At 35.4% G+C, this 115,343-nt stretch carries 111 protein-coding genes, 1 tRNA gene and 2 pseudogenes (2 of these 114 only partly in view); 85 read left to right on the top strand and 29 right to left on the bottom strand.

Features of this window, described 5'->3' with window-relative positions; all coding sequences use genetic code 11:
• The 8 genes from nusG to AC5SR4_RS12155 form a co-directional block, all read left to right on the top strand.
• Positions 1–30: the 3' portion of a transcription termination/antitermination protein NusG gene (nusG, locus tag AC5SR4_RS12120; protein WP_495356504.1), read on the top strand. The gene continues 525 nt to the left of window position 1, outside the view; only the last 30 of its 555 coding nucleotides appear in the window; its start codon lies off the left edge, out of view; its stop codon occupies positions 28–30.
• A 74-nt stretch (positions 31–104) separates the two neighbouring features.
• Entirely contained in the window at positions 105–542 is a 438-nt protein-coding gene (gene rplK / locus AC5SR4_RS12125; RefSeq protein ID WP_495356505.1) for a 50S ribosomal protein L11, read from the top strand.
• Positions 543–561: 19 nt separating this feature from the next.
• Entirely contained in the window at positions 562–1,251 is a 690-nt protein-coding gene (rplA, locus tag AC5SR4_RS12130; protein ID WP_495356506.1) for a 50S ribosomal protein L1, read from the top strand.
• A 19-nt stretch (positions 1,252–1,270) separates the two neighbouring features.
• Complete coding sequence (rplJ, locus tag AC5SR4_RS12135; RefSeq protein ID WP_495356507.1) at positions 1,271–1,792, top strand: 50S ribosomal protein L10; 522 nt, start codon at positions 1,271–1,273, stop codon at positions 1,790–1,792.
• A 66-nt stretch (positions 1,793–1,858) separates the two neighbouring features.
• Positions 1,859–2,236, top strand: a complete 378-nt coding sequence (gene rplL, locus AC5SR4_RS12140) for a 50S ribosomal protein L7/L12 (protein WP_495356508.1) — start codon at positions 1,859–1,861, stop codon at positions 2,234–2,236.
• Positions 2,237–2,369: 133 nt separating this feature from the next.
• Entirely contained in the window at positions 2,370–6,182 is a 3,813-nt protein-coding gene (rpoB, locus tag AC5SR4_RS12145; protein WP_495356509.1) for a DNA-directed RNA polymerase subunit beta, read from the top strand.
• A 74-nt stretch (positions 6,183–6,256) separates the two neighbouring features.
• The gene (gene rpoC, locus AC5SR4_RS12150) at positions 6,257–10,558 is read left to right on the top strand and encodes a DNA-directed RNA polymerase subunit beta' (RefSeq protein WP_495356510.1); all 4,302 of its coding nucleotides are present in this window, start codon (positions 6,257–6,259) and stop codon (positions 10,556–10,558) included.
• A gap of 157 nt (positions 10,559–10,715) precedes the next feature.
• A complete protein-coding gene (locus AC5SR4_RS12155) occupies positions 10,716–11,033 on the top strand; it encodes a DUF3467 domain-containing protein (RefSeq protein WP_495356511.1) in 318 nt (105 codons plus the stop codon).
• 132 nt (positions 11,034–11,165) lie between these two features.
• Here the strand turns inward: AC5SR4_RS12155 and AC5SR4_RS12160 are convergent, their stop codons facing one another.
• Together AC5SR4_RS12160 and AC5SR4_RS12165 are read right to left on the bottom strand one after the other, a co-directional pair.
• Complete coding sequence (locus tag AC5SR4_RS12160; protein ID WP_495356512.1) at positions 11,166–11,399, bottom strand: (4Fe-4S)-binding protein; 234 nt, start codon at positions 11,397–11,399, stop codon at positions 11,166–11,168.
• 140 nt (positions 11,400–11,539) lie between these two features.
• The gene (locus AC5SR4_RS12165; protein WP_495356513.1) at positions 11,540–13,126 is read right to left on the bottom strand and encodes a peptide chain release factor 3; all 1,587 of its coding nucleotides are present in this window, start codon (positions 13,124–13,126) and stop codon (positions 11,540–11,542) included.
• A 120-nt stretch (positions 13,127–13,246) separates the two neighbouring features.
• Here AC5SR4_RS12165 and idi point away from each other — a divergent pair, with 120 nt between their 5' ends.
• The 5 genes from idi (at position 13,247) to AC5SR4_RS12190 (ending at position 15,620) form a co-directional block, all read left to right on the top strand.
• Positions 13,247–13,774, top strand: coding sequence for an isopentenyl-diphosphate Delta-isomerase (gene idi / locus AC5SR4_RS12170; RefSeq protein ID WP_495356514.1), 528 nt, complete (start codon positions 13,247–13,249; stop codon positions 13,772–13,774).
• Entirely contained in the window at positions 13,771–14,181 is a 411-nt protein-coding gene (locus AC5SR4_RS12175; protein ID WP_495356515.1) for a 6-pyruvoyl trahydropterin synthase family protein, read from the top strand. Before idi ends, AC5SR4_RS12175 begins: the two co-directional genes overlap by 4 nt.
• A 32-nt stretch (positions 14,182–14,213) precedes the next feature.
• Entirely contained in the window at positions 14,214–15,185 is a 972-nt protein-coding gene (locus tag AC5SR4_RS12180) for a type I phosphomannose isomerase catalytic subunit (protein WP_495356516.1), read from the top strand.
• Between the two features lie 29 nt (positions 15,186–15,214).
• The gene (locus tag AC5SR4_RS12185) at positions 15,215–15,484 is read left to right on the top strand and encodes a hypothetical protein (protein WP_495356517.1); all 270 of its coding nucleotides are present in this window, start codon (positions 15,215–15,217) and stop codon (positions 15,482–15,484) included.
• A gap of 62 nt (positions 15,485–15,546) precedes the next feature.
• Positions 15,547–15,620, top strand: a tRNA-Thr gene (locus AC5SR4_RS12190).
• Positions 15,621–15,753: 133 nt separating this feature from the next.
• Here AC5SR4_RS12190 and AC5SR4_RS12195 read toward each other — a convergent pair.
• Together AC5SR4_RS12195 and AC5SR4_RS12200 are read right to left on the bottom strand one after the other, a co-directional pair.
• Complete coding sequence (locus tag AC5SR4_RS12195) at positions 15,754–16,452, bottom strand: DUF4369 domain-containing protein (RefSeq protein WP_495356518.1); 699 nt, start codon at positions 16,450–16,452, stop codon at positions 15,754–15,756.
• Positions 16,453–16,751: 299 nt separating this feature from the next.
• Complete coding sequence (locus tag AC5SR4_RS12200; protein WP_495356519.1) at positions 16,752–17,456, bottom strand: porin family protein; 705 nt, start codon at positions 17,454–17,456, stop codon at positions 16,752–16,754.
• Between the two features lie 556 nt (positions 17,457–18,012).
• Between AC5SR4_RS12200 and AC5SR4_RS12205 the strand changes: the two genes are divergently transcribed.
• The gene (locus tag AC5SR4_RS12205; RefSeq protein WP_495356520.1) at positions 18,013–18,690 is read left to right on the top strand and encodes a M15 family metallopeptidase; all 678 of its coding nucleotides are present in this window, start codon (positions 18,013–18,015) and stop codon (positions 18,688–18,690) included.
• Positions 18,691–18,745: 55 nt separating this feature from the next.
• On the opposite strand, the gene AC5SR4_RS12210 is transcribed toward AC5SR4_RS12205, so the two are convergent.
• On the bottom strand, positions 18,746–19,090 hold the full coding sequence (locus AC5SR4_RS12210) for a DUF6249 domain-containing protein (protein ID WP_495356521.1): 345 nt from the start codon (positions 19,088–19,090) through the stop codon (positions 18,746–18,748).
• A gap of 141 nt (positions 19,091–19,231) precedes the next feature.
• Here AC5SR4_RS12210 and AC5SR4_RS12215 point away from each other — a divergent pair, with 141 nt between their 5' ends.
• Both AC5SR4_RS12215 and AC5SR4_RS12220 read left to right on the top strand, forming a co-directional pair.
• Positions 19,232–19,819 carry an RNA polymerase sigma factor gene (locus AC5SR4_RS12215; protein ID WP_495356522.1) on the top strand — a complete coding sequence of 196 codons (588 nt, stop codon included), beginning with the start codon at positions 19,232–19,234 and terminating at the stop codon, positions 19,817–19,819.
• Positions 19,800–20,216, top strand: a complete 417-nt coding sequence (locus AC5SR4_RS12220) for a hypothetical protein (RefSeq protein ID WP_495356523.1) — start codon at positions 19,800–19,802, stop codon at positions 20,214–20,216. The genes AC5SR4_RS12215 and AC5SR4_RS12220 overlap by 20 nt, the downstream gene beginning before the upstream one ends.
• A 5-nt stretch (positions 20,217–20,221) precedes the next feature.
• On the opposite strand, the gene AC5SR4_RS12225 is transcribed toward AC5SR4_RS12220, so the two are convergent.
• Positions 20,222–21,463, bottom strand: a complete 1,242-nt coding sequence (locus AC5SR4_RS12225; protein ID WP_495356524.1) for a DEAD/DEAH box helicase — start codon at positions 21,461–21,463, stop codon at positions 20,222–20,224.
• A 33-nt stretch (positions 21,464–21,496) separates the two neighbouring features.
• Positions 21,497–21,877 (bottom strand): hypothetical protein, encoded by a 381-nt coding sequence (locus AC5SR4_RS12230; RefSeq protein WP_495356525.1) that lies wholly within the window; start codon positions 21,875–21,877, stop codon positions 21,497–21,499.
• 180 nt (positions 21,878–22,057) lie between these two features.
• Here AC5SR4_RS12230 and AC5SR4_RS12235 point away from each other — a divergent pair, with 180 nt between their 5' ends.
• Positions 22,058–22,846, top strand: coding sequence for a carboxylesterase family protein (locus AC5SR4_RS12235; RefSeq protein WP_495356526.1), 789 nt, complete (start codon positions 22,058–22,060; stop codon positions 22,844–22,846).
• A gap of 14 nt (positions 22,847–22,860) precedes the next feature.
• Here the strand turns inward: AC5SR4_RS12235 and AC5SR4_RS12240 are convergent, their stop codons facing one another.
• The gene (locus tag AC5SR4_RS12240; RefSeq protein WP_495356527.1) at positions 22,861–23,502 is read right to left on the bottom strand and encodes an MOSC domain-containing protein; all 642 of its coding nucleotides are present in this window, start codon (positions 23,500–23,502) and stop codon (positions 22,861–22,863) included.
• A 188-nt stretch (positions 23,503–23,690) separates the two neighbouring features.
• Positions 23,691–25,601 (bottom strand): molecular chaperone HtpG, encoded by a 1,911-nt coding sequence (htpG, locus tag AC5SR4_RS12245; RefSeq protein WP_495356528.1) that lies wholly within the window; start codon positions 25,599–25,601, stop codon positions 23,691–23,693.
• A gap of 174 nt (positions 25,602–25,775) precedes the next feature.
• On the opposite strand from htpG, the gene AC5SR4_RS12250 reads away from it, so the two are divergent.
• A complete protein-coding gene (locus tag AC5SR4_RS12250; protein ID WP_495356530.1) occupies positions 25,776–26,786 on the top strand; it encodes a 3-oxoacyl-ACP synthase III family protein in 1,011 nt (336 codons plus the stop codon).
• 459 nt (positions 26,787–27,245) lie between these two features.
• Here the strand turns inward: AC5SR4_RS12250 and AC5SR4_RS12255 are convergent, their stop codons facing one another.
• The gene (locus AC5SR4_RS12255) at positions 27,246–29,726 is read right to left on the bottom strand and encodes a TonB-dependent receptor (RefSeq protein ID WP_495356531.1); all 2,481 of its coding nucleotides are present in this window, start codon (positions 29,724–29,726) and stop codon (positions 27,246–27,248) included.
• 92 nt (positions 29,727–29,818) lie between these two features.
• Here AC5SR4_RS12255 and AC5SR4_RS12260 point away from each other — a divergent pair, with 92 nt between their 5' ends.
• Entirely contained in the window at positions 29,819–30,181 is a 363-nt protein-coding gene (locus AC5SR4_RS12260; RefSeq protein ID WP_495356532.1) for a CoA-binding protein, read from the top strand.
• On the opposite strand, the gene AC5SR4_RS12265 is transcribed toward AC5SR4_RS12260, so the two are convergent.
• Positions 30,152–31,600, bottom strand: a complete 1,449-nt coding sequence (locus tag AC5SR4_RS12265) for a sodium:solute symporter (protein WP_495356533.1) — start codon at positions 31,598–31,600, stop codon at positions 30,152–30,154. The genes AC5SR4_RS12260 and AC5SR4_RS12265 overlap by 30 nt on opposite strands.
• Positions 31,601–31,708: 108 nt before the next feature.
• Here AC5SR4_RS12265 and recR point away from each other — a divergent pair, with 108 nt between their 5' ends.
• From recR to AC5SR4_RS12340, 15 genes are all read left to right on the top strand, one after another.
• Entirely contained in the window at positions 31,709–32,326 is a 618-nt protein-coding gene (gene recR, locus AC5SR4_RS12270; protein WP_495356534.1) for a recombination mediator RecR, read from the top strand.
• Between the two features lie 26 nt (positions 32,327–32,352).
• Positions 32,353–33,459: a glycosyltransferase family 2 protein gene (locus tag AC5SR4_RS12275; protein ID WP_495356535.1), complete on the top strand. Its 1,107-nt coding sequence runs from the start codon at positions 32,353–32,355 to the stop codon at positions 33,457–33,459.
• 85 nt (positions 33,460–33,544) lie between these two features.
• Positions 33,545–34,897, top strand: a complete 1,353-nt coding sequence (locus tag AC5SR4_RS12280; protein ID WP_495356536.1) for a dihydrolipoamide acetyltransferase family protein — start codon at positions 33,545–33,547, stop codon at positions 34,895–34,897.
• A gap of 100 nt (positions 34,898–34,997) precedes the next feature.
• Positions 34,998–35,774: an exonuclease domain-containing protein gene (locus AC5SR4_RS12285; RefSeq protein ID WP_495356537.1), complete on the top strand. Its 777-nt coding sequence runs from the start codon at positions 34,998–35,000 to the stop codon at positions 35,772–35,774.
• A gap of 53 nt (positions 35,775–35,827) precedes the next feature.
• A complete protein-coding gene (locus tag AC5SR4_RS12290) occupies positions 35,828–36,439 on the top strand; it encodes a fumarylacetoacetate hydrolase family protein (protein WP_495356538.1) in 612 nt (203 codons plus the stop codon).
• Positions 36,440–36,781 (top strand): Hpt domain-containing protein, encoded by a 342-nt coding sequence (locus AC5SR4_RS12295; protein WP_495356539.1) that lies wholly within the window; start codon positions 36,440–36,442, stop codon positions 36,779–36,781.
• Positions 36,781–38,031 (top strand): competence/damage-inducible protein A, encoded by a 1,251-nt coding sequence (locus AC5SR4_RS12300; RefSeq protein WP_495356540.1) that lies wholly within the window; start codon positions 36,781–36,783, stop codon positions 38,029–38,031. Before AC5SR4_RS12295 ends, AC5SR4_RS12300 begins: the two co-directional genes overlap by 1 nt.
• An 82-nt stretch (positions 38,032–38,113) precedes the next feature.
• Complete coding sequence (gene rpmB, locus AC5SR4_RS12305) at positions 38,114–38,350, top strand: 50S ribosomal protein L28 (RefSeq protein ID WP_495356541.1); 237 nt, start codon at positions 38,114–38,116, stop codon at positions 38,348–38,350.
• A gap of 21 nt (positions 38,351–38,371) precedes the next feature.
• A complete protein-coding gene (gene rpmG, locus AC5SR4_RS12310; RefSeq protein ID WP_495356542.1) occupies positions 38,372–38,554 on the top strand; it encodes a 50S ribosomal protein L33 in 183 nt (60 codons plus the stop codon).
• A 42-nt stretch (positions 38,555–38,596) separates the two neighbouring features.
• The gene (locus tag AC5SR4_RS12315) at positions 38,597–38,749 is read left to right on the top strand and encodes a DUF4295 domain-containing protein (protein ID WP_495356543.1); all 153 of its coding nucleotides are present in this window, start codon (positions 38,597–38,599) and stop codon (positions 38,747–38,749) included.
• Positions 38,750–38,860: 111 nt separating this feature from the next.
• Positions 38,861–39,814, top strand: a complete 954-nt coding sequence (ftsY, locus tag AC5SR4_RS12320; RefSeq protein WP_495356544.1) for a signal recognition particle-docking protein FtsY — start codon at positions 38,861–38,863, stop codon at positions 39,812–39,814.
• 325 nt (positions 39,815–40,139) lie between these two features.
• Positions 40,140–42,134: a protein-disulfide reductase DsbD family protein gene (locus tag AC5SR4_RS12325; protein WP_495356545.1), complete on the top strand. Its 1,995-nt coding sequence runs from the start codon at positions 40,140–40,142 to the stop codon at positions 42,132–42,134.
• 28 nt (positions 42,135–42,162) lie between these two features.
• Positions 42,163–43,164 carry a TlpA family protein disulfide reductase gene (locus AC5SR4_RS12330; protein ID WP_495356546.1) on the top strand — a complete coding sequence of 334 codons (1,002 nt, stop codon included), beginning with the start codon at positions 42,163–42,165 and terminating at the stop codon, positions 43,162–43,164.
• Positions 43,165–43,193: 29 nt separating this feature from the next.
• Entirely contained in the window at positions 43,194–44,702 is a 1,509-nt protein-coding gene (locus AC5SR4_RS12335; RefSeq protein WP_495356547.1) for an aminotransferase class V-fold PLP-dependent enzyme, read from the top strand.
• An 82-nt stretch (positions 44,703–44,784) separates the two neighbouring features.
• Positions 44,785–45,213, top strand: coding sequence for an SRPBCC family protein (locus AC5SR4_RS12340; protein WP_495356548.1), 429 nt, complete (start codon positions 44,785–44,787; stop codon positions 45,211–45,213).
• On the opposite strand, the gene AC5SR4_RS12345 is transcribed toward AC5SR4_RS12340, so the two are convergent.
• Complete coding sequence (locus tag AC5SR4_RS12345) at positions 45,210–46,283, bottom strand: serine hydrolase domain-containing protein (RefSeq protein ID WP_495356549.1); 1,074 nt, start codon at positions 46,281–46,283, stop codon at positions 45,210–45,212. The genes AC5SR4_RS12340 and AC5SR4_RS12345 overlap by 4 nt on opposite strands.
• 136 nt (positions 46,284–46,419) lie before the next feature.
• Here AC5SR4_RS12345 and rimO point away from each other — a divergent pair, with 136 nt between their 5' ends.
• Complete coding sequence (gene rimO, locus AC5SR4_RS12350) at positions 46,420–47,724, top strand: 30S ribosomal protein S12 methylthiotransferase RimO (protein ID WP_495356550.1); 1,305 nt, start codon at positions 46,420–46,422, stop codon at positions 47,722–47,724.
• 62 nt (positions 47,725–47,786) lie between these two features.
• On the top strand, positions 47,787–48,482 hold the full coding sequence (locus AC5SR4_RS12355; protein ID WP_495356551.1) for a peptidoglycan DD-metalloendopeptidase family protein: 696 nt from the start codon (positions 47,787–47,789) through the stop codon (positions 48,480–48,482).
• Between the two features lie 192 nt (positions 48,483–48,674).
• Here AC5SR4_RS12355 and ygiD read toward each other — a convergent pair whose 3' ends face one another.
• Positions 48,675–49,502: a 4,5-DOPA-extradiol-dioxygenase gene (gene ygiD / locus AC5SR4_RS12360; RefSeq protein ID WP_495359183.1), complete on the bottom strand. Its 828-nt coding sequence runs from the start codon at positions 49,500–49,502 to the stop codon at positions 48,675–48,677.
• A gap of 89 nt (positions 49,503–49,591) precedes the next feature.
• On the bottom strand, positions 49,592–50,434 hold the full coding sequence (locus AC5SR4_RS12365) for an SDR family oxidoreductase (protein WP_495356552.1): 843 nt from the start codon (positions 50,432–50,434) through the stop codon (positions 49,592–49,594).
• 170 nt (positions 50,435–50,604) lie between these two features.
• Here AC5SR4_RS12365 and AC5SR4_RS12370 point away from each other — a divergent pair, with 170 nt between their 5' ends.
• On the top strand, positions 50,605–50,973 hold the full coding sequence (locus AC5SR4_RS12370; protein WP_495356553.1) for a winged helix-turn-helix transcriptional regulator: 369 nt from the start codon (positions 50,605–50,607) through the stop codon (positions 50,971–50,973).
• Positions 50,974–51,027: 54 nt separating this feature from the next.
• On the opposite strand, the gene secA is transcribed toward AC5SR4_RS12370, so the two are convergent.
• From secA to AC5SR4_RS12395, 5 genes are all read right to left on the bottom strand, one after another.
• Positions 51,028–54,381, bottom strand: coding sequence for a preprotein translocase subunit SecA (gene secA, locus AC5SR4_RS12375; protein ID WP_495356554.1), 3,354 nt, complete (start codon positions 54,379–54,381; stop codon positions 51,028–51,030).
• 164 nt (positions 54,382–54,545) lie between these two features.
• Positions 54,546–54,767 carry a DUF2795 domain-containing protein gene (locus AC5SR4_RS12380; protein ID WP_044638512.1) on the bottom strand — a complete coding sequence of 74 codons (222 nt, stop codon included), beginning with the start codon at positions 54,765–54,767 and terminating at the stop codon, positions 54,546–54,548.
• 194 nt (positions 54,768–54,961) lie between these two features.
• Entirely contained in the window at positions 54,962–55,534 is a 573-nt protein-coding gene (locus AC5SR4_RS12385; RefSeq protein WP_495356555.1) for a cob(I)yrinic acid a,c-diamide adenosyltransferase, read from the bottom strand.
• Positions 55,535–55,839: 305 nt separating this feature from the next.
• Positions 55,840–56,613, bottom strand: a complete 774-nt coding sequence (locus tag AC5SR4_RS12390) for an O-methyltransferase (RefSeq protein WP_495356556.1) — start codon at positions 56,611–56,613, stop codon at positions 55,840–55,842.
• A gap of 12 nt (positions 56,614–56,625) precedes the next feature.
• On the bottom strand, positions 56,626–58,488 hold the full coding sequence (locus AC5SR4_RS12395; RefSeq protein WP_495356557.1) for an ABC-F family ATP-binding cassette domain-containing protein: 1,863 nt from the start codon (positions 58,486–58,488) through the stop codon (positions 56,626–56,628).
• Between the two features lie 583 nt (positions 58,489–59,071).
• Between AC5SR4_RS12395 and AC5SR4_RS12400 the strand changes: the two genes are divergently transcribed.
• The 32 genes and pseudogenes from AC5SR4_RS12400 to AC5SR4_RS12555 all read left to right on the top strand — a co-directional run bounded on the left by AC5SR4_RS12400 (position 59,072) and on the right by AC5SR4_RS12555 (position 92,824).
• Positions 59,072–59,872 (top strand): hypothetical protein, encoded by an 801-nt coding sequence (locus AC5SR4_RS12400; protein ID WP_495356558.1) that lies wholly within the window; start codon positions 59,072–59,074, stop codon positions 59,870–59,872.
• 630 nt (positions 59,873–60,502) lie between these two features.
• Positions 60,503–61,300 (top strand): polysaccharide biosynthesis/export family protein, encoded by a 798-nt coding sequence (locus AC5SR4_RS12405; RefSeq protein WP_495356560.1) that lies wholly within the window; start codon positions 60,503–60,505, stop codon positions 61,298–61,300.
• A gap of 7 nt (positions 61,301–61,307) precedes the next feature.
• A complete protein-coding gene (locus tag AC5SR4_RS12410) occupies positions 61,308–63,767 on the top strand; it encodes an exopolysaccharide transport family protein (protein ID WP_495356561.1) in 2,460 nt (819 codons plus the stop codon).
• A 46-nt stretch (positions 63,768–63,813) separates the two neighbouring features.
• On the top strand, positions 63,814–64,692 hold the full coding sequence (locus AC5SR4_RS12415) for an ABC transporter permease (protein WP_495356562.1): 879 nt from the start codon (positions 63,814–63,816) through the stop codon (positions 64,690–64,692).
• 1 nt (position 64,693) lies between these two features.
• A pseudogene (locus AC5SR4_RS12420) lies at positions 64,694–65,485 on the top strand (ABC transporter ATP-binding protein); the annotation flags it as partial.
• A gap of 64 nt (positions 65,486–65,549) precedes the next feature.
• The gene (locus AC5SR4_RS12425) at positions 65,550–65,981 is read left to right on the top strand and encodes a Wzt carbohydrate-binding domain-containing protein (protein WP_495359184.1); all 432 of its coding nucleotides are present in this window, start codon (positions 65,550–65,552) and stop codon (positions 65,979–65,981) included.
• A complete protein-coding gene (locus tag AC5SR4_RS12430) occupies positions 65,982–66,767 on the top strand; it encodes a sulfotransferase domain-containing protein (protein ID WP_495356563.1) in 786 nt (261 codons plus the stop codon).
• A 3-nt stretch (positions 66,768–66,770) separates the two neighbouring features.
• Positions 66,771–67,592: a class I SAM-dependent methyltransferase gene (locus AC5SR4_RS12435; protein WP_495356564.1), complete on the top strand. Its 822-nt coding sequence runs from the start codon at positions 66,771–66,773 to the stop codon at positions 67,590–67,592.
• 4 nt (positions 67,593–67,596) lie between these two features.
• Positions 67,597–68,697: a glycosyltransferase gene (locus tag AC5SR4_RS12440; protein ID WP_495356565.1), complete on the top strand. Its 1,101-nt coding sequence runs from the start codon at positions 67,597–67,599 to the stop codon at positions 68,695–68,697.
• A complete protein-coding gene (locus tag AC5SR4_RS12445; protein ID WP_495356566.1) occupies positions 68,681–69,613 on the top strand; it encodes a glycosyltransferase family 2 protein in 933 nt (310 codons plus the stop codon). The genes AC5SR4_RS12440 and AC5SR4_RS12445 overlap by 17 nt, the downstream gene beginning before the upstream one ends.
• Before the next feature lie 55 nt (positions 69,614–69,668).
• A complete protein-coding gene (locus AC5SR4_RS12450; protein ID WP_495356567.1) occupies positions 69,669–70,610 on the top strand; it encodes a glycosyltransferase family 2 protein in 942 nt (313 codons plus the stop codon).
• A 9-nt stretch (positions 70,611–70,619) separates the two neighbouring features.
• Positions 70,620–71,378: a class I SAM-dependent methyltransferase gene (locus tag AC5SR4_RS12455; RefSeq protein ID WP_495356569.1), complete on the top strand. Its 759-nt coding sequence runs from the start codon at positions 70,620–70,622 to the stop codon at positions 71,376–71,378.
• Positions 71,375–72,178 carry a glycosyltransferase family 2 protein gene (locus AC5SR4_RS12460; RefSeq protein WP_495356570.1) on the top strand — a complete coding sequence of 268 codons (804 nt, stop codon included), beginning with the start codon at positions 71,375–71,377 and terminating at the stop codon, positions 72,176–72,178. Before AC5SR4_RS12455 ends, AC5SR4_RS12460 begins: the two co-directional genes overlap by 4 nt.
• The gene (locus AC5SR4_RS12465) at positions 72,179–73,327 is read left to right on the top strand and encodes a glycosyltransferase (RefSeq protein ID WP_495356571.1); all 1,149 of its coding nucleotides are present in this window, start codon (positions 72,179–72,181) and stop codon (positions 73,325–73,327) included.
• Positions 73,324–74,229: a beta-1,6-N-acetylglucosaminyltransferase gene (locus AC5SR4_RS12470; protein ID WP_495356573.1), complete on the top strand. Its 906-nt coding sequence runs from the start codon at positions 73,324–73,326 to the stop codon at positions 74,227–74,229. Before AC5SR4_RS12465 ends, AC5SR4_RS12470 begins: the two co-directional genes overlap by 4 nt.
• Positions 74,229–75,242: a glycosyltransferase family 2 protein gene (locus tag AC5SR4_RS12475; RefSeq protein WP_495356574.1), complete on the top strand. Its 1,014-nt coding sequence runs from the start codon at positions 74,229–74,231 to the stop codon at positions 75,240–75,242. The genes AC5SR4_RS12470 and AC5SR4_RS12475 overlap by 1 nt, the downstream gene beginning before the upstream one ends.
• Complete coding sequence (locus AC5SR4_RS12480; RefSeq protein WP_495356576.1) at positions 75,242–76,126, top strand: glycosyltransferase family 2 protein; 885 nt, start codon at positions 75,242–75,244, stop codon at positions 76,124–76,126. The genes AC5SR4_RS12475 and AC5SR4_RS12480 overlap by 1 nt, the downstream gene beginning before the upstream one ends.
• Positions 76,127–76,162: 36 nt before the next feature.
• On the top strand, positions 76,163–76,810 hold the full coding sequence (locus AC5SR4_RS12485; protein ID WP_495359185.1) for an acylneuraminate cytidylyltransferase family protein: 648 nt from the start codon (positions 76,163–76,165) through the stop codon (positions 76,808–76,810).
• Positions 76,803–77,846 (top strand): N-acetylneuraminate synthase, encoded by a 1,044-nt coding sequence (neuB, locus tag AC5SR4_RS12490; RefSeq protein ID WP_495356578.1) that lies wholly within the window; start codon positions 76,803–76,805, stop codon positions 77,844–77,846. The genes AC5SR4_RS12485 and neuB overlap by 8 nt, the downstream gene beginning before the upstream one ends.
• Positions 77,847–78,650: a sulfotransferase family protein gene (locus AC5SR4_RS12495; protein WP_495356580.1), complete on the top strand. Its 804-nt coding sequence runs from the start codon at positions 77,847–77,849 to the stop codon at positions 78,648–78,650.
• An 18-nt stretch (positions 78,651–78,668) separates the two neighbouring features.
• Positions 78,669–79,790, top strand: a complete 1,122-nt coding sequence (gene neuC, locus AC5SR4_RS12500) for a UDP-N-acetylglucosamine 2-epimerase (protein ID WP_495356581.1) — start codon at positions 78,669–78,671, stop codon at positions 79,788–79,790.
• Complete coding sequence (locus AC5SR4_RS12505) at positions 79,790–81,175, top strand: hypothetical protein (protein ID WP_495356583.1); 1,386 nt, start codon at positions 79,790–79,792, stop codon at positions 81,173–81,175. Before neuC ends, AC5SR4_RS12505 begins: the two co-directional genes overlap by 1 nt.
• Positions 81,166–82,251: a glycosyltransferase family 4 protein gene (locus AC5SR4_RS12510; protein ID WP_495356584.1), complete on the top strand. Its 1,086-nt coding sequence runs from the start codon at positions 81,166–81,168 to the stop codon at positions 82,249–82,251. The genes AC5SR4_RS12505 and AC5SR4_RS12510 overlap by 10 nt, the downstream gene beginning before the upstream one ends.
• Positions 82,248–83,393: a glycosyltransferase family 4 protein gene (locus tag AC5SR4_RS12515; RefSeq protein WP_495356586.1), complete on the top strand. Its 1,146-nt coding sequence runs from the start codon at positions 82,248–82,250 to the stop codon at positions 83,391–83,393. The genes AC5SR4_RS12510 and AC5SR4_RS12515 overlap by 4 nt, the downstream gene beginning before the upstream one ends.
• 4 nt (positions 83,394–83,397) lie before the next feature.
• Positions 83,398–84,198: a sulfotransferase gene (locus AC5SR4_RS12520; RefSeq protein ID WP_495356587.1), complete on the top strand. Its 801-nt coding sequence runs from the start codon at positions 83,398–83,400 to the stop codon at positions 84,196–84,198.
• Between the two features lie 7 nt (positions 84,199–84,205).
• The gene (locus tag AC5SR4_RS12525; protein ID WP_495356589.1) at positions 84,206–85,750 is read left to right on the top strand and encodes a glycosyltransferase family 2 protein; all 1,545 of its coding nucleotides are present in this window, start codon (positions 84,206–84,208) and stop codon (positions 85,748–85,750) included.
• Position 85,751: 1 nt separating this feature from the next.
• Complete coding sequence (locus AC5SR4_RS12530; protein WP_495356591.1) at positions 85,752–86,744, top strand: glycosyltransferase family 2 protein; 993 nt, start codon at positions 85,752–85,754, stop codon at positions 86,742–86,744.
• Positions 86,741–87,862 carry a glycosyltransferase gene (locus tag AC5SR4_RS12535; RefSeq protein WP_495356592.1) on the top strand — a complete coding sequence of 374 codons (1,122 nt, stop codon included), beginning with the start codon at positions 86,741–86,743 and terminating at the stop codon, positions 87,860–87,862. Before AC5SR4_RS12530 ends, AC5SR4_RS12535 begins: the two co-directional genes overlap by 4 nt.
• Positions 87,862–88,938, top strand: a complete 1,077-nt coding sequence (locus AC5SR4_RS12540; RefSeq protein WP_495359186.1) for a glycosyltransferase — start codon at positions 87,862–87,864, stop codon at positions 88,936–88,938. The genes AC5SR4_RS12535 and AC5SR4_RS12540 overlap by 1 nt, the downstream gene beginning before the upstream one ends.
• Positions 88,935–90,287 carry an O-antigen ligase family protein gene (locus AC5SR4_RS12545; RefSeq protein ID WP_495356594.1) on the top strand — a complete coding sequence of 451 codons (1,353 nt, stop codon included), beginning with the start codon at positions 88,935–88,937 and terminating at the stop codon, positions 90,285–90,287. The genes AC5SR4_RS12540 and AC5SR4_RS12545 overlap by 4 nt, the downstream gene beginning before the upstream one ends.
• A gap of 74 nt (positions 90,288–90,361) precedes the next feature.
• Positions 90,362–91,372 (top strand): glycosyltransferase family 4 protein, encoded by a 1,011-nt coding sequence (locus AC5SR4_RS12550; RefSeq protein WP_495356596.1) that lies wholly within the window; start codon positions 90,362–90,364, stop codon positions 91,370–91,372.
• Positions 91,373–91,432: 60 nt separating this feature from the next.
• Positions 91,433–92,824 (top strand): sugar transferase, encoded by a 1,392-nt coding sequence (locus AC5SR4_RS12555; RefSeq protein WP_495356597.1) that lies wholly within the window; start codon positions 91,433–91,435, stop codon positions 92,822–92,824.
• Positions 92,825–92,842: 18 nt separating this feature from the next.
• Here AC5SR4_RS12555 and AC5SR4_RS12560 read toward each other — a convergent pair whose 3' ends face one another.
• Both AC5SR4_RS12560 and AC5SR4_RS12565 read right to left on the bottom strand, forming a co-directional pair.
• Positions 92,843–94,015, bottom strand: a complete 1,173-nt coding sequence (locus AC5SR4_RS12560; protein WP_495356598.1) for a lipoprotein N-acyltransferase Lnb domain-containing protein — start codon at positions 94,013–94,015, stop codon at positions 92,843–92,845.
• A complete protein-coding gene (locus AC5SR4_RS12565) occupies positions 94,015–95,085 on the bottom strand; it encodes a putative type IX sorting system protein PorV2 (RefSeq protein ID WP_495356599.1) in 1,071 nt (356 codons plus the stop codon). Before AC5SR4_RS12565 ends, AC5SR4_RS12560 begins: the two co-directional genes overlap by 1 nt.
• A 117-nt stretch (positions 95,086–95,202) precedes the next feature.
• On the opposite strand from AC5SR4_RS12565, the gene AC5SR4_RS12570 reads away from it, so the two are divergent.
• Together AC5SR4_RS12570 and AC5SR4_RS12575 are read left to right on the top strand one after the other, a co-directional pair.
• Positions 95,203–95,937, top strand: coding sequence for a CDP-alcohol phosphatidyltransferase family protein (locus tag AC5SR4_RS12570; protein WP_495356601.1), 735 nt, complete (start codon positions 95,203–95,205; stop codon positions 95,935–95,937).
• Between the two features lie 20 nt (positions 95,938–95,957).
• Positions 95,958–96,839 (top strand): DUF808 domain-containing protein, encoded by an 882-nt coding sequence (locus AC5SR4_RS12575; protein ID WP_495356603.1) that lies wholly within the window; start codon positions 95,958–95,960, stop codon positions 96,837–96,839.
• A 44-nt stretch (positions 96,840–96,883) separates the two neighbouring features.
• On the opposite strand, the gene lptB is transcribed toward AC5SR4_RS12575, so the two are convergent.
• The 4 genes from lptB to AC5SR4_RS12595 all read right to left on the bottom strand — a co-directional run bounded on the left by lptB (position 96,884) and on the right by AC5SR4_RS12595 (position 99,855).
• Positions 96,884–97,624, bottom strand: coding sequence for an LPS export ABC transporter ATP-binding protein (gene lptB / locus AC5SR4_RS12580; RefSeq protein WP_495356605.1), 741 nt, complete (start codon positions 97,622–97,624; stop codon positions 96,884–96,886).
• A 66-nt stretch (positions 97,625–97,690) separates the two neighbouring features.
• Positions 97,691–98,038 carry a carboxymuconolactone decarboxylase family protein gene (locus AC5SR4_RS12585; RefSeq protein WP_495356606.1) on the bottom strand — a complete coding sequence of 116 codons (348 nt, stop codon included), beginning with the start codon at positions 98,036–98,038 and terminating at the stop codon, positions 97,691–97,693.
• Positions 98,039–98,056: 18 nt separating this feature from the next.
• A complete protein-coding gene (tatC, locus tag AC5SR4_RS12590) occupies positions 98,057–98,890 on the bottom strand; it encodes a twin-arginine translocase subunit TatC (RefSeq protein WP_495356608.1) in 834 nt (277 codons plus the stop codon).
• Positions 98,890–99,855 (bottom strand): KpsF/GutQ family sugar-phosphate isomerase, encoded by a 966-nt coding sequence (locus tag AC5SR4_RS12595; protein WP_495356610.1) that lies wholly within the window; start codon positions 99,853–99,855, stop codon positions 98,890–98,892. Before AC5SR4_RS12595 ends, tatC begins: the two co-directional genes overlap by 1 nt.
• A gap of 198 nt (positions 99,856–100,053) precedes the next feature.
• On the opposite strand from AC5SR4_RS12595, the gene AC5SR4_RS12600 reads away from it, so the two are divergent.
• From AC5SR4_RS12600 to AC5SR4_RS12615, 4 genes are all read left to right on the top strand, one after another.
• A complete protein-coding gene (locus AC5SR4_RS12600) occupies positions 100,054–102,255 on the top strand; it encodes a RecQ family ATP-dependent DNA helicase (protein WP_495356611.1) in 2,202 nt (733 codons plus the stop codon).
• A 100-nt stretch (positions 102,256–102,355) separates the two neighbouring features.
• The gene (locus AC5SR4_RS12605; protein WP_495356613.1) at positions 102,356–103,288 is read left to right on the top strand and encodes a peptidylprolyl isomerase; all 933 of its coding nucleotides are present in this window, start codon (positions 102,356–102,358) and stop codon (positions 103,286–103,288) included.
• A gap of 21 nt (positions 103,289–103,309) precedes the next feature.
• A complete protein-coding gene (locus tag AC5SR4_RS12610; protein ID WP_495356614.1) occupies positions 103,310–103,855 on the top strand; it encodes a YfiT family bacillithiol transferase in 546 nt (181 codons plus the stop codon).
• A gap of 10 nt (positions 103,856–103,865) precedes the next feature.
• A complete protein-coding gene (locus AC5SR4_RS12615; protein ID WP_495356616.1) occupies positions 103,866–104,351 on the top strand; it encodes a GNAT family N-acetyltransferase in 486 nt (161 codons plus the stop codon).
• Here the strand turns inward: AC5SR4_RS12615 and AC5SR4_RS12620 are convergent.
• Positions 104,348–104,905: a thioredoxin family protein gene (locus tag AC5SR4_RS12620; RefSeq protein ID WP_495356617.1), complete on the bottom strand. Its 558-nt coding sequence runs from the start codon at positions 104,903–104,905 to the stop codon at positions 104,348–104,350. The two genes, AC5SR4_RS12615 and AC5SR4_RS12620, sit on opposite strands and share 4 nt — an antisense overlap.
• Before the next feature lie 97 nt (positions 104,906–105,002).
• Between AC5SR4_RS12620 and AC5SR4_RS12625 the strand changes: the two genes are divergently transcribed.
• Complete coding sequence (locus AC5SR4_RS12625) at positions 105,003–105,338, top strand: tRNA-binding protein (protein WP_495356619.1); 336 nt, start codon at positions 105,003–105,005, stop codon at positions 105,336–105,338.
• Positions 105,339–105,391: 53 nt separating this feature from the next.
• On the opposite strand, the gene AC5SR4_RS12630 is transcribed toward AC5SR4_RS12625, so the two are convergent.
• Together AC5SR4_RS12630 and AC5SR4_RS12635 are read right to left on the bottom strand one after the other, a co-directional pair.
• Entirely contained in the window at positions 105,392–105,775 is a 384-nt protein-coding gene (locus AC5SR4_RS12630; protein ID WP_495356621.1) for a PUR family DNA/RNA-binding protein, read from the bottom strand.
• 223 nt (positions 105,776–105,998) lie between these two features.
• Positions 105,999–107,755 (bottom strand): annotated as a pseudogene (locus AC5SR4_RS12635) (ABC transporter ATP-binding protein).
• Between the two features lie 226 nt (positions 107,756–107,981).
• Between AC5SR4_RS12635 and nusB the strand changes: the two are divergent.
• The 8 genes from nusB (at position 107,982) to AC5SR4_RS12675 (ending at position 113,660) form a co-directional block, all read left to right on the top strand.
• Positions 107,982–108,926, top strand: a complete 945-nt coding sequence (nusB, locus tag AC5SR4_RS12640) for a transcription antitermination factor NusB (RefSeq protein ID WP_495356623.1) — start codon at positions 107,982–107,984, stop codon at positions 108,924–108,926.
• An 82-nt stretch (positions 108,927–109,008) separates the two neighbouring features.
• Entirely contained in the window at positions 109,009–109,473 is a 465-nt protein-coding gene (locus tag AC5SR4_RS12645; protein ID WP_495356625.1) for a DUF1573 domain-containing protein, read from the top strand.
• A gap of 38 nt (positions 109,474–109,511) precedes the next feature.
• Complete coding sequence (gene yajC, locus AC5SR4_RS12650) at positions 109,512–109,802, top strand: preprotein translocase subunit YajC (protein ID WP_495356627.1); 291 nt, start codon at positions 109,512–109,514, stop codon at positions 109,800–109,802.
• Between the two features lie 383 nt (positions 109,803–110,185).
• Positions 110,186–110,623, top strand: coding sequence for a GNAT family N-acetyltransferase (locus AC5SR4_RS12655; RefSeq protein ID WP_495356629.1), 438 nt, complete (start codon positions 110,186–110,188; stop codon positions 110,621–110,623).
• A 38-nt stretch (positions 110,624–110,661) separates the two neighbouring features.
• Complete coding sequence (locus tag AC5SR4_RS12660; RefSeq protein WP_495356631.1) at positions 110,662–110,853, top strand: hypothetical protein; 192 nt, start codon at positions 110,662–110,664, stop codon at positions 110,851–110,853.
• 15 nt (positions 110,854–110,868) lie between these two features.
• Positions 110,869–111,675: a pyrroline-5-carboxylate reductase gene (proC, locus tag AC5SR4_RS12665; RefSeq protein WP_495356632.1), complete on the top strand. Its 807-nt coding sequence runs from the start codon at positions 110,869–110,871 to the stop codon at positions 111,673–111,675.
• Between the two features lies 1 nt (position 111,676).
• Positions 111,677–112,447: a glutamate 5-kinase gene (proB, locus tag AC5SR4_RS12670; protein WP_495356634.1), complete on the top strand. Its 771-nt coding sequence runs from the start codon at positions 111,677–111,679 to the stop codon at positions 112,445–112,447.
• A gap of 13 nt (positions 112,448–112,460) precedes the next feature.
• Entirely contained in the window at positions 112,461–113,660 is a 1,200-nt protein-coding gene (locus tag AC5SR4_RS12675; RefSeq protein ID WP_495356636.1) for a glutamate-5-semialdehyde dehydrogenase, read from the top strand.
• An 11-nt stretch (positions 113,661–113,671) separates the two neighbouring features.
• On the opposite strand, the gene pepT is transcribed toward AC5SR4_RS12675, so the two are convergent.
• Positions 113,672–114,913, bottom strand: a complete 1,242-nt coding sequence (gene pepT, locus AC5SR4_RS12680) for a peptidase T (RefSeq protein WP_495356638.1) — start codon at positions 114,911–114,913, stop codon at positions 113,672–113,674.
• Between the two features lie 158 nt (positions 114,914–115,071).
• Here pepT and AC5SR4_RS12685 point away from each other — a divergent pair, with 158 nt between their 5' ends.
• Positions 115,072–115,343, top strand: the start of a protein-coding gene (locus AC5SR4_RS12685; RefSeq protein ID WP_495356640.1) for a quinone-dependent dihydroorotate dehydrogenase. The gene runs 769 nt beyond the window's last position; 272 of the gene's 1,041 nt are visible here — the first part of the coding sequence; its start codon is at positions 115,072–115,074; its stop codon lies beyond the right edge, outside the window.

The raw sequence follows: 115,343 nt of genomic DNA on the forward strand, positions 1-115,343 counted from the left end.
TTAAGCTATATGCAAGTAGAAAAAGTATAATAATTGTTACACTATATAAAAGGATACGGTTTTAGCTTCCAAATATAAAAGCGTATCAAACTAAATTATTAAAAATGGCAAAAGAATTAGGTAAAGTAGTTAAGTTACAAGTTCGGGGAGGTGCTGCGAATCCATCGCCACCGGTTGGACCCGCTTTAGGTGCTGCTGGGGTTAATATCATGGAGTTCTGTAAGCAATTCAATGCGAGAACTCAAGATAAACCAGGTAAAGTATTACCGGTTGTTATTTCTGTTTACAAAGACAAGTCATTTGACTTTGTAATCAAAACACCACCAGCTGCAGTACAATTATTAGAAGCGGCCAAAGTAAAGAAGGGTTCAGGAGAACCAAACCGAAAAAAAGTAGCTAAAGTTTCATGGGACCAGATCAAAGCTATAGCAGAAGATAAAATGGTAGATTTAAATGCATTTACTATCGAATCTGCTATGAAAATGGTAGCTGGTACCGCAAGGTCTATGGGGATTACCGTAACCGGAAACGCACCATATTAATCTATAAAAGCATTAAGAAATGGCAAGATTAACAAAAAAGCAAAAAGAAGCTTTAGCAAAGATAGAAAAAGGGAAATTTTATTCTCTTGATGAAGCATCTGCGCTAGTGAAAGAAATCACTAACACGAAGTTTGATGCATCAGTAGACATTGCTGTACGTTTGGGTGTAGATCCACGTAAAGCCAACCAGATGGTGAGAGGTGTTGTATCACTTCCTCACGGAACTGGAAAAGATATGAAAGTATTAGCGTTAGTAACTCCAGATAAAGAAGCAGAAGCTCAAGAAGCTGGTGCAGATTATGTTGGTTTAGACGAGTATCTTGATAAAATTAAGAACGGATGGACCGATGTAGACGTTATCATCACCATGCCAAGTGTAATGGGTAAATTAGGTCCTTTAGGACGTGTATTAGGTCCTCGTGGTTTAATGCCTAACCCAAAAACTGGCACGGTAACTATGGATATCGCTAAAGCTGTAACTGAAGTAAAAGCTGGTAAAATCGATTTTAAAGTTGATAAAACTGGTATTGTACATGCAGCAATAGGAAAAGCGTCTTTTAGCGCTGATAAAATTGCAGGTAACGCAAATGAATTAATACAAACATTAATAAAACTTAAGCCAACAACTGCTAAGGGTACATACGTAAAAAGTATATTCCTTTCTAGTACCATGAGTCCTAGTGTAGCTGTTGATCCTAAAGTTGGTTAATTAGTTAAATACTTTTATTATGACAAGAGAAGAAAAATCACAAGTAATACAGGAGTTAACTTCAGAATTAGCCAATAATACAAATATCTATTTAACAGATATTTCAGGATTAAATGCAGGTTCAACCTCCGATTTACGTCGTGCTTGTTTTAAGGCAAACGTAAAGTTAGCAGTCGTTAAAAACACATTACTTGAAAAAGCAATGGAAGCTTCAGAAAAAGATTTTGGAGAGCTTCCAACAGTTTTAAAAGGCAATACATCTGTAATGTATTCTGAGACAGGTAATGCACCGGCCAAACTTATAAAGAACTTCCGTAAAAAATCAGAGAAACCTTTATTAAAAGGTGCTTTTATTGAGGAAGCTATTTATATAGGCGATAACCAATTAGACATGTTAGTAGATATCAAGTCTAAAGAAGAGTTATTGGGCGACATAGTAGGATTGTTACAATCACCTGCTAAAAATGTTGTTTCAGCACTTAAATCAAGTGGTGGAAAACTGGCTGGTATTATTAAAACACTATCTGAAAAAGAAGGATAGTATTAAACAGTACGCACTTTATTACAATTATATTAAAATTAAAAATTTATTAAAAACGATAGAAAAATGGCAGATTTAAAAGATTTCGCAGAACAATTAGTTAACTTAACAGTAAAAGAAGTAAATGAGTTAGCTACTATATTAAAAGAAGAGTATGGTATAGAGCCAGCTGCTGCTGCTGCAGTTGCTGTTGCTGGTCCTGCTGCAGGTGGCGATGATGCTGCTGAAGCTCAAACTGAATTTGATGTAATATTAAAAGCAGCTGGAGGTTCTAAATTAGCAGTAGTTAAATTAGTTAAGGAATTAACTGGTCTAGGTTTAAAAGAAGCTAAAGAATTAGTTGACGGTGCACCTAGCGCTATTAAAGAAGCTGTTTCTAAAGACGAAGCTGATAGCTTAAAAGCATCTTTAGAGGAAGCAGGAGCTGAGGTTGAGCTTAAATAAGCTTAGCTAAACCAAAACAATAAAGGTTTAGGGCTGTCACGCCATAATGGCGTGACAAGGCCTAAACCATTTTGCGTATATAATTATTACATACGCCACAACTAATATTTTTTAATCAAAATTCCGTCCATTGATGTTGTCAACACAAGCTGAAAGATTAAATTTCTCGTCTATTGTAAATAGAACAGAATATCCAGATTTCTTGGATATTCAGATTAAATCCTTCCAGGATTTTTTCCAATTAGAAACAAAATCTGAAGAACGAGGAGATGAAGGCCTATACAATACCTTCATGGAAAACTTCCCGATCACAGATTCACGTAATCAATTTGTTTTAGAGTTTTTAGATTACTTTGTAGATCCACCAAGATACGCTATCGATGAGTGTATAGAAAGAGGACTTACTTACAGCGTTCCGCTTAAGGCTAGGTTAAAGTTATATTGTACAGACCCTGAACATGAGGATTTCGAGACCATTGTTCAAGATGTGTACTTAGGAACCATACCATACATGACGCCTAGTGGAACATTTGTTATTAATGGTGCAGAACGGGTTGTTGTATCTCAGTTACACCGTTCACCAGGAGTATTCTTTGGGCAATCGTTCCATGCTAACGGTACCAAACTTTATTCGGCAAGGGTTATCCCATTTAAAGGGTCTTGGATAGAATTCGCTACAGATATTAACCAGGTAATGTATGCTTACATTGATAGAAAGAAAAAATTACCGGTTACGACCTTATTTAGAGCTATTGGTTTTGAGCGTGATAAGGATATTTTAGAGATATTCGATCTCGCTGAAGAAATCAAAGTTTCCAAATCTGGTTTAAAAAAATATCAAGGCAGAAAATTAGCAGCACGTGTATTGAACACTTGGCATGAGGATTTTGTGGATGAAGATACAGGCGAAGTGGTATCTATTGAGCGTAACGAAATTATTTTGGATCGCGATACCATATTAGATAAAGAAAACATTGAAGAAATTCTTGAAGCTGATGTTAAAACAGTGCTTTTGCATAAAGAAAGTGCTGAGCAAGGTGATTATGCTATTATACATAACACGCTTCAAAAAGATCCAACAAACTCTGAAAAAGAGGCTGTTGAACATATTTATAGACAGTTGCGTAATGCCGAGCCGCCCGATGAGGAAACAGCTCGTGGTATTATAGATAAACTGTTTTTTAGTGACCAACGTTATTCATTAGGAGAAGTAGGTCGTTACAGAATGAACAAAAAATTGGGTCTTGATATTGAAATGGATAAGCAAGTACTTACCAAAGAAGATATCATTACCATTATAAAATACTTAATCGAGTTAATCAATTCCAAAGCAGAGATTGATGATATTGATCACTTATCTAACCGTCGTGTACGTACCGTAGGAGAGCAATTGTCTCAACAATTTGGTGTTGGTTTAGCCCGTATGGCACGTACCATTCGCGAGCGTATGAACGTTCGTGACAATGAGGTATTTACACCCATAGATTTAATTAATGCCAAGACCTTGTCGTCTGTTATTAATTCTTTCTTTGGTACCAACCAGTTATCACAGTTTATGGATCAAACCAATCCATTAGCAGAGATTACACACAAGCGTCGTTTATCAGCATTAGGACCAGGAGGTCTTTCCAGAGAGCGCGCTGGTTTTGAGGTTCGTGACGTTCACTATACACATTACGGACGTTTATGTCCTATTGAAACACCAGAGGGACCAAACATTGGTTTAATTTCGTCATTATCAGTATATGCGAAAGTGAATGCTATGGGATTCATTGAAACTCCATACCGTCCTGTAGAAGATGGTGTTGTAGATATTAAGAATGCACCAATTTATTTAAGTGCAGAAGAAGAAGAAGAGAAGTTAATAGGACAAGCAACTGTTAAGGTTGATGAAAACGGTAAAATATTACACGATAAAGTTATCGCGAGAATGGAGGGCGACTTCCCAGTAATAGAGCCATCTTCATTACATTACACAGATGTAGCACCCAATCAAATTTCGTCTATCTCGGCATCGCTAATTCCGTTCTTAGAACATGATGATGCAAACCGAGCCTTGATGGGATCTAATATGATGCGCCAAGCCGTACCATTATTATTGCCACAGGCTCCTATTGTAGGAACTGGTTTAGAGCGCCAAGTTGCGTCAGATTCACGTGTACTTATTAATGCCGAAGGTAGTGGTGTAGTACAATATGTTGATGCTACAGAAATCGTTATTAAGTACGACCGTACAGAAGATGAGGCCAAAGTAAGTTTTGATAGTGATGTTAAAACATACCCATTGGTAAAATTCAGAAAAACAAACCAAGGTACCAGTATCAACTTAAAGCCCATAGTAGAAAAAGGTGATAAAGTTGTTAAAGGACAGGTATTATGTGAAGGCTATGCTACCCAAAAAGGTGAATTAGCTTTAGGTAGAAACATGAAAGTAGCCTTTATGCCTTGGAAAGGATATAACTTTGAGGATGCGATTGTAATTTCTGAAAAAGTAGTTCGAGAAGATATCTTCACATCCATCCATATAGATGAGTACGCTTTGGAAGTTAGAGATACCAAGTTGGGTAATGAAGAGTTGACTAACGATATTCCTAACGTTTCAGAGGAAGCTACCAAAGATTTGGATGAAAATGGTATGATTCGTATTGGTGCAGAAGTAAAACCAGGCGATATATTAATTGGAAAAATTACACCAAAAGGCGAGAGTGATCCAACACCAGAAGAAAAACTGTTACGTGCTATCTTTGGTGACAAGGCCGGCGATGTAAAAGATGCTTCTTTAAAGGCATCACCATCATTAAATGGTGTTGTAATAGACAAAAAATTATTCTCAAGAGCCGTTAAAGATAAGCGTAAACGTGCTCAAGATAAAGATGATATTATACAATTAGAAGCTATTTATGATAGAAAGTTCGACGATTTAAAAGAGATTTTAATCGAAAAGCTTTTCAATATTGTAAATGGTAAAACAGCTCAAGGTATCTTTAACGACTTAGGTGAGGAAGTATTACCAAAAGGTAAAAAATTCACACTTAAAATGTTAAACGCTGTTGATGATTATGCACATTTGGTGTCTGGAAAATGGACTACAGATGATCATACGAATCAATTAGTGGCCGATTTAATTCACAACTACAAAATAAAAGAAAACGACTTGCAAGGATCTTTAAGACGTGAGAAGTTCACTATTTCTGTGGGAGATGAATTACCAGCAGGTATTATCAAACTTGCTAAAGTTTATATTGCTAAAAAGCGTAAGCTTAAAGTAGGGGACAAGATGGCGGGTCGTCACGGTAACAAAGGTATCGTAGCACGTATTGTACGTCAAGAAGATATGCCTTTCTTAGAAGATGGAACGCCTGTTGATATTGTATTGAACCCACTAGGTGTACCATCACGTATGAACATTGGTCAGATTTATGAGACCGTTCTAGGTTGGGCAGGTCAAAAACTAGGACGCACTTATGCAACACCTATTTTTGATGGCGCTTCCATAGATCAAATCAACGAACTTACTGATGAAGCTGGTATTCCAAGATATGGACATACCCACTTATACGATGGTGGCACTGGTGAACGTTTTGACCAACCTGCAACTGTAGGGGTAATCTATATGTTGAAATTAGGACATATGGTTGACGATAAAATGCACGCACGTTCTATAGGGCCTTACTCATTGATTACGCAACAACCTTTAGGTGGTAAGGCACAATTTGGTGGTCAGCGTTTTGGTGAAATGGAGGTTTGGGCACTTGAGGCCTACGGTGCATCCAGTACGTTAAGAGAGATCTTAACCGTGAAATCTGATGATGTAATAGGTAGAGCTAAAACCTACGAAGCTATCGTTAAAGGAGAGCCAATGCCAGATCCTGGACTACCAGAGTCTTTCAATGTATTAATGCACGAATTGAAGGGTCTTGGACTAGATATAAGATTAGAAGAATAAAAAAGGTTGGCAGTCACAGTCGCAGTAGGCAGAAATACCACAGTGACTGAGACTGAGACTGAATACTAGAAAATATGGCAAGAAAACAAGATAAGAATACAGTAAAGAGATTTAATAAAATCTCCATTGGTTTAGCGTCACCAGAATCTATTTTGGCAGAGTCTAGAGGCGAGGTTTTAAAACCAGAAACTATCAATTATCGAACTCATAAACCAGAACGAGATGGTTTATTCTGTGAGCGTATTTTTGGTCCGGTAAAGGATTATGAATGTGCTTGTGGTAAATATAAAAGAATTCGCTACAAAGGGATTGTTTGCGACCGTTGTGGTGTAGAAGTAACCGAAAAGAAAGTACGTCGCGATCGTGTTGGGCATATTAACTTAGTAGTGCCTATTGCACATATCTGGTACTTCCGTTCGTTACCAAATAAAATAGGCTACTTATTGGGCTTACCATCCAAGAAATTGGATATGATTATTTACTACGAACGTTACGTAGTTATTCAGCCTGGTAATGCCAAAAATGAAGAAGGAGAGCCATTACAAAAAATGGATTTCTTAACAGAAGAAGAGTATTTAAATATTCTTGAAACTCTTCCTCAAGACAATCAATATCTAGATGATTCCGATCCTAACAAATTCTTGGCCAAAATGGGTGCCGAGTGTTTAATCGAATTATTGTCTAGAATCGATTTAGAATCCTTATCATACGAATTACGCCATAAAGCCAATACCGAAACGTCTAAACAACGTAAAACAGAAGCTTTAAAGCGTTTACAGGTTGTAGAATCTTTAAGAGAATCTAACAACAATCGTGAAAATCGTCCTGAATGGATGATCATGAAGGTTATCCCCATTATTCCACCAGAATTGCGTCCATTAGTACCACTAGATGGTGGTCGTTTTGCAACGTCCGATTTAAATGATTTATACCGTCGTGTTATTATCCGTAATAACCGTTTAAAGCGTTTAGTAGAGATCAAGGCACCAGAAGTAATTTTACGTAACGAAAAGCGTATGCTTCAGGAGTCTGTAGACTCGTTGTTTGATAACACCAGAAAATCATCTGCTGTAAAAACCGATTCTAACAGACCTTTAAAATCCTTATCCGATTCATTAAAAGGTAAGCAAGGGCGTTTCCGTCAAAACTTACTTGGTAAACGTGTCGATTACTCAGCACGTTCGGTAATTGTTGTTGGTCCAGAATTGAAATTATACGAGTGTGGTTTGCCGAAAAATATGGCGGCCGAACTTTACAAACCTTTTGTAATTAGAAAATTAATTGAAAGAGGTATTGTAAAAACCGTTAAGTCTGCCAAGAAAATTATAGACAAAAGAGAGCCCGTAGTTTGGGATATCCTGGAGAATGTGCTTAAAGGCCATCCAGTATTGCTAAACCGTGCCCCTACCTTACACCGTTTGGGTATTCAGGCATTTCAGCCTAAGTTAATTGAAGGGAAAGCCATTCAATTACACCCCTTGGTATGTACAGCATTTAATGCGGATTTTGATGGAGACCAAATGGCCGTACATTTACCATTGGGGCCAGAAGCTATTTTAGAGTGTCAATTATTAATGTTGGCATCACATAATATCTTAAATCCAGCAAATGGTTCGCCAGTAACTGTACCATCACAGGATATGGTACTGGGGTTATACTACATGACCAAGTTGCGTAAATCTACACCAGAAGCACCAGTAAAGGGAGAAGGTTTAACCTTCTATGCGCCAGAAGAAGTAGAGATTGCGTTTAACGAAAAGCGTGTAGACCTAAATGCAGGTATTAAAGTAAGAACTTTAGATATTAATGAAGATGGTAAGTTGGCACCAACAATTATTGAAACAACGGTTGGTCGTGTACTATTTAACCAGCATGTGCCACAAGCCGCTGGATATATTAACCAAGTACTTACTAAAAAATCATTAAGAGATATTATTGGAAGTATCTTAAAGTATACATCCGTTCCTGAAACGGCTGATTTCTTGGATGCCATTAGAACCTTAGGGTTTAAATTCGCATTCCAAGGCGGATTGTCATTCAGTTTAGGGGATATTATCATACCACCAGAAAAACAAGGTATGATTGATAAAGCCAATGGTTTAGTTGAAGGTATTACTGGTAACTATAACATGGGATTGATTACCAATAACGAGCGTTACAATCAAGTAATAGATATATGGACCTCTACCAATGCTGAGTTAACCGAGTTGTCAATGAAGCGTATTCGCGAAGACCAGCAAGGGTTTAACTCTGTGTTTATGATGTTGGATTCTGGAGCACGTGGATCTAAAGAACAGATCCGTCAGTTAACAGGTATGCGAGGCTTGATGGCTAAACCTAAAAAGTCGAATGCTGGTGGTGGTGAGATTATTGAAAACCCCATTCTTTCTAACTTTAAAGAAGGGCTTTCCATTCTTGAGTACTTTATTTCTACACACGGTGCACGTAAAGGTCTTGCCGATACGGCATTAAAAACGGCCGATGCAGGTTACTTAACACGTCGTTTGGTAGATGTATCACAAGATGTTATTATCAATACTGAAGATTGTGGTACACTTAGAGGGGTAGAAGTAGAGTCGTTAAAGAAAAACGACGAGGTAGTGGAAACCCTTGAAGAAAGAATTGTTGGTCGTGTTGCATTAAATGATGTATATAACCCATTAACCGATGAATTATTGGTTGCTTCAGGACAATTAATTGAAGACGATATAGCTAAAGCCATAGGTGAAACACCAATTGAAACCTTAGAAGTACGTTCGCCATTAACTTGTGAAGCTTTACAAGGTATTTGTGCAAAGTGTTACGGACGTAACCTAGCCACAGGTAAAATGGTACAACGAGGTGAAGCTGTTGGTGTTGTTGCAGCTCAATCTATTGGTGAGCCTGGAACACAGTTAACACTTCGTACATTCCACGTAGGAGGTATTGCTGGTAACATTTCAGAAGAGAATAAATTGGCTGTTAAATTTGATGGTATTGCAGAAATCGAAGATTTAAAAACCGTTAAAGGTCAAGATGGCGAAGGTAATGAAGTTGATATTGTAATCTCTCGTACTACTGAAATTAAGTTGATAGACAAGAAAACAGGTATTACCTTAAGCACCAATAACATCCCTTATGGTTCAACACTTCTAGTTAAAAATGGTTCTGAATTAAAACGTGGTGATGTTGTTTGTACTTGGGATCCATATAATGGAGTTATCATTTCAGAGTTCTCGGGTAAAGTTAAATTCGAAAACATTGAGCAAGGTGTTACCTACCAAGTAGAGATTGATGAGCAAACTGGTTTCCAGGAAAAAGTAATTTCAGAATCCAGAAATAAAAAGCTAATTCCAACCCTACATATTGTAGATGGTAAAGGTAATACCATACGTTCTTATAACTTGCCGGTAGGCTCGCACTTAATGATTAATGATGATGAGAAGATAAGTGTAGGTAAGATTTTAGTTAAAATACCACGTAAGTCGGCTAAAGCAGGTGATATTACTGGTGGTTTACCACGTGTAACCGAGCTGTTCGAGGCACGTAACCCATCTAACCCAGCTGTTGTTAGTGAAATAGATGGTGTGGTATCATTTGGTAAAATCAAGCGTGGTAATCGTGAGATTATTGTAGAGTCTAAGTTAGGTGAAGTTAAAAAATACTTGGTAAAACTATCCAATCAAATTCTTGTTCAAGAAAATGATTATGTAAAAGCAGGTATGCCATTATCAGATGGTTCAATAACACCAGACGATATCTTGAATATTAAAGGCCCATCAGCGGTACAGCAATATTTAGTAAACGAAGTACAAGAGGTATACCGCTTACAGGGTGTAAAGATTAATGATAAACACTTTGAGGTGGTAGTAAGACAAATGATGCGTAAAGTACGAATCATTGATTCTGGAGATACCCTGTTCTTAGAAGATCAACTGGCTCATAAAGCAGATTTCATATTAGAGAATGATGAGATCTTCGGTATGAAAGTTATTGAAGAACCTGGAGATTCTACAACCCTTAAAGCTGGGCAAATTATTTCGCCTCGCGAGTTAAGGGACGAGAATTCTATTTTAAGACGTGAAGACAAGCAGCTTGTAGTAGCCAGGGATGCGAAGCCTGCAACGGCAACACCAATATTACAGGGTATTACAAGAGCATCGCTTCAAACCAAATCATTTATTTCGGCAGCATCGTTCCAAGAAACAACAAAAGTTCTTAATGAAGCAGCAGTAGCTGGTAAAGTAGATGGATTAGAAGGCTTGAAAGAGAATGTTATTGTAGGACATAGAATTCCAGCAGGAACCGGTATGCGTAAGTACAGTGACATTATCGTTGGCTCTAAAGAAGAGTTTGATGAAATGATGCAAGTAAAGCAAGAATTGAATTATAATTAATAAATTCAGAATTCAGAATTTAGAATTCTGAATAAAGTAAGGGCTGTTTAAAAAGGCATTAAAGCTGTTATTGCAAGGGTACAAAGCAATCTTTGTTCCTGATTAATGCAGATCTTAGCCTTTTTAAACAGTCTTTTAATTTTAAATACATCACATTATGGCAGACGAAAAAGACAAACCCAAACAAGGACAAATTAATATTGAATTGGATGAAAAAGTAGCTGATGGTACGTATTCCAACCTAGCCATTATCAATCATTCTGTTTCAGAATTTGTAGTTGATTTTGTAAACATCATGCCTGGTGTTCCAAAAAGTAAGGTAAAATCAAGAATCATCTTAACCCCACAGCACGCTAAACGTTTGTTAAAAGCGTTAGGGGAAAACGTGGCCCGGTTCGAAAGCGCCCATGGTGAAATTAAGGATTACGAGCAACCACCCATTCCTTTGAATTTTGGTCCGACTGGACAAGCGTAACAGTATGATTTTCTTGCCATTTAGAGGGAGACACGACTGAGAAGAATCTCTCTAATAAAAGAAACATTCCATTCAAATGGAAGATTCTTCAATGCAGTCTGAATGACATCTTACTTTGGAAGGTATCCAGAATTAACTAGCTTGTTTTTTACCGTTTTTATAATACTTTAAAGCACCCGACGGACATTTTTTAATTTGTTCAATAACTGCTTCTGTCTCGGCGGCATCTAAATTAATCCACGGGATAATGGAGGTTCTAAAAACTTCAGAAAGTTCTTTTGCACATTTTTCTGCATGAACGCACATGCAGGGCTCGTATGTTACGGTAATGTCCTTGTTACTAAATTTGTTTTTATAAGAATCCATATAGCAATTTACATTTGGGGTTATGGGTATCTATTTTTCAATTTTGGTGCAAAAATAATTGATTATTTTATTAATTTGATATTTTTACACTATAAAATTTATGAATTTAAAATTTAAACCCAAATATAATCGACTATTCGTTAAAATTCCGAGGTGAAATGGAATTTAATGCTCGGATAGGTTTGCTGCGTCATTTGTAATGAAAATGCCGAATCTGCCAGAAACACCAATTGGTTTTGTTTGTCCTTGGCCAAAAAGCGTTGTTTAACGCGTATAAACTCTTTATACTCCTCGGGCTTGGCCCCTTTAGGATCTACCCAACAGGCTTTATGGACATTTAGGTTTTCATAAGTGCACTTGGCACCATATTCATGCTCCAATCGGTATTGAATCACTTCATACTGTAGCGCCCCAACGGTACCAATTACTTTCCGGCCGTTAAGCTCTAGGGTAAATAATTGCGCTACACCTTCGTCCATCAACTGGTCGATGCCCTTGTACAATTGTTTCGATTTTAAAGGGTCGGCATTATTAATATATCTAAAATGCTCTGGTGAAAAGCTAGGTATTCCTTTATAGTTAATGGCTTCGCCCTCGGTTAAGGTATCGCCAATCTTAAAGTTGCCCGTATCGTGCAGGCCTACAATATCACCGGGGTAGGACACATCTACAATTTCTTTTTTTTCAGCAAAAAAGGCATTTGGACTGGAAAATTTTAGGTTTTTGCCATGGCGCACATGCAAATAAGGTTTGTTGCGCTCAAACTTACCCGATACAATTTTTACAAAGGCCAAACGGTCGCGATGGTTAGGATCCATGTTGGCGTGTATTTTAAATACAAAGCCCGTAAATTTGGTTTCGTCGGGCTTTACTAAGCGCTCTTCACTTTGTTTGGGCCTTGGCTTGGGTGCAATATCAATAAAACAATCCAACAGTTCGCGCACCCCAAAATTATTAAGGGCCGATCCAAAGAATACGGGTTGTAATTGACCATCTAGATAAGCCTGTTTATCAAAATCGGGATAAATACCCGTAACCAATTCTATTTCTTCTCTAAGCGTTTGTGCCGATTTGTCGCCAATAAGCATATTGAGTTCAGGAGATTCCAAATCGGAAACCTCAATAGTTTCCTCAATATTCTTACGGCTATCGCCACTAAACAAGTTAATATTCTTTTCCCAAATATTATAGATGCCCTTAAAATCGTAACCCATCCCAATAGGGAAGCTTAATGGCACGACTTTTAAGCCTAATTTTTGTTCCACTTCATCCAATAAATCAAAAGCATCCTTACCCTCTCTATCCATTTTATTGATGAAAACAATCATAGGAATGTTGCGCATACGGCAAACTTCCACCAACTTTTCAGTTTGTTCCTCAACCCCTTTTGCAACATCAATAACCACAATAACACTATCAACAGCCGTTAGGGTTCTAAAGGTGTCTTCGGCAAAATCCTTATGCCCGGGAGTATCCAGAATGTTTATTTTGGTATCATTATATTCAAAAGCTAATACCGACGTAGCCACCGAAATACCACGTTGGCGCTCAATTTCCATAAAGTCGCTCGTAGCCCCTTTTTTAATTTTATTACTTTTTACAGCACCGGCCTCTTGTATGGCACCACCAAATAGCAGTAATTTTTCGGTTAACGTTGTTTTACCAGCATCGGGATGCGAAATAATTCCAAAAGTACGTCGTCTGTTAATTTCCTTTATAAAACTCATAGATATCTTGTGCAAAATGGTTGCAAAGATAACAAGGATTTACATATTACAATTTACTATGAGCGAATTTTAACCCCAGAATGCCCATATTTATATTTAACTTGGTATTTTTGTAGGACTATGATAGAAGAAGAAGTTATCCTTGTAAATGAAAATGACGAGCCTATTGGTACCATGCCCAAAATGGAAGCCCATGAAAAGGCGGTTTTACACAGGGCCTTTTCGGTATTTGTTTTTAATAAGCATAATGAGCTGATGCTGCAACAGCGCGCAGCACATAAGTATCATTCCCCCAATTTATGGACCAATACCTGTTGTAGCCACCAGCGCGTAGGCGAAAGCAATATTGCGGCCGGAAAACGTCGTTTACAAGAGGAAATGGGATTTGTAACCGATTTAGAAGATACCATTTCCTTTATTTATAAAGCACCGTTTGATAACGGGTTGACCGAACACGAGTACGACCATATTTTAATTGGCTATTATGATGACGAACCCCATATTAATCCAGAGGAAGTGGCAAGTTGGAAGTGGATGTCGCTAGATGCTGTAAAACAGGATATTTTAGAACATCCAGAACAGTATACAGCATGGTTTAAAATTATTTTTGATAAATTCTACGAACATATAAACATTACAGAAACATGAAGGTAACCGTTAGTAGAAAAGCACACTTTAATGCCGCACACCGGTTGTATCGTAAGGATTGGACCGACGCTGAGAACGATGCAGTTTTTGGCAAGTGCAACAACCCGCATTTTCATGGCCATAACTACGAGCTTATAGTGAGCGTTACCGGGCCTATTGATCCCGAAACAGGTTATGTAATTGATATTAAAGATTTAAAGGACATTATATACACCGAGGTTGAAACTGCTTTTGACCATAAAAATTTAAACCTGGAAGTACCGGAATTTAAAAACTTAAACCCCACCGCTGAAAATATAGCAGTTGTTATTTACAACAAAATAAAACCTAACTTGGACGCCAAGCTTGATTTGGAAATAACCCTTTTTGAAACCCCACGTAATTTCGTAAGCTATGCAGGGCATTAGGTGTTATAATAGCAAAAACAAAACGAAAACATATGACAGACCCATTGTACCCATTAAAATTCACCCCTATTTTAAAAGATAAGATATGGGGCGGACAAAAACTAAAAACCATATTAAATAAAGACAGCGATTTACCCAATATAGGTGAGAGTTGGGAAATTAGCGATGTAGAGGGAGATACCTCTGTAGTAAGCAATGGTACCTTAAAGGGGCGATCGTTGAAGTCGCTTTTAACCACTTACCAATCGGATTTAATAGGCGTGAAGAATTATAAGGTGTTTCAAGATAAATTTCCACTCCTTATTAAGTTTATTGATGCCAAAGAAGATTTGTCCATTCAACTACACCCTAACGACGAACTGGCTGCAAAACGTCATAACTCCTTTGGGAAAACAGAAATGTGGTACGTGTTTCAGGCCGATACTGATGCTAATCTTATTGTGGGTTTCAATCAAAAAGTAACTCCAGAGATATACTTAAAGCATTTAGAGGATAAAACCCTTACCAGTATTTTAAATTTTGATAAGGTTACAACAGGCGATACCTATTTTATTGAAGTGGGTAGGGTACATGCCATTGGCGCTGGTGTGATGGTTGCAGAAATACAGCAAACCAGTGATATTACTTATAGGGTGTATGATTGGGATCGGGTGGATGACCAAGGGAATGCCCGTGAGCTGCACAATGATTTAGCCATTGATGCCATAGATTTTGATATGGATGATAACTTTAGGGTAACTTATAGCAAAACGCCTAACCAATCTAATGAGATGGTTAGTTGCCCTTATTTTACCACCAATTATTTAGTGGTAACCGCACCTATAAAAAAAGAAAACACACACGATTCTTTCGTGATTTATATGTGTGTAGATGGCAATGCCATTATAGAATGCAACGGTAGTTTTGAAACCATAAAAAAAGGGGAGACTATTTTATTGCCTGCAGCCATTAAGCAATATGAAATTAGTTCTAAAAAAGCGACACTATTAGAAGTTTATGTGTAATTTTGCTCCATAAATTAAATAATATAATTATGGCAAATATTAGAGACCTAAAAAAAGATATAAACTATGTTTTAGGTGATATTATAGAAGCTGTATATGTATGGGAATATGCAAATACAGATAAAGACACCAAAAAGAGCGAAGCAATTATAGATGAAGCCATTGCTACTTTTGATGCATTGATAGCTAAGGTAAACGCAAAGAATATAGAGAACCCAAAAGCGCACTTTAAAGCTATTAGTGCCGAGTTGGAAACCAAAGGAAATGCCTTGATTGAGAAAATCAATAAATTAGGCTAAATTTTTTATTTGGACTGCTTGCAGATTTCAATTTTGCGATTATATTTGCATCCGGTTAAAAAGCCGATGTAGCTCAGCTGGCTAGAGCAGCTGATTTGTAATCAGCAGGTCGTGGGTTCGAGTCCCTCCATCGGCTCAAAAACAAAACCGTTTAGAAAGTAAGTATATCTATCAAGCTGAATTTATTTCAGCTTCTCTTTTTAAGGGAGTAAGATTCTGAAACAAGTTCAGAATGACAGACCAAATAACTTTCTAAACGGTTTTTTATTTTACTCTTCTGTTTCCTTAATTTTATCAATAAACAATTGCAGTTCCTTACCATATTTAGAAGCTTTTACCTTGTCGGTTAAAGCATTGTTAATGGTATCCAATAAATTAATTCGGGCGTTATATATTTCGGTAAGTGCCAAATAGGGCGCCACTTCACTATCTCTGTTATTCAATGCAAAGTTTACGGTAAATAAATAGCGCCTTCTTAATAGGTTGTCCGATTTTATTTGAAAACTATCAATAACAGCCGTATTGCCATCTTTTTTGGCCTCAAAATTTTCCTTTATTAAATCGAGGTTTTGATTGTTAAACCGGCTCATCATTTTTCTGTAATCACTCAATACCTTTTGTTGTTCCGACCCGTTAATCTTGGCATCTATAGTAAAGTTTTTTACCGTGGTGTTGATTTCTGTAATGCCCTTATCAGCAAAAAACGTAATCCTATCTTGCTCCGAACTGTTTTTGTCTAAGTACAAATAGAAAACCTCGGGAGTTTCTATGGCACTGTAGAGTTCAAATTCTGGATTGCCATTCACCACCATGGAATCTACTGTAATAATGGTAGAGTCTTGTAGCTTTTTTAGGTAAACGGTGCCTTTTTTTAGGCCTTTAATATTGGTTTTAACTACTAAATCTGGCTGTTCTTTTTGGCAAGAAAAAACCAATAGGGCCAAGATAAAATAAAAAATGTTTTTCATGAATTGGTATGTTATTTAAAAAGGCAAATATCCTATAATTAAATGTGATATGCTACTCTAGGCATTATTTTCTTGTTTTTCAATTTATACGTTAAATATTTATAAAAATATAATGCAAAGGAAGTGTTTTGGCACAGTAATTGAAACATAATTTATAATTACATTCCACATAAAAAGTTTATAGAGTGGTTACTTTAAACTTTAGAATTGTAATTCATATTTTTGGTTGGTTAGTTAGTAGAAAAGCATCCTGTAAAGGATGCTTTTTTCTTTATGTATTATAGAAGTGTGTTTTATTTCTAATAAGGACAGCCACAACTATTATTCCCTTTAAACAGATCACTTAATTTCATACCATCGGTTCTAAGAATATCAATAAAAAGACTAACACGAAGCATATTGGGCTTATACGATCTTAGGTCGGCTAAATTGGTACCATATGCATTGTAATTTATATCCAGTATTTCTTCTTCAGTTTCATTAGTGCCTTGTTCGTATCGAATATCTAGGCCAAATCGGTTATAACGAAACATGATGCCAACGTTAAAGCTAAGTGTCTTTGTTTCTAAATCTGGTCCACCATCACTATAAGGGGTTACTTGTACCCCATCTAGCTCGGTATCTTTATAAAAATTAAAACTGGGACCAGCGTATATATAAATAGGTTTAAATACTTTAACACCTGCAAGAATGGGTATATCTATTTTAGAAGTACGCCATTTGGCTTTTTTTCTAGGCAACTCATAATTGTTATTTAGGGTTACATAGTTAATTTCGGGCCTTATAAAAAAGCTACCAAATTCTACTGCAACGTAACTACCAAGTTGGTATCCAATTTCTTTATTGGGTTCGTGGTTAATAGCAGGTTCGTTATTATAAGCGCGTTGATAAAGCGTACCAATGGTATTGTTGTTAAGGCCGCCTTTAAATCCAAAGGAATACTCTTGTGCTTGTAGGGCTGATAAAAAGCATACACAAGTGATTAATAGTAGGTTATGTTTCATTTTTTGATGATTTTGGGATCTTCAGGGATTAAAATTAATGTGGGCACTTACCTTATGCACAATTTATTCGTTAAAACGAATTGTTTATTCGATGATACTTTTAAAGGCTCTATAAACGGTAAGTTTATTGGGGTTAAATACACATCAATTTTAAAATACAATAACTTTTATTTTAAAATAGCATCTCTAAAATCATTTTATAATGCTAAAAAGTTTTTTTATTTGGACTTTAAGGCACTGTTTTAAATCGTTTTTAGTGGCGTTGTATCATGTATTTCATCGATATATTAATGTTTTTCATCTTTAAATGTTAAAATTTAATGCATTTCATCGATTTATAGTGTATTTTATCGTTGTAGTATTTTGAATAATTATATATTTGACATGTACTAAATAATATACTTTTTAGTTCAATGGATTAATTAATTAATATTTGCATTATGGTTGTTGGTATAGAGACCCTAAATCTACATCATAATAAAAAGCAAATTGAAAGAAAGCCGAGTTTGAGGGAACTCGGTTTTTTTTATGCCTTATTTTATATACATTAGCTTTTATGTTAGATAAGATAAAGATATTTATTAAATATACCTTTAGTCTTTATTGCACTGTTTTATGGGCTCAATTGCCAGAATCTTTTGTGTATGTGGAAGATGTGATACCGGGTATAGTAGTAGAGTTGCGGTATTTTACTGCCAATAATTTTGTGGGGACACCCATAGATGGTTATCAGGCAAACAAACTTATTTTAACCAAGCAAGCGGCTATGGCCTTACAGCAGGTGCAAAGGGAACTGGAAGCTAACAATTTGTGCTTAAAGGTTTATGATGGGTACCGCCCACAGCGATCGGTCGATCATTTCATTAGATGGGCACAGGATTTAAATGATACGATTAATAAATCTATTTTTTACCCCAATGTTACTAAAGAGAACTTGTTTGTAGAGGAATACATTGCCAGTCGTTCTGGCCACAGTAAGGGTAGTACGGTAGATTTAACCATTATTGATGGTAATACAGGCAAAACTTTAGATATGGGGAGTCCATATGATTTTTTCGGACAGATTTCATGGATAGATTACCAAGCGCTTACCGAAATCCAAAAGGCCCATCGCACATTATTGCAAAATGTTATGTTAAAGCATGGTTTTAAAAACTATCCTAAGGAATGGTGGCATTTTACTTTAAAAGAGGAACCGTTTCCTAATACATATTTTGATTTTCCCGTAAAATAACAAACCTGCTCTTTTAAAAGCAGGTTTAATCGTTTTTTGATTGATCTTGTTTAGTTTATTCTTTATCTAAGTTTTTGGTCATGGTAAAACCAATAAATAGCCCAACTCCAGCCATTAAGAAAATAGTACCTGGATAGGCTACATCTTCATTCATGCCTAAATTGTAATGCAGAACAGATGCTATAAAAATACCTACACCTATACTTATAAGCAATAAGGACAAGTTTAAGATAATGATTTTCCAAAAAGGTGCTGCTTGTTGTTTACCCTTTATAAAAATACTAGCATCGGCTCCTTTTTCTATAAGAGCCAGTCGCTCTTTATTACGGGTAGATAAATAAAGGTAGAAGATTCCGAAAATCGCTAAAAAAAGGCTAATGGGTATTAATATTTCTTCCATAATAGTTTGTATTTAATTGATTATTTTTAATGTATTACATACCTTATTGACGACTGCTTTTAAATTCCGGTTACACAAAAGGACAATTTTTTTTTGTACTACCTGTAACCTTAACAACTATTGTGTCGTCTTTATATACAAATGACCACCAACGACGAGATAATCATCAAAAGAATTTTAAAGGGCGATGCCCAAGCGTTTGCCTTATTGGTGGAACGCTACAAAAAGATGGTATTTACTTTGGCATTGCGTATGTTAAAGCATAAGGAAGAAGCCGAAGAGGTTTCGCAAGATACTTTTATTAAAGTATATAAATCATTACATAAATTTAAAGGTGATTCAAAATTATCAACATGGATCTATAAAGTGACTTATAATAGTTGTTTAGATTGTATAAAGAAAAATAAAAAACAGCATAGCCATGTGACGATCGATGCCGTTACGGTTAATCAAATTAAGACCATAGAGAATGCTTTTGACACTTTGGTAGAGGTGGAACGCCAACAAAGTATTCGGGAATGTTTAAATTTATTGCCCGATGCCGATGGATTTTTGTTGACTTTGTATTATTTTGAAGACCAATCGTTAGAGGACATTGCCACTATAATTGGTATAACACCTAATCATGTAAAGGTGAAATTGTTTAGAAGCCGAAAAAAATTAACCGCTATTTTAAGAGACCGTTTAGAACCTGAAATTATTGAATATTATGAAAGACAACGCCGATAATTCTATTGAAAAGTTTATGGACAAAGCCATGCAATCATCCACATTGGAAACGCCTTCATTTGATTTTACATCAAAAGTCATGTCTCAAATTGAAATGCAAAACCGGTATAGTGTTACAGCTTATAAACCTTTAATATCCAAACGGGTTTGGGTGCTTGTTTTTATTAGTGTTGTTGCTGTGTGTGTGGTATCGCTTTTTGGAACTCAAATAGAAAGTAGCCATTGGTTTGGCAATATTAATTATAATATACTTACAGATAATAAACTTTCCCGTGCTTTTCAGGGCTTTAAATGGCCACAAGCAACAGGGTATGCCATAATGATGTTTGCGGTCATGTTAGTGGTGCAAATTCCCTTACTTAAGTATTATTTTAACAGGCGAATGGATATAAGCTAACCCTATTAGTACCAGCGTTTCTTTTTCTTTTTAGAAGCTGTGCTTTTTCGTCCTTTTTTATGCTTGCTTCCTCCTTTTTTAGATCTGTGCACCTCGGGCTTAGCTTTGTGGTTTAGTAGGTAGGGGTGGTCTTCTACAACATCCAGTTGAAGCTGTATAAGTTGTTGTATGGCTGTAATATATACTTTCTCATCTGCCGAACATAAAGAGTAAGCAATACCGGTTTTACCGGCTCGGGCCGTACGTCCTATTCTATGAACGTAGGTTTCAGGAACATTGGGCAAGTCGAAGTTTATAACGGCGTCCAATTCATCTATATCAATACCACGTGCTGCAACATCGGTAGCTATTAAGATATTCACATAGCCACTTTTAAATTTCTTTAGAGCTTCTTGTCTTAATGGTTGGCTTTTATCACCGTGGATACTGGCTACTTCATACCCGTTTTTTAAGAGCGTTTTTTCCAGTTTGTCTACTCCAAATTTAGTACGCCTAAAAATAAGGATATTGCCTTTAATAGTGTTTCTTAGTAAATGCAAGCACAGTTCTATTTTATTGCGTTTGGGGACATAATACAATACTTGGTGGGCATTTTTGGATGTTGAAGCATTCTGGGCAACTTCAATGCGTTCGGGTGTTTTTAAAATGGTATTGGCAAGTTGTTCAACTTTATAAGGTATGGTGGCCGAAAAGAGCAAGATTTGTTTGTTCTTGGTACAAAGGCGCTCAATTTTTTTTACATCATCTATAAAGCCCATGTCCAGCATTAAATCTGCTTCATCTAAAACCAAGGTCTCTACGTAGTCTAGGTTAACAATATCTTGCTTGTGCAAATCCAACAAGCGCCCCGGAGTAGCAATTAATATGTCAACGCCTTTTTTTAAAACATCTATTTGTGGCTCTATGGCAGTGCCGCCAAAAACAACAGTAGACCTTAAGTTGGTGTAGGTGCCATAGGTTTTAAAGTTTTCGTTTATTTGCAAAGCCAGTTCGCGCGTTGGACTTACAATAAGGGCTTTAATTCTTTTGCCTTTTTTGGGAGCATCTTGCCTATCAAACAACATTTGTAAAATGGGTAGAGCAAAGGCTGCTGTTTTTCCTGTACCGGTTTGTGCGGATACAATAACGTCTTTTAGGTTTAAAATATGTGGAATTGTTTTTTCTTGAACCAATGTGGGGGCATTATAACCTGCTTCTGTGACAGCTTTTAAAATGGGAGTATTTAATTGTAAGTCTTTAAATGACATATATGGGTTTTATGGCACAAAGATACATGAATTTTAAATGAGGATTTTTTTTATTTTAATGGCGTTCCAAGTATTATCAATCGTCAATAGTTTGGTTGGCTTTAAGCGATAATCGCCCAGAAAATCCCAATCAAATTCAATATGCAGTTTAGATATCTCACTAATTGTGGTATCGTTGGGATAAAATACCCAAAGTACGGATTGATCCATTAACCTGGGAAATAAAGTTAACATTTGCTCAACAAATGCTTCTTTTGTTTTCACAAAAACCACAGCACATTCTACACAGGATGTAGTAACTAAAGATCCTGAGTGGTTAACACCCTCAAAGGCCTCAAGGAATGCCTCTGGCTTGTTTAGAATATAAACATCCTCGAAATTATGAAGCTTTAATTTTTTATAGAGTTTGCGCATAACTTAAAGATACAAAAAAATGGGATTACTGTAATTTGAAGTTGTAACAAATTTACTTATAGCAGGTATTTAAAATGCAATATTTTAAGACTAATACCCTGTTAATGAATACTATATTTTAACATTTTAAATATAACTTATACCAATTTTTATTTTAAATTTAGAATTATAAATAAGCTTATGAGGAATCTTAGAATTTTAATTATCTCTTTTTTGTTAATTGGGTGTAGCGGTAGCGATAAAGACGAACCAACTGATACTATTAGAACGGAAGCTGATGTTAGAGCTGATTTTCAAAATCTTGATATTAATGATGGCATTAACGATTTTAGATTAGAGTCTAACAACAACAACTATTTTTGGGATTTCAGGATTATTGTGCCTACAAGTGCCAGTTCATCTAACAAAAGACCCCTTGTAATTAGTTTGCATGGTGATGCCAGTGTAAAATCTGATGTGGCCTACAAGGCAACGGCCTGTTTGGCCGAGCCAGGGTTGGATGCCTTGGATGCTTATATTATAAGTCCGAGTAGTAAAGGATTTCTATGGTATGATTCTCCTAATCAAAATCAAATTATAGCTTTGGTAGATTTAGCAACTAGTTATTTGCACATTGATGGTACTAAGGTTGTTGTTACTGGATATAGTGATGGTGGCAATGGCAGTTGGTTTTTTGCACAATATTATGCTAGTTTGTTTTCGGCTTCTATACCCATGGCCAGTTCGTACAAACCTATTAATAACAGTAATGAAGTTCAAAAAATAAACATCCCCATGTATGTTATTCATGGAGCTGAAGACACCTTGTTTCCTGTTGAAACCACTCAAGGCTATGTTGATGAATCTAACGCTGTTGGTTCGGACATTCAATTTGTTGTGGCACCAGATCTAGGGCATTTACAGCCTTGTGATTATGTCTCTTATTTAGAAGATGCCAGTGGGTGGTTGCTAACAGAGGTGTGGAATTAATAATTCAGTGTTTTTTAATTTACAATTAAGTAGCCTTTTAATTTTTCTCTTTTTTTAGGTGGGATGGATTCGCTTTGCACGGCTAATTTTAACAAGGTTTGATTTTTATGTTCTGAATATAATAAGTTAAATAATTGCTCTGTGGTCAAGCTGTTTTTAGCGGCCTTTATAAGTTTAAAAGTATCGTTGTTTTCTACATAACCTTCTTCTAAAACACGTATATATGTACCTGGTCTGCCATACGTAATAAATTGTTTCAGGATATTTTGGGAGCCAAATTTAACCCCTAACTTAAAGCAAGGCTCTCGGGGTTCTGTAATTTGTACCAGTGCCGTTCCCAACTTATAAATATCGCCAATGCGAATTTTAGTTTCATCAAGCCCCTTTACTGTTAGGTTTTCTCCAAACATGCCATAACTCCAATCCAAGTTCGGGTATAGGTTTTGCCAGTAGGGGTAATGGTCTGCTGAAAATAGATAACAAGCTTTAAATGTACCTCCATGGTGTTTGCGGTCAGCTACTTCATCACCTTTTACTATGTCTTTTCCCAAAAAAATAGCTGCATTGGTGGGTGTCTTATAAATACCTGTATTGATTTGTTTTCCATTCCAAGTGATGACAGTGGGTTTGGCTATGTTACTTGAGATGATTTGCATAGTGTTTGCTATTAATTGTAGACTTTTGCGCTATAAAAACGAAGATATTGTATTTATTTTAAAAAAATGCAAAAAAGTAAAACCACTCCATACTTTTTTGTATATGAAAAAACCACTTTGTTTGTGCAAAGTGGTTTTTGAAAATATCATAGGACATGACAGCGTCCATTATGACAAAGCTATTACAGTTACTTTATCATTTCGTAGCTACGTTTAATAAAATTGGTAAGTTCTTCACCTTTTAAAAGTCCTTGAGATAAACGAGCCAAATCCAAGCTTTGGTTAATTAAGCGTTCTTGTTTCTTTTTGGTTTTTGTAGCAAGAATTTCGCCAACCAATTCAGAGTTGGTATTCACCACCAAGTTGTACATTTCTGGCATATTACCCATGCCAAACATACCACCGCCACCAGTAGCTTGCATTTCTTTCATGCGACGCATAAACTCAGGTTGCGTAATGATAAAGGGTGATGCATCACTATCCATAGCTTCTAACTGTACCATAAATTTCTCAGAAGGGATTACTTCTTTTAGTAAGGCATCTAAGGTTTTTTTCTGGTCTTCATCCAATTTGGAAATAGAAGCATCTTCTTTTTGGATTAATTTATCAATATGATCACCATCAACACGTGCAAAAGAAATGTTTTCTTTAGAGGTTTCCAGTTTTTGGATTAAATGTGATACGATAGGAGAATCTAATAGCAACACTTCATAGTTTTTGGCTTTTGCAGCTTCAATGTAACTGTGTTGTGCATCTTTATCGGCTGCATAAAGAATAACTAACTTGTCATCTTTATCAGTTTGGTTGGCTTTAATTTTATTGTAAAGCTCTTCATAGGTATAATACGTCCCATCTACGGTTGGATAAAGTGCAAAAGCATCGGCTTTTTCAAAGAATTTTTCTTCAGAAAGCATACCGTACTCAATAACCACTTTAATATCGTTCCATTTTGCTTCAAAATCCTCACGGTTGTTATTGAACAATGATTTTAATTTATCGGCTACTTTTCTAGTAATATAAGAAGAGATCTTTTTAACAGCACCATCAGCTTGTAAATAGCTACGAGACACGTTAAGAGGAATGTCTGGTGAATCTATAACGCCACGAAGCATGGTTAAGAATTCAGGCACAATACCTTCAACATTATCTGTAACAAATACTTGATTTTGGTATAACTGTATACGATCCTTTTGAATGTTTAAATCACCTGTCATTTTTGGGAAATATAAAATCCCAGTAAGGTTAAATGGATAATCTACATTTAGGTGAATGTTAAACAAAGGATCTTCAAATTGCATAGGATACAATTCACGATAAAAGTCTTTATAGTCTTCATCCTTTAAATCTGATGGTTGTTTGGTCCACGCCGGATTGGGGTTGTTAATAATATTGTCAACCGTTATTTTTTTATGGGGCTCTGTGGTTTCTTTACCATCTTTATCGGTAATTGTTTTAGGAGTAAAGTCTGGATCGTTTATTTCCTTGGTTCCAAATTTAATAGGAATGGGCATAAACTTATTATACTTTAACAACAATTCACGAATACGGGATTCTTCTAAAAACTCGGTAGAATCCTCTGCGATGTGAAGGATGATTTCGGTACCTCTCTCGGTTTTATCATGAGACTCTAGTGTGAATTCAGGGCTACCATCACAAGTCCAATGTGCTGCTGGAGCATCGGTGTGTGATTTTGTTATGATCTCTACTTTTTCAGCAACCATAAAGGCAGAGTAGAAACCAAGCCCAAAATGCCCAATGATACCAGAATCTTTAGAGGAGTCTTTATATTTATCTAAAAATTCTTCGGCGCCAGAAAAGGCAATCTGATTAATATATTTTTCAACCTCTTCTGCTGTCATACCAATACCTTGGTCTATGATATGAAGTTTTTTGCCTTCTTTATCAATTTTAACCTCTATTTGTGGGTTGCCGTATTCAGACTTAGATTCCCCAATACTGGTAAGGTGCTTTAGTTTTAAAGTTGCATCTGTACTATTGCTAATTAGCTCACGCAAAAATATTTCGTGGTCACTGTACAAGAATTTTTTAATGAGCGGGAAGATGTTCTCTACCGATACATTAATGTTTCCTTTTGTCATGATATATAGTTTTAAGAATATTTTATGTTATGAAGCATCCTAAGTCAAAAAAAGTACCAATAATCAAAATGTGACAAACTGGCACAATGCCTTGTTATAGTTTAGGAATTTATGATTTGTTATTTGAAATTTAAATGGAGTTGTTGTACTTTGTATTACTTAAACTAAATAAAGATGTACAATTCTAAAATAATAGGCTTGGGAAAATATGTCCCGGAACATGTTGTGACCAATAACGATCTGTCTAAAATGATGGATACTAATGATGCGTGGATACAAGAGCGAACTGGTATTAAAGAACGGCGTTGGGTTAGAGAAGGTTCAGGTGATACTACAGCTACCATGGGGGTTAAAGCGGCTAAAATTGCCATTGAACGAGCTGGAATAGATAAGGATGACATTGACTTTATTGTGTTTGCTACCTTAAGTCCTGATATGTATTTTCCAGGCCCAGGAGTGCAAGTACAGCATGCTTTGGATATTAAAACAGTTGGAGCTTTGGATGTACGGAACCAGTGCTCGGGGTTTGTGTATGCATTATCGGTTGCCGACAATTTTATTAAAACCGGGATGTATAAAAATATATTGGTAATTGGTAGTGAATTACACTCGCACGGATTGGACAAGACAACACGTGGGCGAGGTGTTTCAGTGATTTTTGGTGATGGTGCTGGTGCGGCTGTTCTAACCAGGGAAGAAGACGCCCAAAAAGGTATATTATCAACACATTTACATTCACAAGGAGAGCATGCCGAGGAATTGGTACTTATAGCACCTGGAATGGGCAAACGTTGGGTAAATGATATTTTAGCAGACAATGATCCTAATGACGAAAGCTATTTTCCACATATGAACGGACAATTTGTATTTAAAAATGCCGTGGTACGTTTTAGTGAGGTTATTATGGAGGGCCTTAAGAAAAACCATTTAAAAGTAACCGATATAGATATGCTAATTCCGCATCAAGCCAATTTGCGTATAGCTCAGTTTATACAGCGAAAATTTAAACTTAATGATGATCAAGTATTCAATAACATACAAAAGTATGGTAATACCACGGCGGCATCCATTCCTATTGCGTTAACCGAGGCTTGGGAAGAAGGCAAGATAAAAACAGGCGATAAGGTTGTGTTGGCAGCTTTTGGCAGTGGTTTTACTTGGGGAAGTGCTATTATTAATTGGTAGGCTATTTATAAATAGAGTTTATGTAAAAAACCCAGAATCCAAAGATTCTGGGTTTTTCTAGCTATTAATCAACTTCAACTAACACTATTCTGTGTGAAGAATCTATATATTAGACGTAAAAAGGGACGTATTATTGCACCAATTTTAATATTTAACGCTTTTTAACATTCATAAAAAAACTCAAAACATATAAGCTTCGAGTTTTTTAATATATACTAATCTTTTTACGAATTCTTTATGTGAAGGTGACTAACTCTAAATAATTATTTCGTTTTTTGGTTAGATAGTATAATACGTTAAACGTTTAATCAAAACTATTATTGTGCTATTATGTAAAAAACTTTAAACTTTAACATTTATAATAACAAAACCCCAAAACACAATTGTTTTGGGGTTTCTTATTTAATGCCTGACAAAATATACTAACCATCAACTATTATGCAGACCATTAAATTATTTTCACATAAATCCGCCACCTCCAGATTTGATGTTGTCGTCTCTATTTTTTCGAGCTTTGGCTCGGTATTTTCCTCCACCAAAGCGATACGTTAAGCCTGCAAACACAGTTCTAAATTCGGGTTTAAACATGGCGGTTTGCTCAAAAGGTCTTAAGCTTAGGACGTTAATTTCCTGTGTGTTTAAAACGTCGTTAAAGTTTAAACTAAAGGTTGCCCGATTGTCTTCCAAAAAGGCATAACGTATCCCTAAATTGATAAAATACATGGGGTCCATTTCAAAATTTAAGCCTGTATTCTTGCCCCTGTACATGCCAAAAGCAGAGAATGTTAAGTTTTTACTGGCTCTAAAATTGTTAAAGATTCTAAAGTTCCAAATAATATTGTCTACTTCTACAGTTTCTGATATAATATCGCTTTCGGTAGGATTGGGTATGGTAGGGTCTATACGCTCGGCAATGCCTTTTTGGGTTTGGGAGTACAAGTCAAAGCTGGCATTGAAATTCCACCATTTGGTAGGGCGATAATTACTTGAAAGTTCAAAACCATATGCAGTGGTGTTTTCAAAATTATCAAAGGTCAATATAATTCTGTTGGAACTCAAATCTGAGCGATCTACATAAACGGCTCTATTAATTTCATCTTCAATGATTCTGTAGAATACACCTCCAGTAATACTTCCTTTGCCAAGCTGTCTGGTATAGTTTAGCTCAATTGAGTTAGTAAATTGTGGTTCAAGTTTTTGATTTCCAAAGTTTGAAATTAAAGGGGTGTTCCACTGTGGAATGGGGTTTACCTGCCACGCTCCAGGCCTGTCAACTCTTCTGCTATAGCTTAATTGGTAGGCGTTCTTCTCTGATGGGGTATATGTAAAGAAAGCCGAAGGATATACCTGAAAGTAATCATTTTCAAACGGAATGGTGGTTTCTGTATTATCCGACAAATCTGCTTCCATGGCAATTGCTTCAACCATTACATTTTCAGCCCTAAGTCCAAACTGGTATGACCATTTTTTAAATTTTTTGCTAAAGTTTATATAGGCTGAATAAATATCTCTACTGTAGTCGTAACCTGTTATGGTTGGAATATAATTGCCACTCTCATTGCGTACCCTGCCATCAGATTCATAATTAATATCATTGTTAAATAACCTTGCTTGTAGGCCCAGTTCTAATTTGGTGCTTTCTGAAATAGGGTTTACATAATCTAAATTTACAGTTGTGTTATTGTTGTCGGTGTCGGTTAATTCAAAGTATGTTGGTCTAGTATTGTTACCAATTAAAATATTATTGGTTTCTATGTCATCGCTAAAGGTATTGTAATCAACTTCCAATTCGATATTATGACCTTCTTTGTTAAAATCCAATTTATAATCAAAATTGTATTGTGATGTAGTATTATGTCCTTGGGTATCGGTGTTTTGATTTTGGTTATTCTGCATATTATCGTTAAACACAAGATTGGATTTAATAAAGTCTTTACCGTCATAGATATTTTGATTTGTAAATATGGAAATAGTGTTTTTTTCATTCAAGTAAAAATCTACACCAACTTTATATAAATGGGATTTATTGTTGTTGAGCATGTCTAAGGATTGGAATGAGTTGTTCTCTATTTGCGAAATGATGCCCTGATTAACATTTTTAGAGATGTTATTGCCATAACTACCGTAAAAATTAAATTTACCATTTCTATAGTTCATGTCAATTGAACTGTTAAATTTGGCTTCCAACTGATATCGTAACCCAAGGTTTAGATTACCATTAAAGCCAATTTTTGTGTTTTTATGAAGTATAATATTGATAATTCCGCTCATGCCTTCAGGATTGTATTTGGCGGAGGGGTTAGTAATAAGTTCAATTTGTTTTATGGAGTTGGATGGAATTTGCTTTAGCAATTGGGCAGTTGGAATGTTCGATAATTTACCATCAACCATAACCCGTACATTTTCGTTGCCACGCATACTAATGTCTCCTGTTTGTGCATCTACATTTATAGAGGGTACAGCAGCCATCAATTCGGTTGCCGTTCCCATATTGGCTAAGTCTTTCCCAATATTAATGACTTTTCTATCTACTTTTTGTTGAATGGACGAAACTTCGGCAACCACAGTAACTTCATCTAAACCCTCTGCTGCTTCTTCTAAAAAGATGTTACCCAAGCTAATATTATAATTGCCTTTATTAATTAAAACTTGTTTGTTAATAGTTTTATAACCAATATATTGTATGTTAACAGTTACATGCCCTTCTTCTATTTTATCAATTTTAAATGTGCCATCTTCTAAGGTAATGCCACCAGTTATAATTTCGTTTTTTGCGTTTTTAATAATAATATTTACATATGGTAAGGGTTGGTTTAATTTAGCGTCTAATACTTTTCCAGATATAGTGCCCAGTTTTTCGGTATTTGCTCTTGTGAGTGGTATATGTGCCTGTGTTGTTGCTATAACAAATAGCAAGCACATGAAAAGTAAATTTTTCATTTTGATTGATCTATTTTTTGATTGATACAATGTAGACGACCTGTTTGAAATTCTGTTACTATATTTGGTACGTATTAACATCTTTTTAACATATGAACAAAAAAACATTAGTTCTAGGAGCATCTTTAAAACCAAGTAGATATTCGAATTTTGTAATACAAAAGCTTGTTTCGCAACATATTGAGGTTGTTGCCTTTGGGTTAAAAGCAGGAGAAGTAGCAGGTGTGCCCATTAGTACCGAATTAATACCTTATACCAATATACATACGGTAACATTATATCTTAAAGCAGCAAACCAAAAGAATTATTATGACTATGTTGTTTCGTTAAATCCAAGTCGTGTTATTTTTAACCCTGGTACAGAAAATCCAGAATTCTATAGGATTTTAGACGAACATCATATTTTTTATGAAGTAGCCTGTTCTTTAGTTTTGCTTTCTACGAATCAATATTAAGCCCAAAAAGGTTATTAAGCCATTTATAATTAATATTTCAAATCCAATTTGGTAACCATTTAAAAGATTGACCGAGTACTTGTTGACGAAGTATGATAGTATTGGTGAAATAATAGCTATTATCCAGACATATTTATCCTTTAAGTTGACTTTAGTGAATATGCCAAAAGCAAATAAGCCAAGCAAAGGACCATAGGTATAGCCCGCTGCTGTAAATAGCTCCCAAATAACGGAAACGTCCTTAAATAAGATATCAAACAAAATAATAACGAACACCAATAAAACGCTAATGACCACATGGGTTTGTTTTCTAATGCGTTTTTGTGTGGCTTTAGGTTTTTTATCCAACTCAATTATATCTATACAAAACGATGTTGTTAAGGACGTTAGTGCCGAATCGGCACTACTATAGGCTGCGGCAATAAGCCCCAGTATAAAGAACGCAGAAGTAACAACCCCTATTTCGGGCAGCATGGCAATGGTTGGAAACAGATTGTCCTTATCTGCAGTAATGTTTTGCAAGCTCGCATATTGGGTAAGAAGTAACCCTAAAACAAGGAATAAAATATTAACAAAAATTAAAATAATACTAAATGATATCATATTCTTTTGCGCATCTTTAATGTTCCTACAGGTTAGGTTCTTTTGCATCATATCTTGGTCTAGACCTGTCATGGTAATGGTAATAAACATGCCAGCTAAAAAGCTTTTAATAAAGTATTGGGCATCATTTATATCATCAAAGAAAAACACCTTACTCATACTATTGGTTTTTACATTGGCATAAATTTCAGAGAGACTGTTCAAACCCAAAGCCGAGGCCAGGAATATAATGGTAACAACTACTGATATAAGCATGAATAGAGTTTGTAATGTATCGGTAAAAATAATTGTCTTTATACCACCCTTAAAGGTGTAAAGCCATATTAAAGTAATGGTGATGATTACTGTAACTGTAAATGGCACTCCTAATTGATTAAATACAAGCAATTGTAACACTTTCGCAACTAAAAATAACCTAAAAGAGGCACCAACAATTCTGGAAACCAAAAACGCTACAGATCCGGTTTTATAACTGGTATTGCCAAACCTACCTTTTAAATAGGTGTAAATGGAGGTTAAATTAAGTCTGTAATAAATGGGCAATAAAACATAAGCAATAACCAAATACCCAAAAAAGTAACCAAAAACAACTTGTAGATACCCAAATTGCTTAGCTTCCACAGCACCAGGAACTGATATGAATGTAACCCCAGAGAGTGAGGCGCCTATCATACCAAAAGCTACCAAATACCAAGGTGCTGATTTGTTTGCTTTAAAAAAAGCATCGTTAGAGTCTTCTTTCCCAGTAAAATAGGAGATGAGTATCAATACTCCAAAATAAGCAGCTATAAGTAAAAGGATTTGCGTTGCAGACATGCGTTTTGTTTTTCAAAGCCAAAATACAAAATAAGTTTGCAGTCTCTAGAATTTTATTCTTTAAATAGTATTCCATAATTTACTGTAAAAAGTATTAAATTCGCAACTATGGAATTCTCTTCTAAATTATTGGAAAAAGCGGTTAATGAAATGTCGCAACTACCAGGTATTGGTAAGCGTACTGCACTGCGTTTAGTATTGCATTTGTTAAAACAGCCCAAAGAGCAAACAACGATGCTTTCGGAAGCTTTATTGAATATGCGTCATCAAGTTAAATTTTGTAAATCCTGCCACAATATTAGTGATATGGATTTATGTGAAATTTGCGCAAATCCTAATAGGGATGAATCCATAATTTGTGTTGTTGAGGATATCAGGGATGTTATGGCCATAGAAAACACGAGTTCCTATAAAGGTCTGTATCATGTACTGGGAGGTAAAATATCACCTATGGATGGTATCGGGCCACACGATTTAAATATTCAGTCTTTAGTCAATAAAGTAAAAGTAGGCCAAGTAAAAGAACTTATTTTTGCTTTGAGCTCTACTATGGAAGGGGATACCACAAATTTTTATATATTCAAACAAATTCAAGATTATAAAGTCTACACATCAACTATTGCTAGAGGGATTTCGGTTGGTGATGAGTTGGAGTATGCCGACGAAATTACACTGAGTAGAAGCATTGTTAATAGAGTCCCCTTTGAAGCTTCATTAAAACTATAGTATTTTTTTAAATAATATTTACACCTTTGAAACTCTCCGTTGTTATTTTAAATTATAATGTACGCTACTTTTTAGAATTGTGCGTAAAGAGTGTTTATGCCGCTATTGAAACAATAGATGCAGAAGTTATAGTGGTGGATAATAATTCAAACGATGGTAGTTGCCAAATGGTGAAGACCTTGTTTCCTGAAGTAGTACTTGTTGAAAATAAGAATAATTTTGGCTTTTCAAAAGGAAATAATATAGGCGTATCTAAAGCAAAAGGAGCCTATGTATGCGTTTTGAATCCGGATACCGTAGTGGCAGAAGACACCTTTGTAAAGCTTTTAAACTTTGCAGAAAGCAAAGAAAATATGGGAGTGGTTGGTTGTAAGCTTGTAAATGGAATAGGCGTGTTTTTGCCTGAAAGTAAGCGTAATATCCCTTATATAAATGTAGCTTTTAAAAAATTGTATGGCAATTCTAAGGCTTACTATGCCAATCAAATACACGAAAATGAGGTTGGGGAGGTAGATGTATTGGTTGGTGCATTTATGTTTTTAAAAAAGCAGGTATACAATGCTGTAGGAGGTTTTGATGAAGATTATTTTATGTATGGAGAAGATATAGACTTGTCTTATAGAATATTAAAAAGCGGTTACAGGAATTACTATTTTGGGGGTACTGCCATTATTCATTTTAAAGGGGAAAGCACTTTGCGAGACCGATATTATGCCAGAAGATTTTATGGTGCCATGCAAATATTTTATAAGAAACACTTTAATAAAAATTATGTGTTTGATATGTTGGTTTGGTTGGGAATTAGAATGGCTTATATTTTTAGAAGAACACCAAAAAGCAAACAAAAGCAGGTAGATAGTTATGTGTTTGTATCAAACAGGTTAAATGAAAGTTTAAAAACAGCATTGCAAAAGCCCATAACCTGCCGGCCAGATTTAAGTTCTATACCCCAAAAAGAAAGGGTAGAAGTTATTTTTGATGGTAACAAGTTGAGTAACAAAGACATTATAGCAATGATGCAAGATGCTATAAAAACAAAATCACTAACCTATAAAATATTACCTAAAAATTCTGGTTTTATATTGGGAAGCGACAATGCAATTTGTAGAGGGGAAATAATAGATTTTAATTAGTTTTATTGTAAATAATCTAAAAGAATTAATGTTTTTTAAGTAATTTTGCAACCGTAAACAAAAAAACAAGTATTACATTATAGATATGGCAAAGTTTGAGCTTAAGTTACCAAAAATGGGAGAAAGTGTTGCAGAAGCAACAATAACATCTTGGTTAAAAGAGGTTGGTGAAACCATAGAACTTGACGAAGCGGTTTTGGAAATAGCAACAGATAAAGTGGATAGCGAAGTGCCAAGTGAAGTAGATGGCGTTTTAGTAGAGAAGCTATTTAATGTAAACGATGTAGTTCAAGTTGGCCAAGTGGTTGCTATTATAGAAACACAAGGTGATGATGAGGAACCAGAAACAGAAAGTTTAAATGAAGATATAGCAGAAGAGGCATCCGTTGAAGAAGTGGTACAGAGTATACAAAAAGTAAAAGAAACATTAGCAACTCCAGTCGTTTCCAGTGAAAATAGATTTTACTCACCACTTGTTAAAAACATTGCAAAACAAGAAGGCGTTAGCCAAGAAGAATTAGACGCTATAGAAGGAACAGGAAAAGACGGGCGTGTAACAAAGAATGATATACTTGAATATGTTAATAACAAAAGTGAAAGTAATAAAGAAATGCCATCAAGGACGGAATCGCCTGAGCCTGCTGTAAAGCCTGTGGATGTTCCAAAGCAAGCCAAAACAATACCAACACAAGAAGAAATATCGCCTAAACCATCTTTAGTGTCTAGTGGAGACGATGAAATTATTGAAATGACCCGTATGGGAAAAATCATTTCACATCACATGGTCGAATCGGTTCAAACGTCTGCACACGTTCAAAGCTTTATAGAAGCGGATGTAACTAAAATATGGAATTGGAGGAAAAAAGTAAAAGATGCTTTTGCAAAGCGTGAAGGAGAAAATTTAACTTTTACGCCAATTTTTATGGAAGCCATTGCAAAAGCCCTTCGTGATTATCCTATGATGAATATTTCAGTACAAGGCGATACCATTGTAAAGAAGAAAAACATCAATTTAGGAATGGCAGCTTCCTTGCAAGATGGTAACTTAATTGTTCCTGTTATAAAAAATGCGGATCAGCTAAACTTAGTAGGCATGACCAAGCATGTTAATGACTTGGCAGCAAGGGCACGAGCCAATCAATTAAAACCAGACGAAATACAAGGGGGCACCTACACAGTTACTAATGTAGGAACCTTTGGAAGTATTATGGGTACACCTATTATTAATCAGCCGCAAGTTGGTATATTGGCATTAGGGGCCATTCGCAAAGTGCCAGCAGTAATAGAAACCCCAGAAGGCGATTTCATAGGTATCCGTTACAAAATGTTTTTGTCGCATTCCTATGACCATCGCGTAGTTAATGGGGCACTTGGCGGACAATTTGTAAAAGCCGTAAAAGACTATTTAGAAGCTTGGGATAGTAACCGAGAAATATAAAATACAAGTAAGAATAGAATAAAACCAATCGTTTTATCGGTTGGTTTTATTTTTTACACCTTATCATTTAGTATATTTACCTTTTTGTAAAATTCACGTAATGCAACTTAATTTAACCAAGCCCATTTGTTTTTTTGATCTTGAAACCACTGGGGTAGATATCTCTAAAGATCGTATTGTAGAAATATCTATATTAAAAGTACATCCCGATGGCAAGGAAGACAGTAAAACATGGTTAGTAAACCCTACTATTCCCATTCCAAAAGAGGTGACTGCTATACATGGTATTTCTGATGAAGATGTAGCCGACAAACCAACCTTTAAAGAAGTTGCAAAAGACATTTTTAACATGATTAAAGACTCCGATTTAGGAGGTTTTAATTCCAATAGGTTTGATATTCCACTTTTAGCTGAAGAAATGTTGCGAGCTGAGGTAGATTTTGATATGAATAACCGTTTAGCTATTGATGTACAAACCATTTTCCATAAAATGGAGCAGCGCACATTAAGTGCAGCCTATAAGTTTTATTGCGAAAAAAACCTGGAAGATGCCCATAGTGCCGAAGCCGATACAAAAGCAACCTACGAAGTGCTTAAAGCACAAATAGAAAAATACGAAACTATTGAAAATGACACCAAGTTTTTAGCAGAATTTAGCTCAAGAAAACGATTTGCCGATTTTGCGGGGTTTATTGTATTTAACAAAAAAGGAGAAGAGTGCTTCTCTTTTGGAAAACACAAAGGAAAATTAGTAACTGAAATTTTAGAAAAAGAACCAGGCTATTTTGGCTGGGTGCTAAATGCCGATTTTCCATTATATACCAAAAAAGTATTAACGGCTATTAGACTTAGAAGCCTTAATAATAAATTACTTTGATGTAATAGGGAGAAGAGATAGTTTTAAATAGAGCTAAAAAAATCTAACAGATAATGAAAATCATTTGCATTGGCAGAAATTATACAGATCATATAAACGAATTAGAAAACGAAAAACCAACCGATCCAGTAGTGTTCTTAAAGCCAGATACCTCTATATTGTTGAAAAAACAACCTTTTTTTATTCCTGATTTTTCAAACGATATTCATTATGAGGTAGAGATTTTAGTTAAAATCAATAGATTAGGAAAGTATATAGATAAAAAATTTGCCCATAAATATTATGATGAAATAGGCTTGGGAATCGATTTTACAGCACGAGATTTACAAAGTAAATTAAAAGAAAAAGGATTGCCTTGGGAAAAAGCCAAAGCTTTTGATGGCGCAGCAGTTATTGGAAATTGGTTACCTGTTTCTAGGTTCAATAATGTGAATACTATTGAATTTTCGCTAAAAAAAAATAATAAAATTGTGCAATTGGGAAATACAAGCCACATGCTTTGGAAAATTGATGAATTAATAGAATATGTATCAAAATATTTTACTTTAAAGATAGGAGATATTATCTTTACGGGAACTCCATCGGGAGTAGGTAATGTAATTGCAAACGATAAACTAAAAGGATTTATAGAAAACGAAGAAATGTTTTCAATAACAGTTAAATAAATGGAACAACATTATAAACTATTTAGAGTACGCGAGTTAGCAGACAACGACGAAGATTTTATTGCCACATTGGCCGAAACTTTTTTAGAAGAAGTACCGGTTGATGCAGAAAGGCTTAAAGTAGCCGTTGCCGAAAAGGATTATTTTAATGCCTACCAAGCAGCACACAAAATGAAACCAACAGTGGATTTATTTGAACTTGGAATACTCGATATTTTAATTGAAGTACAGGATTGGGGCAAATTTGAAAAAAAGGACTTGGATATAAGCCCTAAACTTGACATAGTAATTGCAGCCGTTGATAATGCAGTTGCCGAGATTAAATCAGACTTCAACTTATAATGCTAGCTGAGATCATTACTATAGGAGATGAACTACTCATTGGTCAAGTTATTGATACCAACTCAGCATTTATAGCAAAACAGTTAAATAAAATAGGGGTTTCAGTATACCAGATAACCTCAGTTCAAGATGATAAAGAACATATTCTAAAAGCACTAAAAGAAGCCGAAACCCATGTAGATATAGTGATTTTAACTGGTGGGCTGGGACCAACAAAAGATGATATTACCAAAAAAACAATAGCTGAATATTTTAGTGACAGATTGGTTAGGGATGATGCCGTTTTAGAGAATATTGAGTCCATTTGGGCATTGCATGTTAGAGGTGCACTATTGCAGGTAAACAAAGATCAGGCATTGGTACCATCAAAGTCCACAGTACTTATGAATACATTGGGCACAGCTCCAGGAATGTGGATTGAAAAAGAAGACAAAGTTTTTATTTCACTTCCAGGTGTACCACATGAAATGCAAGCTTTAGTTGTAACGGAAGTCATTCCCAAATTAAAGAGCAAGTACAATTGCCCATACATTCTACATAAAACCCTATTGGTCTACGGTTTAGGAGAAAGTGCTTTGGCCGAAAGAATTGAGTCTTGGGAAGATGCTTTACCACAGCATATCCGGTTGGCCTATTTACCAAGTTTGGGAAAAATGCGCTTACGCCTATCAGCAAAAGGTATGAGCCAAAAACAAGTTATTCAAAGTGTAGAGGATCAAATACAAAAGGTACTCCCTTTAATTAAAGATGAATTTTTAGGATTTGAAGAAGAAGAAGGCTCTGTAGAAGTTGTTATTGCAACCCACCTTACTAAGTTGAGAAAAACATTAGCTATAGCCGAGAGTTGCACAGGAGGTAAAATAGCTGAGCAATTTACGGCTAATTCAGGTGCTTCATCTTATTTTAAAGGAGGTGTGGTAACCTATTCTACAGAATCAAAAGTAGATGTTTTGGGGGTTTCAAAAGCTGATATTGATACATATTCGGTTGTAAGTGCCCAAGTTGCAGAATCTATGGCTAAAAATGCCTTGCGATTATTTCAATCCGATTTTGCAGTAGCTACTACAGGAAATGCAGGGCCAACTAAAGGAGAATCGGATGCCGATATAGGCACCGTATATATAGCCATAGCAACCCGTACAAGCGTTTATTCCGAAAAATTCATGCTTGGTAATCACCGTGTAAAAGTGATTGATAAAGCAGTAAATAAGGCCTTGGAAATGCTGCTAAAAGAAATTTTTAAAAATTGATAATAATTAAGTTGTTACAAATTAAAGATTTTGTATATTTGCACCTCGATTTTAAGCAACAAGAAATTTAAAGTTATAGATAATGTCAAGAGTTTGTGAACTTACAGGAAAAAGGGCAATGGTTGGAAACAACGTGTCTCACGCATTAAATAGAACTAAACGCAAATTTAACGCGAATTTAGTGAAGAAACGTTTTTACATTCCAGAAGAAGACAGCTGGATAACTTTAAAGGTTTCTACATCTGCATTAAAGACCATTAATAAAATAGGTATTTCTGCAGCAATTAAGGAAGCAAAATCTAAAGGATTTTTAAAATAATACCTATTAATAGTTAGAGAAATGGCAAAGAAAGGTAATAGAATACAAGTTATATTAGAATGTACCGAGCATAAAGAGTCTGGCAAACCAGGAACTTCAAGATACATTACTACAAAAAACAAAAAGAATACGCCAGATAGAATTGAAATTAAAAAATTTAATCCTATACTTAACCGTATGACCGTTCATAAAGAAATTAAATAATTTATAAATTTTATAAATTTTTAAATATAACATATATAAACCATGGCAAAGAAAACAGTAGCAACGTTACAAACATCTTCAAAAAGATTAACAAAAGCGATTAAAATGGTGAAATCACCAAAAACTGGTGCTTACATGTTTGTTGAGTCAATTATGGCGCCAGAATTTGTAAACGATTTTTTCAATAAGAAATAATTACAAAGACGTTCAACATATACAAAGCTGCTTTCATTTTCGAAAGCAGCTTTTTTATGTTTATATTTGAACACTTTCTTAGCATGTTGATAAATAATAGCCAATATTGAAATGAGTTTTTTTAAAAAAATATTTTCTTCTGACAAAAAAGAAACCTTAGATAAAGGTTTAGAAAAAACCAAATCCAGTTTTTTTGGAAAGTTAAGTAAAGCCGTAGCCGGAAAATCACGAGTTGACGATGAGGTTTTAGACGATTTGGAAGAAGTATTGGTTTCTAGTGATGTTGGTGTTAACACAACCCTAAAAATAATTGAGCGTATAGAAAATCGAGTAGCGAAGGATAAGTACATGGGAACGGATGAGCTCAATAGCATACTGCGAGAAGAAATAGCAAGTTTATTAAGCGAAACCAATATAGGTGAATATACTGAATTTACAATACCTGAGGACAAGAAGCCTTATGTTATTATGGTGGTGGGTGTTAACGGTGTTGGAAAAACTACAACCATAGGTAAATTAGCATATCAATTTAAAAAACAAGGACTTAAAGTAGTGCTTGGGGCTGCAGATACCTTTAGGGCTGCGGCGATAGACCAACTTCAAGTTTGGGCAGATAGAGTAGGTGTGCCCTTAGTAAAACAGTCTATGGGAAGCGATCCAGCTTCTGTTGCTTTTGATACCTTACAGAGCGCTGTTACCCAAAATGCCGATGTGGTTATTATTGATACCGCAGGACGTTTGCACAACAAGGTGAATTTAATGAACGAATTAACCAAGGTAAAACGCGTTATGCAAAAAGTTGTAGAAAATACACCGCATGACGTATTGTTGGTTCTGGATGGTTCTACAGGACAAAATGCCTTTGAACAGGCCAAACAATTTACGGCAGCAACCGAGGTATCATCATTAGCTGTTACAAAACTAGATGGTACAGCCAAAGGAGGCGTTGTAATTGGTATATCAGACCAATTTAAAATACCTGTCAAATATATAGGTGTTGGTGAAGGTATTGAAGATTTGCAAGTATTCAATAAATTTGAGTTTGTAGATTCTTTTTTCAAGTAGGCCGTACTTCTCATACATGCAAAAAAGCACTTAGCCGTGTTAAAATACGAACAGGCAAGCTATTTTTTTGTTGTTTAAAAAACGATATCATTTTTATACATACCACAGTACTAGTGTGTTATTAAATTAACACAAATAATTTTATTAATTTAACATTTCATTAATAGGGGTTATTGTGTTTTAATACGTCTTACTTAGAAAGCGTGGCTTTAAGATAAATATAACATCTAATTGTTGAAATATAATTATTTTTGGGCTGGTCAATCTAAAAAAGACTTTGGTAGAGTTGCTTTAAAGTAACTCTATTTTTAAATACTAAATGAACATGAAACAAAAACTAAGTATTCTTCTTTTATTATTGGCAGGTATGTTTTCAGTATCTGCACAGGTTTTAAAGCCTGTAAAGTGGGTAACATCTGTTGAAAAAGTATCTGATACAGAATACACTTTAATAACAACAGCAACCATCGACAACGAATGGCATTTATATTCCCAAAACGTTCCAGAAGATGGCCCCATACCAACGACGTTTACCTATAATAATGAAGCAGATGCTTTTAAGTTGATTGGAACAACTTCAGAAGGAGAAGGACATACAGTTGATGATCCTGTTTTTGAAATGAAGATTAAGTTTTTTGAAGATAAGGCCGTTTTTAAACAACAAGTAGAAGTTACTGATTCTGGATTATCAGTTATTAATGGAGTGGTTGAATTTATGGTTTGTGACGATTCCAGATGTTTACCACCTACTGAAGTGGATTTGGTGTTTAAACTTTCTGATAATAAGCAAGCCGAAACAGCTTCTGTAACACCACCTGCTTCAGATCAAGATGTCACATTAAAAGAGACGACGGATAATATCTCTACGAAGACATCACAAAGAGGTCTTTGGACCATATTTTTCATAGCCTTTTTATCGGGGTTTGCTGCCTTATTAACCCCATGCGTATTCCCGATGATTCCTATGACAGTTAGTTTCTTTACCAAACAAAGTAAAACCAAAGCTGCGGGGATTAAAAATGCCATTATCTATGGTATTTGCATCATAGTAATTTATGTTTTGTTAGGGTCTGCAGTAACGGGAATATTTGGAGCCGATGCTCTAAATGCACTGGCTACCAATGTTTGGTTTAACATTATTTTCTTTTTGCTACTGGTTGTTTTTGCAGTATCCTTTCTGGGAGCTTTTGAAATCATGTTACCCAACTCTTGGGCAAACAAAGTAGATTCTAAAGCAGATAGAGGAGGACTTATTGGTATCTTTTTTATGGCATTGGCCTTAGCTATAGTATCTTTTTCATGTACGGGACCTATTGTAGGAACGCTATTAGTAGAAGCTGCTTCTAAAGGTGGTCTGGCGCCTATTATTGGTATGTTGGGCTTTTCCTTAGCTATTGCTTTACCATTTGCCTTATTTGCAGCATTTCCTGGATGGCTAAATTCACTACCAAAATCAGGTGGGTGGTTAAATACTGTTAAGGTATTCCTAGGATTTTTAGAACTGGCTCTGGCTTTTAAATTTCTATCCCAAGCCGATTTGGTATTACAAGCACACCTTTTAGAACGTGAAGTGTTTTTAGCTATTTGGATAGCCATATTTGGAACCTTGGCACTTTATCTTTTTGGTAAAATACAACTACCTCACGATTCACCATTAACCCATATTTCTGTTGGTAGACTTGGTTTAGGCTTGGTAGTACTGTCATTTACAATTTATATGATCCCCGGACTTTGGGGTGCACCATTAAATTTAATCAGTGCGTTCCCGCCACCACAAGAATATAGTGAGTCGCCTTATGGTGTGGGATACAGTAAGTTTGAAAGTGCTATTGGTAATGAAAATGGTCATGCTGAATTACCCGAAGGAGCCCACCTTTTGGCTCCTCACGATATTTTAGCCTTTAATGATTATGATACAGGCTTGGCATATGCCAAAAAAGTAAACAAACCTGTCATGATAGATTTTACGGGTTGGGCATGTGTAAATTGTAGAAAAATGGAACAAAATGTTTGGCCTAAACCTAAAGTATTGGATATTCTTAAAAACGACGTGGTATTGATTTCGCTGTATGTAGACGACAAGCGTAAATTAGAAGATGACGAGGTAACAGAATCCCAGCTTCGCCCAGGAAGAAAACTCAGGTATATAGGTCAAAAATGGAGCGAACTACAAACCATTAAATATAAAGCTAATTCACAGCCGTTTTATGTGCTTATGGATCATGATGAAGAAAACCTTATCGATCCAGTAGCATACACACCCAATGTAGACGACTATTATAATTGGTTAAAAGAAGGTATATCAAATTTTAAAAAATAATACAAACCCATAATAAAACAATAACAATATGAAACGTATCATCTATTTATTAAGTATCACTTTAGCATTTATGTCTTGTAAGGAAGAGGTAGCTAAAGATTATGTAACACTCTCAGGAACCATTGCAAACCCAAATTCCGATTCCTTAGTAGTAGCACAACGTGGTATCATTAAGACCATTAAAGTAAACCCAGATGGTACTTTTTCAGATACTTTAAAAGTAGAAGCCGGAAGTTATATTCTCTTTGATGGCGTTGAGCAATCCAGAGTATATTTAAAAAATGGTTACGACTTAAATATTACCTTAAATACCAAAGAATTTGATGAGACTATTACGTATCAAGGTAAGGGGCAAGAGGCCAATAATTATTTGGCTAAAAAGAATTTACTGAATGAGAGTTTCTTTAACGATTCCAATATTTATGAGTTGGAAAGAAGTGGGTTTGATGAAAAACTAGAGAGTATGACACAGGAATTCAAGGCTTTATTGGCTGGTACAAAAAACTTAGATTCAACATTTGTGGCCTTACAGGAAAAAGAGTTGGTAAGCATGCAAGAACAAATAACTTCCAGTTATGAGAGAAATCAGGCTTTATTGGCTTTAAACGGACAACCTTCTCCAAAGTTTGTGGACTATGAAAACTATAAAGGAGGCTCTATGTCCCTTGACGATTTAAAAGGCAAGTATGTCTATATTGATGTTTGGGCCACTTGGTGCGGGCCATGTAAGCGTGAGATTCCTTTTTTGAAAGAAGTTGAGAAAAAGTATCATGGTAAAAATATCGAGTTTGTTAGTATCTCTGTGGATAGACAAACGGCTTATGACAAATGGCGAGCTATGGTAGAAGAAAAAGAATTATCAGGTATTCAATTGTTCGCAAAAGAAGACCAATCATTCATGCAAGCTTATAATATTAGCGGTATTCCCAGATTCATCCTTATAGACCCACAAGGCAATACAGTAAATGCTAATGCTCCAAGACCATCCAGTGAGAGTTTAATCGATTTATTTAACGAATTGAACATTTAGTAATCAATAGTATAATTGATTTTTCAAACATGAATTTTATAAGTGAAATCGTTAAGCGAAAATCTAAAGCATCTAAACTAGAGGCTTATTTTAAACCATTTCGTGATAAAGTGATTGGCATTGACCAAGAATTTGAATCGCCATACGGGAAAAAGAAAATAATTTATGCAGATTGGACGGCAAGCGGAAGGTTATACAAACCTATAGAGGAAAAACTACGCCGTGAAATAGGACCTTTTGTAGCCAATACCCATACCGAAACGTCTATAACCGGTAGTGTTATGACCCATGCGTATCATGATGCTAGATTACTTATAAAAAGGCATGTAAACGCCTCAAAAGACGATGTGCTTATAACCGTTGGTACAGGCATGACGGGGGCCATTAATAAGTTTCAGCGTATTCTAGGTATCAAGTTGAATGAAAATTTAAAAGACCATACCGAAGTACCTGAAGAAAAACGACCTATTATTTTTGTGTCGCACATGGAGCACCATTCTAATCAAACATCATGGTTAGAAACCATAGCGCGTGTTGTTGTAATACCATCAAATAATAAAGGGCTTCCTTGTATAGATAGTCTTAAAAAATTATTAGAAGAACATAACCATGTGCCCATAAAAATAGCGGCTATAACAGGTTGTTCTAACGTTACAGGAATTAGGACCAATTACCATCAAGTAGCTAAGGTAATGCATGAAAACAATGGTTTGTGCTTTGTGGATTTTGCATGTTCGGCACCTTATGTAAAAATAGATATGCATCCAAAAGATGAAGCACAATATCTAGATGCCATAACATTTTCTCCGCATAAGTTTTTAGGAGGGCCAGGAACTTCAGGGGTATTGATTTTTAATAAAAAATTATATAAAAATTTAGTACCCGACAATCCAGGTGGAGGTACGGTGTCTTATACAAACCCCTGGGGAGATCATGATTATATTGATGATATAGAAACACGTGAAGATGGTGGTACTCCTGGGTTTTTACAAGCCATAAGAATAGCACTTTCCATACAACTTAAAGAGCAAATGGGCGTTCAAAATATTCTAGACCGCGAGCATGAGTTAACCGATATTATTTTTAAGAAGCTATCCAAAATAAATAATCTAAAAATTTTAGCGCCAGAACATACCGATAGGTTAGGGGTTATTTCATTTTATATAGAAGATGCACACTATAACTTAGTTGTTAAATTATTGAATGATCGCTTTGGTATACAAACCAGAGGGGGCTGTTCTTGTGCAGGTACTTATGGGCATTATTTGTTGAATGTAGATCAGCCAACGTCTAAATCCATAGAAAAGAAGATTTTAGAAGGTTGCTTAATAGAGCGTCCGGGATGGGTACGTATGTCTATACATCCTATAATGACCAATGCGGAAGTAGAGTTTATTTGTGATGCTATAGAAGTTGTTGCTAAAAACCACAAAGCTTGGGGAGAAGATTATAGCTATGATGCTATAAAAAATGAATTTGTGCACCATAGTAACACGTCTACAGAAAAAAAGATTATCCATAATTGGTTTAATTTGTAAACTGTTGATTTAATACGGTTTATATTATTTTTTATAAATTTATACTTATATAAATATTATATAGAGATTAAATTTATGTTTTATGGCACACAACATTTACCATAGTTTTGTTATAAATGCCCCCAGAACAGCTGTTTTTGTGGCCATTACGCAACCAAAACATCTAGATAATTGGTGGACTCTTAAAAGCTCTGGCAATCCCGAAATAAATACCGAATACAATTTAAACTTTACAGATGATTACGATTGGTATTGTAGGGTTTCCAAAGTGCAACCCCATGAATCTTTTTATTTAAAAATGACTAAAGCTGATTCCGATTGGAATCCTACTACTTTCGGATTTGATTTAGAAGACACCAAAGGCGGTACTATGGTTAAATTTAGCCATGTAGATTGGCCAGAAGCCAATCATCATTTTAAATATTCTTCTTTTTGTTGGGCTATGCTGCTTAATGGTTTAAAGGAGTATGTTGAAAAGGGAACAATTATCCCTTTTGAATCTAGAAGTTAATTTATTAAAGCATTTATTTTGGCCCATAAATCATTATCGAAAGACGATAGTGCAAAATTATCAGCATCGGCAGCCTCTCCCATTCGTATAACAACCAATTGCTTGCTAGGAACAATATAAATTTTTTGATCGTTTTTACCCAAAGCAGCATACATATCAGCAGGTGCATTGGGTATAAGCGTACCGCCAAATTCAACTTGCGATTGTGGTAAATGAAAACTGGATTTACCATTTAGCCACCACAAATAACCATAAGCCATATTAATGTCTTGCGAAGTATTGGTAGCTTCACTCAAGAAGCTTTCAGGAACAATTTGTGTACTGTTCCACATGCCATGGGCATAAATAAGTATTCCAAATCGAGCCATACTTCGGGTATTGCTCCAATATACACTTAAATCCCCTAAATTGGTCCAACTGCCTGTCATACCAATTTTATCACGTAATTTAATGTTAAAGTAAGTGTTCCATGTTTGGCCACTGGCTTTAGCAATAACATCCTGCATTTTTACATAAACATTGTGGTAGGCCCAACGGGTTCCAGCATCGGCAACATATTGAAGATTTTCTGGAGATACATCATCGCCCAAACTATCATCCAAACCAGAGTTCATAGACAATAAATGTTTACAAGTAATTAGGTTTTCTTTATCTATGGGAGCACTCGTCCATCCTGTTCCTAAATAATCAGACACCTTATGGTCTAAGGTTAATAAACCTTCATTTTGTGCTATTCCTGAAACAGTAGACGTTAGGGTTTTTCCAGCACTGGCCCAGTACCAAGGAGTAGACGCGGTATGGCCATTTAAGTAGTGTTCAACAACAATTTTACCATGGTGTAATATCATAAAACTTTTGGTGTTTTTTTCTTCCAAGAAATCAATCAAGGGTTGTAGTGCACCTTCGTTCCAATTTAAACTAGCAATCGATTTTGTTTCCCAGGTAGCAGCGTTTGTTGGTGGGTAGTATAAAGCAGTATCAGCAGGGTCAGTATTAGTGTCGTCATTGCTTGAAGAACAACTTACAACAAGCATTGCGCTTAGTATGATAAAGTAGGGCAGCTTTTTCATAGTTAGTGTTTTAATTTATGACCATCAAATATACTAAAGGTTTAACCGAAATGGAATACTGTATTCTAAAAATCTAGCGTTCCAACAATCTAGCCATCCAAAATTATGTATCTTTGCGCCCTCATTTACCATAAATATGCGCACAAAATCTCTTAAGAAAAACAAGATAAATGTTGTAACACTAGGCTGCAGTAAAAATGTTTACGATAGCGAAGTGTTAATGGGGCAGTTACAAGCCAGTGGCAAAGAAGTTGTACATGAAGAAGAAGGTAATATTGTAGTGATTAATACCTGTGGATTTATTAATAATGCAAAAGAAGAGAGTGTTAACACCATTTTAGAATACGTACAGAAAAAAGAGGATGGTGAAGTAGATAAAGTATTTGTAACAGGTTGTTTAAGTGAACGTTACAAACCCGATTTAGTAAAAGAAATACCTAATGTAGATGAGTATTTTGGTACCACCGAGTTGCCTGGGTTATTGAAAGCATTGGGTGCCGATTATAAACACGAACTTATAGGTGAGCGTTTAACAACTACACCAAAAAACTACGCCTATTTAAAAATAGCAGAAGGTTGTGACCGCCCTTGCAGTTTTTGTGCTATTCCTTTAATGCGTGGCAAACATAAAAGTACTCCTATAGAGGAGGTTGTTCTAGAAGCTGAAAAATTAGCTGCCAAAGGTGTAAAAGAGCTGATTTTAATTGCTCAGGATTTAACGTATTACGGACTCGATTTATACAAAAAGAGAAATTTGGCAGAATTGCTCGAAGCCCTTGTAAAAGTAGATGGGGTGGAGTGGATTCGGTTGCACTATGCCTTTCCAACAGGGTTTCCAATGGATGTGCTGGAAGTTATGAACCGTGAACCTAAAATCTGCAATTATATAGATATTCCATTGCAGCATATTTCAGATGCTATTCTTAAGAGTATGCGCCGTGGTACCACTAAAGAAAAAACCACCAAGTTACTAAAGGACTTTAGAGCATTGGTACCAAACATAACCATTAGAACTACATTAATAGTGGGGTATCCTGGAGAAACAGAAGCTGATTACCAAACTTTAAAGGAATGGGTAAAAGCTATGCGTTTTGAGCGTTTGGGTTGTTTTACCTATAGTCATGAAGAAAACACCCATGCCTACAATTTAGAAGATGATGTTCCAGAGGACGTTAAACAGGCACGTGCCAATGAGATTATGGAAATACAATCGCAGATTTCCTGGGAGTTAAACCAGCAAAAAATAGGTCAGGAATTTAAAGTAGTAATCGATAGGAAAGAAGGTAACTATTTTGTGGGACGTACAGAGTTCGATTCGCCCGATGTGGATAACGAAGTACTTATTGATGCTAATAAAACCTATCTAAAAACAGGAGAATTTACAACCGTAAAGATTGTAGAGGCTGCAGACTTCGATTTGTATGCAGAAGTGGTCCATTAAATATCCAAATAAACGTATTTTTTTGATGTAAATGTTTTCTATTTTTGGGAAAACAAAACCCAATGCATGCCCATTTATTTTCAAAGTTTATTAATACTTTAAGTACTACACCACTTCATATTTTAGGTGGTAGGGATGAATGCTTAAATTATGTAGCACTTGATTTATCTGAAACTAACCAAGCCCTACAAGCTATTGATATGGCATCTTCTAAAAGCCTAGAGCACTTTATCGATACGTATGTTAATAAGCAACAGGGCACTGTTGCCTTTGGTGGATATTTAGAAGTTAGAAATTTATACAAACGGAGCACGCATTTTAATAATCAAAATCCAAAAGTCGAACGTAATATTCATTTGGGGATAGATTTATGGTATCAGGCCCATACACCTGTTTATACTCCTATAGATGGTACAATACATAGTTTTAAAAATAATGCAAACTTTGGCGATTATGGGCCTACAATTATTTTAAAGCATGTCGTTTCGGGTGTAGTGTTCCATACCTTGTATGGGCATTTAAGTATGACGTCTATTGAGGGCTTAGAAATAGGTAAACCATTTAATAAAGGATCTCTGTTGGGTACTTTGGGAACCACTCAAGTAAATGGTGATTACCCGCCACATTTACATTTTCAAATTATAAAAGATTTACAGGATTATAAAGGTGATTACCCAGGGGTATGTAGTAAACAAGATCTGGAGTTTTATAAATGCAATTGCCCAGACCCTAATTTGTTGCTTAAATGGAACTCTTAAGGTTAAATCTATGCCATAGAGGTGTTCCAAAAAAGCAAACTTATACATGTGATGTCCTAACCTTACTATGGGAGGAACCTTAACCTTACTATGGGAGATACTCTAACCTTACTATGGGAGACACCTTAACCTTACTATGGGAGACACCTTAACATTACTATGGGAGATTATAGGATGTAAGGGTCTAAATTATTAGGCATCAATTTTTATAGAAGTCATCGTCAACGAACCCCCTACAGGTTTGTCATTAAATATAGTAATATTTTCATTGTTTTCTTTTAGGGCTAATACGTAAATAAGTGGTAAATAATGCTCTGGTGTAGGTATCGCTAAATCGAAGGCTTTGCCCTGTGATCTAAAATCAATTAGTTTTTGGTGATCGTCGTTTAAGATATATTCCTTCATAATATCGTTGGCCTCGGTAGCCCAATCGTAGGCAAAAGTATCATTCAGTTTATTCCATGCTACCATCCTTAAGTTGTGTACCATATTGCCACTGCCAATAATAAGTATCCCCTTTTGCCTTAAGCTAGCTAGTTGCTGTGCTAATTCGTAATGGTACTGTGGCGGTTTGGTATAATCAATACTCATTTGTATAATAGGAATATCAGCATTGGGGTAAAGGTGTTTAATAACGCTCCAGGCTCCGTGGTCTAGACCCCATTTGTCATCCAGTTCTATTTCGGTTTTGGTAATGATGCTTTTAGTTTCTCTAGCTAGTTCAGGACTTCCGGCTGCAGGATATTGTACATCAAATAGGGCTTGGGGAAAGCCCCCAAAGTCATGAATGGTTCTTGGATTTTGCATGGCCGTAACCTGTGTGCCTTTAGTTTCCCAATGTGCTGAAATACAAAGTATAGCATTAGGCTTTATGAGTTCTCGCCCTAGTTTTCTAAACGATGCCACAAACTCATTTTCCTCAATAGCATTCATCGGGCTACCATGCCCTAAAAACAACACAGGCATTTTGCTTGTGTTGTTTAAAGCGGTAGTCATTTTATTTAAATCTTTTAAGGTCATGCTAGAACTTATTAATGGCCATAATGTCAATAATTTAATAAATTTTGTCCTATTCATTTCCTAAATGATTTAAGGAATTTGATATCTAATTACAAAGCATCGCTTATGGATTTTTCCATAGGGGTTGTAGGTCTCCCTATTAAGGTTGACAATGTATGATTGTTACTAAATAAATCACCTTTGGAAGCAGACACGTCCCAACTAGCCAGACCTTTAGCTAAACCTTCAGGCAAACCTACTTGGGCCAAAATACCTGAATAACTATCTTCAGGCAAATTGTTGTAAGGAATGTTTTTGCCTGTTTGTTTTGATATTTCTTTAGCTAAGTCTGATAAAGTATAACTATTATCTCCTGCAAGCTCGAATGTTTGTCCTTTATTTTCTTCATTGGTGACAACCACCGCTAGTGCTTCAGCATAATCCAACCGGGCTGCCGAAGAAATTTTCCCGTCCCCGGCACTACCTATAAAAGCTCCATTTTTAATTGCACTAGGTATAGATTCGGTATAGTTTTCTGTATACCAACCATTACGTAAAATAGTATAATCAATTCCCGAAGCTTTTAATGCTTGTTCTGTCGTTAAATGTTCTCCAGCCAAGCTTAGAGAAGAAGAATCTGCTCTAAGAAGACTTGTGTAAACAATCCAGCTAACGTTTCGTTTTTTGGCAGCCTCGATTACATTTTTATGTTGGCGAGCTCTTTGACCTATTTCATTTGCAGAAATAAAAACTAAACGATCAATATCATTTAACGCCTTTTCTAAGCTTTCAGGATTATTATAATCAAATTTACGAGCTTCAATTTCTAAACCTTTGGCTTTTTCTGTGGAACGTACCAAAGCAACAAGGTTATCGCTGCTTACTCTTTTCTTAAGTTCGTTTACCACTAATTTCCCTAATTGGCCGGTAGCGCCTGTTATTCCAATTTTCATCTGAGTATATTTATTGTTTTTATTAAAGTTTCTATTGTATATTTGATTAATAAAAGTTTTTAACTAACTTTTAGTTAGTCAAAGGTATAAAATAAGTCACTATAAAACAATAAGTTACAATTTTGTGATTTACTAACTTCAAGGTTAGTTTAGTTGATAATCAATATGTTATGAAAGAAGAAAATGAAAATAAATTTGCTGAGCCAGAGCAATGCCCTGTTAGAAATGTGTTAGATAGAATAGGAGACAAGTGGTCTATGCTAGTTTTGCTTCTTTTAGAAGAAAAAGGGGTGTCGCGATTTAATGAAATAGATAAACACATTGCCACCATATCCCAAAAAATGCTCTCGGTAACTTTAAAGGGACTAGAAGCCGATGGTTTGGTTAAGCGAACTATTTATCCGCAAGTACCACCAAAAGTGGAGTATGAATTAACAGAACTTGGTAAAAGCTTAATACCGCATTTAAACAGTTTAGTGGGATGGGCAAAAGATAATATGAAAACTATTGAAGACTCGAGGTTGGAATATCAGAATTAAAAAATCCCGACAGACATTGTCGGGATTTTTAAGATTATATAAAAATAAAAGATATTAGTCCTCAACCAAAACCCAATCGCCTTTAGCAATTAAGGGTTCGGCCTGTTTATATTTTAACGTTTTGTTTTCACCATTCATAACATGCTTTATAGTAACACGGTCGTTACGTCCAATCTTTGGTCGGTCGCGTACAATGGTTTCAACTACTTCAGGTTGGCGTTGTGTATTACCAGCAGCTCTATTTTGTGCAGAACGTTCATCTAGATTAGGAATTTCGTCCTTTTGAACATTTAACTTCTCTTGTTTACGGGCTCTGGCTTCTTGGATGGTGTTTTGTGTTTCCTGTGGCAGTTCCCCTTTAAACAAGAATGAAATAACATCTTTATTTACTTGATCAATCATAGCTTTAAACAATTCAAAAGCTTCAAATTTATAAATCAATAACGGATCTTTTTGTTCGTGAACAGCTAATTGTACCGATTGCTTTAACTCATCCATTTTACGTAAATGTGTTTTCCAAGCATCGTCTATAATGGCAAGAGTGATGTTCTTTTCAAAGTCATTTATTAGCTGTTTACCATTGGTTTTGTAAGCTTTCTCAAGATCGGTAACTACATTTAAGGTTTTAATGCCATCGGTAAATGGTACCACGATACGTTTAAATTTATCACTTTGTGTTTCATAAACATTTTTTATGACTGGAAAGGCAATATCAGCATTGCGTTCCATTTTCTCCCTATAATTCTCAAAAGCAGCACGGTATATTTTTGAAGTGATTTCTTGAGCAGTTAGTTTGTCAAATTCAGCTTCACTAATAGGCGAACTCATAGAGAAATAGCGAATTAACTCAAATTCTAGGTTTTTGTAATCGTTAGCAGCTTTGTTAGTCTCGGCTATGCCTTCGGAGGTATCAAAAATCATGTTTGCTAAATCCACGCGTAAACGTTCTCCAAATAAAGCATGGTGGCGTCGTTTATAGACCACTTCGCGTTGTGCGTTCATAACATCGTCGTACTCTAACAAGCGCTTACGCACACCAAAGTTGTTTTCTTCCACTTTTTTCTGGGCACGCTCAATAGATTTAGAGATCATAGAGTGTTGGATTACTTCACCTTCTTTAAGTCCCATGCGGTCCATCATTTTGGCAATACGCTCACTACCAAATAAACGCATGAGGTTATCTTCAAGTGATACATAAAATTGAGAGCTTCCAGGATCTCCTTGGCGTCCAGCACGACCACGCAATTGGCGGTCTACACGTCGTGAGTCATGGCGCTCGGTACCTACAATGGCTAAACCTCCTGCTTTTTTAACTTCGTCAGTTAATTTAATATCGGTACCACGACCTGCCATATTGGTAGCAATGGTAACTTGTCCAGACCGTCCAGCTTCAGCAACAATATCAGCTTCTTTTTTGTGCAATTTCGCGTTTAGCACGTTATGCGGAATTTTACGAATGGCCAGCATCTTGGCCAACAATTCACTAATTTCTACCGAAGTGGTACCAATTAATACGGGACGACCAGCTTGCGATAGCTGTGTAACTTCCTCGATAACGGCATTGTATTTTTCACGTTTGGTTTTATAAACCAAATCGTCTCTATCATCTCGTGCAATGGGACGGTTGGTTGGAATTTCAACCACATCCAATTTGTAGATTTCCCAAAACTCACCAGCTTCGGTAACCGCAGTACCGGTCATACCAGATAGCTTGCGGTACATTCTAAAGTAATTTTGAAGTGTTACGGTAGCAAATGTTTGGGTGGCGTCTTCTATCTTTACGTTTTCTTTAGCCTCGATTGCTTGGTGCAAACCATCACTATAACGACGTCCGTCCATTATACGGCCCGTTTGCTCATCTACAATCATTACCTTATTGTCTATTACCACATATTGAATGTCTTTTTCAAATAGGGCATAGGCCTTTAAAAGCTGGTTTAAGGTATGGATACGTTCAGATTTTACACTAAAGTCTTTATAGAGTTCTTCTTTAAGTTTGGCTTCTTCTTCTATAGGTAGTTTTTGGTTTTCAATTTTAGCAATCTCTAAACCAATTTCTGGCATGATAAAGAAGTCTGGATTGTCTTTTCCTGAAAGATATTCAATACCTTTATCTGTAAGTTCTACTTGATTGTTTTTTTCTTCGATAACATAGTACAATTCGGCATCAACTTTTGGCATTTCGCGATTGTTGTCCTGCATGTAGAAGTTCTCGGTTTTTTGAAGAAGTTGTTTTACACCTTCTTCACTTAAAAACTTAATAAGTGCCTTATTTTTAGGGATACCACGGTAAGCACGTAATAAGAGGAACCCACCTTCTTTGGTGTCACCTTCTTTGATAAGTTTTTTGGCTTCGGCCAATACCCCAGTTAGGTATTTACGCTGTACAGAAACAATATCGTCTACTTTAGGTTTTAACTCGGTAAACTCATGGCGTTCACCTTGTGGAATGGGGCCTGAAATGATTAATGGTGTACGGGCATCGTCCACTAAAACAGAGTCTACCTCATCGACAATTGCAAAATGGTGCTGACGCTGTACAAGATCATTGGGCGAATGCGCCATATTATCACGTAAGTAGTCGAAACCAAACTCGTTATTGGTACCATAGGTAATATCGGCGTTGTAAGCATTTTTACGGGCTTCAGAATTGGGTTGGTGGTAATCAATACAATCTACAGTTAGACCGTGGAATTGAAAGAGTGGTGCCATCCATGCGCTATCACGCTTTGCTAGATAATCGTTTACTGTTACAAGGTGCACCCCTTGTCCGGATAGTGCGTTTAGGTAAATGGGCAATGTTGCTACCAGGGTTTTACCTTCACCGGTTTGCATTTCGGCAATTTTACCTTGGTGCATAGCAACCCCGCCTATAAGTTGTACGTCGTAGTGTACCATGTCCCAAGTGATGGGCTTACCGGCAGCATCCCATGAATTGGCCCATGTGGCTTTGTCGTCATCCAGTGTTACGTAATCTTTGGTGCCAGACAATTCCCTATCAAAAGTATTGGCTGTAACTGTAATGGATGTATTGTTTGTGAAACGTTTTGCGGTTTCCTTAATAACGGCAAATGCTTCGGGAAGTATTTCGTTTAAAACACCTTCTGTGGTGTTATAGATATCATCTTTAATCTTGTCAACCTCTAGGTAGATATCTTCACGTTCGTCTATGTCTTCAGTATTTTCAGCTTTCTCAAGAAGTGTCGCTATGTTATCGTTTAGGGGTTTGGTGGCTTCGGCAATTTTGGCTTTAAACTCAGCTGTTTTAGCACGTAGAGCATCGTGTGATAGCGCTTCTATTGCTGATTCAAAGGATTTAATTTTATCAACTACAGGCATGATGGCTTTTACATCTTGTTTAGATTTATCGCCAACAAACACCTTAAGTACAGAATCTAAAAAACTCATGTGTCTGTGATTTTATGTTTATTCTAGGGTATTCCCTAGATATTTTTATTAGTGTAATCTTTACAAAAAGAACATTCAAAGATACATTTTGTAATGCGTTTTTGTAAAGATTAAGGATAAAAAAAAGTCTCTTACCGAGACTTTTAACTTTTCTTTATGCTTTATTAATATTCATCCTCATTCCAGAGGTAATCTTCGTCCGTTGGATAGTCTGACCAAATTTCATCTATTGAATCGTAAGCATCACCTTCATCTTCAATAGACTGCAAATTTTCAACAACCTCCAAAGGGGCTCCAGTTCTGATAGCGTAATCTATTAACTCGTCTTTTGTTGCTGGCCAAGGTGCATCACTTAAATAAGATGCTAATTCTAAAGTCCAATACATATTGTATGCGTTTAAATTTTGTGCAAAAATAATTTTTTAGTTTAAACACACAAGAAAAAAATGAAATATTTGATTATTATTTAAAAGAACGTATATTTTTTGCTGTGTAAACAACGAAATTATTATTTGCTTTGTTAATATTTTAGGCACACTACAAAGATTATTGGTTATTACTGGTAATTTAGTAATGGTGGTTATTCCTTTTCGGGAATCCACTTAATCTCTTTTGCCTGTAGATCGTAGGACAACTTCCGTGCCAACACAAAAAGGTAGTCAGATAGGCGGTTTAGGTATATGAGTGCATGTGATTCTACAGGAGTGATGTCATTAAGTGCTACAGCCAAACGCTCTGCTCTACGGCATACACAACGGGCAATGTGACAGAATGACACCGTTTGGTGTCCTCCAGGTAACACAAAGTGTGTCATAGCAGGCAATGCATCATTCATGGTATCCATTTCCTGTTCTAACAGTTCTATATCTTTATTGGATATTTTGGGGATGTTTAGGCGCTCTTTGCCACTTTTTAAAATAGCTTTTTCTGGATCGGTTGCTAAGATAGCTCCAATGGTAAATAACCTATCTTGAATCTTAATAATGATATCCTTGTAGTGGGGATTGATTTCTTGATCTCTTATAAGCCCTAAATGTGAATTTAATTCATCTACAGTTCCATAACTTTCAATACGGATATGGTGCTTGGGCACACGGGTGCCGCCAAAGAGTGCTGTGGTTCCTGTGTCGCCAGTTTTTGTGTAGATCTTCATGCTGCTAAGTTAAAAGTTAAAAGTTAAAAGTTAAAAGTTTTTTAGTGGTAATTATGCCATGATTGGTTTTCACCCTTCCGTCCCCACGCTTAGGGCGTGGTGCCACCTTCCCTCCAGGGAAGGAATTCCTTGTTTGTAGGGGTTTGTTTTTAATGCAAAGTTAGGTGTTTGTTTACATAAAATAGCTGATAATAAGTAATTAGGGATTGAAACATAAAATAACTGATATGAAATTCCTTCCCTTTGAGGGAAGGTGCCAATTGTTTTTCTTAAAAACGATTGGCGGAAGGGTGAAATTTTAAAAACTAAACCCTAATTATAAAATGTTCTTTGGCCTGTTCTTTTCTGAAAAACACGAAGCCCCAGAAGAACGTGTCAATCGTTACGGTTACTTTGGGGTGGTGTTTTATGGCTTCCCAGGCTTGGGTCATGCCTTTGGACCAATGGATATCGTCTATTATAAAGACGGTGTTGTTGTGCGTTGTGGGCAGGAGTGTCTCAAAATATTGTATGGTAGCTTCTTTTTTGTGGTTGCCATCTAGGAAGATAAGGTCATAGGTTTTGGGTATTAGGTCTTTGAGTGTATCGTTAAAATGTCCGGTGATTAGGGATATGTTGTTTAATTGCTTGGCTTTGAAGTTGTTTTTGGTGACTTTGGAAATGTTGGGGCAGCCTTCTAGAGTGGTGATGTGGGCTTTGGGGTTAGCTAGGCTCATGGCTTGGGTAGCGATGCCTAAAGAGGTCCCTAATTCTAAGATGTTGGTTGGGTTGAAATAGTGGGTAATACGGTATAGAAGTTTAGCCCGTTTATTGGTGGTTCCGGCATGTTTTGCGATGTCTGAAATACGGCGTTCTTGTTGTTTGGTTATGCGGGATCCAACGCCTAAATCGGTAACTGTTATGCTGTTGCGGTCTTTGAGTAGGGCATTTCGATAACTTTTGAGTCTATCATACTCAGGGTATTTTGCTTTATCATAAAAGCATTTGGTGACCAGCTCGTAAACAAAAGGGGAGTGGACTCCATGTTGGTTGGTGGACTTGATTAGGTATTTTAGGTATTGTGTGATTAAATGATTCAAAGATTCAATAATTTAACTTTCTAGTTTGGAGGATAGTTCAAACCAACGGGTCTCTTTGGCTTCAATAGTATCTAATAGATCCTGCAGTTCTTGAGATAACTTATTAATAGCGTCTTGGGATAGCTCGGGGTTGTTGAATTTGGCCTCTAGTTGTTTCTTGTCGTAATCTAAGGAGTTTAGCTTGCTTTCTATGTTTTTAAGTTCTTTTTCTTCGTTATAGGTAAGTTTACTGGCCTCGTTCTTTTTCACGGAGACTTTGTCTTTTTTGTCTTCGGTGGTATTGGAAACGACTGGTTGGCTGTCTTCATATACACGGTAGTCGGTGTAGTTGCCGGGGAAATCTTCAATAATACCTTCGCCTTTAAATATGAATAGGTGGTCTACTACTTTGTCCATAAAGTATCGGTCGTGTGATACGACGATGATGCAGCCTGGAAAGTCCAGTAGGAAGCTTTCTAATACGTTTAGGGTTACGATATCTAAATCGTTTGTAGGCTCATCTAGAATGAGGAAGTTTGGGTTTTGTATAAGCACGGTGCAGAGGTAGAGGCGCTTGCGTTCGCCACCACTTAGCTTTTCTACATAGTCGTATTGTTTTTTTCGGTCGAAAAGGAAGCGTTCCAGTAATTGTTGTGCGCTTATTTGACGGCCTTTTTTTAGTGGGATATAGTCGCCAAACTCGCGGATAACGTCTATTACCTTTTGTTGGGGCTTTACGGTTATACCGCTTTGGGTATAGTAACCAAACTTGATGGTATCGCCTGTAACTACTTTTCCAGAATCTGGTGCTGTGGTTTTGGTGAGTATGTTTAAGAAGGTGGTTTTTCCTGTGCCATTTTTACCGATAATGCCTACGCGTTCACTTTTTTGGAAGGTGTAGTCGAACTTGTCTAGTATGATTTTGTCTTTGAATGCTTTGGATACTTTATGGAATTCCAAGATTTTACTGCCCAGGCGCTCCATGTTAAGTTCTAGTTGTACTTGGTGGTCTTTACGGCGTTGGTGCGCACGGTGTTTTATATCTTGAAAATCGTCTATGCGTGATTTGGATTTGGTGGTTCGTGCTTTGGGTTGGCGACGCATCCACTCTAGTTCTTTTTTGAACAGTTGTTTGGCTTTTCCGGTTTCTACTTCTGTGCGTTCTATACGGGCATCGCGTTTTTCCAGATAATAGGAGTAGTTGCCTTTGTAGGTGTATAGCTCGCCTTCATCCAGTTCGATAATTTCATTGCATACGCGTTCTAGGAAATACCTATCGTGGGTTACCATGAACAGTGTGATGTTTTCTTTGGCGAAAAAGGCTTCTAGCCACTCGATCATTTCTAAATCGAGGTGGTTGGTAGGCTCATCGAGAATGAGTAGGTCGGGTTTGTTTATAAGGGCATTGGCGAGTGCCAAGCGTTTTTTTTGTCCGCCGGAAAGGGTACTTACCTTTTGGTCCAGGTTTTCGAGTTTTAGTTTAAAGAGTATTTGTTTGTACAGTGTTTCGAAATCCCAGGCTTGGTGTACTTCCATTTGTTCGAAGGCTTTTTGGTATGCTTCGGTGTCTTCGGGGTTTTCCAGGGCTTTTTCGTAGGCTTCTATTACTTTAAGAATGGCATTGTCGCTAGCAAAGATGGTTTGTTCTACGGTAAGCTCTTTATCAAATTTGGGGTCTTGGGAAAGGAAGGACACGGTTATGCCTTTTCGGTAGGTTATGGTACCGTTATCGGGCTGGTCATCTCCTGAAATGATATTTAATATGGATGTTTTGCCTGTTCCGTTTTTTGCTACAAAGGCTGTTTTTTGGTCTTTGTGTATGCTAAAGGATAGGTTTTGGAAGAGGGTTAGTTCTCCGTAGGATTTGGATATGTTTTCGACTGTTAGATAGTTCAAGGTGTCTGTTTTTTTGCAAAGTTAGTGTGTTGCCATGAATTCACGAATTATTTCTTTGGTATTTGGTGTTTGTTGTAATATGTTGATTTTTATGTATTTATGTTTACTTACAGTTTTTAACTTATGCTTTTTTATTGTTTGTTTGAAATAACTTACTTGGTTAACTAAGGGTTCATGATATGGTTAACTATCGTGGCATTATGGTTAAGTAGTGATGAACCTGTGGTGAACCTGTAGTTAATTTGTGGTGAACCTTGGGTTGCTGTGTGGTGTGGTTTTGGTTATGTGTTGGTACAACTGCATGTTTTTTGTGGTTTTTATTCTTACATTTTATTGTTTTTTATTGTAGAAAAAAGTTTAATATTTTTTTAACATGTTGCTTACGTCTATAAATGTTAATTCTTATGTATATAAAAATAGTTACGGACAGTTTCTTTCCCCTCGAATAAACTAAAAGTACATTTTTCCGATAGGCCTATTGGTATTTTAAGATTCTCAAAAAGTTTGGGAACATTTGTTTAATCAGAATTTGAGTTGCTTTAAAAATAAAGTATGCAACACGGATTCACAATACATAGAAGATATGGCGAAGCAGAAAGGATACATAGGTATCGACGGCTCCTTAGGGGAGTTAAATTTTTATCGTAAAAATGGAATAAATTATATTAGACTTAAAGGTGGTGTGGATAAAGAACGTATTGAAAGTGATAAGGCTTTTAAGCGTACTCGTGAGAATATGAGCGAGTTTGGTGGTGCGGCAGTGGTTGGTAAGGCTTTGAGAGGCGGGTTTAAGTCTGTTATTAAACGTGTGGCTGATAGTAGGCTTGTTGGAAGATTAACGGGTGTTATGAAGCGTATTAATTCTAAAGGCACTGGTATTAGAGGTCAGCGGTCGTTTGAAATATTGGACAATAAAGCGCTTTTGGTTGGTGTTGATTTTAATAAATACAAACCGTTAAATTCGGTGTTTTATGCACCTAATACACCTCCTTCCCTGGATATGAACAGAAGTATTTCTACTTGGGTTATACCAGATTTTAATACGTCTAATTATATTAATGCCCCTGAAGGAGCTACCCACTTTAAATTAATTTTGGCATCTACTGTTTTAAGTGATTATGTTTATAATTCGACTGATAAGGTTTATGGCCCTGTAAATGCTGAAGAAGATGGTACGCACGGTATTGTTTTTAGTAATGAAATTGCATTGGGTGGTATGGTTGGTGCTGATACGACGTTGACTGTAGATTTGGGGTTTGGTGCTGTATTACCGGATACGTTGGGTGTTATTAGTGCTGTTGGTATTGTTTTTTATCAGGAGCTTAATGGCTTGTTTTATGAATTGGCCAGTGATAATTCGATGCGGATTGATGCGGTGGGGTGATGATTTTTAATTAAATTATTTTGGAAAGGCTGTCTTTTTTAAGATGGTCTTTTTTTTCTTTACTTTCTTTATTCGTCCATTCTATTTTTTTAGAGGAACTCATGATATGCTCCGCAGTTCATTGATGAAGAAAGTAACAAAGAAATCTAGGCTGATTTTTAATTCTTTGAAAATCCGCTTCAAGGCTCCTGCCTTTCCGCCGGCTGGCCCGTTCGCTAAAAATGTCCACCGGACATTTTCTTAACGCTCCGTCCTGCGTTGCAACCGCTTCGCCTTGAACGCCTTCACGCCATCTGGCTCCTGCACTAAATCTTTCTACTAGAAAGATTCTTAACGCTTGGCCCTACTACGGAATTAAAAATAGGCCAGGGGCCTGCCTAGTGGTCTTTGTTTGTTGATTGATTTTGTTTTCTTTCTGTTTTCTTTTTTTTTGCTAATGGTTCTTGTTAGGCTTCGTTTGCTGCCTTTGTTGCAAAATGTATTTTGCTCTTCTGTAATGCTTGAACTGACAAACTGCTTTTGAACTGGTATTTGGAATATGTTGTTTTTGAGAGAATTGTCAAAATTTAAATTATAAGTTTTTATATTGTGGGTTAAAGGTTATATTTGTCTTTAAACACATTATCTGGAATGAAACGATTGCTCTTACTTTTCTGCTTAACAATCTGTATTTTATTTTCTTCTTGTATTACGAATAAGGATGTGGTTTATCTACAGGAAAAGGGCACTGTTGTTAGTGATTCTCCTGGGCTAAAGGAAACGTCTAAGCCGTATCGGGTTCAGGTTAATGATATTTTAAGTATTCGGGTGAAGGCCCTTGATGAAGAGTTGACTTCTATTTTTAACCCTGTGGATGTGGGTAGCAATAATGCCTCCCAAAATGGTTCTCAGTTATATTTTAATGGGTTTACGGTTGATTTACACGGAAATATTAAGTTTCCTATTTTGGGTGAATTGAATGTGTTGGGCTATACGATTGCTGAAATTGAGGCTTTGGTTAAAAAGGAATTGTTGGCACAGTATTTTAAGGAGACTGCTGAAATATTTGTAACGGTTAAGTTGGCTGGGTTACGCTATACGGTGACTGGTGAGGTAAATGGTACGGGGGTTAAGACGCTGTTTCAAGACCGTGTGAATATTATTGAGGCGCTTGCTAATGCAGGTGATATAAAGGCTACGGGTGATAGAAAGGATGTTTTGGTGATTAGGCAATACCCGGACGGCCAACAGATACACCATATTGATTTAACGGACATTGCGGCTATGCAATCGCCGTTTTATTATATTCAGCCTAATGATATGATTTTGGTAAAGCCTTTAAAGCGTAAGGTTATTGGTGCAGGGCAAACGGCTATACAAAATATTACCACTATTGCGTCTATATTTTCGGTGATTGTGTCGACTTATTTTTTAACTAAAAACCTGTAATGTAGTTATGCTTGATGAATTTGAATCTTCGGACGCTATCTCATCAACTTTTGATATCAAAAAGTTTCTGTTTAGGGCTTTGAGTTATTGGAAGTTTTTTTTGGTATTGTTGGCTATTGGGTTTTTTATTGTGTACCAAAAAAACATTCGGGAAGAGTTTTCATATCAATTAGGCACAAAAATATCTGTGGAAAATGATAATAACCCCTTATTTACTTCTAACGCCAGTTTGACTTTTAACTGGGGTGGGGTAACGTCTAAATTACAGACCATTATTGTGACTTTACAATCTAGGACCCATCATGAAAAGGTGGTGGACCGGTTGGAGTTTTACAAAAGCTATTTAAGGCAGGGACGTTTTAGGAAACAGGATATTTATAAGGCCGCGCCTTTTCGGTTTAACCATGATTACAATGCCCCACAGCTTATTAATATGCCTGTAAAGGTTACGTTTACTGACCCTAGTAGTTATGAGCTTGAAATTGATTTTCAAAATCCTGTGGTGGCAGCCCAAAATTATATTACCAAGACTATTACTAGAATTGATGTGCCCGTGGGGATTTATAAGGAACAATTTCGCGTAGGTGATACGATTGTACTTCCGTATTTTAAAGGTGTGATTACTTTGGCTGAGGATAGAAAACCTACTGTTGGTGAACCGTTTTTTATACAATTCAGCAATTTTGATGGTGTGGTGTCCAGTTATCAAAATAGAACAGGTGTTTCTAATGTACAGGGATCGCCCATACTGGATATTTCTTTAATTGATAAGAACACCGAAAAGATTGTAGATTACTTGAATGCTATGGTTTCTGTTTTGAGTGAAGATCAATTGGAGCGTAAAAACCAGTATTCCACCAATGCCATTAAGTTTATTGATGAACAAATTTTGAGGGTTAAGGAGGAACTGTTGGATAATGCGGATGCCTTAAATGCCTACCGTAAGGAGAATAAGATTTATAATTTGGATGATGAGAGTGCGTTACTTAATGATAAATTTGTTAAGCTGGATAATAATAAGGAATCTATTAATAGGCAATTGGACTATTATGCCAATCTTAAAAATTATTTGTTAACCAGTAGTTCGTTTACTGATATCCCTGCGCCTTCTATTGCAGGTATAAGTGATGGGAATATATTGAACAATGTTTCTAAAATTAATGAGCTGTCGGTTCAAAAATCGAAATTACAGTATTCTGTGCGTAAGGATGCGACTGTTTTTGATGATTTAAACCGACAAATAGAGGGGTTGAAGAATGTGTTACTGGAAAATATTAGTTCGGTAACTAATGGTTTAAAGCGCGAGTTGGACCAGGTTAACAAGGACTTGAGCTTGGTGGAACTGCAGTTTAGTAAATTACCTGAGGACCAACAGCAGCTTATTAATATTGAGCGCCAGTATTCCTTGAGTCAGCAAACCTACAACCTCTTTTTGGCTAAGCGTGGGGAGGCTGAGATTATAAAAGCGTCTAATGTGTCGGATATTTTGGTGATTGATCCTGCTAAGAATACAGGTGCTACGGTGTTGGGTAGAAACTTAAATGTAAGGTATATATTGGCCTTTTTTCTGGCTTTATTGATTCCTTTGTTATTAGCTTTTGTTTTGACCTTTTTGGATAACAATATCCATAGCCCCATGGATGTTGAAAAGTTAACCAAGATTCCTATTTTGGGTGTGGTGGGTAAAAATAAGTTGGACAACAATTTGGTGGTGCATAGAAAGCCCAAATCGGCCGTTGCGGAATCGTTTCGGGCCATTCGGTCTGGACTGCAATATTTTTATAAAACCCAGGCTTTAGTAGGCGCTAAAACAGTTATGGTGACCTCGTCGGTAAGTGGAGAAGGGAAAACCTTTTGTTCTATTAATGTGGCTACGGTATTTGCGTTAAGTGGAAAGAAAACGATTTTATTGGGTTTGGATTTGAGAAAGCCCAAGATATTTGATGATTTTAATATTGAAAATGATTTGGGCATTGTTAATTATTTGATTGGACAGGAGCCTTTGGATAGGGTGATACAAAAAACGGATATTGCCCATTTGGACGTGATTACGTCTGGCCCGGTACCCCCAAACCCCTCGGAATTGTTGCTTCATGATAAACTGGATGAGCTTATTGATGATTTGAAAACCACTTATGATTATATTGTATTGGATACGCCCCCTATAGGTTTGGTAGCGGATGCACTGGAGTTGATTGAGCATGTGGATGCCTCGTTGTATGTGATTCGGCAAGATTATACCAAGCGGGAGATGCTTAATTTTATTAACGAAAAGTATAGAACCAAGCAGGTTAAGAATATAAGTATTATTTATAATGGTTACGACCAAAAAGCTAAATACGGTTATGGCTACGGCTATGGTTACGGTTATGGCTATGGTTATGGTAATTATGCGAATGGGTACCATGAGAGTAATTCAAAGCCCAGTTTTATAAAGCGTTTTAAGAAGTTTTTTAGAAAAAGCTGATAGGGTGTTAGTTGCCCTTTAATTTATTAATAGAATATTTGTTGTTTTGAGCAATTCATCCAAAAATACAGATTGGCTTTATACCATTTCTCCCAAAAAAAGATTTATTGACCTTAATTTTAAAGAGATATGGCATTATCGGGACTTATTGTTGTTGTTTGTAAAACGTGATGTAATAACACTATATAAACAGACCATTTTAGGGCCTTTATGGTATTTTATACAGCCTTTGTTTACAACATTAACTTTTACGTTGATATTTAATAACTTAGCAAATATACCGACAGGAAATGGTGTTCCCTCGTTTTTATTTAATTTAGCTGGATTAACTTGTTGGAACTATTTTAGTGTTTGCTTAACTGGTACTAGTAGTACGTTTTTAAATAATCAAAGTATTTTTGGTAAGGTATATTTCCCTAGAATTATTGCTCCTTTATCTGTTGTTATTTCAAACTTGGTTAAGTTTGGTATTCAATTATTGGTGTTTATAGGGTTTTATGTTTATTTTATATTTTTTACAAGCAAAGCTTTTCAAGTTTCGCCTACACCTTATATTTTGTTGCTTCCCGTATTAATAGTACTGATGGCTTTGTTGGGATTAGGGTTTGGTATGTTAGTATCTTCTTTAACCACAAAGTACCGAGATTTAACTTATTTGGTTGGTTTTGGCGTGCAGTTGCTTATGTATGGATCGGCGGTTATGTACCCATTGTCGTATTTTAAAGCACAATTGCCTAATTATGCTTGGTTGGTAGCATATAACCCAATGACCGTTTTTATAGAACTGTTTAGGTATATGACTTTAGGAGTAGGGACGTTTTCGGTAACTACTTTTTTATATGCAACCTTAGTAAGTATATGTTGTTTTTTATTGGGACTGATTGTTTTTAATAGAACAGAGAAAAATTTTATAGATACTGTGTGATATGAAAAACAGTGATATTGTATTAAAAGTAGAACATTTAAGCAAGCAGTATCGATTAGGTTTGGTAGGCACGGGAACCATAAGTCATGATCTTAACCGTTGGTGGCACCGCATTCGTGGCAAAGAAGATCCGTATTTAAAAATAGGCGAGGTTAATGATAGAAGTATTAAAGGGACCTCTGATTACGTTTGGGCATTACAGGATATTAATTTTGAAGTAAGGCGTGGCGAAGTTTTGGGTATTATTGGCAAGAACGGTGCTGGAAAATCGACGCTTCTTAAGATACTTTCTAAAGTAACGAGTCCAACTACTGGTGAGATAAAGACCAAAGGACGTATTGCATCGTTGCTAGAGGTAGGTACAGGTTTTCATCGAGAAATGACAGGGCGGGAGAATATTTATTTAAATGGCGCAATTTTAGGGATGACCAAAAAAGAAATTAATTCTAAAATAGATGAAATTATAGCCTTTTCGGGCTGTGAACGCTATATAGATACTCCTGTAAAGCGTTATTCTTCAGGTATGACTGTAAGATTGGCATTTGCAGTGGCCGCGTTTTTAGAGCCTGAAATATTGGTAATAGATGAAGTGCTAGCGGTAGGTGATGCTGAATTTCAAAAAAAAGCCATTGGTAAGATGCAAGACATTAGTAAGGGGGATGGTAGGACGGTATTGTTTGTTAGTCATAATATGGCAGCAATTCGTAAACTATGTAATAAAGCTATTGTACTAGAAAACGGAAGTATTGTTTTTGAAGGAACTCAGAACGAAGCTGTTGACTTTTATTTAAAGGAAAAAAAAATTAAAAGCAGAAATAGAATTAATTGATAGAGAAGATAGGACAGGTAGGGGGGGGATAAAATTTTCAAAAGTTGAATTATTAAATGAGTTTAACAAAAAAATAGTTTCAATCACTTCAGGCGAATTTTTGAGAATAAACATTTATATAAATATTGAAGAGAAAATTAAAGAAAATTTAGTTTTTGGGTTATCAGTAAAAGATGTAAATGAAAATATAGTAGCAATGATTGTTTCTGATGAAATGGGGGTTAACATAAATGAAATTATAAATAAAGGTTACATAAGTATAGATTTTAATAGACTTTTGTTAAGAGGAGGGGCTTATTATCTTACATTATTATTGTCTAAGAAAAATACTGAAAGAGAAAATCACCTTGATAGAATTGATAGTGGTTTTCTTTTAACTGTGGATAGAGGAGATGTATTTAATATAGGTAAATTAAACAGAGGTAAAGCAACCACTATACCAATAGTGAAAATTAGATAGATGAAGGATAGTTTTAGAAAAATCTTATATGCGAGGATGAGCCTATTAGGTTTTATTAATTATAAAGAGAGTTGCTATTTAGATAAATTTTCTCATATATTCATAGCATGTCTTCCTAAATCAGGAAGTACTTTTATAGCTAATGTTTTAAAAAATATTACTAAATATGAATTTATTCAACTTCAACCTATTAGAGGGACTAATGATCATAATATAGATAGATTAACTTTATTAGAAGCCCTAAACAAGAACACTATTACCCAATTGCATGCAAAATGTAATGACAATAATCTGCTATATTTAAAAAAATTTGGAATAAAAGTTGTCTTTTTGAATAGAGGTATTTTAGACTCATTACGATCATTGCATAATCATATTTTAAATGAAAATAACAGGTGGTTTATGTTTTCAATCTCTAAAGGATTTAGTAGTTGGGAAATCGAAAAGCAATTTGATTTTATGATAGATTTAATTTTACCTTGGTATGTCAATTTTATTGTTTCTTGGAAAAATGAATTAGATAATAAGAATATAAAAGTTTTAGAAATAAATTTTGAAGCTTTTAAATCAAATAATATTTTAGAGATAAAAAAAATACTAGATTTTTATGATTTTCAATATTCAGATGAACAAGTTGAAAAAGGTTTAAAAAAATCTTATTTGGATAAAGACAAATTACGGGTTAATAATGATAATAAAAAAGTATATTATCAATTTTCTAATGTTCAGTTAGAGAGAGTAAAAAAATTACTAAACTACTATCAAGAATATAATATTAGATTATAATAAATGAAAAACTCATTGACTTTTTATAATAATTTTGATAAAAAATTATTAAAAGATTATGTTTTTGGTAATAAAAGAATGGAATCGGCAATAATAAATTTAGGGAGATTTATACCAAAAGATTCTAGTTCTATTTTAGATATAGGTTGTGGTATTGGTTGGAGTAGTCATGAATTTTCTTTAAGATTTACCAAAGCAGAGATAAAAGGTATAGATTTAAGTCCAGTTTTAATTGATAAGGCTAGATTGTTATTTGATAGGTATAATTTACAATATGAGGTCTTTGACATTACAAAAGAATTGCCAAAACAAAAATATGATGCAGTATTAATGATTGATGTTTATGAGCATATTCCAAAGATAAATCGTTCCTTTTTTCATAAAGCATTGAAACAGTTGTTGAAAGATCAAGGACGTTTGATCTTAGCCTGTCCATCTAAACATCATCAGCAATGGTTAAAATTAAATAATCCAAATGGATTGCAACCAGTAGATGAATATCTAGATTTTTATAATATAGCCTCTTTAGCTCGAGACATTAATGGAGAAATAATTTATTTTGAGTACCAAAATATCTGGAGATCATTAGATTATTTTTACGCGGTAATTGAAATTGAACCAAAATATATTAGCAGTTGTTTAAGATTTAGTGATAATTATAAAATAGAAAATAAATTATCCAGGCATAAAAGGGTTAAATCAAGGCTGAATTTAAATATGGAAATTGAGCAACCTAAATCCAAGGTAAGTTTTAATCAAAAGATTTTAGATAATTTGAAATATATAAAAGCATTAATTATAAATAATAAAAAAAGAAACTATTAATATTTTGAATTTAGCCTTTTTTTCTAATAAACCCTATCATGAGAGCGAAACTTTTATAAAGGCTCAGATAGACAAGTTACCGTTTAATATTATACAATACTGGGGTTATGAAGTGCCGTTTAATATAAAAAAGAGAGATTGTTTACTGGTTAGAATTTTACGACGTTTTAAATTATTAAAAAAAAATAACTTTGAAATTCTAGTTAAAGATCTTAGAGATTATAATATAAAAGTAATATTGGCACAGTATGGTATTATAGGAGCAAAAGTGTTACCTGTATGTCGCTTTTTAGATTTGCCTTTAGTTGTTCATTTCCATGGGCATGATGCTGTTAGAAATAGTGTTTTAGAATCTTATAAAGCAGATTACATTACAATGTTTAATTATAATAAAACTGTAGTTATCTCAGTGAGTAATGAAATGACTGAACGTTTGATGCAAATTGGATGTCCTAAAGATAAAATAGTTTATAATCCTTATGGCCCCGATACTGATTTTTTTAACTTGGAATTAAGCTATAAAAAACTACAATTTATTGGTGTAGGACGTTTTGTAGAAAAAAAGGCACCACATTTAACAATATTGGCTTTCTATAATGTAGCTAAAATTTATCCAGATTCTGAACTTATAATGGCCGGAACAGGAATATTGTTAGATAGTTGCAAAGATTTAGTAGAAGCTTTAGGTTTAAAGAATCAAGTTTTATTTCCTGGTCGAATTACGCCCAATCAATTTAAAACTTACATAGTAGAATCGATAGCTTTTGTACAACATTCTATCACTGCCCAAGATAACGATATGGAAGGAACGCCGGTAGCAATTTTAGAAGCAAGTGGAGCTGGTTTACCTGTTGTTAGCACATATCATGCTGGAATTCCAGATATTGTTGTTGATGGAGAAACAGGACTGTTGAGTGTAGAAAAAGATATTGAAGCAATGTCTAAGAATATGATTTGGATACTAGATAATAAGAGTCTAGCTATAAAGATGGGTAAGGCAGGCAAAGAACGGGTGTCAAGTTTTTTTACAATGGATAAATACATTTCTAAGCTTACTGAAGTTATTTTATCTGTAACTATAACAACAAATGGTAAAAGAAAATAATTTAATATCCATAATAATTCCAACTTTTAATCGTGCCCATTTAATATGTGAGACACTAGACTCTATTTTGGACCAAAGTTATGAATATTGGGAATGTTTAATTATAGATGATGGCAGTGATGATCATAGTGATTCTGTTATTGGTAATTATGTAAAGCAAGATAGTCGCTTTAGATATTTTAAAAGGCCTAGTAGTAAAAAAAAAGGAGCTAATACTTGTAGGAATATAGGTTTGCAATTTGCTAAAGGAGAATATATTGTATTTTTTGATAGCGATGATTTAATGACTCCTAATCATCTAAAAGTTAAGTATAAAGGTATAAAAGAAAATGATTGTGATTTTGTAATAACAAGAACCAAATATTTTAATGCTGATAATTCAGGAATAGATAGTTATTACACTTTTCATACTTACCCTATTACATTATATAACTATATTACACAAAAATTAAATTGGTTGACACTGGATGTATGTGTTAAATCCAAACTAGCTAATGCAATTAGATTTAATGAAAATTTAAAATCAGGACAAGAGTATAACTATTTTAGTAAACTCTTAATTATTTCAACCAATGCAGTTTTTATTGATGAGATTGTATCATTAAGAAGATATCATAATGATTCTATAAGGAGTAAACTAGTTTTAAAAAAAGATTTGAACGAAAGTACTTTTAGGGTTTGTTGGTTTACTTATTTAGATATAAAGCATAAGTGCGAGAAGAAATCACGTCTGTTTTTGTTAAAAAAATGTATCTATGTTTACTATTTAGAGAGAAAAATGTTTATAAGGTTTAAAGTTCCTTTTATCATGGCTGTTTTAAAAGAATATGGTATTAATGGTGTGAACTTTTTACTTATGTTAGGTTCTTTAAATTTCTTTGGAAAAGGATATTATTTTTATAAAAAGATAAATTAATATTTTATTTAAAAGTATTTGACGAAAAAAATATTATAGTAGAAAAAGTTATTATTTGAAATCTTTAGTTTCCATTATTATTCCCACATACAACCGAGCTAATTTTATAGGTGATACCCTTAATTCTGTTTTACAACAAACATATAGTAATTGGGAATGTGTTGTGGTGGATGATGGTTCTACTGATGATACTGTTGAAGTAATTAAGGATTTTGTAAACAAGAGTGAACGCTTTAGATTTTACCAAAGGCTAGCCAAAATGCCTAAGGGGTCTAATACTTGTAGAAACTATGGTTTTGAATTGAGCAAGGGCGATTTTATACAATGGTTTGATGGCGATGATACGATGCACCCAGATTTATTGGAAAAGAAACTTAATTTGTTTGCGGAGAACCCTGATTTAAACTTTGTTACTTGTGGGTTTTCTACTTATAAGGATGGTGATTTTGTTAAGGAGTTTAAAAGCAAAAAAAGCGAAAATTATTTAAGAAGCTATTTGTTTGATGAGTCGTCGTCTTATGCTTTAAACACGGCTAATATTTTATGGACTAGAGAAACCGTTGCTCCCATATCATGGGATGAAACTATTTATAAATATCAAGATTTAGATTTTATTTTTAATGTATTAACCCAGTATAAGGAGGTTAAAGGAGGGGCTATTGATGCCAGTTTGATTAAGGTTAGATTGCATAAGAATTCTATTTCAGCTAATAATAATGTTAAAGAAGTAAGTTCGAAGCTAATGGTAAGGAAAAATATGTATTTAAAGTCCCATGAACTACATGACGATTTATTAACCAAGCGCCTTTACCATTTATATTTATTTGAAATTAGAAATGCATTACTTTCTAAAGTGTATTTTATTTATCTGAAGGAGGTATTGCTGGGCCCCATAAAAGTAAATATGCGGCTGGGTTTTTTACTTATGTTTTTTCCTTATTTAATTTTAAAAAGAGGTGTTTCATTTTTATCGGATATGATTATGAAGCACTCTTAAATTTTTTTTATGAACCATAAATACGTACATACCGAAGACGTTCACAATTTTAATGCTCCAAAGGCTGTAGTGCCTTTTTTAATGGATGTTTTTAAGCCAACTTCGGTTATAGATGTTGGGTGTGGTTTGGGTACATGGTTGCATGAGTTTAAGAAACACGGTGTAATTGATGTTTTAGGTGTTGATGGTGATTATGTGGATAAGGAGTTGTTGAAAATTGAGCAATCGGAATTTGTTGAAAAAGATTTAGAGAAACCTTTTAGTTTTACAGAGAGGTATGGTTTGGTTTTATCTTTAGAGGTCGCTGAACATTTGTCGGAGTTGGTATCCCATTCATTTGTTGAAAATCTTTGTAAATTAGGCGATGTTATTGTTTTTTCGGCTGCTATACCAAACCAAGGTGGACAAAACCATGTTAATGAGCAGGCACCTCAATATTGGATTGAAAAGTTTAAACATTATGGTTTTGAGGTGTTTGATGTTTTAAGGCCATTATTTTGGGAGTATGCCCAAGTTGATTGGTGGTATAAACAAAACATGCTGATTTTTTGTAAAGATGGTGAGTTTAACAAGAAACTGTTGGCTTTTAAAAGTTTTAATGGAGCCCATTTAGTGCACCCCATTGTTTTTAAAAACCGTTCTCTTGAAGCTGATACACGGGGCCATGAAATAAAACGTATTGAAAGCGGATTAAAAAGTATGGGGTTTTATTTGCATGTTATTAAACAAAAAGTAACCGTGTTTTTTAATAAAACATTTAACAGATGAGCCTAAAACTATCTATTGTAATTACATGTTATAACCTTGGGGAATATCTGGAGGAAGCCATTGCGAGTGTTAAGGCTTATCCAGACCCAGAAGTATATGAAATTATTTTAGTAAACGATGGTTCAACTGATACTAAAACCCTAACGGTTTTAACCACTATTGCTGAAACCGATCCATCTGTTCGGATTATCAATCAGCCTAATATGGGTTTAGGGCATGCCAGAAACCGTGGAATAGCAGAGGCTAATGGTTTATATATTATTCCGTTGGATGCGGATAATAGATTGCGGCCTTTTATGCTAGAACAAACTATTAAGCTTTTGGATGCGAATCCTGATATTGATGTTGTGCATGGCAATGCCCAATTTTTTGGTAATAAAACGTCTGTTTGGAAATCGAGACCGTTTGATTTTAGGGACATACTGCTCAATAATTATATAGATGCTTGTGCAGGTTTTAGAAAGTCGGCCTGGGAGGCAGTTGACGGGTTTGATGAAGTTATGCCATTAATGGGATTTGAAGACTGGGATTTATGGTTGCGTATGGGGGTTAAGGGTTTTCAATTTCATTATGTTGATGCCTTGTTTTTTGATTATAGGGTTAGGGACCATTCTATGCTTTCTGAAGCATGGCCTAAAAGGCAAACGCTATTAGATTATATTTTTAATAAAAAGGAATTGCAGCATTTGTATTATTTTAGATCGTGTTTGATAGAAAACAGTAAGCTAAAGCAAGAGCCTGGTTTTAAAAGCTTGATTAGGATTTTAGGAAATAAGCTTAAGCGTAAAATGAAGTTTTAAATGGGATACAAAAAAAAGATTGTATTTGTGCCAGAGAATGTGGCTTGGGGTGGTAGTGAATTGCTTTGGGCCAAGACAGTTGTTGAATTGTTACCATTTTATGCTATTGGTGTTTGTATACACCCAAAACTTAGGCTTCCGGAATGGCTTTTAGAGTTGGAAAACCAGCAAAAAATTACGGTTTACAGAATTCCTCAAGCTAATTTATCGGTGTTTAAAAGGGTTTTTAATAGGTTTTTGCCTTACCACAACCGATTTAAACCAGAAAATAAAAAAAAGGCTTTTATAAAAATGTTTCAGCCCGATTTATTGGTTGTAAACCAAGGGTACAATTTTAATGGTGTTGAAACTATGGCGCTAGCAAGGGCAAATAATATTGATTATGTAACAATTTCCCATGCTATAAATGAGAGCTTATGGCCAAATTTGAGTTTACGTAAAAAGATGCAGTTGGGCTTTATGCACAGTGAGCGAAATTATTTTGTGAGTTGTGATAATTTAGAAGTTACCCAAGCACAATTGGGAATGGCTTTACCAAATGCTGAGGTTGTTAGAAATCCGTTTAATGTGCCTTATGATATTCGTTTGGAATACCCGAAAGAAGATACTTATCAATTAGCATGTGTAGGGCGCTATGATTTTTCGGCAAAGGGCCAGGACGTGCTATTGCGTGTTTTAAAACTGGACAAGTGGAAAAACAGAAATTTGGTGGTTAATTTTTATGGTGCAGGAAGCGATATCGAAAATTTAAAGGATTTGATACAACTGTACGAAATTAAAAACGTGGTTATTCATCCTTACACTGCCACTAGACATATTTGGGAGCATAACCATGGATTGATTTTAACTTCTCGCTTTGAAGGATTGCCCTTGGTGCTAGTAGAGGCTATGTTGTGTAGCCGTTTAGCCATTATAACTGATGTGAGTGGGAATAGGGAATTGCTCCAAGATAATGAGACAGGCTTTTTAGCAGCGGCTCCTAGACCAGATTATATAGATGCTGCTCTGGAGAGTGCTTGGGCAGTAAGGCACGATTGGGAAGCTATGGGTATAAAGGCCCGTAGCGCTATAGAAAAAGAAATTCCAGAAAACCCAGCGCAGTTTTTTGCAGAGGCTTTAAAGGGAATTATAGATTATAAAGCACCATGATGTATTATAAAGTGTACTTTATTCTTGCCCACAAAAAGCCTTTGCAAGTTGCTGCGTTAATCTCTCAATTGAATGATGGAAAATCCTTTTTTTTTGTACATCTTGATAAAAAAGCTCCACTGGACCCCTTTGAGCGTGCTATAACCGATAGTCCTGTTTTTTTTGTAAAAAAAAGGGTGTCTTGTTCTTGGGGGTCTTTTGGTTTGGTTAGGGCAACATTGAATGGCATGGGTGAGGTGCATGATTTTATGGCACACCATCATTTTGGTGCTAATTACCATTTTATAATGCTTTCTGGCGAGGATTTACCTTTAAAATCGAATGCTTACATTGATCGTTACCTGGAAAGTAAGCAGACACGTTCTTTTATAAAATATTGGAAGTTGCCTTATGAAAATTGGTGGAAAGGGGGGATGTTTAGACTAGAAAAGCTTTATTTGTTCGATATAAAAAAAGGAAAGAAATGTAATTATTGGGTTAATAGGCTATTGAAGGTGTTAAGGTTGCATTTTTTAACACCTTTGCATCGATTTGAATCTAATTTCCCCAATTTTGAGCTGTTTGGGCAAAGCCAATGGATGATTTTAAACAAAGATTTGTTGCAGTTTATAATCTTGAAGAGCCGTGAGAACAAGGCTTTCACTTCTATTTTTAAGTACACTTTTGCTCCTGACGAGCTGTATTTTTATAGTTTGGTTACTAATTTTAGTAAGAAGGATGCCTTTTTGATTGAAAATAGATCTGTCCATTTTATTGATTTTGAAGGTAATAATGCGCACCCTAAATATTTAACAATTGATGACGTTAAGTCTAATAATTTGGAATCGGTATTATTTGCCAGAAAGTTTGATGATACCATAAATAGAGAAACTATAACTTATATTAAACAAATGCTTAGTTGATGAAAAAATTAGCTGTTTTAATGCCCTCATATAATGCTGCTCTTTATTTAAAGGATAGTATTGATTCGGTATTAAACCAGACGTATTCTAATTTTGATTTTTATATTTATGATGATTGCTCTACCGATGAGACTTTGCATGTTATTTCCCATTACGACGATTCCCGTATTTTTTATAAAAAGAACAAAGAGAATTTAGGTCTTACTAAGACTTTAAACAAGGGCTTAGAAGATTTGTTACCAAACTATGAATACATTGCCAGAATGGATGCCGATGATTGGTGCTATCCTGATAGGTTTGCAAAGCAAGTGTCTTTTATGGATAAACATCAAGCGGTTGATGTGCTGGGAACCCAAGGGTATTGGCTAAAAAAATTTGATGATGTGCCTGGTTTTGCATGGACTTACCCAGAAAGCTCAAACTATATTCGTTATCACTTGCTTTTTTCTGCTTCTTTTGGACATTCTTCTGTAGTGTTTAGAAGTGCTTTTTTTATAAAACATGCATTGAACTATGATTTAGAATTCAAGACCACTGAGGATTGGGACTTGTGGACCAGGATTGCTAAGTTAGATGGAATTATGATGAATTTGCCCGATTTTTTAATGAAATATAGAGTTGTGGAAGCCAGTAACCACCGGGCAGCTTTAAAAAACGGCTTGCATTTTGAAGAGCGATCGAAAATAATATCACGCTATTGGAGCCAATTTGGGGTACATGTTGAACCTGAGATGATTTTTGAGCTTTATTATGGTAAGCAAGTATATATGGACAAGGTATTTTATACTAAAATTAACAAGCTGATATATTTGGTAAATACTATTTTTTTTAGAGCAAAAAATGATATTGGTTTAGCTGAGAAATCAAGGTTTAGTCATTTTTTGATTCGTAGGGTAGTTGATTTTTGGAAACGATCGGGGAAAAGCCGATGGAAACCTTTAACTTGGTGGATTGTTTTGAGACATTTAAAAGTAGCTAATACTTTAAGGTTAATTAAAAACATGTTACGCTAGTGCAGACGTCTATTTTAATTGTTTCCCATAACAGAAAACAAGCTTTAAAAGAAACTTTGAGTGTTCTTGATAGGTTTGTTGACTATTCAAGTACTGAAATTTTGGTATTTTTAGATGGATGTGATGATGACTCCATTGGTTTAAAGCAACATTTTATAGCAGTACGTTGGTTTGAATCTAAAATCAATCTGGGTGCCTCAGCGGCCAGAAATAGTTTATATGCCTTTGCAACGGGCGATGTTTTTATTGGTTTTGATGATGATGCCCACCCTTTACAAGACAATTTTATAGAGGTTGTTCACTTGCTTTTTAAAGCTGATAGCCATTTAGGCGTAATTGCTTTTCAAGAAATCAAGGGGGTTTTTAAAAGTACAGAAGAAGCCCTTTTGAATAAATCTCCAGAGACTATTGCGTTTTTGTGTAATAGTTTTATAGGTTCTGGGTTTGCAATTAGGAGGGACGTGTATGAAGCTACCAATGGATTTCCAAAATGGATTGATATTTATGGAGAGGAAGCATGTGTAGCTATTGAGGTTTTGTGCAACCATAAAAATATTCTCTATACCAATAGAATTGTAGTAAATCATCGTGTTAATAAACAGGAAAGGTTGAATGATAGGAGAAATTATTTTAGATTTGAGAAACAATTGAAAAATTCGGCGTTTTATTATATGGTTTATTATAAAAATCCTTTGTATAGCCTATTAAAGTTGCTTTGGCATAATTTTAAAAAATATGCTGTAATGGATATATTTTATTTTAAAGCATATTTTAAAGCTTTAGGTGCTATAGTTTATTGCTCTCCAAAAGTTTTAAAATACAGAGCCCCAATAGATACCGAAATTTTAAACAAAGCTAGGGCGTTACCGCCACCTTTTTTTTAACACTAAAAAACTATTACAATAAAAACCATTGCCATTATACCTGCTCGAGGCCATTCGAAACGCTTACCCAATAAAAACATAGCATTATTAGGGGGCGTGCCGTTATTGGCTTATAGTATTAGATACGCCAAACAACATCGGTTTATTGATGCTGTTTATGTAAGTACGGATGATGTTGCCATTAAGGATGTTGCGTTGGAGCATGGTGCTTTTGTAATAGATAGGCCCAAGGCACTTTCTGGTGATTTGGAGCCTACAGTAACAGCTTTACAGCATGCTTTAAAGGCTATTGACGAAGCTGTTGAAACTGTTGTGGTATTACAACCTACGAACCCTTTACGTACCAAAGAAATGCTGACTAACGCTTTTGGAGTTTATAATGAAAAGCAGTGTAGCAGTTTGTTTACTGTTTCGCGAAACAGTGATAAACTAGGAACGATAGAGGGCCATGTTTTTAGGCCCTATAATTATACTATTGGGCAACGAAGCCAAGACTTGCAGCCCCTGTATTATGAAAATGGCTTGTTGTATATTACAAAAGCGATAAACATTTTAAAACAAGAGATTATTACAAAAGATGCATTTCCCTTGATTGTAGAACATCCTTTTGGTAGTATTGATATTGATACCCAAGACGATTTAGATTTAGCCGAGTTTATGCTTAAAAAGTACGCCCATGATTGAACCTGTTATAGACATTAATGGTCGAAAAATAGGCGCAGCCTATCCACCTTTGGTTATTGCGGAAATTGGGATTAACCATGAAGGATCGTTGTCTATAGCGAAGGCTATGGTTGATGCAGCTGCTAGGGCAGGAGTTGAGGTTGTAAAGCACCAAACCCATATAGTTGAAGATGAAATGAGCGCTGCGGCCAAACAAGTAATTCCAGGAAATGCAGATATGTCTATTTATGATATTATGGCGCGATGTGCCCTTAGTGAAGCCGATGAATTGGAGTTGAAAAACTATGTAGAGCATAAAGGCATGCTTTTTATATCTACGCCTTTTTCAAGAGCTGCCGCTAACCGATTACACCGCTTTGATGTGCCTGCTTATAAGATAGGTTCTGGTGAATGCAATAATTATCCTTTATTAGAGCATATAGCCCAGTTTGGCAAGCCTGTTATTTTAAGTACAGGTATGAATACGATAGCCAGCGTTAAAAAGGCGGTTGCTATTTTTGATAAACACCATGTGCCCGTAGCGTTATTACATACTACTAATTTATATCCTACTCCTGTGCACTTGGTACGTTTTGGTGCTATGTTGGAATTGCATCAAGCATTCCCTGATAAGGTTTTTGGTTTGAGTGACCATACCCTGAACAATAATGCTTGTTTAGGTGCTGTTGCTTTAGGTGCCTCTATTTTAGAACGTCATTTTACAGATCATAAGCAACGTCGTGGTCCTGATATTATTTGCAGTATGGACGAGCATGCCTGTAAAGACCTTATTGTAAGTAGCAAGGAAATGGCCTTAATGCGGGGTGGCAAAAAAGAACCTGCAAAGGAAGAACAGGTTACTATAGATTTTGCTTTTGCTACGGTATGCAGTATAAAGCCCATTAAGAAAGGGGAATTGTTTACAAAGGATAATATTTGGGTAAAACGACCGGGTACTGGAACTATATTAGCTGAAAAATTTAATAGTATTTTGGGAAAGAAAGCTACCCGTGATATTGAAAATGATGTACAACTTGATTTTAACGATATTGAATAAATGACTGTTTTAAGTAAGTTAAGTATCGTTTTAAAAACCCTATATTATAGGGTTGTGAGTAGAAATATAAGCCCCATATTTATTATTGGTACGGGAAGATGCGGTAGTGACTTGTTAGTAGAGGTTTTAAGTACCAATGCAAATGTAATTGTTGATAAAAATGAAATGTATTATGAGTTTTTACCAGCATTGGTTGAAGGGAAACTTCATGACCCCATTTTTACGGACATTGTTAACTATGATTTGACTGCAAAAAGATCTTTGGAACAATGGACTCCTTTTTACAGGTTTAAGCTAAAAGTTATCATAGAAAACAAAATACATGTTAATCATAACAAAGTTGTTATTATTAAAAGTCCGGCAATTACTTTTATTTTAGATGAGATCAATAAAATGTTCCCTAATGCTAAATACATACATTTGTATAGGAATGGTTTGGCGGTTAGTAAATCATGGTTTACCAAAGAGTATAATAGGGTTGATGTATATAGTAATTATTTTAGTGAAAAGGATTTTTTACTAAAGTGTGCTGAGTATTATAATGATTCAATTATTGCGATTACAAGTTTTCTAAGCACTATTAAAGAGAATAGGAAATTTGAAATGAGCTATGAAGATTTGACATTGAAGCCTAAAAAAGAAATGCGTAGATTGTTGGATTTTATAAATGTAGACACAAAATGTGAATTTGATTATGACAGGATTAAGAGTACAAATTACAAAATTGATACAATGCCTGTTGAAGAGAAAAAAGAATTAACTAAAGTTATGTTTGATGGCCTTAATGCATTGGGATATCATTAATTTTTTATAACCTTTTAAATGAAAAAAGTCGCATTCTTAACTGGCACTCGTGCCGATTTTGGCAAAATGAAATCACTGATTCAAATTATTGATAATCACAGTGATTTTGAGCCATATATTTTTGTTACGGGAATGCATATGCTAGATACATACGGGTATACCCTTATTGAGGTGCAACGTTGCGGTTTTTCTAATATATCGACTTTTAATAACCATACACATGAGGCCAGTATGGATTTAACTTTAGCCAAGACGATTACTGGTTTTTCTGAGTTTGTAAAAGCGACAAAGCCTAACTTGATTATTATTCATGGAGACCGGGTGGAAGCTTTGGCGGGAGCCATTGTGGGAAGTTTAAACAATATATTGGTAGCGCATATTGAAGGCGGGGAGCTTTCTGGTACTATTGATGAATTGATGCGCCATGCCACCAGTAAAATGAGCCATATTCATTTTGTGGCTAATAAACAAGCCAAGGTAAGGTTGGAACAAATGGGCGAGTTGCCTGAATCTATCTACACTATTGGGTCTCCAGATGTAGATATTATGTTTTCTAAAAATCTACCTGCCCTGGATGCGGTTAAGGCCCATTATGATATTCCATTTGAAGATTATGCTGTTGCTATGTTTCATCCTGTTACAACAGAGCACCATAAAATGGCCCATTATATAAAACAATTTGTTGATGCTTTGTTGGAAAGCTCGAAGTGTTATGTGGTTGTTTTTCCAAATAATGACATGGGAAGCCAAATTATACTAGATGCTTACAAAGCCTTTGAAAACCTTTCTAATTTTAAGGTGTTTCCATCGATTCGGTTTGAGTATTTTTTAACCCTGTTAAGGCATGCCTCTTTTATAATAGGTAATAGTAGCGCTGGGGTAAGGGAAGCTCCTTATTATGGCGTGCCTACTATAAATATTGGTACACGCCAACATAACCGTGCTTTTTCTGACTCTATAATTAATACGGATTATACAAAGGATGCTATTTTGAATGCTATTCAAGACGAAAAACCTGTAATAAAAAATAACCCCTTGGCTTTGTTTGGAGCGGGCCATAGTGCCGAAGCTTTTTTGGAATCATTACAATTGGCGTCGTTTTGGGAAACAAATCATCAAAAACAGTTTAGAGAGCTTTAATGAGGAAACTTGGATTGGTCATAACGGATGGTGTTGGTTTTAGAAACTTTGTACTGAGTGATTTTTTGCAGCATGCGGAACATACGTTTGATGAGGTTGTTATTTTATCGTGTTTACCCAAATCTATATTTAAAGACCACACAACGGTTAGGGTTATTGAATTGGATGTGTTTAATGAAGGTTTTAAAACTTGGTTTTTTAGGAAAGCTAAGGAAATAGCACATCTTAAATTACATAGAAAAGGAAATTTAGGGATACAAGATAATTTATTGACTAATACCTCTAAATTAAAAACTTCAAGAGGTTATGCTACAAGGTTTATATACAAGATAACTGAGATGTTTCATTCTGAGCGTGCTGTTCAATGGTTTCAAAAATTACAAGATTTTACGTTTTCTAAACATGATATTACTAATGCCTACCAATCTATTTTAAAAGAAGAGCAATTTCATTTGTTGTTTTTTACACACCAAAGGCCACCATATATAGCCCCATTAGTGTATGCTGCTAAAAAAAATAAACTAAAGACAGCTGCTTTTATATTTAGCTGGGATAATTTGGCTTCTAAAGGGCGTATGGCTTCTGGTTTTGATTTTTATTTAGTATGGAGTGATTTAATGAAACTGGATTTGCTTGCATTTTATAGCTCTGTTAAGTCTAAACAAATTAAGATTGTTGGTACTCCACAATTTGTGCCTTATGTGATGCCTGTTTATAGTATGACCAAATCGGAATTTATTACTGTATTTGGTTTAAATGCTGGTTTGAAAACCATTTGTTTTAGTTGTGGGGATATATCGACGAGCAAGAACGATGAATTATATATTGAAACGATAGCCAAGGCTATACAGACACAAGCATTACCTGCTGTAAATTTTGTTGTAAGAACCTCACCTGCTGAAGCCCCTGATAGGTTTCAACATTTGATTGATAAGTATACGTTTATTACGTGGAATTTTCCTGAATGGCACCAAGTGCGTCCTAATCATCAGGAATCTTGGTCTCAACGCATTCCTACTGTAAGTGATATAAAGTATTTAAGGGCCTTGCTTGAATATGCGGACTTGAATGTTAATATGCTTTCTACGATGAGTTTGGATTATATGTTGTTCGATAAACCTGTAATTAACCCTATATTTGGGAATGCTTCCAATGCTTTATACAATGATCAGCGGTTTTTGGGATATGCCCATATTGGGCATTTGGTAGCAAGTAAAGCATCTAAAATTGTAAAGGATGAAGCATCCCTTATTGTAGCAATTTCAAATTATTTAAAAAATGATACTGATGCTCCACAGCGTAAAGCTTTTATTAAGCAACAGGTTGGTGTGCCATTAGAAGACACTAGTGCTTGTTTGGCTTCTGCATTGAAAGAATGGATGTAAACAAACAACATATCGCCATTATTTGTAACTACAAACTTCTTGAAGATCGGGTTGGTGGGATGGACTATTTTTTTTGGGCTTTTAACAAGCAGTGCCTTAAGGAACAAATTAAGGTTGATTGGTTTTTTCCGAATACAGGATTATATGGCGATTATAAAGATTTTTATATCATAGAGCAATCGGAACCGACTATGGAAGCCACATTTATAAAGCACTTGGAAACACAGCATGTTAGATATACTTATGTGATAACCCATTTTATAGAGCTTTGTACGTCGTTTTTTGCTAAGGTTAAGCGGTTTCAAAACACCCAGATTATTGCTGTAGACCATAACCCAAGACCTTTGGATGGTTACCCTTTTAAAAAACGCTTGAAGAAAGTTGTTAAGGGACTATTGTATTCTAAATATATAGACAGATTTATTGGTGTTTCGGAATACACCAGTAGGGCTATATTAAAAGATTTTGGTTGGTTTTTAAAGTCTAAAACCCAAACTATTTATAATGGGGTTTTTATTGAAAATATTGTTCCTAAAACTAATGAAAGAGCTATTGTAAACCCTAAGTTTTTGGTTGTTTCCCATTTGAGGTTTTCAAAAGGAATTCAGGATTTAATTAAGGCAGTTGCTAGATTGCCTTTGAATTTAAGACAGGATTTATGTATTGATGTATATGGAGAGGGGCCTTTTAAGCAGGCGTTATTAAACTTGGCAGCAGATTTACATGTTACCTCCCATTTTAACTTTAAGGGCAGCCAATCTGCTATTAATTTGGTTTATAAAGATTATGATTATTTGATACAGCCTACTTACATGGAATGTTTTAGTTTATCTATTTTAGAAAGCTTGGCTGCTAATGTTCCTGTTATAACGACTCCTGTAGGGGGCAATATGGAAGTTGTGATGCCCCACAAGAATGGTTTTATATTTAAAGCACAAGCTGTAGAGGAATTAACAACTTTATTAACTAGTGTGCTTTTGGGTAAACTTTATATTTTAGGAGATACAAGAATGCTTATTGAGGAAAGGTTTTCAATAGCTGTTATGGTGGATCGTTATATGACTTTATTGATATGAATATAGGCTTTTTAACACCAGAATATCCACACCCTAAAATGGGTGCATCTGGAGGTATTGGAACAAGTATTTTAAATTTATCTAAAGCATTGTGCCATTTGGGGCATGGTGTATCTATTTTGGTATATGGACAAAATGAAGATGCTTATTTTGTGGATGGTGGTATTCATTTTTATAAGGTTAAGAACATTAAAGTAAAGGGGCTATCTCTTTTTTTAACACAGAAAAAAGTGGAACGCTTGATTAATAAATTGTACGATTTGGGAAAGCTAGACATTGTTGAGGCTCCTGATTGGACGGGTTTTACGGCTTTTGTGAATTCTAAGTGCCCTTTGGTTATTAGAGAGCATGGGAGCGACACTTATTTTTGTTATCTGGATGGTAGAAAGGTAAAATTTAAAAACAGGTATTTAGAACAAAGGGCTCTTAAAAAGGCTAATGCCATTATAAGTGTGAGTGCTTTTACAGGGGCTTTAACCAATGAGCTTATGGGGCTGGATCGTGCGTTTACTGTTATTCCAAACAGTATTGATGTTGATGCTTTTAAGCCCCAGCATAAAAACAAGAAAACACAGATTATTCTTTATTTTGGGACCCTTATTAGAAAAAAAGGAGTTTTAGAACTTCCCTATATTTTTAACAGGGTATATGCCCAAAATCCTGATGCTAAGCTTATGTTGGCCGGTAAGGACAGCAGTGATGTGAAAACGGGTTTGGGATCAACATGGGAACTTATGCGGCCATTGTTTACAGAAGAAGCTTTGCAGCAAGTTTATTATGTTGGAGCGTTGCCCTATGGTGAGATGCAAACCCTTATAGATAAGGCAGCTGTTTGTGTGTTTCCGACTTTTGCGGAAGCTTTGCCGGTATCTTGGTTGGAAGCTATGGCGATGGAAAAAGCTATAGTTGCTTCTAATATTGGTTGGGCCGAAGCGGTAATTGTGGATGGTAAAGAAGGTTTTTTGGTGCACCCAAGTAACCATACACTATTTGCGGATAGAATTATAGCGCTGTTGGGTGATACTGATGTACAAAAGCAATTGGGGTTGGCTGCCCGTGAAAAAGTGGTACATTATTTTAATAATGATTTTGTTGCAAAAAAGACAATAGCATTGTATGAATCATTAATCAAAAAAAGTTAAAAGTATGTTTCAAAGCAGTATTGTTTTTTTGTATTCACAATCACCACGTTCTGGACATAACTTTATAGCGGATGTTATTCGGTTATTAATAGATTGTGAGACCCCAATACATGCAAGGAGTGAAATACCTTTTGCGCCTATTTTGAATGCTTATAATATTAATAAGGCCTCTTTTTTTAAAAGCGAGGGAGCTGACAGTTATTTGGATGGTCTGTTTTTGAATGATTTGAGGTCTAAAATTGTGAATTCTGATTCTAATTATTTATTGAAATATACTAGTTTTATAGGAGCTGATGCTACTTTAAACTTATTTCCAGACGATTTTCATATTATTTCCTTTCGGGACCCTAAAGACTGTCTTGTTTCTTTGTTTAAGGGAATGAAATTAAAAAAAGGATTTAAATCTCGTATTAAGAAAATGCTATTGCCTTTTGGAGTTTACCACTATACTTATTCTAGGGCTTACAATAAAAAAATTACAGCAAGCCTACCGGATCTGGATCGCTTTTTTATTGTTAAATATGAAGACTTGGTACATAGAGATGAAGTAACTTTAAGCCAATTGGTGCGTTTTTTTAAATCTGAAATCACTATAGATATCTTAAAAAATAGGATGGATGCTATTAAAGTTATAAATTCATCTTTCTTTATGGAGGAGACTGATTCTAAAGGTATGTGGGAGGTTTCGGAGAGAACAGAAAAATTTAACCCTGTTAACCGTAGCAAGGGATTTAATAAACTACAAATTTTAGGGATTACATTAGGCTCGGCTTCATTAAGGCGTAAAATGGGATATATAAAGTAGCTTGCATATGCATAAAATGACCTTACAATCTTATACTACTACAAGCAATGAAACTATATTGTACACAGGTGTTCCAAATTTTGAATTACTGGAAACTTTAGTTGAAGGCCCTGGTGATATTTGGCATAGTAGTTTAGACCAAGGGTACAAAAACACCTTTCCTGAAATTATATATCAAACGGCAGCCTTTTTTTGGTATGCCAATGACTTTGATGATGTAGCAAGCTGTGTTAGCTGGCGTATTAACCCTAATGCATTTGCTGTAAGAAAGACCGTTTGGGATGTTTTACAAAGTTTTGATTGGGGTTATGAAAGCACACATATGTCTGCTTTTGATTTTGGCTTTAATGCTTTACGCCATCACCATACCATTCCGTTGTATGTAAAAGATTTATTTCAATCTGAAACAGAGAATGTTAAGATGTCTATTCGTGACATCTATACGTTTTATATAAAAAACTTTAAGGCATCGCAATCTCTTTATATGTTATTGCGTAGAGGTATTTGGAAACCAAAGGAATTGCAGGGCTATCTGGTTTCAAAGCGCCGGTGTTTATATAAAGCCAAGACTGCATGCATACCGCCTAGAACTTTATTGCCAATTGCTGGATCTCCTAAGGTGAGTTATGTGATACCAACTATGTTGCGACAGCATTTTACTTTAAATTTATTGAAGGATTTAGAGCGACAAACTTATAGGAACTTTGAGGTAATTGTTGTGGACCAAACACCAAAAGATGTAAGGGACAAATTGTTATACAATGTGGATGACTATTCCTTTAAGGTCTTTTTTGAATGGCGTGATAAAACAGGAAGTTGCTTAGCAAGAAACCACGCTATATCAATGTGTACTGGTGATTATATTATTTTTGGGGATGATGATATTAGAGTACCACCAAATTTTATTGAAAATCATATACGGTTGTTGCAAACCTATGGTGCCGAGGCCTGTAATGGTTTGGATGTTAGGGCCGATAACCAAGATCAAGATTTGATTGATTTGGAAGCTAAGTTAAAGCGCATGGGCGATACACGTTGGCGAGTGGGTGCAGCTCAGCATTTTAGCAATGCCAATTCTTGTGTTTCTAAACGGGTTGTAGATATTTTGGTTGGTAATGATATTAATTATGAGGGTGGTTATGGAGAGGATAGCGATTTTGGACTGTCTATTGTAAAATTAGGTGTTACGGTTTTAAATAACCCTTTTGCTGTCAATTTACATTTAAAGCCATCACAGGGTGGTTACCGTTTTTGGGGCCAGCAATATAAAGTGGTTGGCAAGAAAAGAAAAAAGCAACCTTGGGAGTTGGATACTCCTGTAAAATGGATTGTACCCAAACCAAGCCCTACGATTATGTACCAATTGTTTAAACACTTTACCAAAGCCCAACGCAAGGAATATAAAATTAAATATTTTTTGTTTTACTTTTCTAGGGCACACTGGATAGCATTACCTTTACGAATCGTTAAATTTCCAATTCGAGTTTTACAATATAATAAGTCGGTTTTTTACGCAAGGAAATTATTGGCTTTAGGAAAACGAACCAAATAGTATGACTTTCTCATTAATTATCTGTACTTATATGCGTCCGCAGCCATTGCTAAATCTTTTGCAATCGGTAGCTAAGCAGTCTTTGTACCCTGATGAGATTCTTATTATTGATGGTTCTATAAACCATGATACGGCAACGGCTTTAAATGCCCATACTTTTAAAAACTTACAGTATTTTAAAGTAGATGATGCCCATAGAGGGTTGACCCAACAGCGTAACTATGGTATTAAACATGTTAGCAGTACTATAGATGTTATTTGTTTTTTGGATGATGATGTGATTTTGGACCCGTGTTATTTTGAACAGCTTATTGGCACATATGGCAATTACCCTGAAGCATTGGCTGTTGGTGGCTATATTACTAATGAAGTAATTTGGCAGGTATTTGATGGGAAAAATAATGCTTATAAATTTTATTACGATGGTTGGATGCGTGATGAGCCATTGCGTTTTAGAATACGTAAGCTGTTTGGCTTGTTGCCTGATGCGAAACCTGGTTTTATGCCTGGGTTTTCGCATGGTAGGTCTATTGGTTTTTTGCCTCCTTCTGGTAAGACCTATCAAGTTGAATTGTTGATGGGTGGTGTAGCTTCGTATAAAAAAACAGTGTTTGAAACACTTTCTTTTTCAACATATTTTGAGGGTTATGGTTTGTATGAGGATGCTGATTTTTCGTTACGTTTGGCTAAGATAGGCCCGTTATATGTAAACACAAATGCCCAATTAGCACATTTTCATGAGGTTTCTGGGCGACCAAACACATTTCGTTATGGTAAGATGGTGATTAGGAATGGTTGGTATGTTTGGCGTATTAAATATTCAAATCCTACTGTGGTTTCTACAATAAAATGGCATGCTACGGCACTGCTTTTAACGCTTGTTAGGTTTGGTAATGTTGTTGGGGCTTCTAATAGAAAAGCTACGTTTGCTGAAGCGTTAGGGCGTGTTTTTGGCTGGATTTCGCTTATATTTAACAAACCAAAACCTGCATGACACGTTTTTTAATCATTACACATGTAAATCATAAGCAAAAGGATGGCTCTTGGTATGCTTATGCGCCTTATGTTCGAGAAATGAATTTGTGGTTGAAACATGTAGGTTGTGTTAATATAATAGCTCCAGTTACTAAGGAACCTCTTGTAGCAATTGATGCGGCTTATAGGCATGATGATATTTCTATAACTCAAGTACCCTCCATTGCATTTGTTAGTTTGGGGCAAGTAGTAAAGTCTTTTTTGAGCTTGCCACTGGTTTTTTATCGCCTTTTTAGGGCTTGCCAGTGGGCCGATCATATTCATTTGCGTTGCCCTGGTAATATGGGATTATTGGGATGTTTGGTACAGGTGTTTTTTCCGAAGAAAATAAAAACGGCTAAATATGCAGGCAATTGGGATCCTAACGCCAAGCAACCTTGGAGTTATAGCTTGCAAAAGTGGTTATTGGCCCATACGGGATTGACCAAAAATATGACGGCTTTGGTTTATGGAACATGGCCCAATACATCTAAAAACATACGGTCTTTTTTTACGGCCAGTTATACCAATGCAGAACGTGAACAAATTGAGCCCAGGGACTATTCTAAGCATTTGCACTTTGTTTTTATAGGAAGTTTGGTTGCAGGGAAGCGGCCTTTGTTTGCTATTAAGCTTGTAGAGCGCCTACTGGAGAAAGGTTATGATGTTTCTTTGGATGTTTTTGGTGATGGGGTATTAAGAGGCAAGTTGCAAGATTATATTATGGAACGGGAGTTATATAATGCAGTTGAGTTACATGGCAACCAACCTAATAAGCTTGTGAAAGAACGGCTTAAAACAGCACATTTTGTTATATTGGCATCGCAGTCTGAAGGATGGCCCAAAGCCATTGCTGAAGGGATGTTTTTTGGAGTGATTCCTATTGCAACTGAGGTTTCATGCGTGCCCGATATGCTTGGCTTTGGTGAACGGGGGATTTTGATTAGTGCTCATTTGGATGATGGAGTTGAACGTGTTTTACATTATTTACATGATAGTGAGCGCTTAAAAGACATATCTGAAACTGCCTGTAAGTGGTCTCAACAATATACACTGGATGTTTTTGAGATTGAAATAGCTAAATTACTAAAACATTGATGCGGGTTTTACAATTAATAGATTCTTTGGATATTGGAGGTACAGAGCGTATGGCGGTTAATTATGCCAATGCACTGAGTTCTCGTATTGCAGGATCGTATTTGTGTGCAACCCGAGCTGAAGGTGGGTTGAAAAGCCGTGTTTTAAAAGCTGTTGGCTATTGCTATTTACAGAAAAGGTCTGCTTTAGATTTAAGGGCTATTTGGAGACTAAACCGTTATGTTAAAGTACATGACATTACTATAATTCATGCCCATGCCACGTCTTTTTTCTTGGCTACAATTATAAAACTAATGAATCCGAAACTGGTGTTGATTTGGCACGACCATTATGGGAACAGCTCATTTTTAAGTAAGCGCCCTAAGGGTATTTTGAAGTTGTGTTCGCGTTTTTTTAATCATGTGTTTAGTGTGAACTCCCTTTTGGAGGATTGGGCGCGCCAGCATCTTAGCACAAAATCGGTAAGCTGTTTGCCCAATTTTGCTGTATTGCATGATGTTGATTTGGTAACTTGTTTACATGGAACAACTGGAAAACGAATTGTTTGCTTGGCAAATTTAAGACCCCAAAAAGACCATTTAACTTTACTGAGTGCCTTTTCTAAGGTTTTGGATGTATACCCTGATTGGAGTTTGCATTTGGTTGGAAAAGATTTTGAGGATGCGTATTCGCAGTTGGTAAAAGACTATATAAATCAAAACGGTTTGGCTAACCACGTATTTATTTATGGTAGTTGCCCTGATGTTTTAGCTATTTTAAAGCAAGGTACTATTGGGGTTCTGACTTCAAAATCGGAAGGGTTGCCTTTGGCGCTATTGGAATATGGTCTTGCTGGTTTGCCTGTTATTGCTACGGATGTTGGTGATTGTGACCAAGTGATTAAAAATTTGGAAATGGGGTTTTTGATACCTCCGCAAAATACAACCCTGCTTGCTGATGCTATTTTAAATTACATTCAAAATGAACCTTTACGACTTGAAACTGGTGCACAACTGTGTGCGTATGTAGGGGATCATTTTTCTGAAACCACTGTTATTGATGTTTTATTGGAAACTTATAAATTGCATAGTCCATGAAGTTTCCTCTTTATTATAGGCTCCTTGTTTTTCATATACTTTTGGGTATTGGTGTATTTGTATATAGGCCTTTAGCCTTGTATTTTTTCTTGGCAATGACACTTTTTTTTACTTATAAGATTTTTATGGTAAAACGCTCGGCTAAGACATTTTATGTGCTGGTTGCCTGTGCCTATGTTGTTGGTGTTGAGGTGTTTTTAAGAATGAATGGGGGTACAGTTTTTTATGAGGCCAGTAAATATTTGGTTATTGTTTTTATTCTTATGGGACTGTTTACTAATGGGTTTTCCAGTAAGGCCCTTGTGTATGTGGTTTATATGTTATTGCTTATTCCGGGTATTTATGTGGCAGCCAATGAGATGGGATTTGAAATGAACATACGTAAAGCCATTGCTTTTAATTTAAGCGGCCCTGTTTGTTTGGGTATGGCTGCACTCTATTGCTACAAGCGTACGGTAAGTTTTAGAGAAATTAAGGCCATTATGCTGGCACTTTTGTTTCCTTTGGTAAGTATGGCCGTGTATTTGTTTTTGTACACCCCCGATTTACAGGAGGTTGTAACTGGCACAGGATCAAACTTTGCGGCTTCTGGAGGGTTTGGTCCTAACCAAGTGGCTACTGTTTTGGGTATAGGGATTTTTATTTCGGCAGCTCGGTTTTTTATGTCGAAGGTAGGGCTGTTCCATAAGATTTTAGACCTGGTTATATTGGGGATTTTAGGCTTTAGAGCACTTGTAACTTTTAGTAGGGGTGGGGTTATTACAGCTATTGTTATGATTCTTTGCTTTTTAGGGCTGTATTATATAAAGGTGAACCTAAAAACTAAGTTTAGGATTAAGTTTTCTCTCTTTGTGTTTATATTGATGGCCTTTTTTGTTTGGATTGTTAGTTCTATACAAACGAGTGGGTTTTTGGATAAGCGCTATGCCAACCAAGATGCTATGGGTAGAGAAAAGCAAGATATTACTACGGGAAGGGTTGATTTGCTTGCTTTTGAATTTGGTGAGTTTATGGAAAATCCGTTTTTGGGCATTGGTGTTGGCCGTGTAAAAGAGGCCCGCTTGAATGAGACCGGTGTTGAGGCTGCATCGCATAATGAAATGAGCAGAATTATTGCAGAACATGGCTTGTTAGGGGTGTTTGCTTTTTTAATTTTACTGTTTACGCCCTTGGTGTTTAGGCTTAAAAATAAAACCAACCTATATTTTTACTCGTTTTACCTATTTTGGTTATTAACGATTAACCATTCTGCCATGCGTATAGCGGCGCCGGCCTTTATTTATGGGCTTTGTTTGCTGAATATTTCTTATGGAGATTCAAAGGTACAAAAGGATAAAGTAGATGTGTAGGTTATTGACTGTTTGAGACCCTTAGACTGTGCTTGGGGTGACATGGTTAGTGTAATTAAATGAGAAGTTAATTAATGAAAAGACTCCTTTACATAGGAAACAAATTGAACAATAGGCAAACGACGGTTTCGTCTATTGATATTTTGGGACCGCTTTTAGAGCAGGAGGGTTTTAGGGTTTTTTATGCTTCTGCTAAGCGTAATAAAATGTTACGTTTTTTTGATATGGCTTATGCTGTGCTGTATTACAGTAAACGTGTTGACTATGTGCTTATTGACACGTATAGTACTTTGAATTTTTATTATGCCTTTATGGCTAGTCAGTTATGCCGATTGCTTAAACTACGTTACATTCCTATTTTGCACGGTGGTAATTTACCAAACCGGATACAAAACCATCCGATGTTGAGCGCTGCAATTTTTAAACATGCTTTTAAGAATGTAGCACCTTCAGAATATACCCAATCTGTTTTTAAGAACCTTGGCTACCAAAATGTGGTTACTATTCCCAATGCAATTGTACTTGAGAATTATCCTTTTATAAAAAGGGATTATAAGACTATTAACTTGCTTTGGGTGCGTTCTTTTTCTAAAATATACAATCCGTTATTGGCTATTGACATTCTAAAGGCTTTACAGGATTTAGGTATGGATGTTTCGCTTACTATGGTAGGGCCTGATAAAGATAATTCGTTGGCACATGCTAAACAATATTGCAATGATTTGAAAGTTAAGGTGACTTTTACAGGAAAATTGTCTAAACAGCAATGGGTTGCATTATCAAAAAATCACAATGTATTTATTAATACCACAAACTTTGATAATATGCCTGTAAGTGTTATTGAGGCTATGGCCTTGGGTTTACTGGTTGTATCTACTGCTGTTGGCGGGATGCCTTATTTGATAGATGACAAGCAAGATGGGATTTTGGTAGCTCCTAATCGTGTGGATGGATTTGTTGAAGCTATTAAGGAAATACAGGTTCACCCTGAGTATGCCGATTATATGGTTTTGGAGGCCAGAAAAAAGGCAGAAGGGTATGATTGGAGGCAGGTAAGATGCCAATGGCAGTCTATATTACAGTAAATAGTGGCTATGTTAAATTAACTTGCTATATTTATCATCTCTCAAAACAAGTTCTAACCCATGTCTAAAAAGGGTATAAATTTCAATATATCTGAGCGTAAAGTATTGTTGCGGTCTTTTGATATCTTATCGATATTACTGATTTTATACTTTGTGAGCAATACTTTTGCTTTTAATTATTTTACTATTACCCAAGAAAATTGGAGCTGGGTTTTTGTGCTAATTATTTACATAACCTTATTTGGGACCATTTTTGAGCTTTATGATTTACAGAAGTCAAGTAAACTTGATAAGATAGCTACCAGTATTGTTTTTACGGTGTCTACAACGGTGTTGTTTTATTTTTTAACACCCATATTAACGCCTGTTTTACCTGATAATAGGCTACAAATAGTCTATTTTTATTTTTCTATTCTTGTTGCTTTATTTTTATGGCGGCTGATTTATGTGACGTTTATTGTATCGCCCCGTTTTTATAAAAAGGTGTTATTGGTGGGTGAAACCTCGAATATTAAAACTATTTTGGAGGCGTTTAAGAGTGCCGACCCTAATTATAAGATTGTTGGGTTTGTTAATTGTGAAGTTGAAAACTTTCTTAAAAACCCTATTAATGGTGTTGACGAATATCATCCTGATATGATAGAAACTATTATTAAGGAAGAAAGTATTTCTGAAATTGTTGTTGCTAGTTATCATTCTGAAACCATCACTCCTAAGATCTATCAAACCCTTATTGCTTTACTGGAAAGAGGTGTTCCTATAAAAGAGTATACCCAAGTTTATGAAGAAATGACTTATAGGGTGCCTGTGCAATTTGTAGGCAAGGATTTTTACAAGTATTTCCCTTTTAGTAGAAATAACCAAAATAAATTGTATTTGTTTTTTAGACGGGTATTTGATTTGGGAATTTCTATTGTTGGTATTTTATTGGGTATTGTTTTCTTGCCTATTATTTTATTGGGAAATATATTGGGTAACCGAGGGCCTTTGCTTTACATACAGGAGCGAATAGGTAAGAATGGTCAGGTTTTTAAAATTATTAAGTACCGGACGATGATTATCAATGCTGAGGCATCTGGAGCTGTTTGGGCCCAAAAAAATGATACTAGAACAACTCCTTTTGGTAAGTTTTTGAGGCATTCTAGATTGGATGAAGTGCCCCAGTTTATCAATGTTTTAAAAGGAGATATGAGTTTGATTGGTCCGCGTCCTGAACGGCCTTTTTTTGTAAATGAATTATCAAAAACTTTGCCTTTTTATGAAACCAGGCACATTGTGAAACCAGGGCTAACAGGATGGGCGCAAGTAAAAACGCGGTATGGGACGTCTTTTGATGATAGTTTGTTAAAGTTACAATATGATTTGTATTATATTAAGCACCGCAGTTTTTTGCTGGATGCTAATATTTTAGTGAAGACGTTGAGTACGATGATATTTTTTAGGGGGCAGTAGGGATTGTTAGGCTATTCGCTATATTCTTTTATAGTAATTGATTAGATAAATATACCTAATACTTAAGGCTATTAAAAAGGGGATTAGGCTTATGGCGAAAACCTGAACACCCAATACCCAATGGAAGACCATAAGGCATAGCATAATCATTAAGAACTTTAGATATTTAATAAACCAAGGACTTACTTGTTTTTTAACTAGTTGACCTATAACCAAAATGTTAAGCACAAAGGCCCATAGTAGGTTGTAGTTTTGGTGGGTACCTTTATGGTCTGTTGCAAACCAAAGTAGCAGAATAAACACGCCAATGATTCCTGTGATAGAAAATAGCATGATATCTAACCATTTGCTTTGTTTTTCTTTTTTATAGTCTGAATAGGTTATTAAAACAATAAGTAAGCTTATTAGGCTAAAAATAAATAGTGGGCTACTAAAAAATGTATTGGGTTTTGGAGTCTCTATTTTTTCATATAGTATACGGTTGGCCTTTACAAGTGGCTGTTGTGAGGTTTGTATGGTAGCATTTTTGAAAAACAAGTAAATGTTTTCTGGTAAGAACATATGTTCTTTAGGTGTTGCTTTTTTATCGATAACGGAACCCAAAGCAATATCTATACCCAAACTTCCCCAAGAGTTTTTGTTGAGATTGTTTTGTATAAGGGTTCTAAAGGTTTCATTTTTAAAGTCTTTGGGGGTATTAAATACAATATTGTTGTTTACAGCTATATTGGTAACATCTTTTATTTTGGTAGCACAGTTGTTATAAAAAAAATCATAAAGATAAGCACGGTTTTCTGGCTTGATGTTGTTTAGGAGGTAATTGAACAGTTTTTGTTTTTCGGCATGCGACAGGTTTAAGACTTGCTCTTTGATGGTCCTGTTTTGGGATACGTAGCTTTCAAAAAAATCTTCGTAGTAATTAAGGCCTATTAAATAGTTGAGCCTACCTTGTGCAAATTTGGTATAGAAATTTGGAGTTTGGAAATCATAAACACCGTAGTTAAATACTAAATCGGTACCTTTTATGGGGTCTTTTACCCGAAACGCGCTATGGCCGAAGGAATCGTTTAATGACGCACCTGGACCAATGGTAAGAACGCTTATTTCTGCTTGTTCTGATAAGTTGTTTTTTTGGGCGTTTGCTATTTTAACAACTAGGGCGAAGGCTATAAAAAAGATTATTTTCTTCATTATCTAAAGATACTAAAATCAAGTTTTAATGAAAACACATTGGAGTATAGTGCGACACTTTGATCGCCTATATCGGTAAATGCATAGTCAATTTGAATACCATTATATTTAAAACCAACCCCAAAACTGGGCTGAAAGCTAAGTTGTTCGGTATTGTCTATTTGTAATTCATTTTGAAAGTTGCCTACACCTGCCCGTAAATAAACCATATCAATGTATCCAAACTCAAAACCCAATGCAGGATTTATGCTTACGAATGATGATGAAATGATATCGTTGTTTTCTTCAAACCTAAGGTTTAAGTTAACGGCTGTTAAAAGCGTATAGTCGTAATGGAACGTTATGAGTTTTGAAACACCAATTTGTAATTTTGGCAGGGTTATCTCGGTAGTTTCTGGTAATTCTTGGTTTTGTCCGTCAATAGCATTCTGTACTTTGGCAAATTCTTCTTCATCGATGGCCCAAGCGTTGAAGGTAGTAGTAATATCGCGCACCATGACACCAAACTTCCAATTGTTGGTCGTTTCAAATTGTACTCCTAGATCGAGTCCGAACCCCCAAGATGAGGCGAAATCGCCAATAACACGTCTAATGACTTTGGCATTAGCACCATAATTAAGCCCTTCTACTGGAAGGGAACGGGCATAAGAGAATGTGAGTCCGTAATCGGCAGTGGAGAACAGGCTAATTCTATCGTAATTAATATTGCCCTGTTCGTCAATAAGCTGTGTGGTATTTAAAATGTCATCAACCGCAAAGCGTATCAATGATATGCCGACAGCACTTCTGTCATCTAGTGGCATGGCATAAGCGGCATAATCGTAGTTTGCTATATTGGCAAAGTAGCTGGAGTGCATTAATGCTAATTGATTGTCTTCAATCTTTAATAAACCAGCAGGATTCCAGTACCCTGAGTTTACATCGGCAGAGTGTGATGTTACGGCACTGCTCATACCCAAAGCAGCAGCATCGACGCCAATATTCATAAACTCGTTAGAATATTTTCTAGCGGTTTGGCTAAATAGTGTGGTGCTTAATATTAAAAACAATGCAATGCTATATGGTCTCAATCGCAATTTTTTTACAAAGATGCACATAATTTCTAAACCTGTAAACTTCTAAATTATATAGGATATTGTTTTTAGACGAAAATTGTTTGTTATTTTTACGTCTCTAAAATACCAAATATGAAGCGATATATTCCTAATACGTTAACGTTATTGAATCTTTTTTGTGGGTGCATTGCTATTGTATTTGTGTTTAGCAATGATTTTGTTACAGCCTCCTTGTTTGTGTTTTTGGGGATATTTTTTGATTTTTTTGATGGGTTTGCTGCTAGGAAACTACAGGTTCAAAGTGATTTGGGTGTGCAGTTGGACTCTTTGGCCGATATGGTAACAAGTGGTGTTGTTCCTGGTATTTTTATGTTTAAACTATTGGCATTGACTGTTCCTGTTCCTGTAATTATGAACTGGGGTACTGCAAATTTTGGGTTGCACCCATTACCGTTCTTGGGGTTTTTAATTACGCTGGGTTCGGCCTATCGCTTGGCTAAATTTAATATAGATGAAGACCAACAATTGTATTTTAAAGGTTTGCCAACGCCTGCTAATTCACTTTTAATTATTTCGTTACCCTTAATTTTAGAATTTCAGCATAGTGATTTAATTAATGCTATTATTGTAAATAAATGGTTTTTAATTAGTTTAACACTGTTAAGCTGTTACCTTTTAAATTCTAGTATTAAGCTATTTGCCTTAAAATTTAAAGATTGGGGTTTTAAGGCCAATAGTACCCGGTATATTTTTATAATTCTTAGTATTGTGCTTTTAATTGTGTTACAATTTGCAGCTATTCCTATGATTATAGTGATTTACATTTTAATGTCTTTATTGAATAATTTAACCACTAAATACCCTTAACCCAAAGTACCTATTAACATATGGCTTCAGGATTTTTTGCATTATTGGATGATATTGCATCACTTATGGATGATGTAGTTGTTATGAGTAAAATAACTACTAAAAAAACTGCTGGCATTTTAGGGGATGATTTAGCTGTAAATGCAGAAAAAGCTACTGGTTTTGTGTCCTCACGTGAAATACCAGTATTGTGGGCCATAACAAAAGGTTCTTTTATTAACAAGCTCATTATTTTACCCATTGCGTTTTTACTGAGTGCTTTTTTACCTATTGCTGTTACCATACTATTGGTTTTAGGTGGTGTATATTTAGCTTTTGAGGGTGCTGAGAAAATATATGAGTTTTTTGTGCCCCAAAAGCATGGTGAAGTGGACCCTGTTGAGGCTGTTACGGATACGGAAGCTATTTTGGAGGTTGAGAAACAGAAAATTAAATCGGCCATATTTACGGATTTCATTCTGTCTATAGAAATTGTTATCATTGCTTTAGGCACTGTTATTGGAAACCCTATTTTGTTTCAAATATTGGTGGTCTCTATTGTTGCGATTATTGCCACTATTGGGGTATATGGTATTGTGGCGCTAATTGTGCGGATGGATGATATGGGGTATAAACTTATTAAGAGAAGTGGTGATAAGAATGGTTTGTTTAAAACTATAGGCCATTTTTTAGTGCGAGCACTTCCTTGGGTCATTAAAGGCTTGTCTATTTTGGGTACTATTGCTTTGATTTTGGTTGCTGGTGGTATTTTTGTTCACAACATTGGTTTTTTGCATCATTTTTTAGATGTCCTACCGGCCCTGTTGCAAGAGTTTTTGGTGGGGCTGCTGGTTGGTTTTTTAGCCTTGTTGGTTTTTGAAGGGGGCAAGCGGTTGTTTAATATATTGCTTACCCAAAGCTAATAACTAGTAACTAATGCTTAGACTGTGACTATGACGGCCACAAATTAGTCTCTTATTTTCTTTTTACGAAGCTCGAAATTTTGTCCAAGATATACTTTACGTACCATATCGTCGTTTGCCAGTTCTTCGGGTTCTCCAGCCTTTAAAATGCTTCCTTCAAACATTAAATAGGTTCTATCTGTAATGGCTAGGGTTTCTTGAACGTTATGGTCGGTAATTAGGATACCGATGTTTTTTTTGGTAAGCTGTGCAACAATGCGCTGAATGTCTTCTACGGCAACGGGGTCTACTCCTGCAAATGGTTCATCCAATAGGATAAAACTTGGGTCGGTTGCCAGTGCACGAGCAATTTCGGTACGTCTTCTTTCACCTCCTGATAGTAAGTCTCCTCTGTTTTTACGAATATGCCCCAAACCAAACTCTTCGATGAGCGATTCCATTTTATGGTGCTGCTCTTTTTTGCTAAGCTTGGTAAGTTGCAATACACTTAGAATATTGTCTTCAATACTCAATTTTCTAAATACAGATGCTTCTTGTGCCAAATAACCAATACCGTTTTGTGCCCGTTTGTACATGGGGTATTTGGTAATTTCGGTGTTGTCTAAAAAAATATGACCACCATTAGGTTTTATTAATCCAACAATCATATAAAATGATGTTGTTTTTCCAGCACCGTTGGGTCCTAAAAGTCCAACAATTTCTCCTTGTTCAACTTGTAAAGACACATCCTTTACAACTTTTCGTCCACTATAGGACTTCATTAAGTTTTGGGCTTTTAAAATCATATTTTATTTACTAAACGGTAAAAATAGTAAATTCATATACACTATTGTAGCAGATTTATATTTTGTTTAACCTTGTTGTTCTAGAGCATCCCAAAATTCGTAGGCTTTACGCAAATGTGGAATTACTATGGTACCACCTACCAATGTGGCAATACTTAAGGCTTCTACCACTTCATCTTTTGTAAGCCCCAGTTTGTGACTGGTTTCCATGTGGTATTTAATGCAATCGTCGCAACGCAATACCGTAGAGGCGACCAAGCCCAAAAGTTCTTTAGTCTTAACATCTAGAGCTCCTTTGGCATAAGCATTGGTATCTAGATTGAAGATACGCTTTATAACTTTATTGTTATCAGCCAATATTTTCTCATTCATTCTAGAACGGTAGTCGTTAAATTGGGTAACTAAATCGGACATCTATTAATTGTTTATTACTTATTGTTTACTAAGGGCTTTAGACTGTTGTCTTTTTTGATTTTTAACTACTATTTTGGATATGTAGATACTAACTTGATAGAGTATTAATATTGGTATGGCCACGATAACTTGACTGGCAATATCTGGGGGTGTGATGATGGCCGAGAGTATCAATACGATTACCAATGCATACTTTCTGTATTTTTTGAGAAATTCTGGTGTAACCAATCCTATTTTTGTTAGGAAATAAATAACTATGGGCAACTCGAAAATTAAACCAGAGGCTAAAACAGACGATCGTACCAAGCCAATAAAAGAACTGATGTCTATTTGATTGTCTACTTTGGAAGAAATGCTATAATTGGCCAAGAAATTGATTGATAACGGTGTTATAATGTAGTACCCAAATAAAGCACCTAAAAAGAATAATGTTGAGCAAATTACAATGAACCCCCTAGAGTGTTTACGCTCATTTTCGTGAAGTCCTGGGCTTATGAATTTCCACAGCTGATAAATAACATATGGGAAAGAGATTATAAACCCTCCCAGAATGGCTGTCCAGATATCTGCAGAGAATTGTCCTGCCATAGTTCTGTTTTGTAGTATGAGTGGTATTTTATCATTACAAAAAGATGTGTCTACCCCAACAAGTTTTCCCATGCTGCACAAGAACTCATAGGTTGGGAAATTCATATTGAGGGGTGCAAAAATAATATCGTCAAAAACAAATCGACTAAAGATAAATACCAGTGATGCTGTTATAATTACAGCCAGGCATATTCTAATTAAGTGCCACCGTAGATCTTCTAGATGGTCTAAAAAAGACATCTCATTAATATTCTTTTTTGCCATTAGATAATACCTTCTTTTATTAAATCATGTAAATGTACAACACCTGCATAATTGCCGTGTTCTTCAACCAGTAATTGGGAAATATCATTGGCTTCCATAATCTCAAGTGCATCTATTGCCATTTTATTGGCATTAATACGTTTAGGATTGCTACTCATAATATCCTTTGCGGTCAATGTGGTGAAATCTTCTACTTTGGTCAACATTCTACGTAAGTCGCCATCTGTAATGATACCAATAATTTTATTGTTTTCAATTACTGCGGTAACTCCTAGCATTTTTTCTGTAATTTCAATGATGACATCCTTAATGCTGGTGTTGGCAGTTACTTTTGGTTTTTGGTTTACTGAAGAGATATCTTGAACCCGTAAATATAGTTTTTTACCTAAGGCGCCTCCAGGGTGGTATTTGGCAAAATCGTTACTTGAAAAACCACGTAATTCCAGTAGGCAAACGGCTAGAGCATCTCCAATTACCAATTGGGCGGTTGTACTAGTTGTAGGTGCTAGGTTGTTAGGGCAAACTTCTTTTTCAACATAGGCGTTTAATATATAATCGGCATGTTGCCCCAAAAAGGATTCTTTATTGCCCGTAATGGCTATCATTTTGTTTTTGGCTCTCTTAATAAGCGGGACAAGCACTTTAATTTCTGGTGTGTTTCCACTTTTAGATATGCATATAACTACATCGTCTTTAAGGATTAACCCTAAATCGCCATGAATGGCATCGGCAGCGTGCATAAAAATAGCAGGTGTTCCAGTAGAATTTAATGTAGCCACTATTTTATTGGCTATAATGGCACTTTTACCAATGCCCGTAATGATAACACGCCCCTTGGCGTTAAAAATGAGCTCTACTGCTTTAGCAAAATCACTGTCTACAAGACTGGCTAAATTTAAAATAGCCTTACTTTCCGTTTCTATGGTTTGCTTGGCTAAATCAATAATTGAATTATTACGATTCAAAATTTATCATTTTTTTTGGTTGATGCTTTTAAAGAAATTATTATCTTTAAAGTAAATCAAAATTATTGTAATTTCGATTTTCGTTACAAAACTAACGAAAAAACACGAGGGTTCTCTCAATACATTATTAAATTAGTTTATAGGACTTTTTATAGATATAATGTATTTTTATTTAGTTTAATAAATCTTAAAAGATTCATGTTAATAGCAAAAAGTGATATACAATCTGCACTTAAAAAGTATTTTGGATTTAGCAAATTTAAAGGTCTTCAAGAAGATGTTGTAGAAAGTATTTTATCAGGAAATCATACGTTCGTTATTATGCCTACAGGTGGTGGAAAATCACTTTGTTATCAATTACCAGCTTTAATGCAAGAAGGAACGGCCATTGTTGTGTCGCCTTTAATAGCTTTAATGAAAAATCAAGTAGATGCCATACGGGGTGTTTCTAATGAAGAAGGCGTAGCGCATGTATTAAACTCTTCATTAAACAAAACAGAAGTAAAGCGTGTAAAGGAAGACATTGTAAATGGTGTTACCAAGCTATTGTATGTGGCGCCAGAATCATTAACCAAGGAAGAGCATGTAGAGTTTTTACGGTCGGTAAAAATATCTTTCATGGCTATTGACGAGGCACACTGTATTAGCGAATGGGGCCATGATTTTAGGCCAGAGTATCGAAATTTAAAACACATTATAAGCCGGATAGGGGATGCTATTCCCATTATTGGACTTACGGCTACTGCCACACCAAAAGTACAGGAAGATATTATAAAAAATTTAGGTATAAGTGGTGCCAAAACATTTAAAGCCTCTTTTAACCGTGCTAACTTGTATTACGAAGTACGCCCAAAAACAAAGAATGTTGATGCTGATATTATTCGTTTTATTAAACAGAAACCTGGTAAATCGGGTATTGTATATTGTTTAAGTAGAAAACGTGTGGAAGAGTTGGCTCAAGTATTGCAGGTAAATGGCATCAAAGCAGTGCCTTATCATGCGGGTTTGGATGCCAAGTCTAGGTCTAGTTACCAAGATCAGTTTTTAATGGAAGATGTAGATGTGGTGGTTGCTACTATAGCTTTTGGTATGGGAATCGATAAACCCGATGTTAGGTTTGTTATTCATCATGATATTCCTAAAAGTATTGAGAGTTACTACCAAGAAACGGGTAGGGCAGGGCGTGATGGTGGTGAAGGCCATTGTTTGGCTTTTTACGCTTACAAAGATATTGAAAAGCTAGAGAAATTTATGTCTGGTAAGCCTGTTGCAGAACAAGAAATTGGACAGGCCTTGTTGCAAGAGGTTGTAGCCTTTGCTGAAACTTCTATTTCTAGGCGCAAGTTTATTTTACATTATTTTGGTGAGGAATTTGACAATGAAACGGGTGAAGGTGGTGATATGGATGACAATGTTAGACATCCCAAAAAGAAACACGAAGCTAAAGATGATGTTAAATTGTTATTGGAAACTATAGCTAATACTAACGAAAAGTACAAGTCTAAAGATTTAGTGTGCGTGATTACAGGTAAGGAGAATGCTCTAATTAATTCCCATAAAACCAACGAGCAGGCCTTTTTTGGTAAAGGCAAGGACAAAGACAAGAAGTATTGGATGGCATTGTTAAGACAGGTTTTGGTTGCTGGGTATTTAAGAAAAGATATTGAGACCTATGGGGTTATTAAATTGGTTGATAAGGGCCGTGACTTTATAAAGAACCCAGAATCTTTTATGATGACTGAAGACCATGTTTTTGATAGTGAAGAAGATGGTACTATTGTAACGGCAACAAAAGCAGGTGGCGCCGTAGCAGATGAACGACTAATGAACATGCTTAAGGATTTACGCAAAAGAAATGCTAAGAAATTAGGCGTGCCACCATTTGTTATTTTTCAAGATCCTTCTTTAGAAGATATGGCACTAAAATATCCTATTACTATGGCAGAACTTGCTAATGTGCATGGTGTTGGCGATGGTAAGGCCAAGAAATATGGAAAAGATTTTATAGCGCTTATTGCACAATATGTTGAAGAGCATGATATTATCCGTCCAGATGACTTGGTAGTGAAATCTACTGGTACCAATTCAACTAATAAATTGTACATTATTCAAAATATAGACAGAAAATTGCCTTTAGATGACATTGCTTCGTCAAAAGGTATGGCCATGGATGAATTTATTAAAGAAATGGAGGCCATTGTTTATTCGGGTACTAAATTGAATATTGATTATTGGATTGATGAGATATTAGACGAAGATCAGCAAGAAGAGATCCACGATTATTTTATGGAATCTACAACCGATAGTATTGCAACTGCTATAGAGGAATTTGATGGCGACTATGATGATGAGGAACTTCGTTTGTACCGTATTAAGTTTATTAGCGAGGTGGCAAATTAGGTTTAGAGGTTAAGGCGCGCTATAATGTAATTCTTTAATTTTTTAATTCCTCAATCTTAAATCATTCCTTATCTTTGCACTTTCTTATAAAAATAGAACCATGCAAGACGGATTATACGCAAAATTCAATACAACTAAGGGCACCATTGTTGTTGCTCTAGAATACAAAAAGACCCCAGGTACTGTGGGTAACTTTGTAGCTTTGGCAGAAGGCAACCTTGAAAATAAAATTAAGCCACAAGGAACTCCTTACTACAATGGATTGAAGTTCCATAGAGTAATTCCAGATTTCATGATACAGGGTGGTTGCCCACAAGGCACAGGTTCTGGTAACCCGGGTTATCAGTTTGATGATGAGTTTCATCCTGATTTAAAACATGATGGCCCAGGTGTGTTGTCTATGGCCAATGCTGGTCCTGGCACCAATGGTAGTCAATTTTTCATTACCCATGTAGAAACGCCCTGGTTGGATAATAACCATACGGTTTTTGGCAAAGTTGTACAGGGACAAGATGTTGTTGATGCCATAACCCAAGGGGATGCTATTGAAACTTTAGAGATTGAGCGTGTAGGTGAAGATGCTAAAGCATATAATGCCATTGAAGCCTTTAGAACATTTGAAGGGTCTAGAGAAAAGAGATTGGCTGAAACCAAAAAGGCTGCTGAAGCTGAGTTGGATAAACTAGCTGCTGGTTTTAAAAAGACAGCAAGTGGTTTACGTTACCAAATTATTCAAGAAGGTAATGGGGCCAAGGCAGAAAAGGGTAAAAATGTATCGGTACATTACAAAGGTCAATTGGCAGATGGTACTGTTTTCGATTCATCATACAAGCGTAACCAACCGATTGATTTCCCTGTTGGGGTTGGTCAAGTGATTTCTGGTTGGGACGAAGGTATCCAATTATTAAAAGTAGGCGATAAAGCGCGATTTGTTATTCCTAGTCATTTGGGTTATGGCAGTAGAGGTGCAGGTGGTGTTATACCACCAGATGCTACTTTAATTTTTGATGTTGAGTTAATGAAGGTTGGTTAACTATAGCGTATCTTTGTTTTTATGACAGAGATAGAATTACAAAAACTTCGATATCCTATTGGATTATTTGATTGTCCTAAACATATTTCTTCTGAAACAATTGAAGGTTGGATATCTATTTTAGAACATTTTCCAAACCGTTTGGAACATCTTGTAAAAGATTTATCTGAAGCACAGTTAGATACTAGATATAGACCGAATGGTTGGACAGTTAGGCAAGTTGTACATCATGTATCGGATAGCCATCATCACAGTTATACACGTTTTAAATGGACCTTAACTGAAGATACACCCGTTATAAAAGCTTATTATGAGGATAGGTGGGCTGAAATATTCGATTCTAAAACCGCACCCATTGCCATGTCGTTATTTCACTTAAAAGCTATACATAACAAATTGGTATATTTACTTAAAGGGTTATCTGAAACCGATTTTGATAAAAGTTTTATTCATCCAGAAACCAATAAAGAAATTACCTTAAAAGCACTTGTTGGTACGTATGCTTGGCATAGTAACCACCACTATGCACATATTGAAAATTTGCTTAAAAGAAACCAATGGATCTAACCCATTTGCTATGATTAGACCTGTACATATTGATGATGCTGAAGCGCTTTTAAACATTTATAATTATTATGTACTCCATACGGTTGTGACTTTTGACATTGAACCTTTGTCTTTAGACACCTTTAAAGAAAAACTGATTTATATTAATAGTACCTTTCCTTTTATTGTTTTTGAGGAAAACAATGAGATTTTGGGTTATGCCTATGGCAGTAAATTTAGACCCAAACCAGCCTATAATTTTACGGTTGAATCTACGGTTTATGTTAAGGACGGAGTACATGGCAGACAAATAGGCACCCAGTTATATGAGGCATTGATTGGGTTGTTAAAAAAGGACAACTACCATGTGATTATGGGTGTTTTAACAATGCCCAATGCTGCTAGTGAAAAGCTTCATGAGAAATTTGGGTTTGAATTGGTTGGACGCTTTAAAGAAGTTGGTTTTAAGTTTGATACTTGGTTAGACGTCGGTTTTTGGCAATTAAACCTTCGTTAGTTTTTCCATTTTATGTTGCAGCCAATGCTTGGTTTTTGTGTGGTTGTATTTTCTTTATGCTCAATTAAACAATTTAATGCATGCCTTAAATCTTTTCCAGTAACAGGTATGTTATTACCGGGTCTAGAATCGTCTAATTGCCCTCTATAGGTTAACTTCAAATCATTGTCAAACACATAAATGTCTGGTGTACAAGCCGCATCGTATGCTTTTGCTACATCTTGGCTTTCATCATATAGATAAGGGAAAGGATAGTTTTCAGATTTGGCATGCTGCTTCATTTTATCAGGGCCATCCTGCGGATACTTAGTGGCGTCGTTACTAGAAATAGCTACAAATCCAACACCTTTGTTTTGATAAGCTTTTGCAATGTTAACAAGTTCACTGTTAATATGAATAACAAACGGGCAATGGTTGCAAATAAACATGACTACAGTACCGTTTTCTCCTTTCAGGTTTTCTAAACTCATTACTTGATCGCTAACGGTATCTGGCAATTGAAAAAAAGGGGCTTTGGTGCCCAGAGGAATCATATTAGAAGGGGTATTGGCCATTTTTATGTTTTAAAGTTTGTAAAGTTATAAGTAATTTAAGTACCTAAAGATATACGAATCTAATTCCAAAGTTCGTAATAATTTATATTTTTGAAAAATGAATGCACTAATAACTTTTGAGGATTTTACTAAAGTGGACATGCGTATAGGTACCATTATTGAAGTTAATGATTTCCCTGAAGCAAGAAACCCTGCTTACCAATTAACCATTGATTTTGGTGCATTGGGGATAAAAAAATCTTCTGCACAAATAACAACTCTTTATAAGAAAGCAGATTTGTTGAACAAGCAAATTGTAGCTGTAATAAACTTTCCCAAAAAACAAATAGCCAAGTTTATGAGCGAATGTTTGGTGCTGGGAGCGGTAGATGGTAATGGAGTAATACTTTTAAACCCAGAAAATAGGGTTGAAAATGGTAGTGCCGTAAATTAAAAAAACCGTTAAACGAATAGCCTAACGGTTTTTGTAAAATTTTTAAACAAGCATTAAATATCATCAAAGTCAACATCAGTGAAACTTTCTGGTGATGTATTTGAACTTTCATCTTCTTTGGTTACTACTTCATACTCTTTTTTGAAGTCTTTTTGATGGCGTTCGCTAATAACTTCGTCTCCTTTTTCTTGAATAATAAAATCTGTCATTTCAGCCAAAATATCCTTAAACTCAGCAAAGTCTTCTTTGTAAATGTATATTTTGTGCTTTTTGTAATGGAAAGATCCGTCGTCGTTAGTGAACTTTTTACTTTCGGTAATCGTTAGGTAATAATCTTCTGCTTTTGTAGCTCTAACATCAAAAAAATATGTGCGTCTTCCTGCTCTTAATACTTTAGAAAAAATCTCCTCTTTCTCCATCATGCCGTTATTATTCATAATTTTATAGAAATTTATTTAGTTATCATTTTATACCAAAAATCTAAAAAAAACCGATACTAACCAACATTTTATGAAATTTCTTTTTTAAAACTAGTGATTTGTTGCGTTTTATGAAATTTAGGCAGCGGTTTTTTTGTTTTTTCTTAGAGGTACATTTTTAAGTTTAACTGCAATACTGTACCTTATTATAAATAGGATATAGAAATTACTTTATATGTGTTTAATTATTACTGGTTTCGCTTAGTTGTTTTAAATAAAGGTGTTTATAGTAGCCCTCTACATTAATTAGGGTATCGTGTGTGCCTTCCTGTACTATTTTACCATCATCTAAAATAATAATTTTATGGGCATTTTTTGCAGAAGATACACGATGACTTACTATTATGGATGTTCTTCCTTTGGTAAGCTTGTTTAAGTTTTTAAGTATTTTTTCTTCGGTTTCGGTATCTACTGCAGATAGGCAATCATCAAAAAGCAATATTTTAGGCGATTTAATAATGGCCCGTGCTATAGATACCCGTTGTTTTTGTCCACCAGATAAGGTAATACCGCGTTCACCCAAAATGGTATCATAGCCATTGTTGAATTTTATAATATTTTTATGTACATGGGCATTTTTTGCCGCTTCAATAACATCAGCATCGCTGGCACTGTTGTCGCCAAACTTAATGTTGTTTTTTATAGTATCTGAAAACAAAAAGGCGTCTTGTGGCACATACCCTATGCTGTTTCTTAAGTCATTTAGGTTAAGCGCTTTTATGGGAGTGCCCCCTATAGCTATACTACCTTGGTCTATATCATATAGCCTTCCAATTAAATCTAGAATGGTAGATTTCCCAGACCCAGTTTTTCCAAGAATTGCAAGTGTTTCACCTTCTTTTATATGGAAAGAAACACCTTTTAAAGCTTCAATATTAGTGTCGTCATAAGTAAAATGTACATTGTTAAAAGTAATGTCACCAGTAATTTTAGAAGGTGTTGTAACCGTATTTTTTATTTCAGGTTCCTGTTTTAAAAACTCGTTAATGCGTTTTTGTGAAGCTTCGGCCTGTTGTACTATTGAAGTTACCCAGCCCACTGTAGCTACAGGCCAAGTAAGCATGTTTACATAAATAATAAATTCGGCAATGGTACCTAAACTTTCAATTTCGCCATTTATATACTGCATACCCCCAATATAGATTACCAGTAAATTGCTAACGCCTATAAGAAGGATCATGGTGGGAAAAAGCAGGCTTGTACCCTTGTTAGATTTATATGTTTATCTCTACTTTCGGTAGCTAGATCTTCAAAACTTTGTGATATTTGGGGTTCAATACCATAAGCTTTAATAACTGAAATGCCACTAAAGGATTCTTGGGTGTAGGTTGATAGTTTTGATAAATATTCCTGTACAATGGTACTACGCTTATGTATTTCCCTGCTTAACTTATATATAACAACCGATAAGATTGGTAAGGGTATAATGGTATATAAAGCCAGTTTGGGAGCTTGGTTGAACATGTAAATCAACGCAATAACAAACAAGGTAATGGTATTGATGCTGTACATAATGGCAGGGCCAACATACATACGTACTTTCCCAACATCTTCACTAATACGATTCATTAAATCACCCGTCCTGTTTTTTTTGTAGAAATTCAATGAAAGCCTTTGGTATTGTTCATAGACCTCATTTTTTAAATCGAATTCAATATAGCGAGATACGTTAATAATGTATTGTCGCATAAAAAATGTAAGGATGCCAGCAATTATTGCGGCTCCAATGATATAGAGTATAATTTCAATAAGCTCGCTTTTTATGGCAGCTTCGGTGCCTCCATCTTTTATATAGTTCTCAACAACCACAAAAATTTGCCTAACATAACGTGGGGTATAGAGCAAAAAAATTCTAGCTACTATGGTAATTATAATCCCAATTAAAAGCTGTGACTTATATTTATAGAAATACTTGTTTAAATGTTGTAATTCTCTCATTAAAACGTTTGGTGCAATTAAATGCTTAATAATAATTTAAGGAAACAAATATAAAGGATTAAAAGAATATAAAGCAGTAATGTACATAAGCTATTTGTTAAATATAGCTTAAATGTTTACAATATAATAAATCAAAAATATGAAGGTATTTTTTAAAATAGTTATATTTTTGCCACTCCAAAACTATTAATATCTTGGATGTTTTAAATTTAAGTTCATTGTAATTATGCTAAGCAGAAGACATATTCGTATAAAAGTTATGCAAACGCTTTATGCCTTTAAAGGAGGAGAAAGTGACGATTTTAGTAAGGATCAAAAATTTTTACTGTTTAGTATAGACAATATGTACAACTTGTACCTTTTGCTTTTATCTCTATTACTGGAAGTTAAAAAACGTGCTGAAAGCGATTTAGAAAAGAAACAAAAGAAGCATTTGGCGACTACGGAGGATAAGAACCCCAATCGCAAGTTTGTAAATAATCAAGTTTTAAAACTTTTAAGCGACAATTTACAATTAAAGAATCAACTAGAAACTAACAAAATTAAGAATTGGGAGTTAGACGATGAATATGTTGATGTTGTATTTAAAGCCATTATTTCAAGTGATCTTTATCGTGATTACATGAAAACCAGAGTTTCTGATTTTAAAGAAGATAAGACATTTATTATAGATGTTTTTAAGGAAATCATTGCGCCAAACAACAAGATTTATGATTATTTTGAAGACAAGCATTTAACTTGGTTGGATGATCTACCAACAGTAAATACAACTGTTTTAAAGCTTTTAAGAAAGGTTAAGCCAACTTTACCCGAGAACTATTTTACCCCCAAATTATACAAGGATTCTGAAGATAAAAATTATGCCGTAGACCTTTTTAAAAAAACGCTTTTAAATCGGGCATCCATCAATAAGGAAATTGAGCAAAAAACAAAGAATTGGGACTCAGAACGCATTGCAGATGTAGACTATGTGCTTTTACAAATGGCCATTTGTGAGTTAAAGAACTTCCCATCTATACCAGTAAAAGTAACTATAAATGAGTATTTAGAGATCGCCAAAGAATATTCTACACCTAAAAGCAGTGTATTTATAAATGGTATATTAGATAAGTTAGTAAAGGAATATGAAGTAGCGGGAACCTTGAATAAAGCAGGTAGAGGATTAATCTAAATTTGTGTTAAGAGTCAACAAAAATTTTTAATCGTTTAAATAATTCCTATTTTTACCAAGTTAATACTAAAACAACATTATAATGAAAAAAATAATATTAGGATTAAGTGCATTGTGCCTGTTAGCTTTTACATCTTGTAAAGAAAATGCAGCTAAGAAAATTGAAGAGGCCAATGTAGCGGCAGCGGCGGAGAGAGATGCCAGCGCTTCTAAATTTCCTGTAATAGAGTTTGATAAAACCGAATATGATTTTGGTGAGATAGAAAAAGGAACTTCGGTAGAAACGACATTTACATATAAAAATGTTGGAGACGCTCCTTTAGTAATAACAGATATTAAAAGCTCTTGTGGGTGTACTGTACCACAAGATTGGAGCAGAGAGCCATTAGCTCCTGGCGATTCAGGAAATTTTTCAGTAAAATATAACGGTAGTGGTGCCAATAAAATTTCAAAGACCATTACTGTAACAGCCAATACAGAAAAAGGCTCTGAAATAGTAAAAATTACAGCGTTTGTTAAACCAGATCCTAACGCTACAACTAATTAATAATCAAGCTGAAAATTCAGCATACTAAATAAATAATAATGGGAGAAGGCGGATTCGGTTCATTTTTACCGTTCATACTAATGTTTGTGGTTGTGTATTTCTTTATGATTGCCCCACAAATGAAACGTGCAAAAAAAGAAAAAAAGTTTAATGCAGAATTAAAACGTGGCGATAAGGTTATTACCAAAAGCGGTATGCATGGTAAAATTTTAGAGCTAAACGACAAAGACGGTAGTTGCGTTATAGAAACGATGTCTGGTAAAATTAAATTTGAGCGCTCATCCATATCAATGGAACTAAGTGCTAAATTAAATGCACCAGCAAAATAACACATAATATTATGTTGTAAAAAAGAGCTTCCTTTTAGGAGGCTTTTTTTATGCTTAAACAAGTGGTAAAAAGTATTATACTTATATTAACAGGGTTTATTTGTAATTAGCCTGTGGTTTTAGTAAATTTGCAGCATGAGAAAAGGGATCCATGAGTCACAAAATTATAGAATATTCAATTTTAACTTTCTAGTTTTTAGAAATCAATCGGATAAATTCATTCCTCCAGCATTTTAATTCCCAAGAGCAATTTAAGAGAAGTTACCTTTATAATGTACCTCAAAACCTTTAGTTTTTAAAGTACATTTTTTTCTTTTCATTTTTCACAAAACACACAGCCCACGCCTTTAGTTAATGTTTGGGTTCAATAACTATTACTATTTATGAATATTAAAACCTTTGATGCTTATTCAAGGTTGTCTTTTTTTGAGATAAACCGCCTCGCTCATTTTCTCCATGAGCATTCAGGAGAGTTTAGAGATAGCAAAAGCGCTATTAGAAAATCTTTGTTGTATGCCACAAAAGAAATTTCAGGGCTTGGAGGGTTTGTGTTTGTTGTTGAAAAACAAAATGAGATTTTAGGAGCATTGGTCATTAATAAAACGGGTATGAATGAGTACATACCAGAGAATATTTTGGTGTATTTGGCGGTCAATAAGAAACATAGAGATAATGGTATTGCCAAAAAACTAATTGATTATGCTATTAGGTATTGTAAAGGAGACATCGCATTGTACATAAACAAAGAAAACCCAGTGTTGCACTTGTTTGAAAAAAGCGGATTTAAATCCAGAAATATAGAGATGCGTTTAACACGCTAACATATAAAATTTATAAAAACACAAATTAATTTAAACAGATGAAAATTTTAAGAGTAAAAAGAAAAACAGTATACGAAAAAAGGTATACTATAAAAATGGGGGAATTAACTACCCGAGTCACGTACATAAAAAAGCACTTATTTGGATGGCCTATAAAAACCATACATAAGTACAGACAGACTTATTATGGTGAGGTAAAGGATTGTGACGATTGTTTACTGTTTATTTAAACTAAAAAAAGAAGAATGAAAGTATTAGTAATAGGTGCAGGAAACATGGGACTTACCTATGCCGAAGGAATGTCTAAGTCAAAGTTGCTTAAAAAGAAGAACATAATGGTTTTAGACAATTCAGAAGAAAAACTTGAGGCGCTCAATAAAATATCACATTTTGATGCCTTTAGTGAATTAAAAGATTGTGTACCACAAGCCGATATTATTTTTATTGCGGTAAAACCTTATCATGCTGAAAGCTTATTGAGTACCATAAAACCGATGGTAAATGACGGCCAAATTATTATATCAATAATGGCGGGAGTAACTATCAGCTCTATGAAAGCTTTAACAGGTTTAACAAAAGTGGTGCGGGCTATGCCAAACTTACCGGCAAAAATAGGGAAAGGGCTAACCTCTTTTGTTGCATCTAGTGAAGTTACAAAAATAGAATTGTTAACTGTAGAGAGTTTGTTGGATACTACAGGAAAATCCATTCAAGTAAGCAATGAAAAGCTCATAGATGCTTCAACGGGAATTTCTGGTAGTGGACCAGCCTATGTATTTTATTTTATGCAAAGCATGATGGAAGCAGCATTACAAATGGGCTTCACAAAAAACGATTCTACTGTTTTAGTTAGCCAAACATTTACAGGCGCTATAGAACTTTTTAACCAATCAAACTTATCACCTAATTCTTGGATGGACCGTGTAGCATCAAAAGGAGGCACTACACGCGCCGCATTAGACTCCATGGAGGATAATAATGTAAATGAATTAATAAAGGAAGCTGCATTTGCTGCTTTTAATCGTGCAATAGAATTAGGAAAAGAACACTAATATGTATAAAGAAAGAATAGTCATTAAAGTTGGGACTAATGTAATGACTAATAGAGACAACAAAATTGTTAGACCCGTATTAAAAGAATTAGTAAGACAGATTGCCGAACTTTATGAAAGAGATATCATGACCCTGCTAGTGTCATCAGGTTCTGTGATAGCAGGAAAAGAAGTGTTAGGTAAATCCAAAATAAAAAATAAAACCCAAAAACGCCAAGTATATTCTGCAATAGGACAACCCAGAATGATGCGTTTGTATTACAATATATTTCACGATTATGGTATGAAATGTGCGCAGGTACTTCCAACAAAAAGAGATTTTAGTCCGGGGGTACACCGCCAAAATATGATCAATTGTTGTGAAGGATTGCTTTCTGAAGGCGTCATTCCAATAGCCAATGAAGATGATGCTGTATCGGTAACCATGTCTATGTTTTCCGATAATGATGAATTGGCCAGTTTAATTGCACAATTAATAAATGCCGATAAACTTATTATTTTAACAGATATTGATGGGGTTTTTACAGGACATCCAGAATCTGAAAGTAGTGATTTAATATCCTATATAGAACCCGATGATAATCTAGATAAATACATAAAAGATAGTAATAAAAATGAAGGCGAAGGCCGTGGTGGTATGGGTTCTAAATTAGATTATGCACAACAAGCCGCTTCACAAAACATTCCTACATACATTGCCAATGGGAAGAAAAAAAATACCATAATAGATATAATTGAAGGCAAAAATATAGGAACCAAAGTGGCATTTTAAAAGAAGAAAGAACATGAAATTAATTTTAACAGATATAAAAAACCTTGTGTTATCGAGTATGATAGAATTATTAAACGATAACCATGAGGCCCTGTTAGAAGCCAATAAAAAAGATTTAGAGGCTTTTAACAAAGAAGATCAAGCTATGTACGACCGCTTAATAATAAATGATAAGAAAATAGACGGTATGGTACAAGCCATTAAAGAAGTACAGGCCCAAGATGACCCAGTAAACCAAGTAATTACAGATATAACCTTAGATAGCGGTTTACAAATAACAAATAAAACGGCACCGTTTGGTACGATTATGATTATTTATGAATCGCGCCCCGATGTTACTATCGAGGCGGCAGCCCTTGCTTTTAAGACTAACAATAAAATCTTGCTAAAAGGCGGGAAAGAAGCTTATAATAGCAATAAACTACTGGTTAGTTTTTGGCACAAAGCCTTGCAGGAAAATGGGTTGAGTGAAAGCTATATACAATTGCTTAACATGAACAGAAAAGAAACCCAGGCATTTCTTAAAAACCCCACAGAACCTTTAGATTTAATAGTACCAAGAGGGGGTGAGCAGTTAATTGCTTTTGTAAAAGAACATGCCAACTGTGCTGTACTTATTAGTGGTAGGGGCAATAATTTTTTATATGTAGATAAGGATACAAACTGGAAACAGGCTTTAGAGGTTATACTTAATGCAAAGACTGCTAAAATATCGGCATGTAATGCTCTTGATAAAATATTAATAAACAAAAACGTGCCCGATTACCAAGCCAAATTGCAAGAGCTTAATGCGGTACTTAATGCCCGTGGCGTTAAAGTATTGGTAGACAAGCCTACCTATACCATTCTAAAAGATGAAACCTTAATTAAGCATGATGAGGTGTGGTATGAAGAGTTTTTGGCCATGAAGTGCTGTATTGGAGCTGTAGATGATTTTGAAGAGGCCATAAGTAAAATAAATGAGTATTCAGGAGGGCATTCGGCGTCTATTATGACTACTAATGATGCTACTGCACATACTTTTATGGAGCAAGTAGATTGTGCCGCTGTATATAAAAATGCATCTACTAGATTTACAGATGGAGGCGCTATGGGCGTAGGAGCCGAGCTAGCTATAAGTACAGATAAATTACACCATCGGGGCCCACTAGGCCTTAATCAACTTGTTACCAATAAATATTACGTATATGGCGAAGGCCATATACGTAATTAATAAGTGGTTGGTTAATTATTTTGTAAAGCTGTTAATTCGGCAATCTTGCAAATAACCTCAGTGGCTTTAATCATGCTTTCAACGGGTACATATTCATAACGTCCGTGAAAGTTATGGCCACCTGCAAAAATATTAGGGCAAGGAAGCCCCATGTAGCTTAGTTGCGACCCGTCTGTGCCACCACGTATGGCCTTAATAATGGGCTCTATACCCAACTGTTTCATAGCTTCTTCAGCAATATCCACAATGTGCATTACGGGTTCAACCTTTTCTTTCATATTATAGTATTGGTCTTTTATTTCAGTATGGATAACCTCCCATCCATATTGCGAGTTAAGCTCTTTGGTAAGCTTTTCCATAACTTCCTTACGAGCTTCAAAATGTCCGCGGTCATGGTCACGAATAATATACTCAAGCACGGTTTCTTCAACCTCCCCATTTATAGAGCATAAATGGAAGAAGCCTTCATAACCGCTGGTATGTTCGGGTGTTTCTAGTCGAGGTAAAGAATTAATAAATTCTTGGGCTATGTACATGGAGTTTATCATTTTGCCTTTGGCACTCCCTGGGTGTACACTTTTGCCTTTTACTTTAACAACAGCACCAGCAGCATTAAAATTCTCATATTCCAACTCCCCAACTTGGCTACCATCCATAGTATAGGCCCAATCTGCACCAAATTTTCCAACATCAAATTTATGGGCACCGCGGCCTATTTCTTCATCGGGCGTAAAGCCAACACGTATTTTGCCATGCTTTATTTCTGGATGCTTTATTAAGTATTCCATAGCCGACACAATTTCACAAACACCCGCTTTATCATCGGCCCCTAATAGGGTACTGCCATCGGTTGTAATTAAAGTTTGCCCCTTGTATAATAGAAGGTCTTCAAAGTAATCAGGAGACAAAACAATATCTTCAGCTTCATTTAAAACAATGTCTTTTCCATTATATGCTTCTATAATTTGCGGTTTTACATTGGCACCCGTATAATCTGGAGTTGTATCAAAATGTGAAATAAACCCTATAGTTGGTACATCGTGTGCTACATTGCTTGGAAGGGTAGCCATAACATAGGCATGCTTATCAATGGTAACATCTTCCATACCAATAGCTTTTAGCTCTTCTACAAGCTTGTTTGCTAAATCCCATTGTTTTTCAGTACTGGGTGTGGTATTGGATTTAGGATCAGATTCTGTATCAATGGTTACGTAACTTATAAACCGTTTAATGATATGTTCTTTTGAAATCATCTTTAAAAATGTTTTTACAATAATTATAGTGAATATTTAAGTGTTTAATAGCTTGCAATGGAAATACCATTACAGGCTTAAAAATACGATTATTAATTTTTTTGGCTTTTGAATTGGTTGATTTTTTATTTCGAAGTATTTTTGCATAAATAATACTGATGTACAAAATACTACTTCGCCCTTTGTTTTTTCTTTTTGATCCTGAAAAGATTCATCATTTTACATTTTCGCTCATAAAAATAACTTCCAAGATTCCTGGCCTTTCCATGTTATTTAGAAATATGTACAGTGTAAATGATAAACGTTTGGAGCGACACGTGTTTGGACTCACCTTTAAAAACCCTGTGGGATTGGCAGCAGGGTTTGATAAAAATGCACTCCTTTATAATGAACTGGCTAACTTTGGGTTTGGTTTTATAGAAATAGGAAC

This window comes from Aestuariibaculum scopimerae, from assembly GCF_059428085.1.

Excerpts from the sequence above, each read along its gene's own strand:
- rplK (WP_495356505.1), top strand. The coding sequence starts at position 105 with ATGGCAAAAGAATTAGGTAAAGTAGTTAAGTTACAAGTTCGGGGAGGT.
- rplA (WP_495356506.1), top strand. The coding sequence starts at position 562 with ATGGCAAGATTAACAAAAAAGCAAAAAGAAGCTTTAGCAAAGATAGAA.
- rplJ (WP_495356507.1), top strand. The coding sequence starts at position 1,271 with ATGACAAGAGAAGAAAAATCACAAGTAATACAGGAGTTAACTTCAGAA.
- rplL (WP_495356508.1), top strand. The coding sequence starts at position 1,859 with ATGGCAGATTTAAAAGATTTCGCAGAACAATTAGTTAACTTAACAGTA.
- rpoB (WP_495356509.1), top strand. The coding sequence starts at position 2,370 with ATGTTGTCAACACAAGCTGAAAGATTAAATTTCTCGTCTATTGTAAAT.
- rpoC (WP_495356510.1), top strand. The coding sequence starts at position 6,257 with ATGGCAAGAAAACAAGATAAGAATACAGTAAAGAGATTTAATAAAATC.
- AC5SR4_RS12155 (WP_495356511.1), top strand. The coding sequence starts at position 10,716 with ATGGCAGACGAAAAAGACAAACCCAAACAAGGACAAATTAATATTGAA.
- AC5SR4_RS12160 (WP_495356512.1), bottom strand. The coding sequence starts at position 11,399 with ATGGATTCTTATAAAAACAAATTTAGTAACAAGGACATTACCGTAACA.
- AC5SR4_RS12165 (WP_495356513.1), bottom strand. The coding sequence starts at position 13,126 with ATGAGTTTTATAAAGGAAATTAACAGACGACGTACTTTTGGAATTATT.
- idi (WP_495356514.1), top strand. The coding sequence starts at position 13,247 with ATGATAGAAGAAGAAGTTATCCTTGTAAATGAAAATGACGAGCCTATT.
- AC5SR4_RS12175 (WP_495356515.1), top strand. The coding sequence starts at position 13,771 with ATGAAGGTAACCGTTAGTAGAAAAGCACACTTTAATGCCGCACACCGG.
- AC5SR4_RS12180 (WP_495356516.1), top strand. The coding sequence starts at position 14,214 with ATGACAGACCCATTGTACCCATTAAAATTCACCCCTATTTTAAAAGAT.
- AC5SR4_RS12185 (WP_495356517.1), top strand. The coding sequence starts at position 15,215 with ATGGCAAATATTAGAGACCTAAAAAAAGATATAAACTATGTTTTAGGT.
- AC5SR4_RS12195 (WP_495356518.1), bottom strand. The coding sequence starts at position 16,452 with ATGAAAAACATTTTTTATTTTATCTTGGCCCTATTGGTTTTTTCTTGC.
- AC5SR4_RS12200 (WP_495356519.1), bottom strand. The coding sequence starts at position 17,456 with ATGAAACATAACCTACTATTAATCACTTGTGTATGCTTTTTATCAGCC.
- AC5SR4_RS12205 (WP_495356520.1), top strand. The coding sequence starts at position 18,013 with ATGTTAGATAAGATAAAGATATTTATTAAATATACCTTTAGTCTTTAT.
- AC5SR4_RS12210 (WP_495356521.1), bottom strand. The coding sequence starts at position 19,090 with ATGGAAGAAATATTAATACCCATTAGCCTTTTTTTAGCGATTTTCGGA.
- AC5SR4_RS12215 (WP_495356522.1), top strand. The coding sequence starts at position 19,232 with ATGACCACCAACGACGAGATAATCATCAAAAGAATTTTAAAGGGCGAT.
- AC5SR4_RS12220 (WP_495356523.1), top strand. The coding sequence starts at position 19,800 with ATGAAAGACAACGCCGATAATTCTATTGAAAAGTTTATGGACAAAGCC.
- AC5SR4_RS12225 (WP_495356524.1), bottom strand. The coding sequence starts at position 21,463 with ATGTCATTTAAAGACTTACAATTAAATACTCCCATTTTAAAAGCTGTC.
- AC5SR4_RS12230 (WP_495356525.1), bottom strand. The coding sequence starts at position 21,877 with ATGCGCAAACTCTATAAAAAATTAAAGCTTCATAATTTCGAGGATGTT.
- AC5SR4_RS12235 (WP_495356526.1), top strand. The coding sequence starts at position 22,058 with ATGAGGAATCTTAGAATTTTAATTATCTCTTTTTTGTTAATTGGGTGT.
- AC5SR4_RS12240 (WP_495356527.1), bottom strand. The coding sequence starts at position 23,502 with ATGCAAATCATCTCAAGTAACATAGCCAAACCCACTGTCATCACTTGG.
- htpG (WP_495356528.1), bottom strand. The coding sequence starts at position 25,601 with ATGACAAAAGGAAACATTAATGTATCGGTAGAGAACATCTTCCCGCTC.
- AC5SR4_RS12250 (WP_495356530.1), top strand. The coding sequence starts at position 25,776 with ATGTACAATTCTAAAATAATAGGCTTGGGAAAATATGTCCCGGAACAT.
- AC5SR4_RS12255 (WP_495356531.1), bottom strand. The coding sequence starts at position 29,726 with ATGAAAAATTTACTTTTCATGTGCTTGCTATTTGTTATAGCAACAACA.
- AC5SR4_RS12260 (WP_495356532.1), top strand. The coding sequence starts at position 29,819 with ATGAACAAAAAAACATTAGTTCTAGGAGCATCTTTAAAACCAAGTAGA.
- AC5SR4_RS12265 (WP_495356533.1), bottom strand. The coding sequence starts at position 31,600 with ATGTCTGCAACGCAAATCCTTTTACTTATAGCTGCTTATTTTGGAGTA.
- recR (WP_495356534.1), top strand. The coding sequence starts at position 31,709 with ATGGAATTCTCTTCTAAATTATTGGAAAAAGCGGTTAATGAAATGTCG.
- AC5SR4_RS12280 (WP_495356536.1), top strand. The coding sequence starts at position 33,545 with ATGGCAAAGTTTGAGCTTAAGTTACCAAAAATGGGAGAAAGTGTTGCA.
- AC5SR4_RS12285 (WP_495356537.1), top strand. The coding sequence starts at position 34,998 with ATGCAACTTAATTTAACCAAGCCCATTTGTTTTTTTGATCTTGAAACC.
- AC5SR4_RS12290 (WP_495356538.1), top strand. The coding sequence starts at position 35,828 with ATGAAAATCATTTGCATTGGCAGAAATTATACAGATCATATAAACGAA.
- AC5SR4_RS12295 (WP_495356539.1), top strand. The coding sequence starts at position 36,440 with ATGGAACAACATTATAAACTATTTAGAGTACGCGAGTTAGCAGACAAC.
- AC5SR4_RS12300 (WP_495356540.1), top strand. The coding sequence starts at position 36,781 with ATGCTAGCTGAGATCATTACTATAGGAGATGAACTACTCATTGGTCAA.
- rpmB (WP_495356541.1), top strand. The coding sequence starts at position 38,114 with ATGTCAAGAGTTTGTGAACTTACAGGAAAAAGGGCAATGGTTGGAAAC.
- rpmG (WP_495356542.1), top strand. The coding sequence starts at position 38,372 with ATGGCAAAGAAAGGTAATAGAATACAAGTTATATTAGAATGTACCGAG.
- AC5SR4_RS12315 (WP_495356543.1), top strand. The coding sequence starts at position 38,597 with ATGGCAAAGAAAACAGTAGCAACGTTACAAACATCTTCAAAAAGATTA.
- ftsY (WP_495356544.1), top strand. The coding sequence starts at position 38,861 with ATGAGTTTTTTTAAAAAAATATTTTCTTCTGACAAAAAAGAAACCTTA.
- AC5SR4_RS12325 (WP_495356545.1), top strand. The coding sequence starts at position 40,140 with ATGAAACAAAAACTAAGTATTCTTCTTTTATTATTGGCAGGTATGTTT.
- AC5SR4_RS12330 (WP_495356546.1), top strand. The coding sequence starts at position 42,163 with ATGAAACGTATCATCTATTTATTAAGTATCACTTTAGCATTTATGTCT.
- AC5SR4_RS12335 (WP_495356547.1), top strand. The coding sequence starts at position 43,194 with ATGAATTTTATAAGTGAAATCGTTAAGCGAAAATCTAAAGCATCTAAA.
- AC5SR4_RS12340 (WP_495356548.1), top strand. The coding sequence starts at position 44,785 with ATGGCACACAACATTTACCATAGTTTTGTTATAAATGCCCCCAGAACA.
- AC5SR4_RS12345 (WP_495356549.1), bottom strand. The coding sequence starts at position 46,283 with ATGAAAAAGCTGCCCTACTTTATCATACTAAGCGCAATGCTTGTTGTA.
- rimO (WP_495356550.1), top strand. The coding sequence starts at position 46,420 with ATGCGCACAAAATCTCTTAAGAAAAACAAGATAAATGTTGTAACACTA.
- AC5SR4_RS12355 (WP_495356551.1), top strand. The coding sequence starts at position 47,787 with ATGCATGCCCATTTATTTTCAAAGTTTATTAATACTTTAAGTACTACA.
- ygiD (WP_495359183.1), bottom strand. The coding sequence starts at position 49,502 with ATGACCTTAAAAGATTTAAATAAAATGACTACCGCTTTAAACAACACA.
- AC5SR4_RS12365 (WP_495356552.1), bottom strand. The coding sequence starts at position 50,434 with ATGAAAATTGGAATAACAGGCGCTACCGGCCAATTAGGGAAATTAGTG.
- AC5SR4_RS12370 (WP_495356553.1), top strand. The coding sequence starts at position 50,605 with ATGAAAGAAGAAAATGAAAATAAATTTGCTGAGCCAGAGCAATGCCCT.
- secA (WP_495356554.1), bottom strand. The coding sequence starts at position 54,381 with ATGAGTTTTTTAGATTCTGTACTTAAGGTGTTTGTTGGCGATAAATCT.
- AC5SR4_RS12380 (WP_044638512.1), bottom strand. The coding sequence starts at position 54,767 with ATGTATTGGACTTTAGAATTAGCATCTTATTTAAGTGATGCACCTTGG.
- AC5SR4_RS12385 (WP_495356555.1), bottom strand. The coding sequence starts at position 55,534 with ATGAAGATCTACACAAAAACTGGCGACACAGGAACCACAGCACTCTTT.
- AC5SR4_RS12400 (WP_495356558.1), top strand. The coding sequence starts at position 59,072 with ATGGCGAAGCAGAAAGGATACATAGGTATCGACGGCTCCTTAGGGGAG.
- AC5SR4_RS12405 (WP_495356560.1), top strand. The coding sequence starts at position 60,503 with ATGAAACGATTGCTCTTACTTTTCTGCTTAACAATCTGTATTTTATTT.
- AC5SR4_RS12410 (WP_495356561.1), top strand. The coding sequence starts at position 61,308 with ATGCTTGATGAATTTGAATCTTCGGACGCTATCTCATCAACTTTTGAT.
- AC5SR4_RS12430 (WP_495356563.1), top strand. The coding sequence starts at position 65,982 with ATGAAGGATAGTTTTAGAAAAATCTTATATGCGAGGATGAGCCTATTA.
- AC5SR4_RS12435 (WP_495356564.1), top strand. The coding sequence starts at position 66,771 with ATGAAAAACTCATTGACTTTTTATAATAATTTTGATAAAAAATTATTA.
- AC5SR4_RS12445 (WP_495356566.1), top strand. The coding sequence starts at position 68,681 with ATGGTAAAAGAAAATAATTTAATATCCATAATAATTCCAACTTTTAAT.
- AC5SR4_RS12455 (WP_495356569.1), top strand. The coding sequence starts at position 70,620 with ATGAACCATAAATACGTACATACCGAAGACGTTCACAATTTTAATGCT.
- AC5SR4_RS12460 (WP_495356570.1), top strand. The coding sequence starts at position 71,375 with ATGAGCCTAAAACTATCTATTGTAATTACATGTTATAACCTTGGGGAA.
- AC5SR4_RS12465 (WP_495356571.1), top strand. The coding sequence starts at position 72,179 with ATGGGATACAAAAAAAAGATTGTATTTGTGCCAGAGAATGTGGCTTGG.
- AC5SR4_RS12470 (WP_495356573.1), top strand. The coding sequence starts at position 73,324 with ATGATGTATTATAAAGTGTACTTTATTCTTGCCCACAAAAAGCCTTTG.
- AC5SR4_RS12475 (WP_495356574.1), top strand. The coding sequence starts at position 74,229 with ATGAAAAAATTAGCTGTTTTAATGCCCTCATATAATGCTGCTCTTTAT.
- neuB (WP_495356578.1), top strand. The coding sequence starts at position 76,803 with ATGATTGAACCTGTTATAGACATTAATGGTCGAAAAATAGGCGCAGCC.
- AC5SR4_RS12495 (WP_495356580.1), top strand. The coding sequence starts at position 77,847 with ATGACTGTTTTAAGTAAGTTAAGTATCGTTTTAAAAACCCTATATTAT.
- neuC (WP_495356581.1), top strand. The coding sequence starts at position 78,669 with ATGAAAAAAGTCGCATTCTTAACTGGCACTCGTGCCGATTTTGGCAAA.
- AC5SR4_RS12505 (WP_495356583.1), top strand. The coding sequence starts at position 79,790 with ATGAGGAAACTTGGATTGGTCATAACGGATGGTGTTGGTTTTAGAAAC.
- AC5SR4_RS12510 (WP_495356584.1), top strand. The coding sequence starts at position 81,166 with ATGGATGTAAACAAACAACATATCGCCATTATTTGTAACTACAAACTT.
- AC5SR4_RS12515 (WP_495356586.1), top strand. The coding sequence starts at position 82,248 with ATGAATATAGGCTTTTTAACACCAGAATATCCACACCCTAAAATGGGT.
- AC5SR4_RS12520 (WP_495356587.1), top strand. The coding sequence starts at position 83,398 with ATGTTTCAAAGCAGTATTGTTTTTTTGTATTCACAATCACCACGTTCT.
- AC5SR4_RS12525 (WP_495356589.1), top strand. The coding sequence starts at position 84,206 with ATGCATAAAATGACCTTACAATCTTATACTACTACAAGCAATGAAACT.
- AC5SR4_RS12530 (WP_495356591.1), top strand. The coding sequence starts at position 85,752 with ATGACTTTCTCATTAATTATCTGTACTTATATGCGTCCGCAGCCATTG.
- AC5SR4_RS12535 (WP_495356592.1), top strand. The coding sequence starts at position 86,741 with ATGACACGTTTTTTAATCATTACACATGTAAATCATAAGCAAAAGGAT.
- AC5SR4_RS12540 (WP_495359186.1), top strand. The coding sequence starts at position 87,862 with ATGCGGGTTTTACAATTAATAGATTCTTTGGATATTGGAGGTACAGAG.
- AC5SR4_RS12545 (WP_495356594.1), top strand. The coding sequence starts at position 88,935 with ATGAAGTTTCCTCTTTATTATAGGCTCCTTGTTTTTCATATACTTTTG.
- AC5SR4_RS12550 (WP_495356596.1), top strand. The coding sequence starts at position 90,362 with ATGAAAAGACTCCTTTACATAGGAAACAAATTGAACAATAGGCAAACG.
- AC5SR4_RS12555 (WP_495356597.1), top strand. The coding sequence starts at position 91,433 with ATGTCTAAAAAGGGTATAAATTTCAATATATCTGAGCGTAAAGTATTG.
- AC5SR4_RS12560 (WP_495356598.1), bottom strand. The coding sequence starts at position 94,015 with ATGAAGAAAATAATCTTTTTTATAGCCTTCGCCCTAGTTGTTAAAATA.
- AC5SR4_RS12570 (WP_495356601.1), top strand. The coding sequence starts at position 95,203 with ATGAAGCGATATATTCCTAATACGTTAACGTTATTGAATCTTTTTTGT.
- AC5SR4_RS12575 (WP_495356603.1), top strand. The coding sequence starts at position 95,958 with ATGGCTTCAGGATTTTTTGCATTATTGGATGATATTGCATCACTTATG.
- lptB (WP_495356605.1), bottom strand. The coding sequence starts at position 97,624 with ATGATTTTAAAAGCCCAAAACTTAATGAAGTCCTATAGTGGACGAAAA.
- AC5SR4_RS12585 (WP_495356606.1), bottom strand. The coding sequence starts at position 98,038 with ATGTCCGATTTAGTTACCCAATTTAACGACTACCGTTCTAGAATGAAT.
- tatC (WP_495356608.1), bottom strand. The coding sequence starts at position 98,890 with ATGGCAAAAAAGAATATTAATGAGATGTCTTTTTTAGACCATCTAGAA.
- AC5SR4_RS12600 (WP_495356611.1), top strand. The coding sequence starts at position 100,054 with ATGTTAATAGCAAAAAGTGATATACAATCTGCACTTAAAAAGTATTTT.
- AC5SR4_RS12605 (WP_495356613.1), top strand. The coding sequence starts at position 102,356 with ATGCAAGACGGATTATACGCAAAATTCAATACAACTAAGGGCACCATT.
- AC5SR4_RS12610 (WP_495356614.1), top strand. The coding sequence starts at position 103,310 with ATGACAGAGATAGAATTACAAAAACTTCGATATCCTATTGGATTATTT.
- AC5SR4_RS12615 (WP_495356616.1), top strand. The coding sequence starts at position 103,866 with ATGATTAGACCTGTACATATTGATGATGCTGAAGCGCTTTTAAACATT.
- AC5SR4_RS12620 (WP_495356617.1), bottom strand. The coding sequence starts at position 104,905 with ATGGCCAATACCCCTTCTAATATGATTCCTCTGGGCACCAAAGCCCCT.
- AC5SR4_RS12625 (WP_495356619.1), top strand. The coding sequence starts at position 105,003 with ATGAATGCACTAATAACTTTTGAGGATTTTACTAAAGTGGACATGCGT.
- AC5SR4_RS12630 (WP_495356621.1), bottom strand. The coding sequence starts at position 105,775 with ATGAATAATAACGGCATGATGGAGAAAGAGGAGATTTTTTCTAAAGTA.
- nusB (WP_495356623.1), top strand. The coding sequence starts at position 107,982 with ATGCTAAGCAGAAGACATATTCGTATAAAAGTTATGCAAACGCTTTAT.
- AC5SR4_RS12645 (WP_495356625.1), top strand. The coding sequence starts at position 109,009 with ATGAAAAAAATAATATTAGGATTAAGTGCATTGTGCCTGTTAGCTTTT.
- yajC (WP_495356627.1), top strand. The coding sequence starts at position 109,512 with ATGGGAGAAGGCGGATTCGGTTCATTTTTACCGTTCATACTAATGTTT.
- AC5SR4_RS12655 (WP_495356629.1), top strand. The coding sequence starts at position 110,186 with ATGAATATTAAAACCTTTGATGCTTATTCAAGGTTGTCTTTTTTTGAG.
- AC5SR4_RS12660 (WP_495356631.1), top strand. The coding sequence starts at position 110,662 with ATGAAAATTTTAAGAGTAAAAAGAAAAACAGTATACGAAAAAAGGTAT.
- proC (WP_495356632.1), top strand. The coding sequence starts at position 110,869 with ATGAAAGTATTAGTAATAGGTGCAGGAAACATGGGACTTACCTATGCC.
- proB (WP_495356634.1), top strand. The coding sequence starts at position 111,677 with ATGTATAAAGAAAGAATAGTCATTAAAGTTGGGACTAATGTAATGACT.
- AC5SR4_RS12675 (WP_495356636.1), top strand. The coding sequence starts at position 112,461 with ATGAAATTAATTTTAACAGATATAAAAAACCTTGTGTTATCGAGTATG.
- pepT (WP_495356638.1), bottom strand. The coding sequence starts at position 114,913 with ATGATTTCAAAAGAACATATCATTAAACGGTTTATAAGTTACGTAACC.